We start from the raw sequence: 110,799 nt of genomic DNA, 5'->3' as shown, positions 1-110,799 counted from the left end.
ACGGGGGAAGGTTCTCGCGCACGCTGGTTCGGCTACATGGGGGCCTGTTATGGAGCAGGCATGATTGCCGGGCCAGCACTTGGTGGCATGCTCGGTGGTATTTCTGCCCATGCTCCGTTTATCGCTGCTGCCCTTCTCAACGGCTTCGCGTTCCTGCTTGCCTACATTTTTCTCAAGGAGACTCATCACAGCCATGGCGGGACCGGAAAGCCGGTTCGCATCAAACCATTCGTTCTGTTCCGGCTGGATGATACATTGCGCGGGCTAGCTGCGCTTTTCGCAGTTTTCTTCATTATTCAACTGATCGGCCAAGTGCCTGCGGCCCTATGGGTCATCTATGGCGAGGACCGTTTTCAGTGGGACACCACGACTGTTGGTTTGTCGCTTGCGGCATTTGGAGCAACACACGCGATCTTCCAAGCGTTTGTTACCGGTCCGCTTTCAAGCCGGCTTGGAGAGCGGCGCACGCTACTCTTTGGCATGGCTGCGGATGCGACTGGCTTCATTCTTCTGGCTTTTGCCACGCAGGGATGGATGGTGTTCCCGATTTTGTTGCTGCTTGCCGCCGGAGGTGTTGGCATGCCGGCCTTGCAGGCAATGCTTTCAAATAATGTCAGCGGTAACAAGCAAGGAGCTTTACAGGGAACGCTTACAAGCCTCACCAATTTAAGTTCTATCGCGGGACCGCTTGGCTTCACGGCACTCTATTCTGCCACCGCCGGAGCATGGAACGGTTGGGTTTGGATTGTCGGCGCGATCCTCTATTTAATATGTCTGCCAATACTACGCAGACCTTTCGCAACTTCATTGTGATTGAGTCATGGCGAATTGGTATGCGTAGACTTACGGGGAATGACGGATTAAATCCGTTGAGCCATCATCTCCTCTCGGGGCGAGTGCCGATGATGACCTTAGTTCACACTCTCGCCGTCGCCGAATATCTGAACTTCCGCCACGCCGCCAATGCGCTCGGCGTGGCGCAATCCAGCGTCAGCGCGCGCGTGAAGGCACTGGAGGAAGACCTCGGCATCCTCCTGTTCGAGCGCCATGCACGAGGTGTCCGACTAACCGAGGCCGGTCGCCACTTCGTCGAGCGGATCGCGGCCGGTGTCGATCTATTGGACCATGCGATTAAGACCGCCGGCATGGCGGCAGCCGGAGAAAGCGGCCGGCTTCGCATCGGAATCCATGCCCTAATCCCCCGCAGCTTCCTAGCAAAGCTGATCGGCCGATACCGCAAGGATCACCCCGGCGTTGAAGTCGAAATCACCGAAGGCCCAGCCCGTGAAGCGGTGGTGCAGCTTCGCGCCGGCAGGTTGGACGTGGCGTTCGTCGCGGGCACGCCCCAACTACCCGACTGCCATTCCCGTCGCACATGGACCGAACCGCTCTTGGCGGTGCTACCGGAACGACATCCGCTCGCCAAGCGGTCAGCCGTCACATGGCCCGATCTGGCAGGCGAGACGTTCCTTGTCCGGCGTGGCGGCACTGGGCCGCAGGTCCATAGCCATATCGTGCTACGCCATGCCGAGCACTGGCCTGCGCCGTCGATCCTGCGCTTCGACGTGGGGCGTGGCACCCTTTTATCCTTGGTCGGACAGGGCTTCGGCATCACCATCGTCAGTGCGGCCACGGCGCTGTTGCCGTCAACCGGCATTGTCTTCTTGCCCTTCGCCGACGAGCCGGAGCCGGTCGCCTTCTCGGCTGTCTGGTCGCCGTCCAACCGCAGCGCGGCGCTTCGCAACCTGCTCAGTCTCGCCAACGACATGGACCGGCAGGTCTGCACGAATTCGATACTGCCACGGATAGCGAGGGCGTGAGCTGCCGGTCCATCGGCATCGTACAATTATCCAGCAGCAAGTTCGCTGTGGTCGAAAAGAGCCATAAACGCACCCTTGTCCCGTCGCGGCCGGTCATCAACCGCCAGTTCGGCAGCGAGGTCATGGCATCGTGCAGGGTGGATCGGTATCGTGGCAGTTGCGCGAGCAGATAGGACTGGCGCTATAGGATCAACGCTATATTCGGCCTTCCTCTCAACATCATAGCGAACCGAAGTAGTCGCATAAGCCGCCACCGTCAGGAACTGTTACTGCCATCGCCGGAAAGCGACACTTGCATTAACGCCGCCAAAGCCGAACCCGTTGGAAATGGCATGTTCCATGAGAATAGGACGTGAAGACTGATAAACGAGGTCGATACCTGCGACCGCAGGATCGGGGTTTGCTAAATTTCTCGTTGGGGGAGCGATTTGATCCCGTAGGGCGAGTATCGTGAAAATCGCCTCAATGCCGCCTGCGGCACCAAGTAAGTGTCCGGTCGCCGATTTCGTGGCGCTTACCGCCACATCATGATTGCCAAAAACGGATTTTATCGCCGCTATTTCTCCACGATCCCCTACGGGGGTGGAGGTCGAATGAGCGTTCAAATGCTGAATATCGACTGGCTTCAACCCGGCACTCTGGAGCGCGATTTTCATCGCACGGGCCGCGCCTCGACCGTCCTCTGGACCGGCAGTCATATGGTGTGCATCAGCGGTAGTACCGTATCCTACCAATTCGGCTATGGGCTTGGCACCCCGAGCGAGGGCATGTCCCAATTCCTCTATGACGATCAAACCCGCCCCTTCGGACATTACGAAACCATCGCGCCCGGTGTCGAATGGCCTCGACGCCAGTTCAGGGGTAGTATTGTAGCCGGTGGATAGTGCTCGCGCGGCGGCAAATGCCCCGAGACTAACCTTGTCAATACACGCTTCGGCTCCGCCGCACAGAGCGATATCGGCCTCGTTGGAGCGTATCAGCCGCGCGGCGTCTCCGATGGCCTGAACGCTGGCAGCGCAGGCGGTTACAGGCGTGCCAATTGGGCCTGTAAATCCATACCTGATGGTAACCTGTCCTGCCGCGAGGTTGGCGAGGAACGATGGCACGGTAAAGGGTGAGAGCCTCCGCGCTCCCCGTGTATCCGTTATGCGAACGGCCGAAGCGATAGCAGGAAACCCGCCTATACCAGAGGCGATAATTGTCGCCGTGCGCTCACGTTCGTAGTCGCTCCTGGGATGCCATCCCGCCGTTTCAAGAGCCTCCTTCGCGGCCGCAAGTGCAAACACAATGAAGCGATCCATTTTTCGTTGATCCTTTGTGTCAACGATCAAGTCGGGATCAAAACCGGCTTCGGAATCTTCAATCAGGCTAGGAACGAGTCCGCCGATTTTCACCGGTAGATCGTTGGAAATTTCATCGGGCAAACTCCTGATTCCCGATTTCCCGTCGAGAAGTCTTTTCCAGCTTGTTTCGATGCCAGAACCAAGAGGGCCAACTAAACCCATGCCGGTTACAACAATTCGGCGCATTGGATTATTCCGTTTCTTTTTCTGAGCTTATTTGCTTCACGCGATTTATGACGCGCATCGTTTCCTCTGTTGCGGCGGGGCCTGCCAGAAGAACGGTGTTTTCAGGAGTGATTGCTTCTCCTGTATTCGCGTCGATGATAACGGCGGTCCTCTCCCGTCCGGTTTTCTTGTCTCCAAGGCGCATGGCTATTTCATTGGGCGCAAGGTTCCGGTTCCCCCATGCGAACAGGGCGATTGCTACCGGATAAAAATCTCGCCCCTTGTCGGTAAGGACGTATTCAAATCGAGGCGGATGATCATTGTATCGTCGCCTTTCAAACAGTCCTTCCGCCGTGAGATGCTTCAATCGCCTCGCCAAAATGTTCGCGGAAATTCCGAGGTTTTTCTCGAATTCATCGAATTTGCTCAACCCTTGGAAGGCGTCTCGCAGGATCAAGATGCTCCACCAGTCACCGACGCTTTCCAGCGCTCGGGCTGCGGGACATTCGGATGACAGAAAGCTTGTTCGTTGCATGGCACATCCATAATGATGTAACTTCTATTATGCAAGTTACATCTATGACAGCGGCGACATGACGCGAGGGCCATCCGATGCGTCCGTTGCGGCGATTCGCCCGGCCAGTTGGGCAGCGGCGATCATCCCGCCGGATGGCGGTGAAGGCACCCCGTCCTATTTGCCGCCGATAGTATCCGGCAGCCCTCCCGCACCCCCTTTCCTGTTGCCCATCCCGATTCTGACTACTCTTTGATCGGCTCCGTCTCTTTTGCCGACTGGAGCCTGCATTGCGCGGAGGACGAATCCGTTGGGGCCAAATCGCTGTCGTCTTCGCCATCGTTCTGGTGATGGTGTGGGCAGCGACGCAATGGACTGCGTTTCGCCTCGGCTTCCAGCCGCAGCTTGGAACGCCATGGTTCGAGTTGGCCGGCCTGCCGGTCTATTATCCGCCGGCCTTCTTCTGGTGGTGGTTTTCGTTCGATGCCTATGCGCCCGCGATCTTCGTTGAGGGCGGCATCATCGCGGTATCGGGCGGCTTCCTCGCCATCGCCGCCGCCATCCTCATGTCGATCATCCGGGCGCGGGAAGCACGCAACGTCGCCACATACGGATCGGCGCGATGGGCCGAGGATAGGGAAATCCGCGCGGCGGGGTTGCTCGGCCCCGATGGCGTGGTCCTCGGCCGTCATACCCAAGACTATCTGCGCCATGACGGTCCCGAGCATGTCCTATGCTTCGCCCCGACCCGGAGCGGCAAAGGCGTCGGATTGGTGGTGCCGACGCTGCTGACATGGCCCGCATCCGCCATCGTCCATGACATAAAAGGGGAAAACTGGACGCTGACAGCCGGCTTCCGGGCGAAGCACGGCCGCGTCCTGCTGTTCGATCCGACCAACGCCAGATCGTCCGCCTACAATCCGTTGCTGGAGGTGAGACGGGGCGAGTGGGAGGTTCGGGACGTTCAGAATATTGCGGATATTCTGGTCGATCCTGAAGGCAGCCTCGACAAGCGCAACCATTGGGAAAAGACTTCCCATTCGCTTCTAGTCGGCGCGATCCTGCATGTTCTCTATGCGGAGAAGGACAAGACGCTGGCGGGCGTCGCCAACTTCCTGTCCGATCCGCGCCGCCCGGTCGAGGCGACCTTGCGCGCCATGATGGACACGCCGCATCTCGGCGAGGCTGGCGTTCATCCCGTCATCGCGTCGTCGGCCCGCGAACTGCTGAACAAGAGCGAGAACGAGCGCAGCGGCGTCCTTTCCACAGCCATGTCATTTCTCGGCCTCTACCGCGATCCGGTGGTGGCGCGGGTGACGGCGCGCTGCGACTGGCGGATTGCCGATCTGGTCGGCAGCCGCCAGCCGGTCACGCTCTATCTGGTCGTGCCGCCGTCCGACATAAACCGCACCAAGCCCCTCATCCGCCTGATCCTCAACCAGATCGGCAGGCGGTTGACGGAGGAATTGACCACCTCCGGCAAGCGCCATCGGCTGCTGTTGATGCTGGACGAGTTTCCGGCGCTCGGCCGGCTCGATTTCTTTGAATCGGCGCTCGCCTTCATGGCGGGCTACGGCATCAAAGGCTTCCTGATCGCGCAGAGCCTCAACCAGATCGAGCGCGCCTATGGGCCGAACAACGCGATCCTCGACAACTGCCATGTGCGCGTCAGCTTCGCCACCAACGACGAACGCACCGCCAAGCGGGTGAGTGACGCGCTCGGCACCGCGACCGAGCTGCGCGATTCCACCAACTATGCCGGGCACAGATTGGCCCCGTGGCTCGGGCATTTGATGGTGTCGCGGCAGGAGACGGCCCGGCCGCTGCTCACGCCCGGCGAAATCATGCAGCTTCCGCCCACGGACGAAATCGTGATGGTGGCGGGCACGCCGCCGATCCGCGCGACCAAGGCCCGCTATTTCGAGGATGCGCGGTTTCAGGAACGCATCCTGACCCCGCCCGATCTGGTCGCCGCTCCGCTGGCGCCCAGCACATCCGCCGATGATTGGTCGGGACGCGTGGTCGCGGCGGAAAGCCATTCCGCGACCGACTCGGCAGACGGGACCGAGGGCGATCCGGCCAATGCCGGCATCCGCCGCGAGCCGGAATTGCCCGAGCATGAGGAAATAATCGCCCCGCCGCCGTCGCCCGAACAGGAGTTCGAGTTTCTGGACGACGAGCCGGACGTTGACGCCGCCAAGGCCCGCGCCATGCGCCAGCGTATGAGGATGGTGGCGCGGCAGGTGGCGATGAACCCCGATGATGGAATCGACCTTTGAGGACACGCCCATGACCACACGCACCCGCCTGAATATCTATTTCGACCCCGCGCTCATTCCCCAGATCGAGGCGATGGCGCTGCGCCGCTCGGTGGCGCTGCGCCGCAATGTCTCGAAATCCGCCATCGTGGAGGCGGCGGTCATGTCCTACCTGTCCGGCGATGCCGACGACCAGCTTGAAGCCGCCATGTCCCGCCGCTTGGACAAGCTCGGCCGCCAGATCGACACGCTCGACCTAGATCTCGCCGTCCTCGGCGAGACGGTCGCGCAGTTCATCCATTTCTGGATGACCATCACACCGCCGCTTACGGGAGCCGCACAATCCGCAGCCCGTGTTAAAGGCGCGGAACGGTTCGAGGGCTTCATGCAAACCCTTGGCAGGCGGCTAGCGACAGGCGACAGGTTCCTCAAGGAGATTTCGCGCGACATTGAGCCGTTTCCTGACACAGAGGAACACGGGGAATAAGGTGCGCAGGGCGTTAAGTCGCCCTGCGCGAATTGATCGGGGTGGAGATAACCATCGCTGCTGCTACGCTAACTCCCGTCGCCCATATAGTTTCGAAGATATGGGTTACGATCATTGCTAGTTTCGACATTTGACGCTTTGCTGTGCGGGACTTTGACTTCGATTTCTTGGTCTTTTTCATCATGGCAATCCTCCTAAGTTGACTATTTCCGAAGTGGAAAAGGCTTAAAAGGGCGACCAGAACTAGCGCAGCCGCAGCATTCGAACCTGCCCCGACCACCGAAGATCGAGTTGCTAGAAATATAGTGACTCCTCTGTCCGGGCGCAAGATCGTCGAAGGAAGCCCATCCTATTTACCGCCGATAGCCGCCGATCCCCGCACAGAGCTAGATACTTGTTGAACCGGCCGGATTTCGGCCTCTCTTAATCGACCCCGATCCGGGGATCGCCTGTTGCGCCCCGCCAGAAGCCGGGGCCGACATGACCACCAACCACCACAGACAGGAAGCGATCCAGCGCGGCGCGCGCATGTTGCGCACCGCGCTCGGCCCCGCCATTGCCCGGCTGCTCGAAGACCCGGCCGTGGTCGAGGTGATGTTGAACCCGGACGGCCGCCTTTGGGTGGACCGGCTGTCCGAAGGGCTTTCCGACACGGGCGAACAGCTGTCTGCCGCCGATGGCGAACGTATCGTGCGGCTGGTCGCCCATCATGTCGGCGCGGAGGTTCATGCCCGCAGCCCGCGCGTCTCGGCCGAACTGCCGGAGAGTGGCGAGAGGTTCGAGGGGCTTCTGCCGCCCGTGGTCGCCGCGCCGGCCTTCGCCATCCGCAAACCCGCCGTCGCGGTGTTCACGCTCGACGACTACGTGGCCGCCGGCATCATGTCCGCCGATCAGGCGGAAACGCTGCGCGAAGCCGTCGCAGCCCGCGCCAATATCTTGGTGGCGGGCGGCACCAGCACCGGCAAAACGACGCTGACCAACGCGCTGCTCGCCGAGGTCGCCAAGGGCGCGGATCGCGTCGTCATCATCGAAGACACCCGCGAGCTGCAATGCGCCGCGCCCAATTTGGTCGCCATGCGGACGAAAGACGGCGTGGCGACGCTTTCCGATCTGGTCCGTTCCTCGCTGCGCCTGCGCCCCGACCGCATCCCCATCGGCGAGGTGCGCGGCCCCGAAGCCCTCGACCTTCTGAAAGCGTGGGGCACGGGGCACCCCGGCGGCTTCGGCACCATCCATGCCGGCACCGGCATCGGCGCGCTCCGTCGCCTTGAACAGCTCATTCAAGAGGCTGTTGTCACCGTCCCCCGCGCTCTCATCGCGGAAACCATCGACCTTGTTGCCGTCCTTTCCGGGCGCGGTTCCGCGCGCCGGCTGGCCGAACTCGCCCGCGTCGAGGGGCTGGGGCGGGACGGCGACTACCGCATCACCCCCGCAATCCAAACCAGCACAGGAGAATCTCCATGATCCGCACGCTCACGCGCGGCTATCGCTTCGCCGCGACCGCCGCATCCACCCTTGCCATCAGCCTCATGCTTGCCCCGGCCGCCCATGCGTCCGGTTCGTCGATGCCATGGGAGCAGCCCTTGCAGCAAATCCTTCAGTCCATCGAGGGGCCGGTCGCCAAGATCGTCGCTGTCATCATCATTATCGCCACTGGCTTGACGCTGGCCTTCGGCGATACCAGCGGCGGCTTCCGCAAGCTGATCCAGATCGTGTTCGGCCTGTCCATCGCGTTCGCCGCATCGAGCTTCTTCCTGTCGTTCTTCTCATTCGGCGGCGGGGCGCTCGTTTGATGGCGGGCGGCCTTGAACAGCTCGACGCGGTGCCGGGCTTCACCGTGCCGGTCCATCGGGCGCTAACCGAACACATCCTGCTCGGCGGCGCACCGAGAAGCATCGCGATTCTGAACGGGACGCTTGCCGGGGCCGTGGGCCTCGGCTTGCGCCTCTGGCTGGTCGGCATCGCCATTTGGGCCATCGGCCATTTCGCAGCCGTATGGGCGGCGAAGCGCGATCCCCAATTCGTCGAGGTCGGGCGTAGGCATCTGCGCATCCCCGGCCATCTGGCGGCGTGAGGGCGCGGCCATGATGAACCTTGCCGAATATCGCCGCACCGCCGCCCGGCTCGCCGACTATCTGCCATGGGCCGCATTGCTCGGCTCCGGCGTCGTCTTGAACAAGGACGGTAGTTTTCAGAGGACGGCGAAGTTTCGCGGTCCCGATCTGGATTCCGCCGTCGCGGCCGAGCTGGTCGCCGTCGCCGGCCGCATCAACAATGCCGTGCGCCGCCTCGGCTCCGGCTGGAGCATCTTTGTCGAAGCGCAGCGCAGCGAGGCCGCGACCTATCCCCACAGCACTTTTCCCGATCCCGCGTCGGCGCTGGTCGATGCCGAGCGCAAGGCCGGTTTCGAGGAAGCGGGCACGCATTTCGTTTCTGGCTATTTCCTGACCTTCCTCTGGCTGCCCCCGGCCGAGGAAGCCGCCCGCGCCGAAACATGGCTCTACGAGGGCCGCGAGAAAACCGGCGTGGACCCGTGGGAGCTGCTGCGCGCCTTCATCGACCGCACCGACCGCGTGCTGGCTTTGCTCGACGGCTTCATGCCCGAGTGCCGTTGGATGGATGACGGCGCGACCCTGACCTATCTCCATTCCACCATCTCGACCAACCGGCATCGCGTGCGCGTGCCGGAGGTGCCGATGCACCTCGACGCGCTGCTCGCCGACCAGCCCTTAACCGGCGGGCTGGAGCCGCGCCTTGGCGACGCGCATCTGCGCGTCCTGACCATCGTGGGATTCCCGACCGCGACGACGCCGGGACTGCTCGACGAAATGAACCGGCTGCCGTTCCCCTACAGGTGGAACACCCGCGCCATCCTGCTCGACAAGACCGACGCCACGCGGCTGCTGACCCGCATCCGCCGCCAATGGTTCGCCAAGCGCAAGTCCATCGCCGCGATTCTGAAAGAGGTGATGACCAACGAGGCGTCCGCCCTCGTGGACACCGACGCGGCGAACAAGGCGCTCGACGCGGACATGGCCTTGCAGGAGCTTGGGGCGGACGTGGCGGGCATGGCCTATGTCACGGCCACCGTCACCGTTTGGGATGCCGACCCGCGCATAGCCGACGAGAAGCTGCGCCTGGTCGAGAAGATCGTTCAGGGCCGCGACTTCACCGCCATGCCCGAGAGCGTCAACGCGGTTGACGCATGGCTCGGCAGCCTGCCCGGACATGCCTACGCCAATGTCCGGCAGCCGCCCATCAGCACTTTGAATCTCGCCCACATGATCCCGCTGTCGGCGGTGTGGGCGGGGCCGGAACGGGACGAGCATTTCGGTGCGCCCCCTTTGCTCTTTGGAAAGACCGAAGGCTCAACGCCGTTCCGGCTAAGTCTCCATGTCGGCGACGTAGGCCACACCCTTGTCGTCGGTCCCACGGGCGCGGGCAAAAGCGTGCTGCTCGCCCTCATGGCCTTGCAGTTCCGGCGCTACGCTGGATCGCAGGTCTTCGCCTTCGACTTCGGCGGCAGCATCCGCGCCGCCTCGCTCGCCATGGGCGGCGACTGGCACGACCTTGGCGGCGGATTGACCGATGGGGCCGAGGCGTCCGTCTCGCTCCAGCCGCTCGCCCGCATCCACGACACCTATGAACGGGCATGGGCGGCGGACTGGATCGCCGCCATCCTCATGCGGGAAGGCATCGCCATCACGCCCGAGGTCAAAGAGTATCTTTGGACGGCGCTGACTTCGCTCGCCTCCGCGCCGGTCGAGGAACGCACCATCACCGGCCTTGCGGTGCTGCTGCAATCCAACGATCTGAAACAGGCGCTCCGGCCGTTCTGCGTCGGCGGGGCCTATGGCCGGCTGCTGGACGCCGAAGCCGAACACCTTGGCTCGGCGGACGTGCAGGCGTTCGAGATCGAGGGACTTGTCGGGACCGGCGCGGCCCCGGCCGCGCTCGCCTATCTGTTCCATCGTATCGGCGACCGGCTCGACGGGCGACCAACGCTGCTCATCATAGATGAAGGCTGGCTTGCGCTCGACGATGAAGGTTTCGCCGGCCAGCTCCGCGAATGGCTGAAAACGCTGCGCAAGAAAAACGCCAGCGTCATCTTCGCCACGCAAAGCCTGTCCGACATTGACGGCAGCAACATCGCGCCCGCGATTATCGAGAGCTGCCCGACGCGGCTCTTGCTGCCGAACGAGCGGGCCATCGAACCGCAGATCACGGCCATTTATCGCCGCTTCGGCCTCAATGACCGCCAGATCGAAATCCTCGCAAGGGCCACGCCCAAACGGGATTACTACTGCCAAAGCCGCAGGGGCAATCGCCTGTTCGAGCTTGGCCTGTCCGAAGTCGGCCTCGCGCTCTGCGCCGCATCCGCCAAATCCGACCAGACGCTCATTGCGCAGATCGTCGCCGAACACGGCCGCGACGGCTTCCTTGCTGCTTGGCTGCGCGAGCGCGGCGTCGATTGGGCGGCCGAGTTGATCCCCAACCTCACCAATCTTGCCGACCGACCGGAATCCGCCGCGCCGGCTCGGCTCGATACCCACCCCACACAGGAGATTCTTCCATGACCTATCCCAAGATCGTCGGGGCGTCGGCCTTCGCGCTGGCGCTCGCCGTGCCCGTCGCGCTTTCGCCCATGCTGGCAAGCCCGGCCCATGCGCAATTCGGCTTCGGCCGCATCGTCTATGACCCGAGCAACTATGCGCAGAACGTGCTCACGGCAGCGCGCACGCTGGAGCAGATCAACAACCAGATCACCAGCCTCCAGAACGAGGCGCAAATGCTCATCAATCAGGCCCGCAATCTGGCGAGCCTGCCGTATTCGTCGCTCCAGCAGCTCCAGCAGAACGTCCAGCGCACGCAGCAGCTTCTCGGCCAAGCGCAGAACATCGCGTTCGAGGTCGGGCAGATCGACCAAGCGTTCCAGCAGCAATATGGCAATGTCTCGCTATCGGCGACTGACGCCCAGCTTGTCGCCGATGCGCGCGGGCGCTGGGAGAACACGGTCGGCGGCTTGCAGGACGCCATGCGCATTCAGGCGGGTGCGGTCGGCAACATCGACAGCAACCGCGCCGAGATGGCCGCGCTTGTCGGCCAGAGTCAGGGTGCGACCGGCGCGCTGCAAGCCACGCAGGCCGGCAACCAGCTCCTTGCCCTCCAGTCGCAGCAGCTTTCCGACCTGATCGCCGTCATCTCGGCGAACGGCCGGGCCGACGCTCTGACCGAAGCGGAACGCGCCGCCGCTGCCGAACAGGGCCGCGAGCAGCGCCGCCGCTTCCTGACGCCGGGCAGCGGCTATCAGCCGGGCAACGCGCAGATGTTCAACAACGGCAACAACTGACCGGGAGGCTCGCCATGGACGGCAAGATGCTGGCCCGGCTCGGGGCCGTGGTGTTCGTCGCCATCGCCGTCACGGCGACCGCAATCGACATGGCGCGGAAGGACGAGCCTTCCGCGCCAAGGCCCGCATCGGCGCTCCAGCCCCCGGCCGATCCGCTGCGCGAAACCCTGCGCCGTTGCCAGCGGCTCGGCGAGGCGGCGGCGAATGACACCGACTGCCTCGCCGCTTGGGCTGAATCCCGTGACCGCTTCCTCGGCCGCGCGCCAGCGCCCGCCGCGCCGCAATCCAGCGAAGGGCGCTGACCATGGGCAACACAGGCGTCATCGACTCGTTTCTAGGCGTATTCACGTCCTACATCGACTCAGGGTTCGGCCTGCTCGGCGGCGAGGTGGCCTTCATCGCCACGACGCTCATTGTCATCGACGTAACGCTCGCCGCGCTGTTTTGGGCATGGGGCGCGGATGACGACATCATCGCCCGGCTGGTGAAGAAGACGCTGTTCGTCGGCGTCTTCGCCTACATCATTTCAAGCTGGAACAACCTCGCGCGCATCGTCTTCGAGAGCTTCGCCGGCCTCGGCCTGATGGCGTCGGGCACCGGCTTTTCCGTGACCGATCTGATGCGGCCGGGCCGCGTGGCGCAGACCGGCCTCGACGCCGGCCGCACGCTGCTCGACTCCATTTCCGACCTGATGGGCTGGATCGCGTTCTTCGAGAACTTCATACAGATCGCATGTTTGCTGTTTGCGTGGGCGCTGGTTGTGCTCGCGTTTTTCATTTTGGCGATCCAGCTTTTTGTGACGCTGATCGAGTTCAAATTGGTGACGCTCGCCGGCTTCGTCCTCATCCCCTTCGGGCTGTTCGGCAAGACCGCGTTCATGGCCGAGAAGGTCTTGGGCAACGTGGTGTCGTCCGGCATCAAGGTCTTGGTCCTCGCCGTTATCATCGGCATCGGCAGCACCTTGTTTTCGCAATTCACGGCCGGTTTCGGCGGGGCGACCCCGACCATCGACGACGCCATGGCGATTGTGCTCGCCGCGCTGTCGCTGCTCGGCCTCGGCATCTTCGGCCCCGGCATCGCCAATGGCATCGTTTCCGGCGGGCCGCAGCTTGGCGCGGGTGCTGCCGTTGGAACCGGGCTTGCGGTCGCAGGTGCAGCCGTCGCCGCTGGCGGCGGGGCCATGCTCGCCGCCAAGGGCGGTGCCGCTGCACTGTCCGGCGGGGCCGCGGCCGTCCGCGGCGGTGCGGCCACCGCAGGCGCGGCGACCGCCGCCTATAGCGTCGGCTCGCTTGGCCAATCCGGTGCGGCCGGCGTCGCCTCCGGCCTCGGCGGTGTGGCGCGGGCCGCAGGGTCGGCGGCTATCTCGCCCCTCAAACGCGCCGCCGCTCGCGCCAGCGAATCCGTCAAATCCAGCTTCTCCGCTGGTGCGAAAGCCGGATTCGGCGCGTCGGGCGGCAGCTCCACCATGGGCACGGTCGGCGGCGCGAGCGTCGATCCCGCCGCAGCAGCATCCGGCCCGGCCGGCAGCCCGCCCGCATGGGCGCAGCAGATGCGCCGCTCGCAGGCAATGAACCACGGCACGACCATGGCCGCCCATGCGGTGCGGTCTGGCGACAGCCACGGTTCCGGTTCCTCCGTCAACGTTTCCGAAAGTGACCGCTCATGAGCATCTTCAAACGACCAGCAACCCATTACGGCAAGACGCCGGAACCCGAGACGCCCTATCAGCGCGCCGCGCAAGTCTGGGACGAGCGTATCGGCGGAGCTCGCGTGCAGGCGCGGAACTGGCGGCTCATGGCCTTCGGCTCGCTGATCCTGTCTGCCGGCTTCGCCTCCGCGCTGGTCTGGCAGTCCGCACGCGGGACCGTGGTGCCGTGGGTGGTGCAGGTCGATAATCTTGGTCAGGCGCAGACCGTCGCGCCCGCCAATGCCGACTATCGCCCGACCGATCCGCAGATTGCTTTCCATCTCGGCCGCTTCATCGAGCAGGTCCGCGCGATCCCGGCCGACGCGATCATTGTCCGTCAGAACTGGCTTCGGGCTTATGAGTGGACCACGGATCGCGGCGCGGCGGCGCTCAACGATTACGCCCGTGCCAATGATCCCTTCGCCAAGGTCGGCCGACAGCAGGTCGCCGTCGAAGTGTCGAGCGTCATCCGGGCCTCGCCCAACAGCTTCCGCGTCGCGTGGACGGAAAGGCATTTCGAGAACGGCCAGCTTTCCACCACGGAACGATGGACAGCCATTCTCACCATCGTCATCCAGCCGCCGCGCGACGCCGAGCGCCTGCGCGCCAATCCGCTGGGAATCTACGTCAATGCAATTTCTTGGTCGCGGGAGATGAGCCAATGAAAGCGTCAGCTTGCATCAATCACCTCGCTGATCTTCCCCTCGGAAATCACGAAGAAAGATGTACCCGTCATCTCGATCTCTTGCCCGGCCTTCCAGCCGTTGGGCAGGTCGGCCTTGACCTTGGCGCGATACCCGATGCGCACGGCTGCCCGGTCCTCAATTGCGATGCAGCCGAGAATCGTCTGTGCTCTTTCCGCAAACAATTGAACGCCCTGTTCCGCCAACGCGCGAAACGCTTCAATCCCGTGCGTCTCGTTCGTCACTTCTCCGTTCGATCTGTTGATAAACCGAACGTCGCCCGACAGGCAGTCGAGCATCGCCTGAACGTTCATTCTGTTGTAGGCGTCGATATACCGGGCAACAATCGTCGGCACAGAATCCATTCTGTCGGTTCCTCCTTACTAATCCTGAAGTCGCTAACCTATGCGATTTTTGCGACGGCGGTGGCAATTACTTTGGCAGGCTGCGCGACCAACCGGACGCCGCAATTCAGCTACGATGCCAGCGTGCCGCCGCTGCCGACTGTACAGGCGGCGACAACCGACAACACGCCCCAGCCGCTGCATGTGCCCCCCGCATGGACCGTGGCGCGCGGCGGCACCGCCGCAGGCACCCCGACCGGCCGCGTCGAGAACGCCAACGCAGCCGCGCGCGTCGAGCCGCGCCGGGAAGGCTACTACAACGCCATCCAGATTTATCCGTGGTCGGAAGGCGCGCTCTATCAGGTCTATGCCGCAGTCGGGCAGATCACGACGATCGCGCTGGAGCCGGGCGAGAGCCTGACAGGCGCGGGGCCGATCGCGGCCGGCGACACCGCCCGCTGGATCATCGGCGATACGGAATCCGGTTCGGGCGCAAACCGCCGCGTCCATATCCTCGTGAAGCCGACGCGGCCGGACATTTCGACCAACCTTGTCGTCACCACCGACCGGCGCACTTACATGCTCGAGCTGCGCGCGCGGGAATCGCTCTACATGCCCGCCGTGGCATGGGCCTATCCGGCACCGCCTGCCGGCCAGCGTCAGGCGGTCCCGGCCGCGCCGATCATTCCGGCCGAGGCAGCGCGGAACTATCGCTACGCCTTGCAGGTGCAGGGCGACAGCCCGCCATGGCGGCCGGTTTCCATCTTCGATGACGGCAGGCGCGTCTATGTCGTCTTCTCGGCCGGGATCGTGCAGGGCGAGATGCCGCCGATCTTCGTGCTTGGATCGAACGGCGAGCCGCAGATCGTCAATTCCCGCATCCACCAGAACGTCCTGATCGTGGACCGCCTGTTCGGCGCGGCGGAGCTGCGCCTTGGCAGCGGCAACCGCCAGCAGGTTGTCAGGATCGTCCGCACCAACCCGACGCAGGCCGCAGCAGAGCCAGCCCGCACGACCACGGGAGGATCGTCCTCATGAGCGATACCGATACCGCCACCCCCATGCGCCTGCGCGCTGAATCGCCCCGCGTCACCCGCCTGTCCCGTAAGATGCTGGCAGGCGTCGGGGCCGTCGCGCTTCTCGGCATCGGTGGGGCGCTGATTTACGCGCTCCAGACCCGCGATGCAGGACCGGGAGGTGACGAACTCTATTCGACCGAGAACCGGCCCACGGCGGACGGCCTGTCCGGCCTGCCGAGCGACTATAGCGGGCCGGCGCTCGGCCCGGCGCTACCCGGCGACCTCGGCCGCCCGATCCTCGACGCGCAGACAAGGGGCCAGCCCGTTGCGCCGCCCGTCATGACGACGCCCGCCGTCGATCCTGAGGAAGAACGCCGCCGCGCCGAGGAAGAAGCCGCGCGCTTGAGCAACGTCTTTTTCCAGTCCGGCCCGCGCACGGCAGCGCCGGCAGGAACGGCCATGCCCAGCCTTGCCGGGCTGGGCCTCGGCGGGCAGCCCGCGACACAGGATCGCCACGCGGCGTTTCTCAATGGGCCGGTGGACCGGCAGACCGTCGCCCCGGATCGCGTTGCGCCGCCGGCATCGCCCTACATCCTTCAGGCCGGGGCCGTGATCCCCGCCGCGCTCATCACCGGCATCCGTTCCGATCTGCCCGGCCAGATCACCGCACAGGTCACGGAGAACGTCTATGACAGCCCGACCGGCTCGCTGCTTCTGATCCCGCAGGGCACCCGCATCATCGGCCAATACGATCATGGCGTGACCTTCGGCCAGCGAAGGGTGCTCTTGGTGTGGAACCGCCTGATCTTGCCGGGTGGCCGCTCCATCGTTCTGGAGCGCCTGCCGGGCGCGGACGCCAGCGGCTATGCCGGGCTTGAGGATGGCGTCGATTATCATTGGTGGGATCTGATGAAGGCGGCAGGGCTGTCCACGCTGCTCGCAGTCGGTTCGGAGCTGGCGATGAGCGACGAGGACCGACTGATCCGCGCCATCCGCGACGGCGCGCAGGATACCGTCAATCAGGCCGGCCAGCAGATCGTCCAGCGCCAGTTGCAGGTCGCGCCGACGCTGACCATCCGGCCGGGCTTCCCGGTCAGGATCATCGTCACCCGCGATTTAGTATTCGAGCCGGCAGGAGGTTGACCATGACGAAACTGAAACTCGGCCCGCTGCCCGACGACAAGCCCGTGAAGATCACCGTGGAACTGCCCGCGCCGCTCCACCGCGATCTGGTCGCCTATGCAGAGGTGCTGGCCCGCGAAACCGGCCAGCCCGTCGCCGATCCAGTCAGGCTGATCGTGCCCATGTTGGAGCGGTTCATTGCCACGGACAGGGGTTTCGCCAAGGCTCGGCGAGATCGGTAGCTCTATTGAATTCCCGTTTCTTCTAATAGCACCCGCGCGAGTGCAGACGCGCCAGAGGAACCGGGCACAAATCGCTGCGGATTGAAGTCTCCATCCTTTAAGGACGATTTATCTAGCAGCCTTTTAAAATCTTCAGTTTCTACCATTTTTCCCGGACTTGTAAGGTATCGGTACGCGTGTCTAAAATATCGCATCAATCCATCGAACCCGTTTGTGCGATTCAACATATAGCCGGTTGCGTTTGCATCCCATGCTTCGGGCCATCTCAATTTGACTGCATCAAAATAGTTCCAGATAAGATTAGTAAGATCAACGTCCCTGCTCTCTATAAAGAATGGCCGCAAAACTAACCTCTCTGCATCGTCTGCATTGGCAGGTGGGAATGTTCCGCCACGCCTCCCAATTTGTCGATCTTGAATAATTTGTATTTTATCTTTGCATATATATTGCAATATTCCGGCAACGACCGTTGCTTGAGACAGCGTCTCCGTGTATCTGCCAGGTGTTGTTTTTCCAAGCCTTTTTATTTTTCTGTAAAACGGACTGTCAGGAGTCGACTCTAGTGCGACGACAACACTATGGCATGTCTTTTCAGGGCTTCGGCTCTTACTTAATTCAAATAGATCGTAGACAAGGCTTTTGTTAACTTTTGTTTGAGCAAGATTTACCGTTGCAAATATGCTCGCCTGATCCGCTATGTCTGCATCAATGAATATCGATACATTTACGTCAAAATCAGTTCCGTCATAGCCCTCCAGCCCTCGAATACGATGCTGTCCGTCAATGACGCGGGCGATATGACGGTAGAAGACCGCATTTTCAGGGTCCGCGTCATCAGGATAGTTCGATAGGGTCATGCGGACGAAGCGATCATCGGCATCACACGGAGATTCGATAGCTACGCACTTCTCAGGTATCGCCAAGACAACTGCGGTAGGAAATGTCGCATCAGAGCCTCTTACGTATTGCTGGATCTCACGAACCCGCCTCGTATCGAGTTCCCTCTGAATACCGAGATATGAGTCGATACCCCTCTCCGTGACCAATTGCCGAATGTCAAAATCGGTAATCTCGACTAGCGTCTTTGCAGGGATACTCCCGACATATATGTCGCCGATGGGTTGCTGAATACGAATGGCCGAAATCACGACCTTGCGCGCGTCCTCAGTCGCCATCAAGAAATCCCCCTCGACCGCCGAACCTCGTTCTGTAGATCAGCATCCGTTTTGGCTAGGGCCTCCCCCACATTTACATGGACTTGGGAAATGACAGCCATCAAAACATAGGCGACAAGAGTCACTAGAAATATTCCGACCGATGCGACCGAAAGTATGCTTGGCTTTATGCGCGATAACGTTGGATCATAGCCAATTAGGAGCGTGCAGAACACAATTCCCGCAAGGCAGTATAAATTAAAGATTGTCCGCCACGGGAAGAATGACTGAAAATCCTTATTTGAGTTCCAAGTTATGGTTGCAATAAGTCCAACAGAATAAAATACAAGCTGACCGCTCAGAAATGATCTTTGGAAGGCGTCGCTGATAAGAATATTTGACCCCAATGGCAAAAGCTCTCGTATTGCAGCCATAAGCAATGGTATTAGAGATATTGTTGCTACCACTAGAATTTCTAGCAGTGCGGTTCCCCATGCCTGCGGTCCAGCAGAGAATATTGCTCTCCAGTATCCGACTCTAGGCATGATGCACCACCAAGAACTCAGATGTCAGACCGCGCGCCTTGGATTGGCCAGCGATTACGCTTGCCCGTGGTATCGTATGTGTAATGTGGAAATCAGAATATAATTCATGGATACTTTCATGGTTTGCATTGGATACCAATATATGGCAACCGCGCGTCCTTGCCCGAACAAGCGCATCATGAAGGCGAACTTGGTCGTCCCATGAAAATATCGACTGATTATATTTTAGAAATCCATTAAAATTATGCTTTACTGTATATGGCGGGTCTACATAGATTAGATCGTTTGATGAAGCAGAATCTATCGCCTCCTCGAAATCAATAGCCGATATAGTAGCTTTCTTTAAAACATTCGAAACAGCAAAAAAATCATCATCATCAAACAAAACAGAAGATTTTGTTCCAATAGGAACATTAAACTCATTCTTGCGATTGACGCGATAAAGCCCATTCCAGCAAGTTCGATTCAGATACAAGAAACGAATGGCAGCTTGGATATCACTATCTGGATGGGTATTTCGGATAAGGTAATATAAATCATGACTATGACGATCATGTAAGTCGCGGAGGCCTAAGAGTATTTCACCCGGATGATCACGGATGGCGAGATACGTGTTAACAAGTTCAGCGTTAATATCGGATAGAAATGCCTCTTGAGGCGACAAGGCGAAAAAAATCGCTCCACTTCCGAGAAACGGCTCAACATATCTTCCGTAGTCCTCGGGGATAAGGGGGAAAAGCGTTTTAGTAAGCCAGCGTTTCCCGCCTGCCCACTTGAGAAATGGCTTTATGTTGATTTCCAAAGCTCCCCCCGACTTCTTACCCTCTGGCGTCGTTTTGCCCGCACCGCTGCATCAGATCTTGTAACCTGAGCCCCCCCGAACATTCAACGCTGTTCCTTCTTGCCGACACCCTCTCCGGGATGCAAGTTTCGCATGTCGGCCGCGCGCTCCCGCCGTAAGGGGGTGCCGCCGGCGCATAGACGCAAATGCGGCACGCTACAGGCCAGCGACCTCCCTCCATGGTTCGCATAGTTTCGGGGACCTCCAGTTGCCCCGAATCCCATTGAACATGGATACCGAGGTTATGAAAGATGAGTGATCCGACATTCGCGCTGGGTAAACGGACGATTCGCAGGCATCAGCTTCGGGAACTAGTTCCCCTTGCCGACACTACAATCTATGACATGGAACAACGGGGTGAATTTCCCCAGCGGTTCTATTTGACGGCCCGGTGTGTGGTTTGGGACCTCGCCGAAGTGGAGGCTTGGCTTGAAGAACGTCGCCAAGCCTCCAGAGAGAAGGCTATCAGACGCGCGCCGTCGCCCGATGTGAAGCTCAGGAAATTCCGGCCCGTCAAACGCTAGGTTCAGGCACCAACAGGTCCATTGACGGCGGATACAGCGTCGGCACATATTTCTGGCCCGCCACCCACGCGTCCACGAGGTTCGCCCATTCTTGCATCATATGGCGGCGCTGGTGCTCGTATTCCGCCTTGTTGTAGATGCCACGGGACGAGCGGCCATCCTCATGTGCCAAACACTTCTCGATCCAGTCACTATTGAAGCCCAGCTCGTTCAGGAGCGTAGAGCCTGTCCGGCGCAGATCGTGAACCGTGAAAGGTTCGAGCGGCAAGCCCTCCTTCTTCGCCCGAGCCACGACAGCGGTGGTTATGCGATTGAAGGTCGCCCGCGACATGGGAGCATCCGCATCGTAGCGCGATGGCAGCAGATATTTGGAATTGCCGGCGCAGGTCTTGAGCGCAATGAGAATGTCGATTGCTTGCTGCGCAAGATAGACGTTGTGCGCCTTGGATCGCTTCATCCGCTCCTTCGGGATCGACCAGACTGCGTTCTCGAAATCGACCTCATCCCAAGTCGCATCCTGTAGCTCACTCTTTCGGACCATGGTGAGCAGGAACAGCTTCATTCCGAGCCGGATTGTCGGCAGCGTTGGCACATGCTCAAGCTGGCCCAGCATGACCCGGATTTCAGCAGGCGATAGTGAGCGGTCTTTGGGAACAAAGGTTGCGATAGATGCAGGCCCGACCTCATCGGCCGGATTTGCCACCTTTTCCCCGTGCAGGATAGCGAAGGCATAAACGAGCTTCACAATGTCGCGGACGTGAACGGCGGTGGCCGGGGCTCCCCGTGCCTTAACCTTGGCGCACATGGCGCGGAGATCATCGGGGCTGATTTCGGTCAGCAGCCGGTTCCGAAAAGTCGGAAGAATGTCCCGCTCATAGATCGAGCGCCGCATCGCGCGGGTGCTGTCGGCCATCTTCGCCTCCTGCAACCAGCGTTCGCCAAACTCGCCGAAGCTCTTTGCCTCTTTGATACGGCGCTTCTCGCGTTGCTTCTCTCGGGCGGGCGACCGCCCTTCAAGTATGGCGCGCTTGGCGTCGATTAGCTTCTCGCGCGCCCGCGCCAGAGACAGGTCGGACGCGCCGTAGCGGCCGAGCGTCAAAGTCTCCCGACGCCCGTTGAGGCGGTAGTCATATCGGAACACGACCGCTCCCGAGGGATTGACCACGACATACATACCGTCACGGTCAACGACCTTATACAATTTATCCTTTGGTTTCAGGGCTTTGATGCCCGCGTCAGTCAGCATTTTGACCCTCCGAGATCGTTCAAAAACGCCAGAGAGCCGCCCAATATACCGTCAGGCCAAAAATGGCCTCCCTGAACGGAAAATTCCTATTATTCTCAAGGGAATAAGGTCGAAAAAAATACCGTCAGAGGCTCTCTTGCTCCTGACGGTATATTTGTTTTGGCAATGGGACAAGAGTCGCCATACCGTCAGCTATACCGCCTATCGCGAGGCTTGCCCCGCGATAGACGGCGATAGATGATGGCAGATTTATTTAATGATTTCAGTTAGTTATGTGCGGCAATCGGCGGTTATCGGCGGCGTTCGGATAGGCCCGAATTATTCCCACTCGATCGTGCCCGGGGGTTTTGAAGTGATGTCATAGGTCACCCGGTTGATCCCCTTGACTTCGTTGATGATCCGCGTCGCGGTCTCGCCCAGGAACGCGTGGGTGAAGGGGTAGTAATCCGCCGTCATCCCGTCGACCGAGGTCACCGCCCGCAGCGCGCAGGCATAATCATAGGTGCGCGAATCGCCCATCACGCCCACCGTCCGCACCGGCAGGATCGCGACGAAGGCCTGCCAGATTTCATCGTAAAGCCCGTGGCGGCAGATCTGGTCGATATAGACCGCATCGGCGCGGCGCAGGATTTCCAGCTTTTCGCGGGTGATCTCGCCGGGGCAGCGGATGGCGAGGCCCGGGCCGGGGAAGGGGTGGCGGCCGATGAAGCGCTCGGGCAGGCCCAGCTCGCGCCCCAGCGCCCGCACCTCGTCCTTGAAGAGCTCGCGCAGCGGTTCGACCAGCTTCAGCCCCATCTTCTCCGGCAGGCCGCCGACATTGTGGTGGCTCTTGATGGTGACCGAGGGCCCGCCGGAAAAGCTGACCGATTCGATCACGTCGGGGTAGAGCGTGCCCTGGGCCAGGAACTCGGCCCCGCCCACTTCGGCGGCGTGTTTCTGGAACACGTCGATGAACAGGCGGCCGATGGTCTTGCGCTTGGTCTCGGGGTCGCTGACCCCTTCCAGCGCGCCCAGGAACAGCTCGGATTCGTCGGCGTGGACCAGCGGGATATTGTAGTTGTCGCGGAACATGGTGACGACCTCTTCGGCCTCGCCCTGCCGCAACAGCCCATGGTCGACGAAGACGCAGGTCAGCTGGTCGCCGATCGCCTCGTGGATCAGCACCGCGGCGACGGAGCTGTCGACGCCCCCCGACAGCCCGCAGATCACCTTGCCGTCGCCCACCTGCTCGCGGATCAGGCGGATCGCCTCGTCGCGATAGCCGGCCATGGTCCAGTCGCCGGTGAACCCGGCCAGCCGCACGAAATTTTCCAGCAGGATTCGGCCGTTGGCGGTGTGATGCACCTCGGGGTGGAACTGCACCGCATAGAAGCGCCGCGCCTCGTCCGCGATCATCGCAAACGGGGCGTTGGCCGAGGTGCCGATCACCTGGAACCCGGGCGCCAGCGCGGTCACGCGGTCGCCGTGGCTCATCCAGACTTCCTCGCGCCCGTCCTGGAACAGCCCGGCAAAGATGCCGTCCAGCGCATGACCGGGGGCGGGCGAGACAAAGGCGCGGCCGTATTCGGCGTGATGCCCGGCCTCGACCCGGCCGCCCAGCTGCTCCATCATCACCTGCTGGCCGTAGCAGATGCCCAGCACCGGCACCCCCAGCTGGAACAGCGCCTGCGGCGCACGCGGGCTGCCGTCGCGGGTCACGCTGTCGGGGCCGCCCGACAGGATCACCGCCTGCGGTGGGGTCTCGCGCAGCTTGGCGTCGGTGACCGACTGATAGGGGCGGATTTCGCAGAAGACCCCAAGCTCACGCAGGCGGCGCGCGATAAGCTGCGTGACCTGGGAACCGAAGTCGATGATAAGCAGGCGTTGATGCTGAGTCATGCCCGCGCTTTAGGCCCGCGCGCGCCGCCGGGCAAGGCCCCGCGCGCAACCCGTCGCACTGCGGTTGCTTCGGGCGGTTCCAAATATCCCGGGGGTGAATGGCGCGGCACGCGCCAGAGGGGGCAGCGCCCCCTGACCGCCGCGCAACGGCTATCGCGGCGACCTCACGCGGGCCACAGCGCCGCCAGCGCCGCCGCCGGGTCCGGGGCCGACCAGATCTCGGGCCCGATGGCGATGAAATCGGCCGCGCCCCACAGCTGCCGGACCAGCGCCGCGTCCAGCGCGCCTTCGGCCACCACCGGCACCTCGATCATCTCGGACCACCACTGGAACAGCTCGAGCTCGACCGGCTCGCCGCGCCCCAGCGCCGTGGGGCCGCAGGGGCCGAAGCTGACGTAATCCGCCCCGGCCTCGCCCGCGCCCATCCCCTCGTGGCGCGAGCCGTTGCAGAAGGCGCCGACGATGGCATCGGCCCCCAGCTCCTTGCGGGCGTAGCGCACGCCGCGGGCGCCGGTGGTCAGATGCACCCCATCCAGCCCGTGGCGCTGGACCAGCGGCAGGTGGTCCTCGATCACCACCGCCACGTCGCGGGCGTGGGCCAGGTCGCGCGCCATGTCGGCCAGCCGCCCCAGTTCCAGCTCGTCGCCGATGCCGCCGGGCAGGCGCAGGCAGGCGACCGGATGGGCGTCCAGCACGTCGCCCAGCATCGGGCCCAGCTCGGCGGCCGGGATCAGCGCGGGCGCGATCAGGTAAAGCTGCGGCGCATCGCCTTGCGTATCCTCGGTCATGGCGGTCCCCTCTTGCTGGCCCCGACCCCGATAGCGCAGGCGGGGCCAGCGGGGAAGGGGCAGGGCAGAGACGCCCGTCTTGCGCCGCCCGCGCCGGCGCGGCATAAGATCAGCGGCCCGGGCAACGCCCGGCGCTGCGCTGCGGCCTTGCCACGGGCAGGCTGCACCCCGGGGCGGTAGCTCAGCGGTAGAGCGGCGGCTTTACACGCCGTTGGCCGGGGGTTCGATTCCCTCCCGCCCCACCATCCCTCTCTTCTCTTCGGGCCAAGAACGGGCCGTCGCGCCGAACATCCGGTTGGTCCCGTCATGTTGTGAGATTGGCGGATGTTGCTTGTGACCTAACGTAAGACGCGGGTGCGACGTTTTTTACAATGTAATCAATAAAGTCGAATCGAATTGGCGGGACGCGCACAAAGCATTGGAGCGCGAAATGAACAACAAGGCCCTTATTGCCGCCCTGATTTTTGGTGGTGCCACCACCGCCATGGCCGGTGGCTATACCGCCCCTGTGGTCGAGGCCGAGCCCGTCGTTGCCATCGCCCCCGCAGTGGACACCAGCGACTGGACCGGCTTCTACGGCGGCGTCCAGATTGGCGGGGTCGATCTTTCGCTCGGGCTGCCTGACTTCGAAGAGGAGCGCATTGACGGCCTCCATATCGGCGCCGATGGCCACCACTATGGTCTGCACGTGGGCTATCTTCGCGATTACGGCCAGTTCGTCGCCGGGGCCGAGCTGTCCTATGACAAGGCGGATGATTTCGACCTCCCCGTCAACCTCGAGGGCGAGTTGATCCGCGCCAAGCTGCTGGCGGGCTATGATTCCGGCAAGTTCCTGCCCTATGCCGCGATCAGCTTTGCCCGGCTGGATGGCGAACTTGGCGGGGAAAGCTGGGACGGCACCGGATTTGGTTACGGCGCCGGTGCCAAGTTCATGGCGACGCCGCGCGTCATGCTGGGGATCGAGTGGATGACCAACGAGTTCGATCTGGATGTGATCGAGGAGCAGGATCTCGATCTCGATTTCGGCACCATCAGCCTCAGCGCTTCCTACCGCTTCTGAGACCGGACCCTCTGCCTCCACGGAAGGCGCCGCCCGCGGCGCCTTTTTTCATGCGCCCGCTTCGCCTCGCAAAACCGCTTTCCCGCGCGGGCGCAGCGGTTACAGTTCCTGTTGACCGCCGCCGCCCGTTTGCGGCATAAATGCGGTAACTGAACACTCGTTCAATAACCGGGAGAGGGGTTTCGATGTTCACGCGAGGGATGGAGTTCGACCTGGGCGACGACGTGAACGCGCTGCGCGATACCGTGCACCGCTGGGCGCAGGACCGCGTGGCGCCGATCGCGGCGCAGGTCGACCGCGACAACGTGTTCCCGGCCGAGCTGTGGCGCGAGATGGGCGATCTGGGCCTGCTGGGAATCACCGTCCCCGAGGAATACGGCGGCACCGGCATGGGCTATCTGGCCCACACCATCGCGGTCGAGGAAATCGCCCGCGCCTCGGCCAGCATCAGCCTGTCCTATGGCGCGCATTCGAATCTCTGCGTCAACCAGCTGAAGCTGAACGGGACCGACGAGCAGAAGCGCAAATACCTGCCCGGGCTCTGTTCCGGCGAACATGTCGGCGCGCTGGCGATGTCGGAAGAGGGCGCCGGGTCGGACGTGGTGGGGATGAAGCTGCGGGCCGAAAAGCGCAACGGCTATTATGTGCTGAACGGCTCGAAATACTGGATCACCAACGGGCCGGATGCCGATGTGCTGGTGGTCTATGCCAAGACCGACCCCGAGGCCGGCAGCAAGGGCATGACCGCCTTCATCGTGGAAAAGGGCATCAAGGGTTTCACCCAGGGGCCGCATTTCGACAAGTTGGGGATGCGGGGGTCCAACACTGGCGAGCTGATCTTCGACAATGCCGAGGTGCCGTTCGAGAACGTGCTGGGCGCCGAGGGCAAGGGCGTGCGGGTGCTGATGTCGGGCCTCGACTACGAACGGCTGGTGCTGTCGGGGATCGGCACCGGCATCATGGCCGCCTGTCTGGACCAGGTGATGCCCTATGTCCGCGACCGCAGGCAGTTCGGCCAGCCGATCGGGAACTTCCAGCTGATGCAGGGCAAGATTGCCGACATGTATGTCGCGCTGAACACCGCCCGTGCCTATGTGTATGAGGTCGCCAAGGCCTGCGACGCCGGCAAGGTCACGCGGCAGGATGCGGCGGGCGCGGTGCTCTATGCCTCGGAGCAGGCGATGGTGCAGGCGCATCAGGCGGTGCAGGCGCTCGGCGGGGCAGGGTTCCTGAACGACAGCGTGGTCAGCCGCCTGTTCCGCGACGCCAAGCTGATGGAGATCGGCGCCGGCACCAGCGAGATCCGCCGGATGCTGATCGGCCGCGAGCTGATGGCGCTGGACTGATGCGCGCGCTCGCCCTTGCTATGAGTCTTGCGCTGGCCGCGGCGCCTCTGGCCGCGCAGCCCTATGACGACCGCATCGTCGAGGCGTGTCTCGCCGCGCATTGGGGCGGGCAGAACGACCGCGAATCCTGCATCGGCATCGCCGCCCGCGTCTGCATGCCGGTGGGCGAGGGCGGCGCCGAGGCCGCCATCGCCTGCCACGAGGCCGAGGCGGCGCAATGGGCCGCGATGCTGGACGAGACGCTGGCGGCGCTGCGCGCGCAGCTTGCCGAGGCAGAGGGCGCGGCCGAGGACGGCGGCGACCCCGCGCCGGTGCAGGCGCTCGACCGTGCGCAGACCGCTTGGCAGGGGTTCCGCGACGCCACCTGCGAGCTTGACGCGCTGCGCTGGCCCGACCCCGATATCGGCCGCGCCGCCCGCGCCGAATGCCTGATGCGCCTGACCGCGCGGCAGGTGTTCGAGCTGCAGTCGCGGCTGGACGGGGCGATGTGAGCGCCGGGCAGAGGGGGAAGGGGGCGCCATGACAGCGATATCGGCACGCCATGACCATGCCGCGCGGCAAGACTTCCGCGGGGATTTCCCCGCGCGGCCGGATATGCCCGGCCGCGCGGGCAGGCGGCGCGCCGCGGGGGCGCGCCGCGCCAACTCAGAACCGCATCACATAGGCCGCCTGCACCACCAGCGGGTCGACCTCGGCGGTGCCGATCTTGGCGCCGTTCAGATAGACGTCGCTGTCGATGTCGATCCAGCGGACCGTGCCGCGCAGCGCCGCGCGCTCGTTCAGCCACCAGTCGGCCCCGACCTGCGCCGCCAGCCCCCAGCTGTTCTTCAGGCTCAGCTCGCTGTCCGCCAGCGCGCCGGTGGTCTTTTCATCCCAGAATCCGGTGAAGTTCACCCCGACCCCCGCATAGGGCTGGAACGCCGAGCCGGTGTCCCAGTGATAGTTCAGGCTGACCACCGGCGGCAGGTGCTTGACCGTGCCGATCTTGCCCAATGCCCCGACGCTGACGTCGTGCTTGAAGGGCGTGGCGGCCAGCAGCTCGACCCCGATATTGTCGCGAATGAAATATTCCACCGTGATCGAGGGGCGCAGGTCGTTGCCGACATCCACCGCCCCGGCGGTCAGCGTGCCGTTGCCGTCCTTGGGCATGACGCTGGCCAGACCCAGGCCGATGGTCCAGTCGCCCGCCGACTGGGCGGACACGGGCAGGGCAAGCGCGGAAAGGGCAAGAGCCGCAAATGGGACGATGGTTTTCATGAACTGTCTCCGTACTGTCATGAAACCGCCCTGAACCTCCTTGCCGCAATGCGGCATGATCCACATCAATCTGCGCCCCGCGCTGCCGCCGCTGCGACACCGCGCCGCAGCCCCTTGCCGTCCTGTCAGGAGCCCGCCGCATGAAACTCCGCACCACCGCCCTGCCGTCCTCAGACGGGTTCCGCGCCAACCGGCAGGCGCATCTCGACATGCTGGCGACGGTCCGCGCCGCGGTGGACCATGCCGCCGCCGGGGGCGGGCCAGATGCCACCGCCCGCCATGTCAGCCGCGGCAAGATGCCGCCGCGGGAACGGGTGGCCAACCTGCTGGACCCGGGCTCGCCGTTTCTGGAAATCGGCGCCACCGCCGCGCATGACATGTATGACGGCGCCGCGCCGGGGGCCGGGGTGATCGCGGGCGTCGGCCGCGTGCATGGGCAGGACGTGATGGTCGTGGCCAACGACGCCACGGTCAAGGGCGGCACCTATTACCCGATGACGGTCAAGAAACACCTGCGCGCGCAGGAGATCGCCGAGCAATGCCACCTGCCGTGCATCTATCTGGTCGATTCCGGCGGCGCCAACCTGCCGCAGCAGGACGAGGTGTTCCCCGACCGCGACCATTTCGGCCGCATCTTCTACAATCAGGCGCAGATGTCCGCCAAGGGCATCCCGCAGATCGCGGTGGTGATGGGCAGCTGCACCGCCGGCGGCGCCTATGTGCCGGCGATGTCCGACGTGACCATCATCGTGCGCAACCAGGGCACGATCTTCCTGGCCGGCCCCCCTCTGGTCAAGGCCGCGACCGGAGAGGTGGTCAGCGCCGAGGATCTGGGCGGCGGCGACGTGCACACCCGGCTGTCAGGCGTCGCCGATTATCTGGCCGAGGATGACGCCCATGCGCTGGCGCTGGCCCGCCGCGCGGTCAGCCACCTGAACCGCCGCCTGCCGCAGACCGTGGTCTGGCAGTCGCCCGAACCCCCGGCCTACGACCCGGATGAAATCCTCGGCGTGGTCCCCGCCGACCTGCGCACCCCCTATGACATCCGCGAGGTGATCGCCCGCATTGTCGACGGCTCGCGCTTCGACGAGTTCAAGCCGCGCTTCGGGGAAACCGTGGTCACCGGCTTTGCCCATGTCGAGGGCTGCCCGGTCGGCATCGTCGCCAACAACGGCGTGCTGTTTTCCGAAGCCGCGATCAAGAGCGCGCATTTCATCGAACTGTGCAGCCAGCGCTCGATCCCGCTGGTGTTCCTGCAGAACATCACTGGCTTCATGGTCGGGCGCAAATACGAAAACGAAGGCATCGCCCGCCACGGCGCCAAGATGGTGACCGCGGTCGCCACCACCGCGGTGCCCAAGATCACCATGCTGGTCGGCGGCAGCTTCGGCGCCGGCAACTACGGCATGGCCGGCCGTGCCTATTCGCCCCGCTTCCTCTGGACCTGGCCGAACTCGCGCATCTCCGTCATGGGCGGCGAACAGGCGGCGGGCGTGCTGGCCACCGTCCGCCGCGAGGGGATCGAGCGCAAGGGCGGCAGCTGGTCGCCCGAGGAAGAGGCCGAGTTCAAGCGCCCCACCATCGAGATGTTCGAGCGCCAGTCCCACCCGCTCTACGCCTCGGCCCGGCTCTGGGATGACGGGGTGGTGGACCCGCGCAAGACCCGCGAGGTGCTGGCGCTGTCGCTGCGCGCCAGCCTCAACGCCCCCATTCCGCCGACAAGCTTCGGCGTGTTCAGGATGTGACCATGCGATCTTCTGTCCAGAAATATCCTCCGGGGGTCCGGGGGCGGAAAGCCCCCGGTCCGGCCGCGCAACCGAAAGGCACCCCATGTTCAGCAAGATCCTGATCGCCAACCGGGGCGAGATCGCCTGCCGGATCATCGACAGCTGCCGCCGCATGGGGGTGGACACGGTGGCGGTCTGGTCGGACGCCGACCGCGGCGCCCGCCATGTCGCGATGGCCGACGAGGCCGTCCATATCGGCGGCTCGGCGCCGAAGGACAGCTACCTGCGCGGCGATGCGATCATCCGCGCCGCGCTTGATACCGGCGCGCAGGCGATCCACCCGGGCTATGGGTTCCTGTCGGAAAACCCCGATTTCGTCGATGCTGTCGCCGCGGCGGGGCTGGTGTTCATCGGCCCCTCGGCGGCGGCGATCCGGGCCATGGGGCTCAAGGATGCGGCCAAGGCGCTGATGGAACGGGCGGGCGTGCCGGTGGTGCCGGGCTATCACGGCGACAACCAGGACGCCGCGTTTCTGGCGCAGCAGGCGCACCGCATCGGTTATCCGGTGCTGATCAAGGCCGTGGCCGGCGGCGGCGGCAAGGGGATGCGTCGCGTGGACGACCCCGCCGATTTCGGGGCGGCGCTGGCCTCGGCGCAGGGCGAGGCGCAGACCGCATTCGGCAACCCCGCCGTGCTGATCGAGAAATACGTCACCGCGCCGCGCCATATCGAGGTGCAGGTGTTCGGCGACGGCACCCACGCCGTGCATCTGTTCGAACGCGACTGCTCGCTGCAACGCCGCCACCAGAAGGTGATCGAGGAGGCGCCGGCCCCCGGCATGACCCCCGAGATGCGCGCCGCCATGGGCGAGGCCGCGGTCCGCGCGGCCGAGGCGATCGGCTATGCCGGGGCCGGCACCATCGAATTCATCGTGGACGGAAGCCGCGGCCTGCGCCCCGACGGGTTCTGGTTCATGGAGATGAACACGCGGCTGCAGGTCGAGCACCCGGTGACCGAGGCGATCACCGGCGTCGATCTGGTCGAATGGCAGCTGCGCGTCGCCTCTGGCGAACCGTTGCCCCTGCGGCAGGACCAGCTGAGCATCACCGGCCACGCGTTCGAGGCCCGGCTCTACGCCGAGGATGTCCCCGCGGGATTCCTGCCCGCGACGGGGCGGCTGGCGCATCTGCAATTCGCCGGCAATGCGAGGATTGAGACCGGGGTGCGGCAGGGCGACTCCATCAGTCCCTGGTACGACCCGATGATCGCCAAGGTCATCACCCATGGCCCGACCCGCGCCATCGCGCTCAGCGCGCTGGAAACCGCGCTGATCGACAGCGAAGTCGCGGGCACGGTCACCAACATCGACTTTCTGGTGGCGCTGACCCGGCACAAGGGGTTCCGCGCCGGCGATGTCGACACCGGGCTGATCGACCGCGATCTGGACCAGTTGATCGACCAGTCCGAACCCCCGGCCGAGACCCGCGCGCTGGCGGTGCTGGGCGTGGCCGGGCTGCATGATCCGGCGGTGCGCGGCGGCGTCACCCTGTGGGCGCCGCTGAAACGCACCGTGACGTGGGAGGGCGGCGACGGCATCGTCGAGGTGCTCGGCCCCGGGTGTGCCAGCGTGACGCTGGACGGCCACGCTCATGACATCGAATGGCGGGGCGGGCGCTGGTGGGTGGACGGCAGCCCGCGCCGCTCGCGCATCGTGGCGCATGACGCGGGCGTCAGCGTCTTTGGCGGCCGCCGGGTCACGCTGGTGCCGCAGGACCCGCTGGACCGCGAGTCCGAGGCTGCGGGGGGCGGCTTGACGCTGTCGCCGATGCCGGGGCTGGTCAAGGCGGTGTTCGTGGCGCAAGGCCAGCAGGTCGCGGCCGGCGATCCGCTGGCGATCCTTGAGGCGATGAAGATGGAACATACGCTGACCGCCGCCCGCGACGGCACCGTCGCCGAGGTGCTGGCCGCCGCCGGCGATCAGGTCGAGGCCGGCGCCCCCCTGATCCGGCTGGAAGAGGACGAGACATGAGCACGACGCTTCACCTGCACCACATCCCCGGCGCCCGCAGCTTTCGCGTGGCATGGCTGCTGGAAGAACTGGGCCTGCCCTATGAACTGACGGAATATCAATTGGGCGACCTGCGCCGGCCGGATTTCCTGGCCCGCTCGCCCGCCGGCAAGATCCCGGCGCTGGACATCGACGGCACCACGGTGTTCGAATCCGGCGCCATCGTCGAGCTGCTGACCGAGCGCGAGGGGCGGCTGGCCCCGAAACCGGGCGAGGTCGAGCGCGCGCCCTTCCTCGAATGGCTGCATTTCGCGGAAACCCAGGCCGCGTTCATCCAGAACCTCAACATCCAGCATGTGGTGATCCGCCCGGACACCGCGCGCTCGGTGGTGACGATGAAGCTGGAAACCAAGCGGCTGGCCTTTACCGCCCGCGCGCTGGAATCGCGGCTGACCGGACGCGAGCATATCCTCGACAGCGGGTTTTCCGCCGCCGACTGCATGTTCGGCTTCAACGTGCGGGCGATGACCCATTTCCTGCCCGCCGCCGACTATCCGGCGATCATGGCGTGGTGGGACCGGATGCGCGCCCGCCCCGCCTGCGCCCGGGCGCTGGAACGCGAGGGCGGCGATCTGTTCGACAAGGATTTCTACGAGATTCCAGATGCCTGATATCGTCATTGTCGAAGTCGGCCCCCGCGACGGGTTGCAGAACAACAAGCGCCTGATCCCGGCCGCCGAAAAGATCGCGCTGATCGACCTGCTGTCGGGCGCCGGTTTCCAGCGGATCGAGGCGACCAGTTTCGTCAGCCCGAAATGGGTGCCGCAGATGGCGGATGCGGCCGAGGTGATGGCCGGGATCACCCGCGCCCCCGGCGTGCGCTACGAGGTGCTGACCCCGAACCTCAAGGGATATGAGGCCGCCCGCGCCGCCCGCGCCGACAAGGCCAGCATCTTCGCCTCGGCCTCGGAAGGATTCTCCAGGGCCAATCTGAACTGCACCATCGCCGAAAGCCTCGAGCGTTACATCCCGGTGATGGAGGCCGCCCGCGCCGACGGTATCCCGGTGCGCGGCACGGTCAGCGTGGTGACGGATTGCCCCTTTGATGGTCCGACCCCGCCCGAAAACGTCGCGCGTGTGGCGGCGGCGCTGCGCGATCTGGGCTGTTTCGAGATCAGCCTGGGCGACACCATCGGGCAGGGGCGGCCGGAAACCATCGACGCCATGCTGGCCGCGGTGCTGGAGGAACTGCCGCCGGAACAGCTGGCCGGCCACTATCACGACACCGCCGGTCGCGCCCTGCAGAACATCGACGCCAGCATCGCCCGCGGGCTGCGGGTGTTCGACGCCGCCGTGGGGGGGCTGGGCGGCTGCCCCTATGCCCCGGGGGCCGAGGGCAACGTCGCCACCGAAAAGGTCGCGGCGCATCTGGCGGCGCAGGGGTTTGAGACCGGGCTGGACATGGCGCTGCTGCAACAGGCGGCGGCGATGGCGCAGAGGATGCGCGGCTGAGGCCGCCGGAAAGGACGCAGCGATGGAAACCCTTCGGATCGAGACCGACGCCCGCGGCATCGCCACCCTGTGGCTGGCCCGCCCCGACAAGCACAACGCGCTGTCGGCGCAGATGATCGAGGAACTGACCGCCGCCGCCGCGCAGCTTGGCGCCGACCCGGCGGTGCGCGCCGTGGTGCTGGCGGCGATGGGCAAAAGCTTTTGCGCCGGCGGCGATCTGGGCTGGATGCAGCAGCAGATGGCGGCGGATGCCGATACGCGGCGCGCGGGCGCAAGGGCGCTTGCGGCGATGCTGAATGCGCTGAACGAACTGTCCAAGCCGCTGATCGGCCGCGTCCACGGCAACGCCTTTGGCGGCGGCATCGGGATGATGTCGGTCTGCGACGTGGCGGTGGGGGCGCGCGGCGCCAGGTTCGGGCTGACCGAAACCCGGCTGGGGCTGATCCCCGCCACCATCGGCCCCTATGTGATCGCCCGCATGGGCGAGGACCGCGCCCGCCGGGTGTTCATGTCGGCCCGCATCTTCGATGCTGCCGAGGCCGAGGCGCTGAACCTGCTGGCCTATACCGTCGATCCCGAGGATCTGGACGCCGCCATTCAGGACGAGATCGCCCCCTATCTGGCCACCGCCCCCGGCGCCGTCGCCGCCGCCAAGCGCCTGATCCGCGCACTGGGGCCGCGCATCGACCCGGCCGCGATCGAGCTGTCGGTCGAGGCGCTGGTCTCGGTGTGGGAGGGCGACGAGGCCCCCGAGGGGATCGGCGCGTTTTTCGATAAGCGCAAGCCGCGCTGGCAGCTTTAGCGGGCAGGGGGCCGGGGCGGGGCCGAGGCCGGGGGTCAGCCCCGGTGCCCCAGATCCTCGAGAATCGCCTGCCGCGAATGCGAGGCGAACTCGCGCCGCAGGGTCAGCGCGGTGACCGCCGCCGTGCCCGCGATCAGCCCCCACGGCCCCAGCAGCCAGCACAGCGCCGCCAGCGCGAAATACACCGCCCGCAGCCCGATGTTGAAATTGCGCGCCGCCTGGATGTTGACCTGCGCGGCGGCCAGGGCGCGGGCCTCGGTCCCCGGCAGGGCCGGGTCGATGGGAACCGCCGCCATCATCACCGCGCAATAGCCGAACAGCCGGTGCGCCCAGACGAACTTCAGGAACCCGTTGGCCAGGAACAGCAGCCCCAGCAGCAGCTTCAGCTTCCACAGCAGCGTCGGGATCTCGGCCGCGTCCAGCTCGCGCGCAAGACCGGCCAGCGGGTCGGTGTTGCCCAGCAGCGCCAGCCCGCCGCCGATGGCGATCATGCAGGCCGAGGCGAAGAACGCGGTGCCCTCGCGCAGGGTGGTCAGGATGTTGCCGTCGAAGATGCGCGGATCGCGGTGGACGAATTGCCGCATCCAGTCGCGGCGATAGGTCTTCATCAGCACCGAGACCGAGGGCAGCCGCGCCGGCGGATGTTCGACGATCCGGGCGGTGCCGAACCACGCCAGAGCCAGCAGGGCCAGCGCAACAAGGTCAAGCGGCGTCAGCGGCAGGGTCAGGATCGCGGGCAGGTGGCTGGGCAAGATCGTGGGTCCGGGCGGTGGTGGCGGGGGTGCCCGCGACGATAGACCTCGGCCGCCCCGGTTGCCAGCGTCCCGGCCCGGCGCTATCGCGGGCGCAAAGCCACCGGAACGAGGACATCATGGCCGCACCCCACGCAATCCACGAGGAATTCCCCAATGATTCCGACCGCATCCACCAGCTGAAGATATCCGACAGCCGCTTTGCCCGGCTGCTCGAGGAATATGACGAGATCAACGACCAGGTGGCGGCGGCGGAATCGCTGCACACGCCCATGTCCGACGCAGCCGAGACGCAGCTGCGCAAGCAGCGCATGGTGCTGAAGGACGAGATCGCCCGGATGATCGCCACCGCCTGAGGCGGTCTTGCCCCCGCGCGGTGACCCGTGCGGGATCGCAAGCCCGGGCAGGGGCGTTGGGTCAGGATAGACCCTGCGCCCCGAGGCCCCCATGACCACCCCGCCACCCCTGCTCGGCACGCTGGAAACCGCGCTTTACGCCGCGGATCTGGATGAGGCCTGCGAGTTCTGGACCCGGGTGATCGGGCTGGAACTGATCGCCCGCGTTCCCGGTCGCCACGTGTTCTTCCGCACCGCCACTACGCCGCGCCCGCAGGTGCTGCTGGTCTTCGACCCCGGCGCCACCGCGGTCCCGCCCGCGCCGGATGCACGGCTGCCGGTGCCGCCGCACGGGGCCAGCGGCCCGGGCCACGCCTGCCTGGCCGTCGCCCCCGAATCGCTGGACCGCTGGCGCGCGCATCTGCAAGCCAGCGGCATCGCCATCGAGGCCGATTTCCACTGGCCGCAGGGCGGGCGCTCGCTCTATTTCCGCGACCCGGCGGGGAACTCGATCGAGCTGGCCGACCCGGCGATCTGGGCCGGGATGCCGCCGCGGACCGCGGGCCCTGACTGCGCAGGCCGCTGAAAACCCGCGCCGCTCCCCCCTTGAAGCCGCGAGATTCCGCCCCAGATTCACCCTGCCGGAGGGCCCTTGGGCGCCGGCGCAAGACCGCCCGCCCGGTTTTCGGGGGGCATGACGACTCACATCGCTGCAAAGGATGCGACACATGCGCAACATGGACCTGACCCCGCTTTACCGGGCCTCGATCGGCTTTGACCGCATTGCCGATCTGATGGACCGGGCGCTGTCCTCGGACATCTCTGCGACCACCTATCCGCCCTACAACATCGAAAAGACCGGCGAGAATGCCTATCGCATCTCGATCGCCGTGGCCGGGTTCTCGGCCGACGACCTGTCGGTCGAGATGAAGGACGGGGCGGTGATCGTCGCGGCCCGCAAGGCCGAAGAGGATGAGGGCAAGACCTATCTGCACCGCGGCATCGCCACCCGCGCCTTTGAACGCAAGTTCGCGCTGGCCGATCACGTCCGCGTCACCGGCGCCAGCCATGTCGACGGGATGCTGCATATCGAGCTGGTGCGCGAGATCCCCGAGGCGCTGAAGCCGCGCCGGATCGAGATCACGAAAACCGCGCCGCAGACGGTCGAGGCCGAGGAACAGCGCAAGCTGGACGCCTGATCCGGGCACGCGCGACTGACGAGGGGCGGCGGGGAAACCCGCGCGCCCCTTTTTTCACGGGTGCAGCGAAAGGCGCCGCGCGCTAGCCTGCGCGGGTCACTGTCCCGCGGGCTCGGCTACTCTCCGCGGCGCAGCCCCACCCGGCGCCCGACCTGTTTCGGCAGCTCCAGCGCCGCATGGGCGGCGACCGCCGCCGCCAGCCGCTCGCGCAGCGCCGGCGCAAAGGGCGCGGCGCGGCGGGTCGCCAGATCGACGTGCACCACCAGGTTCTCGGTGACCGCGGCCGCCACCCCGTCAGAGGGGCGCCGCAGGGTCTGCACGTAATGCAGCCGCTTGTCGTCATGGGCGATCAGCTGCGTGTCCACCACCACCAGATCGCCCGCGTGCAATTCGCGCAGGTAATGGACCTGCGCCTGCACGGTGAAATAGGACGACCCGGTTTCGGCCGCGACCTGCGCGCCCATGCCCAGCGGCTGCAGCGCCTGTTCGATCGCGCGGTCGAACAGCACATGATACCACGCCATGTTGAGATGGCCGTTGTAGTCGGTCCATTCGGCAAGCACCTCCATCGCGGGCGAGGTGAAGGGGGCGGTCATGGCGTCTCCTTTAGCCTAAAGCTGCCGCCGGGCGCGCAGCGCGGCGCTGATGGTGCCGTCGTCGAGATAGTCGAGCTCGCCCCCGATGGGGACGCCCTGCGCCAGCCGCGTGACGCTTATGCCGGTGTTTTCAAGGGCTTCGGCCAGGTAATGCGCGGTGGTCTGGCCCTCGACCGTGGCATTCAGCGCCAGGATCACCTCGGTGATGCCTTCCTCGCCCAGCCGCGACAGCAGCCGGGGGATGCCCAGCTCATCGGGGCCGATCTCGTCCAGCGCCGACAGCGTGCCGCCCAAGACGTGGTAGCGCCCGCGATAGGCGCGGCCGCGTTCCAGCGCCCACAGGTCGGCCACATCCTCGACCACGCACAGCTCGCCATTGGCGCGGGCGGGGTCGGCGCAGATCGCGCAAAGCTCGGATTCGCCGATATTGCCGCAGCGGACGCATTCGCGGGAATGCTCGGCGACGCTGGCCATCGTTGCTGCCAGCTGCGCCATCTGCCCGGTGCGCCGCCGGATCAGCGCCAGCACCACGCGGCGGGCCGAGCGCGGCCCCAGCCCCGGCAGCCGCGCGAATTGCGCGATCAGCGCCTGGATGTCGTCGCTGCCCTCGGCCACTAGAAGGGCAGCTTCATGCCCGGCGGCAGGCCCATGTCGCCCGCCAGCCGCTGGCCCTCGGACTGCGCCCGGGCCATGGCCTTGTCCTGCGCATCCTTGATCGCGGCCAGGATCAGATCCTCGACCACCTGCTTTTCCGAAGGCACGAAGATCGAGGCGTCGATGTCGATCGCCTGCAGCTCGCCCTTGGCGTTGGCGGTGACCCGCACCAGCCCGGCGCCGGATTCGCCGGTGACGGTCAGGGTTTCGAGGGTCTTCTGGAACTCGTCCACCTTGCCCTGCATCTCGCGGGCGGCGGTCATCATCTTGCCCAGATCGCCGATCCCGGCGAAGGGGTTCTTCATCGTGCTACTCCTCGTCCTCGAAGGGATCCCATTCCTCGACCGCGGCCAGCCCGCCGCCGGCCGTGCCGTGCAGATCCTCGGCCGCGTCCTCGGGCGGGGGCGCGGGGGTCTCGTCCCGGATCGCCTTGATGCGGGCGCCGGGGGCGGCGGCAAGGATGGCGGCGACCACCGGGTGCTGCCGCGCCTCGGCTTCGGCGGCGGCGCGTTCGGCGGCGCGGGTCTCGCTGATGGTCGGCCCGCCGCCCTGATCGACGACCGAGACCGCCCAGCGGGCGCCGCCGGTCCAGCCGCGCAGGCGCTCGCCCAGCCGCTGCGCCAGGTCGCGGGGGGCATCGGGGGTGGGCTGGAACTCGATGCGGCCCGGGGCATAGCGCACCAGCCGCACATGATCCTCGACCTGGGTCAGCAGCACCATGTCGCGCATGCGCCGGATCAGCTCGACCACCGAGGTGAAGTCGGGCCAGTTGGCCAGCGCGTCGGCGGCCAGCTGCGGCTCGGGCGCCAGCGCGATGGCGGCGGCGGTGCCGCCCCCCATCCGCGCAGACTGCGCCATCGGCGGCGGCGCGGCCATGCGCTGGCCGGGGGCCTCATGGGTGGGGGCGGGGGTGCTCGCATGAGTGGGCGCGGGACGCGCGAACTCGCCCGCCGCCTGTCCGGCCTGCACGCGGCGGATCAGCGCCTCGGGGTCGGGCAGGTCGGCGACATGGGTCAGGCGGATGATCGCCATCTCCGCCGCCATCATGGCGTTCGGCGCCGCCGCCACCTCTTCCAGCGCCTTGAGCAGCATCTGCCACAACCGCGTCAGCGCCCGCATCGGCACCCGCCCTGCCATGTCGCGGCCGCGCGCGCGTTCGTCGGGGCCGACGGTGGGGTCGTCGGCGGCCGCGGGGGTGATCTTCACCAGGCTGACCCAATGGGTGATCTCGGTCAGGTCGCGCAGCACCGCCAGCGGGTCGGCGCCCTCGGCATATTGCGCCTGCAGCTCGGCCAGCGCCTCGGCCGCGGCACCGCGCAGGATCATGTCGAACAGGTCGAGCACCCGCCCGCGATCCGCCAGCCCCAGCATGGCGCGCACCTGCGGGGCGGTGGTTTCCCCGGCGCCGTGGCTGATCGCCTGGTCGAGCAGGCTGGTCGCGTCGCGGGCCGAGCCCTCGGCCGCGCGGGTGATCAGCGCCAGCGCGTCGTCGCTGATCTGCGCGCCCTCGGCATCGGCGATCCTGCGCAGCAGCGCGATCATCACCTCGGGCTCGATCCGGCGCAGGTCGAAGCGCTGGCAGCGGCTCAGCACCGTCACCGGAACCTTGCGGATTTCGGTGGTGGCAAAGATGAACTTCACATGCGGCGGCGGCTCTTCCAGCGTCTTGAGCAGCGCGTTGAAGGCGCTGGTCGACAGCATGTGCACTTCGTCGATGATATAGATCTTGTAGCGGGCCGATGCCGCGCGATAGTGAACTGATTCAATGATTTCGCGGATGTCGTTCACGCCGGTTCTGGACGCTGCGTCCATTTCCAGCACGTCGACGTGGCGGCCCTCGGCGATGGCCACGCAATGCTCGCAGACCCCGCAGGGGCTGGTGGTCGGCCCGCCGCTGCCGTCCGGGCCGATGCAGTTCATCCCCTTGGCGATGATCCGCGCGGTGGTGGTCTTTCCGGTGCCGCGGATGCCCGTCATGATGAAGGCCTGCGCGATGCGGTCGGCCGCAAAGGCGTTCTGCAGCGTGCGCACCATCGCGTCCTGCCCGACGAGATCGGCAAAGGTCTCGGGCCGGTATTTCCGGGCGAGCACCTGATAGGCTGGGGTGTCGGTCATATGGGCCTCGTCTGGACCCGGCGAATGTAGGGGCAGGGGCGGGCAAGGGCAACGGGCGCTGCGCGCCCGGCCTCCGGCGGGGATATTTCAGGACAGAAGATATTGGCTTTGCCTCGGGCGGCGGGCAACGTGGCGCCGAATAACAGGGGGGCAGGGCATGGAGCTGGCATTCACGGGCAGCGGGCTGGACCGGGCGGCGGCACGGCGCGGCGACACCGGCTGGCAGGATGGCGCGGTGGTGCTGCCGGTCTGGCGCGGCAAGATCTGCCTTGACGGCGGGCAGCTGGTGCGGCTGGCGCCCGGCCATCCGGCGCTGGCGGGGGCAGGGGCGCCGATGCTGCTGGGTTTCGACGGCGCGCAGGCGGTGGCGGCGCAGGATATTTCCGGGTGGGAGCCCGCGTCGCTGGCCGAAACCACGCTGTTCTTCGACCCGACCGAACAGGTCCACCCGCTGATTCCCGGCGGCCGCTTCGTCGAGCTGCGTGGCGCGATGGCCGGGCTGTCGCCCCTGGACGGCGAGCTTGCGGCCACCGCCCGCGCCCTGCTTCTCTGGCACGCCAGCCACCGCTTCTGCGCCGCCTGCGGCCAGCCGTCAGAGCCCCGCCAGTCCGGCTGGCAGCGCGTCTGCCCCGCCTGCAACACCCCGCATTTCCCGCGCACCGACCCGGTCGTCATCATGCTGGTCGCGTGCGGCGACCGGGTGCTGCTGGGGCGGTCGCACGGCTGGCCCGAGGGGATGCATTCCTGCCTCGCCGGCTTCATCGAGCCGGGCGAGACCATCGAGGCCGCGGTCCGCCGCGAGGTGTTCGAGGAAACCGGGGTCCGGGTCGGCGGGGTGCGCTATGCGGCCTCGCAGCCCTGGCCGTTCCCGGCCTCGCTGATGCTGGGGATGGTGGGCGAGGCGGAAAGCGAGGCGATCACCCTGGACCCGGTCGAGCTTGAGGCCGCGATGTGGCTGGGCCGCGACGAACTGGCGGCGATGATGGCGGGGGTGCATCCGGTGCTGAAGGCCCCGCGCAAGGGCGCGATCGCGCATTGGCTGCTGACGGGCTGGCTGGAAGGGCGGCTGTAGCGGCGGCTTTCCGCGGCATTCGAGCGATTTTCCCGGGCGCGGAAACCGGATGTTAAGATCTGGCCGCTACCCCTGAGCGAAAGCCATGGGGAGACGGATGATGATCGGTTCGGGGATGTGCGAAGCGCTGGCAGTCTGCGGCGGTGCGGCGAATCGGCGGCGACGCCGGCACGCAAAGAGATGGCGCGGGATGGGGTGAGAGACTGGACAGCGACCCAGACGGGGCTCGTTACGGCTGCTTCCTTCCGGACCTGACCGGTTTGGCGAGGCGCCTGCCCGCGCCAGCCTCTCGGGGCCCCAGATAGGGCCGGCGAGCCGGCGATGCAAGCGGCAAGCTGGAACCGGACGCGGGCCCAAGCTGCGTCCTTTCGGCGGCAGCGGAAAACTTGCGTCCTTTCGGGCGCAAGGCTAAGACGCCGGCGCTTTCTGGTTTCGGATGTTAACGATGAAATTTTCCCTTCGCCACGACAGCGACCTCCCTGCCGAGGTGTTGTTCCGCGCGGTCAGCGACTTCGACCGGATCGAACGGATGCTGGCGCGGCGCGGGATCGAGGTGCGCCGCAACCAGCTTGTGGCCCCGGCCGCCGGTGCCGGGTGGAACGTCGGCTTCGATTTGCGCGGCAAGCGACGCGAGCTGCAGCTGGACCTGGCGCAGTTCGACCAGCCCGAGCGAATCGCCATGACCGGCCTGGGCGAGGGGCTGGACATCGCCATCGCCATGACGGTGATCGCGCTGACCCGGGCCAAGTCGCGCGCCATCTTCGAGGTCGAGATCCGGCCGCGCCACATGCGGGCGCGGCTGATGCTGCAGACCGCCAAGCTGGGGAAAAGCCAGCTCGACCGCAAGTTCGCCGACCGCGCCGGCCGCTTTCTGGGCGACCTGACCAGCCAGACCGCTTGACAGCCCGCCCGCCGGCGGCTGCCTCCGGTCAGCGGTCAGCGGTCAGCGGTCAGCGGTCAGCGGTCAGCCGCCGGGGCCTGCAGCGCCCGCAGCGGGTCCGCCGGGTAGACCCCGAGGATCGTCAGGCTCGAGGTGAAATAGCGCAGTTCCTCCAGCGCGCGGGCGACCGGCGGGTCCTCGGGGTGGCCCTCGATGTCGGCGTAGAACTGCGTCGCGGTGAACACCCCGTCCACCATGTAGCTTTCCAGCTTGGTCATGTTGACGCCGTTGGTCGCGAACCCGCCCATCGCCTTGTAAAGCGCGGCCGGGATGTTGCGCACCCGGAACACGAAGCTGGTCAGCATCCGGTCGCGCCCCTCGCGGTCGGGGCGGCGCGAATGGTCGGGGCGGCGCGACATGATCAGAAAGCGGGTGGTGTTGTTCTGCCGGTCCTCGATCTCGTCGGCCAGTCGGTCCAGCCCGTAGATCTCGCCGGCCAGCGGGCTGGCCAGCGCAGCGCGGTGCTTTTCGCCCGCCTGGGCGACCATCAGCGCGCTGCCCGCGGTGTCGGCGCCGGTGACGGTGCGGATGTCGTGGCGGCGCAGGAAGTTGCGGCACTGGCCCAGCAGAACCGTGTGGCTCATCGCCTCGGTGATGTCCTCCAGCCGCGCGCCGGGCACCGCCAGCAGGCTGATGTGGACGCGCACGAAGGTCTCGTCGATGATGTGCAGGCCGGATTCGGGCAGCAGGTGGTGGATGTCCGCCACCCGCCCATAGGTCGAGTTCTCGACCGGCAGCATCGCCAGATCGGCCGCGCCGGATCGGCAGGCCTCGACCGTGTCCTCGAAGGTGGCGCAGGGCAGCGCCTCCATGTCGGGGCGGGCGTGGCGGCAGGCCTCGTGACCATAGGCGCCGGGCTCGCCCTGAAAGGCGATCCTGCCGGTGGCCGGGAAATCTGCGGAAATGGCGGGATCTTGCATGGGGGACCTGTGTGGCATCCGGGGGAAAACGGCGGGACCCACGGGGGGCCGGGCGCGGGCGGGCGGGGCCGGAACGACCGGGCTGCAACAGGGGCCGCCAATCGTCGGACGCCGCCGAACTATACCTTGAACCGCCGAAGTGAAAGCGGATAGATAGCCCCCAGACAAATGCCCGGACCACGAGGAAATGCCCATGTTCAACACGATGACCGTGACCAAGACGGCCGGTGCGCTGATCGGTTCACTGCTGTTTCTGCTTCTGGCATCGTGGTTCGCCTCTTCGCTCTACCACGTCGGTCCCGGCCATGTCGCCGAGGGTGAAGAGGTCCCGCAGGCCTATCGCATCGCCGTCGCCGGCGCCGAGGATGACGCGGACGCCGAAGAGGCCGCCGACGAAGGCCCCGATCTGGCCACGCTGCTGGCCTCGGCCGATACCGCGGCCGGCGAAAAGGCGTTCGGCAAGTGCCGCGCCTGCCACAAGGTCGATGGCAGCAACGGCGTCGGCCCGCATCTGGACGGGGTGGTGAACCGCGACAAGGCCTCGGTCGAGGGCTTCAACTATTCGAACGCCGCGCTGGAACAGGAAGGGGTCTGGGCGCCCGAGAACATCGACGCCTTCATCACCAACCCCAAGGCCTACATGCCGGGCACCAAGATGACCTTTGCCGGGATCAAGAACCCGGTCGAGCGGGCGAACCTGATCGCTTATCTGGAAACCCTGCAGTAACCGCAAGTCCCGCGGCGCCGGCCGGACCGGGCAGGCGGCGGGCGGGGCGGAACGGCAAGTCATCAGGCGCGGGCAGGTCCCGCGCCTTTTTCGTGTCGCCTCGCAGGTCACGACTGCGCCATTCCGGGCCGCGGCCGCGCGCATCCGGCTTGCGAGCGGGCGCCTGCCTGCCTAGCGTCGGGGCGATTGCCCGGCGCCGCGCCGCCGGGGCGCAGGTCGACAGGGGGCAGCTGCATGGTCGCGACACGGGGATTTCTTTCGGCGTTCCGCTGGGGGGTGCTGGCGCTGCTGGGCGGCGCCACCGCGGCGCTGGCGCAGGGCGACACCATCACCGCCCACGGCGTCGGCACCTTTGACGAGCTGCGCCTGCCCGCCGATTTCCCGCATCTGCCCTATGTGAACCCCGACGCGCCCAAGGGCGGCGAGATCAGCGAATGGACCGCCGGCGGCTTCGACAGCTACAACCCCTTCACCATCAAGGGGCGGGCGGCGGCGCTGGCCTCGATCCCGCTGGAAAGCCTGCTGGAAGGCACCGCCGACGAGATCGGCGCCGCCTATTGCCTGCTGTGCGAGACGGTCGAGTACCCGGAAAGCCGCGACTGGGCCATCTTCACGCTGCGCGAGGGGATAAGGTTTTCCGACGGCACGCCCCTGACCTCGGACGACGTGTTGTTTTCCTATGAAACCTTGCGCGACAAGGGGTTGTCGTCGTTTCGTGCGGTGATTTCTCAGATCGTTGCCAGTGCCGAGGTGCTGGACGAGCGCCGCATCCGCTTTACCTTCACCCCGGATTATCCACGCCGCGACGTGATCCAGGCGGCGGGGGGACTGCCGGTGTTCTCGCGCGCGGATTTCGAGAAGAACCAGCGGGATATCGCCGAAAGTTCCAAACAACCTTACATCGGCTCGGGGCCTTATATGTTCGGGGCGGCCGACATGGGCCGCTCGGTCACCTGGGTGCGCAATCCCGATTACTGGGGCGCCGAATTGCCGATCAACCGCGGCCGGCATAATTTCGACCGCATCCGCATCGAATACTTCGGCGACTACGATTCGGCCTTCGAGGCGTTCAAGGCCGGCGAATACACCTTTCGGAACGAGGCCTCCTCGATCCACTGGGCGACGCGCTATGATTTCCCCGCCTTCCGCAACGGCTGGGTAAGGAAAGAGGAACTGCACGACGGCAATATCGCCAACGGCCAGGCCTGGGCGATCAACCTGCGCCGGCCGCAGTTCCAGGACGCACGGGTGCGCGAGGCGATCGGGCTGGCCTTCAACTTCGAATGGTCGAACGCGACGCTGTTCTATGGGCTCTACGAACGGGTGAAAAGCTTCTGGGACAACAGCGAACTGGCCGCCACCGGCCTGCCCGGCGCGGCCGAGTTGGCGCTGCTGGAGCCCTTGCGCACCGAGCTGCCAGAGGCGGTGTTCACCGAACCCGCCGCGCTGCCCCCGGTCAGCGGCGAGCGGCAGCGCGACCGCGGCAACCTGCGCCGCGCCGCCGCGCTGCTGGACGAGGCCGGCTGGACCATCCCCGAGGGCAGCCGCGACGGGCTGCGTCGCAATGAACAGGGACATCCGCTGCGGGTGCAGATCCTCAACGATTCCCAGACCTTCGACCGGGTGATCAACCCCTGGGTGGAAAACCTGCGCGCCATCGGGGTGGATGCCGTCAACGAACGCGTGGACGATGCCCAGCTTGAGGATCGCCGCCGCAACCATGATTTCGACGTGCTGACCGCGCATCTGGGGCAGGACCCGATCCCCGGCTCGGGGTTGCAGCAGTATTTCGGCTCGGGCTCGACCGGGGATGTGTTCAACGCCATGGGGCTGGCCAATCCGGCGGTGGACGCGCTGATCGCGCGGGTGGAATCGGCCACCACGCAGGACGAGCTGACCACCAGCGTCCACGCGCTGGACCGGGTGCTGCGGGCGCTGCATTTCTGGGTGCCGCAGTGGTTCAAGGGCAAGCACACCGTCGCCTATTGGGACCTGTTCGGCCATCCCGACGAACTGCCCCCCTATGCCCTGGGCGAGCTTGATTTCTGGTGGTTCGACGCGGATAAGGCGGAAACGCTGAAGAAAGCCGGGGCGATCCGCTAACCGGCCAGGCACGGGGCGCAGGAACGACCGAATGGGCGCATATCTTCTGCGGCGGCTGCTGCTGATCGTCCCGACGCTGATCGGGATCATGCTGGTCAACTTCACCCTGACGCAATTCGTCCCCGGCGGCCCGATCGAGCAGATCGTGGCCCGTGTGCAGGGTGAAGGCGACGTGTTCCGCAACATCGCCGGCGGCGGCGACGCCGGGCAGGGCGCGGGCGGGACCGAGCGCTATGCCGGCGCGCAAGGCCTGCCGCCCGAGTTCATCGCCGAGCTGGAACGCGAGTTCGGCTTTGACAAGCCGCCGGTGCAGCGCTTCCTGACCATGCTGGGCAACTACCTGCGCTTCGACTTCGGGCAAAGCTGGTTCCGCTCGATCTCGGTGGTGGATCTGGTGATCGAGAAGATGCCGGTCTCGATCACCCTGGGGTTGTGGTCGACGCTGCTGGCCTATCTGATCTCGATCCCGCTGGGCATCCGCAAGGCGGTGCGCGACGGCACCAGCTTCGACACCTGGACCTCGACCGCGATCATCATCGGCTATGCGATCCCGGGGTTCCTGTTCGCGGTGCTGCTGATGGTGCTGTTCGCGGGCGGCAGCTACTGGCAGATCTTCCCGCTGCGCGGCCTGACCAGCGACAATTTCGCCGACCTGAGCCTGTGGGGCAAGGTCAAGGACTATCTGTGGCACATCGCCCTGCCGGTGGCTGCCTCGACCATCTCCAGCTTTGCCACGCTGACCCTGCTGACCAAGAACAGCTTCCTGGACGAGATCAACAAGCAATATGTGATCACCGCCCGCGCCAAGGGTCTGACGGAAGGCCGGGTGCTTTACGGGCATGTGTTCCGCAACGCCATGCTGATCGTGATCGCCGGGTTCCCGTCGCTGTTCCTGGGGGTGTTCTTCGGGAGTTCGATCCTGATCGAGACGATCTTTTCGCTCGACGGCCTCGGCCGGCTGGGGTTCGAGGCCGCGGTGCAGCGCGACTATCCGGTGATCTTCGGCACGCTCTACGTGTTCGGGCTGCTCGGCCTGCTGGTCGGGATCCTGTCGGACCTGACCTATGTGCTGGTCGACCCGCGCATCGACTTTGAAAGCCGCGCCGGATGAAGCTGTCCCCCCTCAACCGCCGCCGCTGGCGCAGCTTCCGCCGCAACCGCCGCGCCTTCTGGTCGCTGCTGCTGTTCTCGGCGCTGTTCGTAATGTCGCTGTTTGCGGAAATCATCGCCAACGACAAGCCCATCGTCGCCAGCTATCGGGGGGAACTGTATTTCCCCGCCTATCGCTTCTACCCCGAAACCACCTTCGGCGGCGATTTCAGGACCGAGGCGAATTATACCGACCCCTCGGTCGAGTGCCTGATCGTCTCGGGCGGGCGCGAGGAGTGCTGGGACGAGCCCGAGGCGACCATCGCCCAGGCCCGAACCGGCTTCGTCGACGGCGAGGAAATCCACCGCGGCTGGACGATCTGGCCGCCGATTCCCTATCACTATCGCACCATCAACAACGTCGGCACCGCGCCCTCGGCCCCCGATGCGGCGCATTGGCTGGGCACCGACGACACCGCCCGCGACGTGGCGGCGCGGGTGATCTACGGCTTCCGCCTGTCGATCCTGTTCACGCTGATCGTGACCCTGGTCGCCTCGGCGCTCGGCATCGCGGCAGGCGCCGTGCAGGGATACTTCGGCGGCCGCACCGATCTGGTGTTCCAGCGGCTGCTGGAAATCTGGGGCTCCACCCCCTCGCTCTACGTCATCATCATCCTGTTCGCGATCCTGGGGCGCAGTTTCTGGCTGCTGGTGTTCGTGTCGATCCTGTTCGGCTGGCCGGCGCTGGTGGGGGTGGTGCGGGCCGAGTTCCTGCGCGCCCGCAACTTCGAATATGTCCGCGCTGCCCGCGCGCTGGGGGTGCGCGACCGCACCATCATGTTCCGCCACATCCTGCCCAACGCGATGGTGGCCACGCTGACCATGCTGCCGTTCGTGGTCACCGGCACCATCTCCAGCCTCGCCGCGCTCGACTATCTGGGCTACGGGCTGCCGGCCTCGGCCCCCTCGCTCGGCGAACTGGCGCTGCAGGCGAAACAGAACCTGCAGGCACCGTGGCTGGGCTTTGCCGCCTTCTTCACCTTTGCCATCATGCTGTCGCTGCTGGTGTTCATCTTCGAAGGCATCCGCGACGCCTTCGACCCCCGAAAGACCTTCAGATGAGCGATAACCGCAGCGCCCCTGGTTTCGGGCGGTCCGAAAATATCCTCGGGGGTCCGGGGGCAGACAGCCCCCGGTCCGAGGCTGCCGCAAGCCCGGTGCTCGACGTCCGCGACCTGCGCGTGGGTTTCCGCAGCGAGGGCCGGCTGATCCCCGCCGTCAACGGCGTCAGCTTCACCGTCGGGCGCGGCGAAACCGTGGCGCTGGTCGGCGAATCCGGCTCGGGCAAGTCGGTCACCGCGCTCTCGACCGTGCAGCTTCTGGGCCCCGCAGCGCAGATTCAGGGCAGCGTGCTCTATCGCGGCGCGCAGATGGTCGGCGCCCCGGAATCGAAACTGCGGGCGGTGCGCGGCAACGACATCAGCTTCATCTTTCAGGAACCGATGACCTCGCTCAACCCGCTGCATACGCTGGAAAAGCAGCTCGCGGAGAGCCTGGCGCTGCATCAGGGGCTGCGCGGCGCCGCCGCCCGCGCGCGCATCGTGGAACTGCTGACCCGCGTCGGCATCCGCGACCCCGAAACCCGGCTGGCGGATTATCCGCACCAGCTGTCGGGCGGGCAGCGGCAGCGGGTGATGATCGCCATGGCGCTGGCCAACGGCCCCGAGCTGCTGGTCGCGGACGAGCCCACCACCGCGCTGGACGTGACCATCCAGGCGCAGATCCTCGACCTGCTGGCGACGCTGAAACGCGACGAAGGGCTGTCGATGCTGTTCATCAGCCACGACCTCGGCATCGTGCGCCGCATCGCGGACCGGGTCTGCGTGATGCAGGGCGGCGAGATCGTGGAACAGGGCCCGGCCGAGCGCATCTTTGCCGCGCCCGAGCACCCCTATACCCGCAAGCTGCTGGCCGCCGAGCCCAAGGGCATCGCCGAGCCCATCGACCCCTCCGCCCCGGAAATCGTCGCAACCGAGGACCTCAAGGTCTGGTTCCCGATCCGCCGCGGCTTCCTGCGCCGCACCATCGGCCACGTCAAGGCGGTGAACGGGGCCAGCCTGTCGGTGCGCGCCGGCGAAACCCTTGGCATCGTGGGGGAATCCGGTTCCGGCAAGACCACGCTGGCGCTGGCCGTCATGCGGCTGATCGAAAGCCGCGGCCGCATAATTTACCTCGGCCGCGACATCGCGGGGGTCGAGGGGCGCGCGCTGCGCCGCCTGCGCCGCGACATGCAGATCGTGTTCCAGGACCCCTACGGCAGCCTGTCGCCGCGCATGACCGTGGGCCAGATCATCGCCGAGGGGCTGGGCGTCCACGGCACCGAGCCCGGCCGCGACCGCCGCCAGATGGTGGCCGAGATCATGGAGGAGGTCGGGCTCGACCCCGCCAGCATGAACCGTTATCCGCACGAGTTTTCCGGCGGCCAGCGCCAGCGCATCGCCATCGCCCGCGCCATGATCCTGCGCCCGAAAATGGTGGTGCTGGACGAACCGACCAGTGCGCTGGACATGACCGTGCAGGTGCAGATCGTCGAACTGCTGCGCGGGTTGCAGCGCCGCCACGGGCTCGCCTTCCTGTTCATCAGCCATGATTTGCGGGTGGTGCGCGCGATGAGCCACCAGATTCTGGTGATGCGCGCGGGCGAGGTGGTGGAACAGGGCACCACCGCGCAGGTCTTCGACGCGCCGCGCGAGGATTATACCCGAGAGCTGATCGCCGCCGCCTTCCGCGACCACCGCGGCGGTGCCGGTGCAACCGCAGCCCCCGCGGGCGGATGAAGATCCTCTTCGTCCACCAGAACTTCCCCGGCCAGTTCCCGCATCTGGCCCCGGCGCTGGCGGCGCGGGGGCATCAGGTGCTGGCCCTGACCGATGCCAGAAACGAGCGCCCGTCGCCGGTCCGGGTGGTGAAATACGCCAGCCCCGCGCCGGTCCCGGGCGGGCATCCGCTGGGCCGCGCCTATTCCGACATGGCGCAGCGGGGCTGGCAGGCGGCGCGTGCCGCGCGCGCCCTGCGCGACCGCCACGGCTACAGCCCCGATGTGATCCTCGGCCATTCCGGCTGGGGCGAGACGCTGTTCCTGCGCGAGATCTGGCCCGACGCAAAGCTGCTGGTCTATGCCGAGCTGATGTATCGCACCCGCGGCCAGGACGTGGGTTTCGACCCCGAGATTGCCCCCGACAGCGACCAGGCGCGGGTGCGCACCGTCGCGCGCTCGGCGCATCTGATCCAGGGGCTGGTGCAGGCCGACGCCGGGCTGACGCCGACCCGCTATCAGGCCGACAGTTTTCCGCCCGAGCTGCGCGCCAAGCTGACCGTGATCCACGACGGCATCGACACCGCCCGGGTCCGCCCCGACCCCGCCGCCACCCTGACCCTTCCGGACGGGCAGCTGCTGCGGGCGGGGGACGAGGTGCTGTCCTATGTCTCGCGCTCGCTGGAGCCTTACCGCGGGTTTCACATGCTGATGCGGGCGCTGCCCCGGGTGCTGGCCGAGCGCCCGCGCGCGCAGGCGGTGCTGATCGGGGCCGAGGGCACCAGCTACGGCGGCAAGCCCCGCGATGCCGCCAGCTGGAAACAGAAGCTGCTGGCCGAGCTGGGCGACCGCCTGCCGCCCGGCCGCGTGCATTTCCTGGGCCGGGTGGCTTACGCGGATTACCTGTCGCTGCTGCAGCTGGCGCGGGTGCATTGCTACCTGACCTTTCCCTTCGTGCTCAGCTGGTCGCTGACCGAGGCGATGGCGGCGGGGGCCCAGATCGTCGCCTCGGACACCGAGCCGGTGCGCGAGCTGATCCGCGACGGCGAACAGGGGCGGCTGGTGCCCTTCCACGACCGCGAGGCGCTGGAGGCGGCGCTGATCCGCGCGCTGAGCGGCGACCCCGAGGCCGCCCGGCTGGGGACGGCGGCGCGGCGGGCGATCCTCGACGGCTACGACCTGCACCGCCACAGCCTGCCGCGGCAGATCGCGTGGGTGGAGGGCTTCGGCTAGCTTCGGGGCAGGGCTCGGCCCCTCGCGCCTGCGGCGCTCACCCCGGGATATTTGGATGATGAAGAACGAGGCCGCAGCGGCCCGGTCCCGCAGCCGGTGCGGGCGGAGCGGCGCCTATGGTCCCCGTGGGTGGGGAGCCTGCCCGCCTGGCGGAGAGGGTTCGGAAGGGCGCGGCGGCGCTGACCGCCGCCCCCCGGTCCTATTCCTCGGCGTCGCCCTCAGTATCGCCGTTGTCGCCGTTTTCCTGGTCGGCGACGCGGGCGACGGTGACCACCTCTTCGCCCTCGGCGGCGTTCAGCACCCGCACGCCACCGGCCGAGCGCGAGCGGAAGCTGATCCCCTCGACCGGCACCCGGATCGACTGCCCGGTCGAGGTCGCCAGCATGATCTGGTCGTCCAGCGTCACCGGGAAGCTGGCCACCAGCGGGCCGCCGCGCATGGCGCGGTCCATCGCCATCACCCCCTGGCCGCCGCGGCCGCGCACCGGATAGTCGTGGGCCGAGGACAGCTTGCCGTAGCCGCGCGCGGTCACGGTCAGGATCAAATCCTCGGCGGCCGACATCTCGGCGTAGCGTTCCTGGCTCAGCGCGGCCTCGGCCACCGCTTCGTCCTCGTCGGGTTCGGCGCCGTCGTCCAGCGCGCCCTCGACCGCGCGGCGCATCTTGATATAGGCGGCGCGTTCCTCGGGGGTGGCCTCGAAATGCCGGATCACCGACATCGAGACCACGCTGTCGCCCGGCGCCAGCCGGATCCCGCGCACCCCGGTCGAATCGCGGCCCTTGAAGATGCGCACGTCGGTGGCGGGGAAGCGGATCGCCCGGCCCATGGCGGTGACCAGCATCACGTCGTCGTTTTCATCGGCGATGCGGGCGTCGACCAGGCTGACCCCTTCGGGCAGCTTCATCGCGATCTTGCCGTTGCGCATGATGTTGGTGAAATCCGACAGCGCGTTGCGGCGCACGTCGCCGGCCGAGGTGGCGAACACCACCTGCAGCGAATCCCATTCGTCCTCGGGCACGTCCACCGGCATCAGCGCGGCGATCGAGGTGCCGCCGTCGATCGGCAGGATATTGACCAGCGCCTTGCCGCGCGCGGTGCGCCCGCCCAGCGGCAGCCGCCAGGTCTTGAGCCGATAGACCATGCCTTCGGTGGTGAAGAACAGCAGCTCGGTGTGGGTGTTGGCGACGAACAGCGTGGTGACCACGTCATCGTCCTTGGTCGCCATCGAGGACAGCCCCTTGCCGCCGCGGCGCTGGCTGCGGAATTCCGACAGCGCCGTGCGCTTGACATAGCCGCCCGAGGTGATGGTGACGACCATGTCCTCGCGCTCGATCAGGTCCTCGTCGTCGAGATCGCCGGCCCAGTCCACGATCTCGGTCCGGCGCGGCACGGCGAACAGCTCGCGCACCTCGCGCAGCTCGTCCGCGATGATGTCCAGCACCCGCTGCCGGCTGGCCAGGATCGCCAGATAGTCGCGGATCGCGTCGGCCAGCGTCTGCAGCTCGTCGGTGACCTCCTGCACGCCCAGCTGGGTCAGGCGCTGCAGGCGCAGTTCCAGAATGGCGCGGGCCTGGGTCTCGGACAGGTTATAGGTGCCGTCGTCGTTGACCGGGTGCAGCGGGTCGTCGATCAGCCGCAGATATTCAAGGATCTCATGCGCCGGCCAGCGCCGCTGCATCAGCCGCTCGCGCGCCTCGGCCGCGTCCTTGGACGCGCGGATCGTCGCCACCACCTCGTCCACGTTCGACACCGCGACCGCCAGCCCGCACAGCACATGGCTGCGTTCGCGGGCGCGGCGCAGCTCATAGGCGGTGCGGCGGGCGACAACTTCTTCGCGGAAGGTGATGAAATGGCTCAGGAAGTCGCGCAGGGTCAACAGTTCCGGACGGCCGCCGTTCAGCGCCAGCATGTTGCAGCCAAAGCTGGACTGCATCGGGGTAAAGCGGAACAGCTGGTTCAGCACCACCTCGGCGGTGGCGTCGCGCTTGAGCTCGATGACCACGCGCACGCCCTGGCGGTCGGATTCGTCCTGCACATGGGCGATGCCCTCGACACGCTTTTCCTTGGCCAGCTCGGCGATGCGCTCGATCAGCGTGGCCTTGTTCACCTGATAGGGCACGTCGTCGAGGATGATCGCCTCGCGCCCCGCGCGCACGGTCTCGATCCTTGTGCGCGCCCGCAGCACCACCGAGCCGCGCCCCTCGAGATACGCCTTGCGGATGCCCGAGCGGCCCAGGATCACGCCGCCGGTGGGGAAATCCGGGCCGGGCACGATCTCGATCAGCCGCTCGGTCGGCAGGTCGGGGTTCTCGATCAGCGCCAGGGTGGCGTCGATCACCTCGCCCAGATTGTGGGGCGGGATGTTGGTGGCCATGCCGACGGCGATGCCGCCGGCGCCGTTGACCAGCATGTTGGGGAAACGCGCCGGCAGCACCGTGGGCTCGCGGTCCTTGCCGTCGTAGTTGTCCTGGAAATCGACGGTATCCTTGTCGATGTCGGCCAGAAGGAAGGCGGCGGCCTTCTGCATCCGCACCTCGGTATAGCGCATGGCCGCGGCACCGTCGCCGTCCATCGAGCCGAAGTTGCCCTGACCGTCCAGCAGCATCAGCGACATCGAGAACGGCTGCGCCATCCGCACCAGCGCGTCATAGATCGCGGCGTCGCCGTGGGGGTGGTATTTCCCCATCACGTCGCCGACCGGGCGGGCGGATTTGCGATAGGGTTTGTCGTGGGTGTTGTTCGTCTCGTTCATGGCGAACAGGATGCGGCGGTGCACCGGCTTCAGCCCGTCGCGCAGGTCGGGGATGGCGCGGCTGACGATGACCGACATCGCGTAGTCGAGATAGGCGTGGCGCATCTCATGCGCGATATCGACCACCGGCCCGTCATGGGGCATCACCGCCCGCTCGGGCGCGTCGGACTCGGGCGGGGTGGCGCCGTTGCCGCGGTCATCGGTGGGGATCTCGTCTTCGGGGGTGTCGGCCAAGGGGTCTGCCTCAATATCTCGTTGCGCAAACCTCTATCACCCACCGCTAGTGGGTTCAACGGCGACAGGAGCCGGCGACAAGTCTCAGCGCGCCGACCGCCGCAGCGACAGTGCCCAAAGCCCCGCCAGCCCGGCCGAGAGGATCGCGTTCCACGCCGCCATCGACAGCCCCAGGAACACCCAGGCGGGCTGGTCGCAGCGCACCACCTGCGCGCCGCGGATGCGCGACAGCAGCTCTTCGGTCGAGACCGCGCCCAGGTCGCCCAGGCCGCCCGAACAGGCGGCGGGACCGGGCCACCAGGCCTGCTCGACCCCGGTGTGATAGGCGGCGAAGGCGACCGCCAGCAGCGCCGCGATCAGCCCCAGCACCGCCAGCACCCGCCGGAACCCCAGCGCGGCGATCGCCACCGCCAGCGCCGCCGCCGCGGCATGGGGCCAGCGCTGCAGGATGCACAGCTCGCAGGGCGCGAACCCCAGCGCCTGAAAGAACAGCGCCCCCGCCAGCAGCGCGGCCGAGCCGCCCCCCGCTGCAACGGCCAGCATCCGGGGCGAGGGGTTGGTCAGCAGGTCTCGGGTCAGGGGCATGGGGGTCTCGGCCGGCAATGGATCAGTGGGGCCGCCAGGTGGCGACACGGTAGATGTAGACCAGAACCACCGCCGCCACGACCGCCTTTGACAGCGGGTCGATCACTTCCTCGACAAGATGGAAATTGGCCTCGAGCACCAGCCCCGACAGCGTCAGCACCAGCGTCCACAGCAGGCTGCCCAGCACGGTGAAGACATAGAACCGCCACAGGCTCATCCGCGCGATCCCGGCGGGGACCGAGATCAGCGTGCGCACCGCCGGGATCATCCGCCCCAGGAACACCGCCGCGCCCCCCTGCCGGTCGAACCACGCCTGCGCCCGGTCGATGTCCGAGGGCGACAGCGTCATCAGCCGCCCGTGGCGCGCGGCCCAGCGTTTCAGCCGCTCGGCCCCGATCCACCAGCCGACCACGAACCACATGCTGGTGCCGACGACCGAACCCAGCGTGCCCGCGATCACCGTGGGCAGCAGCGACAGCGTGCCGCTGGCTGCCAGATAGCCAGCCAGCGGCATGATCACCTCGGACGGGATCGGCGGGAACAGATGCTCGGCCACCATCAGCAGGAAGATGCCGGGATAGCCCCAGCCCTCGATCACCGAAAGCACCCAGTCGAACATCGCGCCCATCCCCTGCCGTGAATGCGCCCCCATGCCACAGACAAGGCCGCATTCCAAGCAACCCGCCGTCGCCTGTCCCATCTTCTGTCTGGAAATATCCCGCGGGGGTCCGGGGGCGCGAAGCCCCCGGTCGCGCCCCCCGGCGCGGCCGCGCCACGGAACCCCGCCGCGCCGAATGCGGTTGCCCAAGCAAGGCCGCCGCGACATCCTCGGGCAGCGCCGGCCACGCACCGCGAACAGAAGGGACCGACCGATGGAATGGAGAGGGCGCCGCGGCAGCCGCAATATCGAGGATCGCCGCGGCATGGGCACCGCCGGCGCCGGCGGCATCGGCGTGGTGGGGATGCTGGTGGTGCTGGCGGTCGGGTATTTCTTCGGCGTCGACATCTCGCCGCTGGTCGGCGGTCTGTCCGAGCCGCAGCAGACCGCCCCGCGCGAGCTCAGCGCCGAAGAGCGCGAGATCGGGCAGTTCGTCTCGGTCGTGCTCGCCGACACCGAGGAGATCTGGGCCGAGGTGCTGGCGACCCAGGCCGGCATGGACTACAGCGAGCCCAGCCTGGTGCTGTTTTCCGGCGCGGTGCAGTCGGCCTGCGGCGGCGCCTCGGCCGCGATGGGGCCGTTCTACTGCCCGGGCGACCGCAAGGTCTATCTGGACACCGATTTCTTCCGGGTGATGCAGCGGCAGATGGGGGCAGGGGGCGACTTCGCCTATGCCTATGTGATCGCGCATGAGATTGGCCACCATGTGCAGAACCTGCTGGGGGTGCTGCCGCAGGTGAACCGGGCGCGGGCGCAGGCGGGGCCGGCGGACTCGAATCGCCTGTCGGTGCTGACCGAACTGCAGGCCGACTGCTTCGCCGGGATCTGGGCGCGCCACGCCGCCGACCGTTTCGGCAGCATCGAACCCGGGGACGTGGACGAGGCCGTCAACGCCGCCCGCGCCGTCGGCGACGACATCCTGATGGAGAAATCCGGTCGCGCGCCGATGCCCGACAGCTTTACCCACGGCTCGGCCGCCGACCGCAGCGCCTGGCTGTCGCGGGGAATGCGCTCAGGCCGGATCGCCGATTGCGACACCTTCGCCGAGGCCGGGCGCTGAGCTTGCGCGCCTGCGCGCTGCACGGATCAGCGGGGGGGTCCTTGCCCGCCGCCATGGCCGCAGCAAGGACGGGCAGGGCGGGGCCCCATTGCCTCAGCAGGAGTTGCCCCGGCCCGCGTGCCCGAGCGGCGCATCTGCCGGATTATCGGGGCTCCTCGCCCACCGCCCGGTGGTAGCAAGGCAAGGAGAACGTGGCCCATGTCGCAGCAGCTGGCTTCCCCCCCCCGCGGCTGACCGCCGGCCGCGATGGGCACTCAGGGCATCTGCACCCGCGGCAGCCGCGGCGGGCGGTCCTGGGTGGCCCAGTCGGGGACCCAGCCCATCCACTCGATGGCGCCCAGCACCACCACCAGCGCCACGACGATCGCCACCAGCCACACCCGCCCGGCCGAGGGCGGGTTGCGCACCCAGCGCGACATGCGCAGCAGCCAGATCATGTTGTTCATCGCGCGCGACCTCTGCTAGACCGGGGCGGCCGGAAGCAAAGGACCAGCTCTTGCCCAACCACGCCGAAACCCGTGTGCTGCCCCATACCGCGCAGCAGATGTATGACCTTGTGGCGGATGTGGAAAGCTACCCGAAATTCCTGCCGTGGAACGCGGCGGCGCGGATCCGCTCGCGCCAGCCCCGCCCCGACGGCTCCGAGGTGATCGAGGCCGATCTGGTCATCAGCTTCAAGGTGTTCCGCGAACGCTTCGGCAGCCGCGTCACGCTGTTTCCCGCCGAAAAGCGCATCGACACCCAGTATCTGGACGGGCCGTTCAGCCATCTGCACAGCGGCTGGCAGTTCACCGACCGCCCGCAGGGCGGCTGCGAGGTGCGGTTCTTCGTCGATTTCGAGTTCCGCAACGCCATCCTGCGCAAGGTGATCGGGGTGGTGTTCACCGAGGCCATGCACCGCATCGTCCGCGCCTTCGAGGACCGGGCCCGCGCGCTTTACGGCAGCGGCGGCGGGCGCAGCGACGGATCACCCGCCGATTCCCACAGCGCGTAATCCTCGGCCAGCGCCTCGCGCAGCCGCGCGCGGGTCTCGGGCGACAGGCTCAGGTCGGCGTCGGGCGAGACATTGACCCGCCGCAGCGACAGCTCGCAATTCAGCGCGGTCTCGAAATAGCGCAGCAGCTCGTCCATCCGCTCATACTGGAACAGCATGTCGGGGCCGCGCTTGCCCGGCGCGGGCGCGACGAACCCCGACTGCCGCCCCAGCGCCGCATAGGGCGGGCGCTCGTCGGACAGGTAATCCTGCACGAAGCCCTCGAAACTGATGCCGATGGTGCTGTTGGGCTGGCCCAGAGTCTGGGGGCGCTGGCGATAGCGATACCAGCTGCCCAGCCATGAAATCGGCTCGCGCAGCACCGCCGCCACCCGGAAGCGGGGCCCGGGGATATTGGCCAGCAGCGGCTGGATGCGCAGGTTGTACTGGCTCATGGTCAGGTGCTTGATCTCGGGACGGGCGCGCAGCACGATCTCGGCCCGCGGCGCCAGCGCGCCCTCCAGCGCGGTGGTCCCGGTCTTGGGCACCGACAGCAGCACCAGCCTTGGCGCGACGAAACCCAGCATGGGGGACCTTTCCCGGTTGGCTGGCCGCGGTATCCCCCGCGGGCGTGCAGCTTGGCAAGCCCCGGCCACTTGCGGCGCTGGACCTTGGCGGGATGGCGTGGCAGTCCGGTGCCAGCCAGACGCCAGCAGGGAATTGCCGCCATGACGCCTCGGGACCGGGTCTTCGCCGCCATCGACGCCGCCAACGCCGCCGATCCGCGGCTGGAGGGCGACCAGCCGGTCGAGCTGCTCTACGGCCGCCGCATGACCGAGGAACAGCAGCGCCTGTTTCCCGACGCCACCGACGCGCTGGCCATCGCCTGCCGCGGCCAGCATATCGAGCGCTGGCTGCTGCCGCGCAGCGATTATCCCGAGGGCCGCGAGGGGTACCTGACCTGGCGTCGGGACCAGGCCCGCCGCCATGCCGACCGGGTAATGGCGCTGATGCGCGCGGAGGGCTTCCCCGAGGATCAGGTCGAGCACGCCGGCCGGATGCTGCGCAAGGAGGGCATCAAGCGCGACCCTCAGGTGCAGGCGCTGGAAGACGTGGCCTGCTTTACCTTCATCCGCCACTACCTGGGCGATTTCGCCACCACCCAGACCCCGGAATCGCTTCTGGGCATCGTCGCCAAGACCGCCCGCAAGATGTCGCCCGAGGCCCGCGCCCGCGCGCTGGCCGAGTTCCCGATGCCGCCCGAACTGGCGGCGGCCTTCGAGCTGGGGGACGCGCGGTGAGCGTCCCGCTCCCCGCCCCCTGCGAGGGTTGCCGCTGCACCGCCGCACGCTTGCTGGCCAAGGCCGTCCCCGGCAATGGCCCGGTGGCGGCCATCCTCGCCCACGGCCAGCCCGGCGATCCCGGCGCGCTGCAGCCGGAACTCGAGTCGCTAGCCGCGCAGGTGCAGGCGCTGCTGCCGGGCTGGCGCATCCACGGCGCCACGCTGGCCTGCAGGCGCAGCCTGGCGGCGCTGCACGGGGTCGGGTTGGTCTATCCGCATTTCATGGCCGACGGCTGGTTCGTGCGCAGCGAAACCCCGCGCCGGCTGGCGCTGGCGGGGGTCGAGGGGGTGCGGCTGACCGCGCCGCTCGGCCTCGACCCCGGCCTGCCCGCGCTGGGGGCGGCGGTGGCGCGCGAGACCGCGGCGGCGGCCGGGATCGACCCGGCTACCGCCACGCTGGTCGTGGTCGGCCACGGCTCGGGCAAATCCCGCGCCCCGGCCCGCGCCGCCCGCGCCTTCGCCGAGGCGCTGGCCCCCGCCGCCGGCTTCGCCGCGGTGACCGTCGGCTTCATCGAGGAACCGCCGTTCCTGGCCGACGTGGTCCCCGAGGGCCCGGCGGTCTGCCTGCCGTTCTTCGCTACCGGCGGCGAGCATGTCACCGAGGACATCCCGCAGGGCTGGCGCGGGCAGGGCCCGATCGCGCCCCCGATCGGCACCACCGCGGGGGTGGCGGCCCTGATCGCGGCCACGTTGCGGGCCGCGATGGCGGACGAGGCTCGGCAGGGCTGAGAGCGGTCGCCGCGCGCGAGGTCGCAGGGGGGCTGTCTGCCCCCCGTTGCCTGCGGCCTGTTCGGGCTCTGCCCCTGTCTCGCTGAAAACGGTCCACCGGACCGTTTTTCGGGCGTTCGCCAGCCCCGAGGATATTTCCGACCGCCCGAAGCCCTAGAAGCCGCGGGCGCGCAGCAGGCGGGTCAGGCTGCGGTCGATGGCGGTGTAAAGCGTCAGCGACAGCGCCACCACCACGAACAGTGCCGCGAACATCAGGTCGGTCTTCATGCGGCCGTTGGCGTGGATCATCACCGCGCCCAGGCCCCGCGCGCCGCCGACCCATTCCCCGATCACTGCGCCGACCGGCGCATAGATCGCCCCCAGCCGCAGCCCCGAGGCCAGCCGCGGCAGCGCCGCCGGAAAGCGCAGGTGGCGCAGCTCGGCCCAGCTTCCGGCGCCCATGGTCCGCACCACGTCCAGCTGGGCCGGGGGCGGCGCCATCAGCCCGTCGTAAAGTGCCTGGGCCACCGGCACGAACACGATCAGCACCACCATCGCCACCTTGGGCGCCATGCCGAACCCCAGCCATAGGGTCAGGATCGGGGCCAGCGCAAACACCGGGATGGTCTGGCTGACGATCAGCACCGGCCCCAGCGTCCGCCCCAGCCGCGGCGACAGCGCCATCGCCACCGCCGCCGCAACCCCCAGCGCGGCGCCAAGCGCAAGGCCCAGCAGCGTCTCCCACCCGGTCAGCAGCGCCGCCGGCGCCAGTTCCGCGCGGTGGGTCCACAGCGCCGCCGCGACCGACAGCGGCGAGGGCAGCAGATAGGGCGGCAGCCCGGTCAGCCGCACCAGCGCCTCCCACGACAGCAGCGCAAAGGTCAGGGTCAGCAGCGCCCTCATGCCAGCAGCTGCCGGGTCAGGGCGGCCTGCGCGGCCAGCACCTCGGGCGCGTCGTGGCGGCGCGGCACCGGGCCCGGCGGGGCCGGGTGCCCGGCCAGCCCTGCGGGGGTCAGCACCAGGATGCGGTCGCCCAGCCGCGCAGCCTCGGCTGGGTCATGGGTCACCATCAGCACCGTGCGCCCCGACAGCAGTCGCGCCGCCATCTCGCCGATCTGCAACCGTAGCGCCACGTCCAGCGCCGAGAACGGCTCGTCCAGCAGCACCAGCGGCCGGTCCTCGGCCAGGGTGCGGGCCAGCGCCACCCGCTGCCGCTGCCCGCCCGAAAGCTGCGCGGGCAGGCGGTCTTCCAGCCCCGCCAGCCCGACCGCCGCGACCAGCGCGCTGATGCGCGCCGCATCCGCGGCCTCGCCGCGCAGCCGCGCGCCCAGGCCCACGTTCTGCGCCACGCTCAGCCACGGAAACAGCCCCGCATCCTGCCCCATCAGCGCCGAGGGCGCGGTCTCGACCCGACCGCGGAACTCGACCCCGGTCGGCAGCCCGGCCAGAAGCCGCAGCAGCGTGGATTTTCCCACCCCCGAGGCCCCCAGCAGGCAGGTCAGTCGCCCCGGTTCCAGCACCAGCTCCAACGGGCCGAACAGCCCCGGCACCTGACCCAAGACCATGGGGCGCATCTTCTGTCCCCAAATATCCCCGCCGGAGGCTCCCGCCGCGCCGCTCACGCCAACCCCAGCCCCCAGAACGCGACCTCGAGGCGGGTGGCGGTGGCAAAGCGCCGCTCCAGCGCCTGCCAGCGCGGCAGCGCTTCGGGCGCGTCGCCCAGCCGCGCGGCGACGGCGCGGTCGATCAGGGCGCCGGCCTCGCGACAGGCGCGCTGGAAATCCTCGCCGGCATAGGTGTCGATCCATTCGCGATAGGGGGTGTCGGGCGCGGCCTCCTGCGCCAGCCGGGCGCCGATCTCGCCGTATCCCAGCACGCAGGGCGCCAGCGCCGCCAGCAGGTCCAGAAAATCGCCGCTATAGCCCGATTCCAGCACATAGCGGGTATAGGCGAGGTTCTGGGGCGCCTCTTCCGCGGCCTCCAGCGCCGCGGGGGTGATGCCTTCGGCGCCGCAGATGCGGACATGCAGCGGCATTTCCAGGTTGATCAGCGCGTCCACCGTGGCGGCACAGGCGCGCATTTCCTCCAGCGTGTCGGCCTTGACGATCCCCAGTCCCCAGGCGCGGCTGAAATGGATCAGGAAGCGGTAGTCCTGCACCAGATAGTTCAGGAACCCCTGCCGGGGCAGGGTGCCGTCGGCCATTCCCTGCACGAAGCGGTGCCGCACATAGTCGTCCCAATGCGAACCGGCGGCGGCGCGCCAGGCGGTGAAGCAGCGGCCGTAGCTCATTCCTCTGCCCCCGGGTCGATGGCGAACCTTGCGACTGGCCAGATTTCCGGCACCAGTGCGTTTTCGTGCAGGAATGCCTCGAACCGGGCATAGCGGCCGTGGTCCAGCGCCGCGGGCGAAATGGCGAAGCGGCCGAAGGTATCCGCCCAGGCGCTGGTGTTCAGCTCGTCCGACAGGTCGGGGGCGTGGGCGGCAAAGATCTCGCGCGCCTCTTCGGGGTGGTTCAGCATGAACTGCGTCGCGCGCTCAACGGCGCCCAGGAAGCGGTTGATGCGATCGCGGTCGACAGAGTCGGCATTGGCCACATAGATCAGCTCGTCATAGGCGGGCAGCCCCTCTTCCTCGAGGAAGAAACAGCGCCCCTCACCACCCGCCAGCCGCATCTGGGTCAGCTCGAAATTGCGATAGCCGCCGATGGTGGCGTCGACCTGGCCCGACATCAGCGCCGGCGTCAGCGCCCAGTTGACGTTGACCATCTCGACATCATCCAGCGTCATCCCGGCCTGTGCCAGCAGGGCGGACACCAGCGCCTGTTCGACTCCTGCCACGGAATAGCCGATGCGCTTGCCCCTGAGATCGGCCAGCGTCGCCACCGGCCCGTCCGCGCGTACCATCAGGCAGTTCAGCGGCGTGCCGACCAGCGTGCCGACCCGGACCAGAGGCAGCCCCTCGTGCACCTGCAGATGCAGCTGCGGCTGATAGGTGATCGCCAGATCGGCACTGCCGGCGGCGACCAGCTTTGGGGGATCGGCGGGATCGGCGGGGGCGATGATCTCCACCTCCAGCCCGGCGTCGGTGAAATACCCCTGTTCGGCGGCCAGCACGATCGGCGCATGGTCCGGGTTCACGAACCAGTCGAGGATCAGCGTCATCTTGTCCGCGGCCTGCGCGGGAAGGGCGGGGGCCAGCGCAAGCAGCGCGGCAGCAAGCAGATGTCTCATCAATCTCCTCCGGTGGCGATCAGGACGATATCGGGGTGGGCGGGGGCGAGGATCCGCGCCGCCCGCCAGGCCCGCAGCCCCGAGCGGCAGGCGATCACGGCGCGCGCGCCCGCGGGCGGGCGGGGCGGCGCCTCGGCCTGCGCGCGGATGGCGGCGGGATGGACGGGGACCGGGGCCTCGGCCGCGTCGCGCAGGTCGAGGATAAAATCGTCTGCGGCAATTTCGTTTGTGTCGATGAAGCGGAACCCGGATTGCGGCTCGGGGGCGCCGTCAAAGCGGAACCCGCCCCAGCGCAGCCCCGGCGCCAGTGTCAGCAGCCGCCCCAGCGGCGAGGGCTCCAGCCCCAGCAGCAGCTCCAGCGCCATCTGCGCCTGCAGCGTGCCCAGCATGGCCACCACCGGCCCCAGCACCCCGGCGGTGGCGCAGGTGGCGGCGCGGTCGGGCAGGTCGGGAAACAGCGCCCGCAGGCTGGGCGCGCCGCCGCAGAACCCGCCGACATACCCCCCAAGCCCCAGCGCCGAGGCCGAGATCAGCGGCACCCCCGCCGCCATGCAGGCATCCGACAGGATCAGGCCCACCGCGAAACTGTCGGCGCAATCCAGCACCACGTTGCAGCCCTGCACCAGTGCGGCAGCATTGGCGGGCGTCAGCCGCTCGGCCAGCGCCCGCACCTGCACGCCGGGGTCCAGCGTGGCGGCAAAAGCGGCGGCCGAGTCCGCCTTGCCCATGCCCACCCGCCCGGCGTGGATCGGCTGGCGGTGCAGGTTGGGCAGCTCGACCACATCCGCATCGACCACGGTCAGCGCGCCGATGCCGGCGCCGACCAGATACATGATCGCGGGCGAGCCCAGTCCGCCCGCCCCGACCACCAGCACCCGCGCCGCGCGCAGCCGCGCCTGCCCCTCGGCCCCGACCTCGGGCAGCACCATCTGGCGGATGTGGCGTTCTTCATCACCTGCAAATATCCCACGGGGGTCCGGGGGTGTGAAACCCCCGGTCGCGGCGGTGAAGCCCTCGGGCCTGCTCATCCGACCACCTCCAGCCATTCCCGCATCCGCGCCTCGGGGTCCGGGTGCAGGGTGATGTCGGTGACCGCCGCGACCACATCGGCGCCCGCGTCCAGCGCTGCGCGGCCGCGATCAGGGGTCAGCCCGCCGATGGCGACCAGCGGCAGCGCGCCCACGCGGCGCTTCCAGTCGGCCACGCGGTCGAGCCCCTGCGGCGCCCAGGGCATCTTTTTCAGGATCGTCGGCCAGACCGGTCCCAGCGCCACGTAATCGGGGCCGACCGCCAGCGCCCGGTCCAGTTCCGCCCCGTCATGGGTCGAGACGCCGAGTTTCAGCCCCGCCGCTCGGATCGCGTCCAGGTTGGCCCCGTCCAGATCCTCCTGCCCCAGATGCAGCCAGTCGCAGCCCAGCTCGATCGCCAGCTGCCAGTGGTCGTTGACGACCAGAAGGGCGCCCGAGGCGCGACACAGATCGCGAGCGCGGGCGATCTCGGCGCGCAGGGCGGGTTCGGGCATGTCCTTGATGCGCAGCTGCACCATGCGCACCCCGACCGCCAGCGCCCGTTCCACCCAGTCGGCGGACTCGAAGATTGGGTAGAAGCGGGGCAGGGTCATGGTCCGGTTCCTTCCGCGGCGTTGCAGCGGGGGGGTTTCCACCCCCTCCTCGCTGAAAACGGTCCACCGGACCGTTTTCCGGGCGCTCGAAAGCCCCGAGGATATTTTCGGCAAGATGAAAGCGTGCCGGGGGTCGGGGGTGTTGGCTGCGCGGCTCATTGCAGGAACGCCTTGCCGATGACGGGGGTCGAGGGGACGGCCATCTCGCGCGGCTCGATCGGGTCGGCGAGATAGGCGGCGCGGCCGGCCTTAGCCGCCTGCGCCATGGCGCGCGCCATCGCCACCGGGTCGCCGGCCTTGGCGACGGCGGTGTTCAGCAGCACCGCGTCGAAGCCCAGCTCCATCGCGGAGGCGGCATGGCTGGGGCGGCCGATGCCGGCGTCGACCACCAGCGGCACCTCGGGGAAGGCGGCGCGCAGCGCCCGCAGCCCGTGCGGGTTGTTCAGACCAAGGCCCGAGCCGATGGGCGCGCCCCAGGGCATCAGCACCTCGCAGCCCGCGCGCAGCAGGCGCTCGGCGACCGAAAGATCCTCGGTGCAATAGGGGAACACCTTGAAGCCCTGGGCTGATAGCTCCGCCGCCGCCTCGACCAGTGCAAACACATCGGGCGACAGCAGGTCGGAATGGCCGATCACCTCCAGCTTGATCCAGTCGGTGCCCAGCAGTTCGCGGGCCATCTGCGCGGTGGTCACCGCCTCCTTGACGCTGTGGCAGCCGGCGGTATTGGGCAGGATCGCGGCGCCCAGGCCTTCGACCAGCCGCAGGAAATCCTGCCCGCCACCGGCCTCGCGCCGCAAGGATACGGTGGCGATGCCGGCGCCGGAGGCGCGGAACGCCTCGGCCAGGATCGCCGGACTGGGGTATTGCGCCGTGCCCAGCATCAGGGGCGAGGCGATTTCCGTGCCGTAGAAGACCGGCATCTCAGCCCCCCTGCATCGGCGCGACGATTTCCAGCGCGTCGCCGGGCGACAGCGCCGTGTCCGCGCGCGCGGCGGCAGGGACGAAATCGCCGTTCAGCGCCGTCGCCACGCGGGCGTCCCCCATGTCCAGCGCCGCCAGCGCCTCGGCCACCGTCGCGGCGTCCAGCTCGCGCCGCTCACCGTTGATCGTCAGTTTCATGCCAGAACTCCGGTTTGTCGCCCGTATCCACGTGGTCGGCCAGCTGCATGGCCACCGCGGGGGCCAGCAGATAGCCGTGGCGGTAAAGCCCGTTGGCATAGAGCCTTCCGTCCGCCGCACGCCCGATCCGGGGCAGGTTGTCGGGAAATGCCGGGCGCGCGTCGGCGCCCAGCTCGAGGATCTCGGCCTCGCCGAAGCCGGGGTGCAGCGCATAGGCGGCGCTGAGCAGCTCGAGCACCGAGCGCGCTGTCACCACCCCGCGCCGGTCGCTTTCGATCATCGTCGCGCCCAGCATGAAGATGCCGTCGCCGCGGGGCACCAGATAGATCGGCACCCGCGGATGCAGCAGCCGCACGGTGCGCTCCAGCACCACGTCGGGACAGCGCAGTACCAGCATCTCGCCCCGCACGCCGCGCAGGTCCGGCAGGATGTCGCGGGCGGCGAGACCGCGGCAATCGACGATCTGGCCGGGGTCCTCGGGCGGTTCGGTGGCGATGGCGATGCCGCGTTCGGACAGGCGCGATTGCAGGCCCGCCATCGCGGCGCGGGGGTCCAGATGCGCCTCGGCGGCAAAGAACAGCCCGCGGTCGAAGCGGCCGGCAAGGTCGGGTTCCAGCCCGGCCAGGCGGTTGCCGCCGATTTCCTCGTAACCATGGGTGCGGCGGGCAAAGCGGTCCAGTTCCGCCCGGTCGCGCCCCAGCGCCAGCACCAGAGTGCCCTTGCGGGTGACGCCGCCGGCGTTGCGGTCCCACCAGCCGATGGCGGACTGGCCGTGGCGCAGCACCGGCTCCTCGGCGTTCTCGAACTCGCACCATGGCGCGAGCATCCCGCCTGCCCACCAGGAACAGCCCTGGGTGCCGGGGCCCATCGCGGGATCGACCAGCGTCACCGCATGGCCGCGCCCGGCCAGCTCGGTGGCGACGCAGAGGCCCAGCACCCCGGCGCCGAGGATGGTAAAGCCGCTCATTCCTGCCACCATTGATGGAAGTGATGCACCGGCCCGTGCCCCGAGCCGACCGCCAGCCGGTCGGCGGCGCGGATCGCGCCCTGCAGCCAGGCATGAGCGCGGGCAACGGCCGCGGGCACCGCCAGCCCCTGCGCCAGCCCGGCGGCGATGGCCGAGGACAGCGAGCAGCCGGTGCCGTGGGTATTCTTCGTCGTAATGCGGGGGGCGGTGAAATCATGGCGCTCGGGTCCCACCAGCAGGTCGGTGCAGTCGCCGCCCGCGGCATGGCCGCCCTTCATCAGCACCCAGCCGGCGCCGAAGGCGGCAAGGGCGCGGCCCTGCGCCTCGGCCTCGGTGGGGTCCGACGCAACCATGCGGCCCAGCAGGCGGGCGGCCTCGGGCAGGTTCGGGGTCAGCACCGTGCAGCGTGGCAGCAACAGCTCGCGCAGCGCGGCGATGGCGTCGTCCCGGATCAGCCGGTCGCCGGACTTGGCGATCATCACCGGGTCCAGCACGATGGGCAGGCCGCGGCCCGCCAGCGCCTCGGCCACGGCCGCGGTCGCCTCGGCGGTGCCCAGCATCCCGATCTTGACCGCGCCGACGGCGAGATCGTCCAGCACCGCGTCGATCTGGGCGCGGATCATCGCGGGCGACACCGGCTCGACCCCGGTCACCGCACGCGTGTTCTGCGCGGTGATCGCGGTCAGCACGCTGGCGCCATAGACGCCCAGCGCCGAAAAACTCTTGAGATCGGCCTGGATGCCGGCGCCGCCGCCGCTGTCGGACCCGGCGATGGTCAGCGCAATGGCCGTCTGCTTGCCCAAATCGTCTTCCCCCATGCTGGGGCCAGCGCACGAGCGGACGGAAGGGGTATGGCGCCTGGGTGGATGCGCGCTGCCCGTTCCCTTCGCCGGCATGACCCGGATCAGGTTCGATGGGTGCTGTGCCTGGCACATCTCAGCCCCGCGCGGGGCGCCCCAACGAGCGTTGCGTGTAAATATAGCGTCAGCGGCGGCGGACGCAAGCCGGCGTCCTGCGGGCGTCGGCGCCGCAGCGGGGGTTTTCCACCCCCGCACCCCCGGAGGATATTTGGAACCGCCCGAACTCCTGGGTGATTCGGGCGGTCAGAAATATCCTCGGGGGGAGTCGCCGCAGGCGACGGGGGGCAGACAGCCCCCCTGCGGCGGTGACGCGGGCGCCGGGGTTACAGCCCCAGCGCGTCGTAGCTGGCGGCGATGCGGCGGATCGCCACCATATAGGCGGCGGTGCGCAGGTCGGGGATGCGGCTGTCGTTTGCGCGCACCGTCACCATCTGCTGGAACGCCGCCCGCATGGTGTCGTCGAGCCCCGAGCGGACCAGTTCGAGTTCCCCGGCCCCGCGCAGGTATTTCTGCTTGAAGCCCTCGGACAGGGTCCAGCCCAGGTCGCGGTCGGCGGACAGGCGCTCGAGTTCCTCGACCAGCATCTGGTGGCGGTGTTCCTCCAGCCGCCGTTCCAGCCGGCCGAAGCTGATCTGCTGCAGGTTCTTGACCCATTCGAAATAGCTGACCGTCACGCCCCCGGCATTGGCATAAAGGTCGGGGACGATCACCACCCCGCGTTCGCGCAGGATGCGGTCGGCCTCGGCGGTGGTGGGGCCGTTGGCGGCCTCCATCACCAGCCTGGCCTTGATCTGCCCGGCATTGCCGGCGTGGATCGCGCCCTCCATCGCGGCGGGGATCAGGATGTCGCAGTCCAGCGCCAGCGCCGCGGCGGAATCGGCGATGTATTCGCCGCCGTCGAAGCCGCGCACCCCGCCGGTCTCGCGCAGATGTTCGCGCAGCAGCGCGATGTTCAGCCCCTCGGGGTTGATCACCGCCCCGTCGCGTTCCGCGACCGCGATGATGCGGGCGCCGTCCTCGGTCGACAGGAACTGCGCGGCGTGGAAGCCGACGTTGCCCAGCCCCTGCACGACGATGCGCTGCCCGTCGAGCCCGCCGGACAGCCCGGCGGCGGCCAGCACCTCGGGGGTGCGGAACAGCTCGCGCAGGGCGTATTGCACGCCGCGGCCGGTGGCCTCGACCCGGCCGGCGATGCCGCCCAGCCCCAGCGGCTTGCCGGTCACGCAGGCGCGGGCGTCGATGTCCTCGGGGTGCAGCCGCTTGTAGGCGTCGGCCATCCACGCCATTTCCCGCTCGCCCGTGCCCATGTCGGGGGCCGGCACGTTCTGGCTGGGCGAGATCAGGCGCCGCCGCGACAGCTCATAGGTGAAGCGGCGGGTGATCTTTTCCAGCTCGTCCTCGGACCAGTCGCGGGGGTCGAGCGACAGCCCGCCCTTGGCGCCGCCGAAGGGCAGGTCGACCAGCGAGCATTTATAGGTCATCAGCGCCGCCAGCGCCTCGACCTCGTCCTGGTCGACGTTGGACGCATAGCGGATGCCGCCCTTGACCGGCTCGTGATGCTCGGAATGGACCGAGCGATAGCCGGTGAAGGTATGGATACGCCCGCGCAGCCGCACGCCGAAACGCACGACATAGGTCGAGTTGCAGACCCGGATCTTTTCTTCCAGCCCGGGGCCGAGGTCCAGCAGCCGCGCGGCGCGGGTGAACATCTGGTCGACGGAATCGCGGAAGGACGGGTGTTGGAGGGGGGCTGAGTCGTTCATGGTTGCGTCCCTGTTGCGGCGGCGGGGCGCCGCGTCACGGGCGGCGGCCGGTCCCCCTGTTGTGGCAGCGCAGCCCCGCTGCGTCCAGCGATCCGGCTTACCCGCCCGCGGCTGCGGTGGATTTCAACGCCCGCCCGGCGACATAGGTTTCCACCACCGCGCGGTCGTCGCCCATCACCTGCAGGATGAACAGCTCCTGCATCAGGCTGTCCACCTTGTCGTGGCGCAGCCGCATGGCTTGGGTCGCGCGCGGGTCCAGCACCACCAGATCGGCAAAGCGTCCCGGCTGGACGCTGCCGATGCGGTCCTCCATCCCCAGCGCGATGGCATTGCCGCGGGTGGCCCAGTGAAACGCCGCCAGGGGATGCATCCGCCGCCCGCGCAGCTGCGCGATCTTGTAGGCCTCGGCCAGCGTCGCCAGCATCGACCAGTCGGTGCCGCCGCCGATATCGGTGGCAACGCCCGTCACCACACCAGCGGCCCGCATGGCCTGGTCGTCGAACAGCCCCGAGCCCAGGAACAGATTCGAGGTCGGGCAGTGGATCGCCCGCGTGCCGGTTTCGGCCATGCGGGCGGTCTCGCGCCCGCTCAGGTGGATTGCATGGCCCATCAGGCTGCGCGGCCCCAGCAGGCCGAAGCGGTCATAGATGTCCAGGTAATCCCTTGCCTGCGGGTAAAGCTGCAGGGTCAGTTCGATCTCGGCGTGGTTTTCGCTCAGATGGGTCTGGATCGCCATGCCGGGGTTTTCCGCGGCCAGCGTGCCCGCCGCGCGCAGCTGTTCGGGGGTCGAGGTGATCGCGAACCGCGGCGTGATCGCGTATTCCAGCCGCCCGCGCCCGTGCCAGCGTTCGATCAGCGCGCGGCTGTCGTCGTACGAGGACTGCGCGTCGTCCAGCACCGCATCAGGCGCGTTGCGGTCCATCATCACCTTGCCGGCCAGCAGCGCCATCCCGCGGGATTCGGCCGCCGCGAACAGTGCCTCGGCGCTGGCCTTATGGACCGAGCCGAAGGCGCAGGCGGTGGTGGTGCCGTTCAGGATCAGCTGGTCCAGGAACGCCCCGGCCATGCGGGCGGCATGGGCGGGGTCGCGATACTGCGCCTCGATCGGAAAGGTGTGGTCATTCAGCCAGTCCAGCAGCTCGGCCGCCCAGGCCGCGACCACCTGCACCTGCGGGAAATGGATATGCGGGTCGATGAAGCCGGCCATGACGATATGCGGGCGGTGGTCGATTTCCTGCGCCTGCGGGTCCGCGATGTCGCCGTAGTCGCCCACGGCGAGGATGCGGCCGTCCTGCACCAGGATGGCGCCGTTGTCCCAGAAACGATGGTTGTCGTCGGTCTCGGCCGGGTCGGCGTGAAAGCTCAGCACGCGGCCGCGGATCAGGGTCTTCATCAAGCGGGGTTCCTTCAGACGGGCGCGTGGGCGCGGGCCGGGGCCAGCAGCCGGGCCATGATCTCGGTGGCGGCAAAGGCGGCGATCACCTCGGGGCGCTTGTCACGGATGCCCGCACCGATCGGGCAGGTCAAGCCCGAGGGGTCGAGGCCGCGGGCGCGGGCGAAACGGGCGAAACCGGCGCGCTTGGTGGCGCTGCCGATCATGCCGACATAGGCGGCATCGCCCCGGGCCAGCGCCTCGGCCGCGATCAGGAAATCCAACGCGTGGTCGTGGGTGACGATGACATGGGCGGCGCCGGCGGGCGCGCGGCGGACCTCGGCCTCGGGCAGGGGGGTCAGCAGCTGCGGCACCCCGGGGGCCAGCGCCAGCTCGGCCGCGCGGGGGTCGATCAGCCGCACCGACACCGGCAGCGGCAGCATGGCGCGGGCCAGCGCCCGGCCGACATGACCGGCCCCGAAGATCAGCACCAGGGGGCGCGGGGGCGGCGGGCTGGCCGGTTCGCGGTCCAGCGTCAGCTCCACCCGGCCGCCGCAGCACTGGCCGATCTCGGGGCCCAGCGGGATATCCATCACCGCCAGCGCTTCGTCTCGCCGCAGCATCTGCCGGGCGCGGTCGATGGCCAGATATTCCAGCTGCCCGCCGCCGATGCTGCCGGTGGTCGCCTCGGGGCCGACCAGCATCTCGGCCCCCAGTTCGCGCGGGGTCGAGCCCCGGGCGCTTGTGATGCGGACGCGGATCATGGGTCCCGCAGCCCCAGCGCCCCGCCGCGCAGCCGCTCCGCCGCCATCAGCACCCGCTCGGGCGTCGCGGGCGCGTCCAGCCGCGGGCATTCGCGATACCCGGCCAACGAGGCCACCGCATGGCCGATCGCCTCGAACACCGAGATCCCCAGCATGAACGGCGGCTCGCCCACCGCCTTCGACCGCCTGATTGTCGGCTCGCGGTTCACCGACCAGTCGGCAAGCGCCACGTTGAACACCTTGGGCCGGTCCGAGGCCAGCGGGATCTTGTAGGTCGAAGGCGCGTGGGTGCGCAGCCGCCCGGCATCGTCCCACCACAGTTCCTCGCTGGTCAGCCAGCCGGTGCCCTGCACGAACCCGCCCTCGATCTGGCCGATGTCGATGGCCGGGTTCAGGGACCGGCCGACGTCATGCAGGATATCCGCGCGCTCGATCACATATTCCCCGGTCAGCGTGTCGACCGAGACCTCGGAACAGGCGGCGCCATAGGCGAAGTAATAGAACGGCCGCCCCGAGCCCTGCGCGCGGTTCCAGTGGATCTTCGGCGTCGCATAGAACCCCGCCGCCGACAGCTGCACCCGGGCCAGATAGGCCATCTGCACCGCTTCGGAAAACGGAATGGTCTCGTCCCGGACCACGATGTGATCGGGGATGAAACGGATTTCCTCGGGCGTGGCGTCCCTGGCCTTGCACAGGAAATCCACCAGCCGCGCCTTGATCTGGTTGGCCGCATCCAGCGCCGCCATGCCGTTGAGATCGGTCCCGGACGAGGCCGCCGTGGCCGAGGTATTCGGCACCTTTTCGGTGGTGGTCTTGGTGACGCGGATGCGGTCGAGTCCGACCTGGAACGCCTCGGCCACCACCTGCGCGATCTTGGTGTGCAGCCCTTGTCCCATCTCGCAGCCGCCGTGGTTCAGCTGGATCGAGCCGTCGGTATAGACATGGACCAGCGCGCCCGCCTGGTTGAAATGCGTGGCGGTGAAGCTGATGCCGAACTTGACCGGGGTCAGGGCGATGCCGCGGCGGATCGGGCTGCCGGCGGCGTCCATGCGGGCGTTGAAATCCAGCACCGCCTGCCGGCGGGCGGCATAGTCGCAAGACGCCTCCAGCTCGTCGAAGAGGCGCGGCAGGATCATGTCCTCGACCGGCTGGTGATAGGGGGTGGGCTGGCCGTCGCGGTAGAGGTTCGCTTTCCGCACCGCCAGAGTGTCCTGCCCGGTGGCATAGGCGATTTCCTCGATGATCCGCTCGGCGACGATCACCCCCTGCGGCCCGCCAAAGCCGCGAAAGGCGGTGTTCGACACGGTGTTGGTGCGCAGCGGATGCGAGCGCAGTTCCACATCGGGATAGAAATAGGCGTTGTCGGCGTGAAACAGCGCCCGATCCGTGACCGCCATGCTGAGGTCCGCCGAAAACCCGCAGCGCGCATACCAGTCGCCACTCACCGCAAGGATGCGGCCCGAGTCATTGAAACCGACGCTGTAATCCACCACGAAATCATGGCGCTTGCCGGTGGCGATCATGTCGTCGTCGCGGTCGGGGCGCAGCTTGACGGCGCGGTTCCACTTGCGCGCGGCGATGGCGGCGACGCAGCAGAACAGGTTCATCTGGGTTTCCTTGCCGCCGAAGCCGCCGCCCATCCGGCGCACGTTCACCACCACCGCATTGGCCGGCACGTCCAGCGCATGGGCGACCATGTGCTGCACCTCGGTCGGGTGCTGGGTCGAGGTAAAGACGGTCATCTCGTCCTCGCCCGGGATCGCCAGCGCGACCTGGCCTTCAAGATAGAAATGATCCTGCCCGCCGATGGCAAAGCGCCCGTCCAGCCGCCGCGGCGCCGCGGCCAGACCGGCGGCAGCATCGCCCCGGCGCAGGGTCATCCCGGGCACCACCAACTCACCCCCCGAAGCCAGCGCCGCCAGCGGGTCGAGCGCGTGGGGCAGGGGCTCATAATCGATCCGCGCCAAGGTCGCCGCGCGCCGTGCCTGTTCGCGGGTCTCGGCGATCACCGCGAACACCGGCTGGCCGTGGAAGCGCACCTCGCCGCGCGCCAGGATGGGATCGTCGCCGGCACTGATCGGGCTGACATCGTTGCGGCCCGGGATGCCCTCGGCGGTCAGCACGTCGATCACGCCCGGGGCCGCGCGCACGGCGTCGAGGTCCATCGACCGGATGCGCCCGTGCGCGACGGTGGAGAGCCCAAGATAGGCGTGCAGCGTCCCCTGCGGCAGCACCAGATCGTCGGTGTAATCCGCCCGGCCGGTGACGTGGCGCTCGGCCGATTCATGGGGCGTATCCAGTTGCGGCGTGCTGAGGGTCTCGTGTTTCATGGTCAGCCCCCCACCGCCCGGTCCAGCCGGACGGGAATGTCACCCCCGCCATGTTCCAGCCAGAAACGGCGGAACAGATTGCCCGCCACCGCCCGGCGGTAATCGGCGGAGGCGCGGAAATCCGACAGCGGGGCAAAGTCGCCCCTGACGGCAAGGGCCGCGGCCTCGAAACCGGCGGCGGCAAAGGGCTGGCCGGTCAGCGCCGATTCTGCCGCCCGTGCGCGCGAGGGCGTGCCGGCCATGCCTCCGAACGCCACGCGGGCATCGGCGATCACCCCGCCCTCGACCCGGATGCAGAACCCCGCCGCCACCGCCGAAATATCCGAGGCCTGCCGTTTCGAGACCTTATAGGCGGCGACCAGCGCCCTGCCGGGTTTCGGGATCACCACGGTTTCCAGAAACTCGCCCTCGGCCCGGTCCTGCCGCCCGTATTCGATAAAGAAATCCTCAAGCGGCAGTTCGCGCCGCACATCGCCCCGGCGCAGCACGATCCGCGCCCCCAGCGCGATCAGCAGCGGCGGCGTTTCCCCGATGGGCGAGCCGTTGGCGATATTGCCGCCGATGGTGCCGGCGTTGCGCACCTGCCAGCCGCCGATGCGCTGGATGTAATCCTCGGCCTGCGGCAGGTGTTCACGGATTACGGGCAGGAATTCGGAATACGTGACGCCAGCCTGGATGCGGATCTCATCGGCGGTGATCTCGATGCCTTTCAGCAGATGGCCGATGAAGATGGCGGGGGAAATCGCGCGCATCTGTTTCGTCACCCACAGCCCGACATCGGTTGCCCCCGCAACGATACTGGCCTTGGGATGATCCAGCAGCGCAAGGGCCAGCGCATCGCTGTCGGCGGGCAGGATGGCGCGTTCGTCGCCGCGGCTGACCTCGGCCCCCGCCGGGATGGCCGAGAGTTTTGCGCGCACCGAGTCACGCTCGACGGTCAGGAAATCCTGCAACTGCCCGCCCGCCTGCGCCGCAGCCAGTGCCGCCCGAATGATCGGCGCATAGCCGGTGCAGCGGCACAGATTGCCCTGCAACGCAGTTTCGACCTGCACCGCATCCGGGTCGGGGTTCGCCATCCACAGCCCGTACAGCGCCATGACGAAACCCGGCGTGCAGAACCCGCACTGGCTGCCGTGATGATCGACCATGGCGCGCTGGATCGGGTGCAAGCCGCCGTCCTGACCGCGCAGATGCTCGATGGTGACGACATGGCAGCGGTGGCAGGAGGCGAGGAAGCGGATGCAGGCGTTCACCGGCTCATAGACCAGCGCGTCCCCGTGCAGCCGCCCGACCAGCACCGTGCAGGCGCCGCAGTCGCCCTCGGCGCAGCCCTCCTTGGTGCCGGTCAGCCCGCGCCCCAGCCGCAGGAAATCCAGCAGCGTGTCGCCCGGCCCGGCCTCGGTCAGGCGGATCTCGGTGTCGTTGAGCAGGAAACGGATCATTGGAAACAGCCGCCTTTCGTCACTGCGCCCCAGCATGGCGCATTTTCCCGCTTGCACAAAACGCCCCTGCGCGTGAACAGTTTACGCCATTTCAAGAAAAAGCGGGCGGAAATGTCCTATCTGGAAAGCCTCAAGGTGTTCGTGCGGGTGGTCGAGCTGGGCTCGATCACCGCGGGCGGGCGCGACATGCGGCTGTCGCCCGCCGCCGCCTCGACCCGCATCCGCGATCTGGAAAACCGCTTTGGCGCGCGGCTGCTGAACCGTACCACCCGCACCCTGACCCCGACCGAGATCGGGCAGGTGCTTTACGACAACGCCCGCCGCGTGCTGGCGGCGGTGGACGAAGCCGAGGCGGCGGTCGCCAGCCATTCCGGGACGCCGCTGGGGGCGATGCGGGTGTCGGCGCCGCTGGGGGCGGGGCGGCGGCTGGTGGCGCCGCTGGTGCCGCGCTTCGTGGCCGAGAACCCCGAGGTGCAGGTGCGGCTGCGCCTGTCCGACCGGGTGGTGAACATCGTCGAGGATGCCATCGACCTGGCGTTCTATCTGGGCCAGCCCGAGGATTCGACGCTGATCCGCCGCAAGATCGCCGATTGCCCGCGGGTGCTGGTCGCCTCGCCCGCCTATCTGGCGCAGCACGGAACGCCCGAGGCGCCCGAGGAGCTGAAGCGCCACAACTGCCTGTTGCTGCGGTTTCCGCGCTCGCCCGAATATTACTGGGTGCTGCAGACGCCGGAAGGGCCGCGGAAACTGGCGGTGGCGGGCGGCTTCGATTCCGACGACGGCGAGGTGCTGACCGACTGGGCACTGGCCGGCGCCGGCATCGCCAATCGTCCCCGCTACGAGGTCGCGGCGGCGCTGCGCGAGGGGCAGCTGGTCGAGGTCCTGCCCGAGACGCCCCCCATGGCCGTCGAGTTCGGCGTATTGACCCCGCACCGCGACCTGCAGGACCCCAAGCTGCGCCTGTTCATCGACTTTGCCGTGCGGGAACTGAAAGGGGCGATGGGGTAAGGGGGGCGTTGCCCCCCGCGCTGCGCGCTCCCCCCAGGATATTTCTGCACCAAAGACAAGGCTGCAAAGAGCAGAACAGGGGCCGCGGCTTCTTCATCACGAAAATATCCCGCGGGATCGTCGTATACGACGATGGGGGCGCGAAGCCCCCGGTCGCGGCGGCGCCGGGTCAGCCGCGGCCGGCGCTGTCGAACCAGGCGCGCAGCAGCGCGCGTTCCTGCGGCTCGATGAAGCTGACGTTGGCCGGGGGCATGGCGTCGGTCAGCCCGGCCTGCAGGAAGATCTCGCGCGCGTGGCGGGCGATCTGGGCGTCGGTTTCCAGCACCACCCGCTTTGGTGCGGTGGCGATGCCGGGCCAGCCGGGCTCCGCCGCGTGGCACATCGAGCAGCGGCCCAGCACGATGTCGCGCACCTCGTCGAAATGCGCGTCGCCGACCAGCCGCGCCTCGGCCGTGGTCAGGGCAGTGCCTTCGTCCTCCAGCCGCTGGGTGCCCTGCGCCGACAACCATGCCGCCGCCAGGAACAGCGCCACCGTTGCGCCCCAGGTCCACCACGGCGCGGGCTTGCGCGCGTGCATGGTGTTGAAGAAATGCCGGATCGTCACCCCCATCAGGAACACCAGCGCCGCGATCAGCCAGTTCCAGCGGCTGGCGAACACCAGCGGATAGTGGTTCGACAGCATCAGGAACACCACCGGCAGCGTCAGGTAGTTGTTGTGCGTTGACCTCAGCTTGGCGATCTTGCCATAGCGCGGGTCGGGCGTGCGCCCGGCCTTGAGGTCGGCGACCACGATCCGCTGGTTGGGGATGATGATCATCGCCACGTTGGCGGTCATGATCGTGGCGGTGAAGGCGCCCAGATGCAGCAGCGCCGCGCGGCCGGTGAACACCTGGTCATAGCCCCAGGCCATCGCCACCAGCAACACGAACAGCAGCAGCATCAGCGTGGTGGGGTTCTCGCCCAGCCGGCTTTTGCACAGCCGGTCGTAGATCACCCAGCCCACCCCCAGCGACAGCGCCGAGATCAGCATCGCCCCCCAGGGCGCCAGCGCCAGCTTGGCGGGGTCGATCAGGTAAAGCTCGGACTGCGCCCAGTAGAGCACCATCAGCATCGCCACCCCCGACAGCCAGGTGGAATAGCTTTCCCACTTGAACCAGGTCAGATGCTCGGGCAGGCGCTCGGGCGCGACCAGGTATTTGGTGATGTGGTAGAAGCCGCCGCCGTGGACCTGCCATTCCTCGCCATGCGCCTTGTCGGGCAGGCCGGGGGCTTTTTGCAGGCCAAGGTCGAGGGCGATGAAATAGAAGCTCGACCCGATCCAGGCGATGGCGGTGATCACGTGGACCCAGCGGATCGCCAGCGCCGCCCAGTCGTGCAGGATGATCCCCTCCATCTCAGCTGCCCCTGTAGGTGGAATAGCCGTAGGGCGAGATCAGCAGCGGCACGTGGTAATGATCGTCCTCGGCCATGCCGAAGCGGATCGGCACCTGATCCAGGAACCGCGGCGCGGGGGCGTCGTGCTGGCCCTCCAGCCATTCGCCGACGTGGAACAGCAGCTCGTAGCGGCCGGGGCGGAACTCGGCTGCGGGCAGGATCGGGCCGTCGGTGCGGCCGTCGGCGTTGGTGACAAGCTCGCGCAAGCAGCGGCGCTCGCCCTCCAGCGCGTAAAGCGTGATGCGCAGCCCCGCGGCGGGGCGGCCCCGCGCGGTGTCCAGCACATGGGTGGTCAGATAGCCGGCCATGGTCCCCCCGTTGGTTGCTTGTCCCCGTGATACGGCAGGACGCCGGGCGCTGGACAGCGCCCGCGGCAACATTCAGCTTATCGTTTCGCGAAAGAATGATAAGCGAGGAATCATGCACGACGACCGCATCATCCGGGCCGCGCCCCTGACCGCGCAGGCGTTTGCCCCTTGGGGGCAGGTGATCGAGGCCGCGGGCGCCCCCGACCGGCTGATCAACGAAGGCCGCTGCGGGCGCTGGCACGACCGCGCGGCGCTTGATGTCGAGGGGCGGGCGGGGATCTCGGTATTCCGCTCGGAATCGGTGCGGCTGCCCTATCGGTTCCGGCTGGTCGAGCGGCATCCGCTGGGCAGCCAGGCGTTCCTGCAGATGACCGAAAACCCGTTCCTGGTGATCGTGGCGCCGGACGAGGGCGGGCGGCCGGGGCGGCCGCTGGCCTTTGTCACCGCGCCGGGTCAGGGGATCAACCTGGCGCGGGGCGCGTGGCACGGGGTGCTGACACCGCTGGGCGATCCGGGGCTGTTCGCGGTGGTGGACCGCTGTGCGGATGGCCCGAACCTGCAGGAATACCGCTGGGATCAGGACTGGACGGTGCTGGGCTGAGTGGCAAGGAAAGCCGCGAACTCGGTCTGCGTGGCGTAGGATGACTGCGCCCCCGGCCGCGTGACCGACAGCGCCGCATAGGCCGAGGCGCGGCGCAGGGCGCGCTCGGGCGCATCTCCTGCCGCGAGGTGATGCGCAAAGGCGCCGACGAAGGCATCGCCCGCGCCGGTGGTGTCGACCGGGGCGACCGTCAGCGCGGGGATCAGGGTCGTGCCGGCGGCGGTGACCAGAGCCGCGCCGCGCGCGCCCAGCGTCACCACCACATTGCCGAGGTCCTGCGCGAACAGCGCCCGCGCCGCGGCCTCGATCTGCGCCGGGGTCCCGACCGGCAGCCCGGTCAGCTGCGCCAGCTCGGTTTCATTGGGGCAGATCCAGCCGAGCCCGCGCAGGCGGGACAGGTCCAGCCCCGGTGCGGCGGGGGCGGGGTTCAGGATCACCGGCACTCCCAGCCGCCCCGCCACGGCGACAGCGTGATAGACCGTCTCCAGCGGCACCTCGAGCTGCAGCAGGATCAGGTCGCAGCGCGCCAGATCCTTGGCGGCGCGGTCGATGTCGGCGGGCGACAGCGCGCCATTGGCCCCGGCCACGATGACGATGGCGTTTTCGCCCGAAGACTCCACGAAGATCGAGGCGACCCCGTTCGGCAGCCCCGGCGCCGGGGTCACATGGGTCAGCTCGATGCCGGCGGCCTGAAGATTGCGGCGCATGTCGTGCCCGAAACCGTCGTCGCCGGTGCGGGTGACCATCGTCACCGCCGATCCCAGCCGCGCCGCCGCCACCGCCTGGTTGGCGCCCTTGCCGCCGAAGCCGGTGGAAAACCCGGTCCCGGCCAGCGTCTCGCCGCGCGCGGGCAGCCGGGCGACGGTGGTCACCAGATCGACGTTGTTCGACCCGATCACCGCGATCCGCCCGGCCATGCGCCGCCCCCCTTGCCGCCCCGGCCGCGCGCCTTAGCGCACCACCAGCACCGGCACCGTGGTCTTGACCAGCACTTCCGAGGTCTGGCTGCCCAGCAGCAGCTTCTGCAACCCGCGCCGCCCGTGCGAGGACATCACGATCAGGTCGCAGCCCTGCAGGTTCGCGGTGCGCAGGATCGCCTCGGCCGGGGAATCGTCCACCTCGTGGATTGGCTCGACGGTCACGCCCTGTTCGGTGGCCTCGGCCTGGATGGAGGCCAGGCGTTCCTTCATCATCTCATCGATCTGCTGGTCGTAGCGGCCGACGGGATCCTCGATCCCGGCCCGCTGCGCCGCCGCCAGCACCTGCGGGCGCAGCGGCTCGATCACGGTCAGCACCGTGACCTTGGCCCCGGAAATCCGGGCCAGCCCCAGCCCCTGCCGCAACCCCTTGAGCGCCAGTTCCGAGCCGTCGGTGGCGATCAGAATATGCTTGTACATCCACAACCTCTTCTGCTTGTGCGGTCAGGGTGCATGATCGCGGCGCAAACGCAAGGCGGCAGGTTGCGCCGGGGCGCCCACCTGCGCTGTTTCACGATGCCGCAGGCCGGGCCGCGGGGGGGCGGGGCGCGACCCGCGCCGAGGTCAGGGGCGCCAGCCGGCGTCGAACACCGGGGCGTAGATCGCGGCCAGCCGCTCGACCGCCTGCGCGGGCGGCAGTTCGAGCGATTCGCCGCTGCGGCGGCTGGTCAGCTCGACCACGTTCGAGGCCAGGCCGCGCGGGCCGACGGTGATCCGCCAGGGCAGGCCGATCAGGTCCATGGTGGCGAACTTGGCGCCCGCGCGCTCGTCGCGGTCGTCGTAGAGCACCTCGAGCCCGCGGGCGCGCAGCTCGCGCTCCAGCGCCTCGCAGGCGCTGTCGGTCGAGGGATCGCCCTGTTTCAGGTTCACCAACCCGACGTGGAACGGGGTGACGCCCTCGGGCCAGATGATGCCGCGTTCGTCGTGGCTGGCCTCGATGATGGCGCCCAGCAGGCGCGAGACGCCGATGCCGTGGCTGCCCATGTGGACCGGCACGCGGGCGCCGTCGGGGCCGACCACTGTGGCGCCCATCGGTTCCGAATACTTGGTGCCGAAATAGAAGATCTGCCCGACCTCGATGCCGCGGGCAGAGCGGCGGCGCTCCTCGGGGATCTGGTTGAACAGCGCCTCGTCGTGGGTCTCGTCCGTGCGGGCGTAGCGGCTGGTGAACTCGTCCAGCACCGCGCGGCAGGCGGCGGGGTCGTCATAGTCGATGGCGCGGTCGCCGAAGCGCAGATCGGTGATGGCGCTGTCGTAGAACACCTCGGATTCGCCGGTCTCGGCGAGGACCAGGAACTCATGCGTGTCCTCGCCGCCGATCGGGCCGCTGTCGGCGCGCATCGGGATCGCCTGCAGCCCCATGCGTTCGTAGGTGCGCAGATAGCTGACCAGATGGCGGTTATAGGCGTGCAGCGCGTCCTCGCGCGTGAGGTCGAAGTTGTAGCCGTCCTTCATCAGGAACTCGCGCCCGCGCATGACGCCGAAGCGGGGGCGGATCTCGTCGCGGAACTTCCACTGGATCTGATACAGCGTCAGCGGCAGGTCCTTGTAGCTGTTCACATGCGCGCGGAAGATGTCGGTGATCATCTCCTCGTTCGTGGGACCATAGAGCATGTCGCGCTTGTGGCGGTCGGTGATGCGCAGCATCTCTTCGCCGTAATCATCGTAGCGGCCGGATTCGCGCCACAGATCGGCCGGCTGCAGCGTCGGCATCAAGAGCGGGATGTGGCCGGCGCGGCCCTGTTCCTCGTGCACGATCTGCTCGATGCGCTTGAGCACCTTCAGCCCCAGCGGCAGCCAGGAATAGATGCCGGCGGCCTGCTGCTTGATCATGCCGGCGCGCAGCATCAGCCGGTGGCTGACGATCTGCGCCTCGGCGGGGTTTTCTTTCAGGACGGGCAGGAAATAGCGCGACAGACGCATGGGACGGGACCTTTGGGCGAGTTCACGGCCGGGTTAGCGGATCGCGGCGCGGGGGGCAACGGTTGCGGCGGGCGGCGCTTGCCGGCCAAGGCCGGGCCTGCGGCCCGCCCTGCCTGCGGCGCGGGTATTTGGGCCAGAAAGAAGCGGCCGGCGCAACAAGGGCGGGGACGCATTTGCGTGAGAGCCGCGCAGCCTGCGCTTGCGCCGCCGCGCGCGACGCGACAAACAGGTCCCGAACCGGGGCTGGCCCGGGGGGATGCGGGCCATGGCGCCCGGGAACGGAGCGTTCGCGATGCGGTTTGCCGGCAGCAAGCAGGCCATCTGGTGGGGCGCCGCGGCGCTGGTGCTGGTGCTGGTCCTGTGGTTCCTGGGCAATGCGATCATGCCGTTCCTGCTGGGCATGGCCATCGCCTATTTCCTTGACCCCGTGGCCGACCGGCTGGAACGCGCCGGGCTGTCGCGCACGCTGGCGGTGGTGCTGATCACCGCCATCGTGGTGCTGGCGTTTGCGGCGACGCTGGTCTGGCTGGTGCCGCTGCTGTTGCGGCAGGGCACGCAGCTGGTCGAGACCGCCCCCCACATGATCCAGCGCCTGCAAGAGGTGGTGCAGGCGCGGTTTCCCGACCTGCTGCCGTCGGGCGGGTTCCTGGACATGGCGCTGGACAAGGGGCGCGAGACGGTGGCCGGCAGCATGGGCACCATCGTCGGCAGCGTCATGGGCTCGATCAACGGGGTGATCGGCTTTGTCATGGTGGTGGTGATCGCGCCCGTGGTGGCCTTCTACATGCTGCTGGACTGGGACCGCATGGTCGACCGGATCGACGCGCTGCTGCCGCGCCCACACCTGGACACGCTGCGCACGCTGTTTGCGCAGATCAACGACAGCATCTCGGGCTTCGTGCGCGGGCAGGCGGTGGTGATCCTGATCCTGGCGCTGCTGTATTCGACCGGGCTGGCGCTGGCCGGGCTGCCCTTCGGCATCGTGATCGGGGTGTCGGCGGCATCGCTGTCCTTCATCCCCTATCTGGGCACGCTGCTGGGCGGTGTGCTGTCGATCGGGGTGGCGCTGTTTTCGTTCTGGGACGAGCCGGCGCGGATCCTGATCGTGGCCGGGATCTTCGCCGCCGGGCAGATGCTGGAAAGCAACTACCTGCAGCCCAAGATCATCGGCGGCCATGTCGGGCTGCACCCGGTCTGGCTGATGCTGGCGCTGGCGGTGTTCGGGACGCTGTTCGGGTTCGTCGGGCTGCTGGTGGCGGTGCCGCTGGGCGCGGCCGTGGGGGTGATCGTGCGCCACACGGTCGCGCGCTACAAGGAAAGCGCGCTTTACACCGGCGCGCAGCAGCCCTCGCCGCCGCCGCAGCCGACGCTGGTCGAGATCGTTCCCCATGGCACCGTCGCCCGCCGCATCGCGCAGGAGCAGCGCACCCATGACGAGGCGGTGCGCGAGGCGCGGGTCGGCGCGCCGCCGCCCGAGGCGCAGGGGCCCGAGCCGCAGGGACCCGTGCTTCCCGACAGCAGGGCCGGACTCCCCGCGCCGGGCGGCAGGCTCGGGAGGGGGTAGCGATGCCCCGCCAGCTGACGCTGGACCTGCGCACGCCCCCGGCGCTGTCGCGGCAGGATTTCCTGCCCGCCCCGGCCAATGCCGAGGCGCTGGCCATGCTGGACCGGCCGCAGGACTGGCCGCAGGGGCGGCTGCTGCTGGTCGGCCCCGAGGGCGCGGGCAAGTCGCATCTGGCGGCGTTCTGGGCGGCCGAGCACGGGGCGCAGCGGGTCCGCGCCTCGGGGCTGCGGCCCGAGACCGCGGATGCGCTGGTCGCGCCGGGCGGCGCGCTGGTGGTCGAGGACGCCCATCGCGCCGGTGGTGCAGCCGGGGCCGAGGCGGCGCTGTTCCATCTGTGGAACCTCTGCGCGGCGCAGGGGGCGCTGCTGCTGATCACCGCGCGGACGCCGCCGCGCGACTGGGGGCTGGCGCTGCCCGACCTCGCCTCGCGCATGGCGGCGACGGCGCTGGTGCGGCTCGAGCCCCCCGACGAGGCGCTGCTGGCCGCGGTGCTGGTCAAGCTGTTCGCCGACCGCCAGCTGGTGCCCGGGCCGGGCGTGGTCGAATCGCTTTCGCGGCACATGGACCGCGACCTGGGGCTGGCCCGGCGCGTGGTGGCCGAGATCGACCGCACCGCGCTGGCCGAGGGGCGGGGGGTGACAAGGCCGCTGGCACTGGCGGCGCTGGCGCGGATCGCAGGCGAGGCCGGCTGAGCGGCGGGGGCGGGGGGCTGTCTGCCCCGGGCCACTGCCACGGCGTTGAGAACAGTCCACTGGACTATCCGGCGGGAAAGCAGCCTTGCGGGCTGTTGTCTGATCCGCCTTCTTTTCCGGGCACTGCCCGAGCGGGGGGGGCAGTCCCCGGCGACTGCCTTGGCCTTGGACCAGCCCCGGCCACTGCTTTGGCCTTCTTGCTGAAAACAGTCCACCGGAGCATTCGGCAGGAAAGCTTGAGGGCTGTTTCTGATCCGCCTCCTATTGCGGGCGCTGCCGTGGCTTTCCTCGCTGAAAACAGCCCACGGAGCATCCGGCGGAAAAGCTTGGGGGCTGTTTTCTGATCCGCCGCCTGTTCCGGGCGCTCGGAAGCCAGCGGGATATTTCCGGCAAGATGAAGGCATGGGGTGCCGGTAGGCGGCGGCCGGGACGGCATGGCCTGCGCGCTTTATGTCGGTTGTGTGAAGATTGTCCGGCGCGGTTTGACAGTCTTTCGCGGGCGTTCCAGAAACCCCTCAACTGCCCCGCTTTTTCCTGCATGATGTTTCCATGACCCAGGCCGATTTCCTCAAGACCCCGATTCCCCCCGCCCGCGTCCTTTCCGAGGGGCCGCCCGAGGGGCCGGCGCGGTTCTTCAACCGCGAGCTCAGCTGGCTGAGCTTCAACTGGCGGGTGCTGGACGAGGCCCGCAACCCGCGGGTGCCGCTGCTGGAACGGCTGCGCTTCCTGTCGATCTCGGCCACCAACCTTGACGAGTTCTACACCGTCCGCGTCGCCGGACTGCGCGAGCTGGTGCGCGAGGGCAACGTCACCCCCTCGGACGACGGGCTGACCCCGGCCGAGCAGCTGGCGCTGATCAACGCCGACGCCCGCCGGCTGATGGGCGCGCAGCAGACCGTCTGGAACAAGCTGCGCCGCGAGATGGAGGCTGAGGGCATCGTCATCCTGTCGCGCTCGCGCGTGACCCGGGCCGAGGCGGCGTTCCTGCGCACGCATTTCCTGGAACAGGTGTTCCCGGTGCTGACGCCGCTGACCATCGACCCGGCGCATCCCTTCCCCTTCATCCCCAACGCCGGCTTCTGCCTGGCGCTGGAGCTGGCGCGGGAATCCGACGGTAGCCAGATGCAGGCGCTGCTGCCGATTCCGGGGCAGCTCAAGCGATTTATCCCTTTGCCGGGGGGGCAGCGGTTCCTGCGGCTGGAAGACCTGCTGCTGATGTATCTGCCGCGGCTGTTCCCCGGCTATCGCGATGTCGGCCACTGCGCCTTCCGGGTGCTGCGCGACAGCGACCTCGAGCTCGAGGACGAGGCCGAGGATCTGGTGCGCGAGTTCGAGACCGCGCTGAAGCGCCGGCGCCGCGGCGACGTGATCCGGCTCAAGATCACCGCCGGCGCCCCCGACCGGCTGCGCAAGCTGATCATGCAGCGGCTGCAGGTCGGGCTGGACGAGGTGATCCAGGTCGAGGGGCTGCTGGGCATGGCCGACATGCGCGAACTGGTGCTGGACAGCCGCCCGGACCTGCAATGGCCGTCCTTCGTGCCGCGGGTGCCCGAGCGGGTCCAGGACCACGACGGCGACATGTTCGCCGCCATCCGGCAAAAGGACATGCTGCTGCACCACCCGTACGAGACCTTCGACATGGTGGTGCGCTTCCTGCAGCAGGCGGCGCGCGACCCCGACGTGGTGGCGATCAAGCAGACGCTGTACCGCACCAGCCGCGACAGCCCCATCGTCAGCGCCCTGTGCGAGGCGGCGGAATCGGGCAAGTCGGTGGTGGCGCTGGTCGAGCTGAAGGCCCGCTTCGACGAGGCCGCCAACATCCGGCAGTCGCGGCGGCTGGAACGGGCGGGGGCGCATGTGGTCTACGGGTTCTTCAACTACAAGACCCACGCCAAGATCTCGACCGTAGTGCGGCGCGAAGGCGATGCGCTGGTCACCTATACCCATTTCGGCACCGGCAACTATCACCCGATCACCGCGCGCATCTATACCGACCTGTCACTGCTGACCTGCGACCCGGCGCTGGGGCGCGATGCGACCAAGGTGTTCAACTACCTGTCCAGCTATGTCGAGCCGGTGGGGCTGGAAAACCTGGCGATCAGCCCGATCAACCTGAAATCCACCCTGCTGGACCTGATCGCGCGCGAGGCCGAGTTCGCCCGCCAGGGCCGCCCGGCCGAGATCTGGGCCAAGCTGAACAGCCTGATCGAGAAGGACGTGATCGAGGCGCTTTACGCCGCCTCGAACGCGGGGGTGCGCATCAACCTGGTGGTGCGCGGCATCTGCGGGCTGCGCCCCGGCATCGCCGGGCTTTCGGACAACATCCGGGTCAAGTCCATCGTCGGGCGCTTCCTGGAACACAGCCGCGTGGTCTGTTTCGGCAACGGCCACGGGCTGCCCTCGCGCAAGGCGCGGGTGTTCATCAGCTCGGCCGACTGGATGGACCGCAACCTCAACCGCCGGGTCGAGTCGCTGGTCGAATGCATCAACGAGACGGTGAAGGCGCAGATCACCAGCCAGATCATGGCCGCCAACCTGGCCGACGAGGCACAAAGCTGGATCCTGCAACCCGACGGCCGCTATCTGCGCCACCTGCCCGAGGACCGCGAGGATCTGTTCAACTGCCACCAGTATTTCCTTGACAACCCCTCGCTTTCTGGGCGGGGAACGGCCGGGGCAAAGGATGTCGCGGCCCTGACCCATACCCGGGATTGACCTGAACCCGCGTCGGGCGCTTTCCTGCGCCCGTCCGCACAACGGAAGAAAAGGCCCGCCATGAACGTCAAGACCGCCAGCGGCCAGAAAATCGCCCCCTTCGGCAAGCACGGGCTGCCGGTCCGGTCGATGCGGGAACTGGCGCGGGTGGGGGTGGTGGACGTCGGCTCGAACTCGATCCGGCTGGTCGTGTTCGACGGCGCCGCCCGCAGCCCGGCGTATTTCTACAACGAAAAGGTCATGGCCGGGCTGGGGCAGGGGCTGGCCTCGACCGGGCGGCTGAACCCCGAGGGGGTGCGGCGGGGCATGGCGGCGCTGAAGCGTTTTTCCACCCTGGCGCGCGACATGGGGATCGAGGCGCTGACCTGCGTCGCCACCGCCGCCGTGCGCGAGGCCGAGGACGGCCCCGCCTTCAACCGCGCCGTCACCCGCAGGACCGGCTTGAAGCTCTTGATCATCGACGGCGAGGAAGAGGCGCGGCTGTCGGCGCAAGGGGTGCTGCTGGGCTGGCCCGACGCGCGCGGGCTGGTCTGCGACATGGGCGGCAGCTCGATGGAGCTGGCCGAGGTCGGCGAGGGAAAGATCGGACGCCGCGCCACCTCGCCGCTGGGGCCGTTCCGCCTGCAGCTGGTCGAGCGCAAGGCCCTGCGCCGCCATATCCAGAAGGTGGTCGAGGGGCTGGCCGCCGCGGTCGGCGACGACCACGAGCGCATCTATCTGGTCGGCGGCTCGTGGCGGGCGATCGCGCGGCTGGACATGGAGCGGCGCGGCTATCCGATGACGGTGCTGCACGAATACCGCATGACCCCCGAGGACGTGCTGGCCACGGTCAAGTGGATCGGCGACACCCCGCAGGCCGAGATGAAGTCGCGCAGCGGCATCTCCTCCTCGCGGCTCGAACTGGTGCCGCTGGCGGTGCAGGTGCTGCGCCAGCTGGTGCTGACCTTTGCCCCGCGCGAGATCGCCGTCAGCTCCTACGGTATCCGCGAGGGGCTGCTTTACGAACAGATGTCCGCCGGCATCCGCAAGCGCGACCCGCTGATCGAGGCCGCCAAGTTCACCGAGCGCAAGCTGGCGCGGCTGCCCGGGGCCGGCAAGCGGCTGTTCCAGTTCCTGGCGCCGGTGTTCGCGGGCGCCCCGCCCGAGCGCGAGCGGCTGATCCGCGCCGCCTGCCTTTTGCACGACACCAGCTGGCGCGCGCACCCCGATTACCGGGCCGAGGCCAGTTTCGACAACGTCACCCATTCCAACATGACCGCGCTGTCGCACCCGGAACGGGTGTTCCTGGGGCTGTCGCTGCTGCACCGCTATACCAACAGCCGCACCGGCTGCCTGGTCGAGCCGCTGCTGCCGCTGCTGGCCCAGGACGAGATCCGCGAGGCCGAGATCGTCGGCCGCGCCATGCGCTTCGGGGCGATGTTTTCCATCGGCGACCCGACCGAGGCCGGCGCGCTGCAGCTGGACCGCGAGGCCGGCACGCTGACCCTGACCCTGACCGACAGCGGGCGCGAGCTGATGGGCGAGGTGGTCGAAGCCCGCTTCCGCGCGCTTGCCTCGGCGCTTAAGGTGACGGCGGTGGTGGCCTGAGCCGCCGCAGGGGGTCCACGCCCCGGGGGCGCGCGGCCCCTTCTTTCGCTTCGGAGGGGGCATGTCGTTTGAAACCTGGCTTCTGTTCCTGCTGACCTCGGCGGGGATCGCGCTGACCCCGGGGCCGAACGTGCTGCTGGCGCTGACCCATGGCGCGCTGCACGGCAATCGCCGCGCGCTGTGGACCATCATGGGCGGGGTCACCGGGCTGGTCGCGGTCATGGGGCTGTGCATGTTCGGGATCGGGGCGCTGGTGCGGACCTCGGCGCTGTGGCTGACCGGGCTCAAGCTGGTCGGGGGCGCCTATCTGGTCTGGCTGGGAATCCGGCTGTGGGCCTCGCCGCTGATCGTGGTGGCGGCCGGGGGCGCGGCGGCGGCGGTGCGCGGCGCGGCGTTGTTCCGGTCGGGGTTCCTGACCGCCGCCACCAACCCCAAGGGGCTTTTGTTCTTCAGCGCGCTGCTGCCGCAGTTCCTGTCGGCCGAGCGCAGCCTGGCCGGGCAGTTCCTGGTGATGGGCGCTACCTATGCGGTGATCGAATTCGCGGTGGAATATCTTTACGCCGCCGCCGCGCATCGGGTGCGGCCGTGGCTGGCCCGGGTCGGGCGCCGCTTCAACCGGGCCTGCGGCGGCATCTTCGTCGCCATCGGCGCGGCGCTGCCACTGCGCTGAGCGGGGGCGGTGGGGGGCGCCGTGCCCCCCTCAGATCACCCCGTGCTGGCGCAGCAGCGCCTCTTCGTCGCCGGACATCCAGCCGAACACACGCGCCTCGCCCTCGGCCAGCCGGACCAGGTAATGCACGTCGAAATCGATGGCGGTCTCGGGCAGATCGTCGCGGGCATAGGTCGCGGTCCAGGCGACATGGGCGACGCAATGCAGCGCGTCGATCGGTGACAGGCGCAGGTCGCGGATGCGCATCGCGGTGGTGCCGATGGCGCGGTAATGCGCATAGCCCTCGGCCATGCGCTCGCGCAGCAGCGCATCGTTGCGGCCGGTGATCACCCCGGCGGGGGTGCTGGCAATGAACTCGGGCGCGTAAAGCGTCGCCACCTCGTCCATCGTGGCGCGTCCGGCCAGCGCCTGCGCGAACATCTGCTCATAGCGCCGGAACAGCGCCCTGACTGCGGCGTCCATCGCTGTTGCCCCCTTGTTCGACCGATCCGCGCCAGCATGGCACGGCCTGCCGCCGCTGCCCATGGGGCGGGTCACGAAAAAGCGCCACGAAAAAGGGCGCCCGCAAGGGGCGCCCTTCCTGTCCGTGCCTGATCGGCGCGGGCGGGGTGATTACATCATCCCGCCCATGCCGCCCATGTCGGGCATCCCGCCGCCGGCCGGAGCCTTCGGCTCGGGCTTCTCGGCGATCATCGCCTCGGTGGTGATCAGCAGGCCCGCGACCGAGGCCGCGTCTTCCAGCGCGGTGCGCACGACCTTGGCCGGGTCGATCACGCCGAACTTGAACATGTCGCCATATTCTTCGGTCTGCGCGTTGAAGCCAAAGGTCTTGTCGTTCGATTCCCGCACCTTGCCGGCCACCACGGCGCCATCGACGCCGGCGTTTTCGGCGATCTGGCGCATCGGCGCCTCGAGCGCGCGGCGGATGATGGCGATGCCGGCGTTCTGGTCCGAGTTGGCGCCTTCCAGCCCTTCCAGGGCCTTGCCGCCCTGAACCAGGGCCACGCCGCCACCGACCACGACACCTTCCTGCACCGCGGCGCGGGTGGCGTTCAGCGCGTCGTCCACGCGGTCCTTGCGCTCTTTCACCTCGACCTCGGTCAGGCCGCCGACGCGGATGACGGCGACGCCACCGGCCAGCTTGGCCACACGCTCCTGCAGCTTCTCGCGGTCGTAGTCGCTGGTGGTTTCCTCGATCTGCTGGCGGATCTGGCTGACGCGGGCCTCGATCTCGGCCTTTTCACCGGCGCCATCGACGATGGTGGTGTTGTCCTTGTTGATCGAGATCTTCTTGGCGCGGCCCAGCATGTCCAGCCCGACGTTCTCGAGCTTCATGCCCAGGTCGTCCGAGATCACCTGGCCGCCGGTCAGGATCGCGATGTCCTGCAGCATGGCCTTGCGGCGATCGCCGAAGCCCGGCGCCTTGACGGCCGCGACCTTCAGCCCGCCGCGCAGGCGGTTGACGACCAGCGTGGCCAGCGCCTCGCCTTCCACGTCCTCGGCCACGATCAGCAGCGGCTTCTGGGTCTGGATGACGGCTTCCAGCAGGGGAACCATCGGCTGCAGCGACGACAGTTTCTTTTCGTGCAGCAGGATATAGGCGTCTTCCAGCTCGGCGATCATCTTTTCCGGGTTGGTGACGAAATAGGGCGACAGGTAGCCGCGGTCGAACTGCATCCCCTCGACGACTTCGACCTCGGTCTCCATCCCCTTGTTCTCTTCGACGGTGATCACGCCTTCGTTGCCGACGCGCTGCATCGCCTCGGCGATCTGCTCGCCGATGAAGGTCTCGCCGTTGGCCGAGATGGTGCCGACCTGCGCGACTTCGGCGCTGTCGTTGACCGGGCGGGCGGCGGCCTTGATCGATTCCACGACGCGGGCGGTGGCCAGGTCGATGCCGCGCTTCAGGTCCATCGGGTTCATGCCCGCGGCGACGGCCTTCAGCCCTTCGCGCACGATGGCCTGTGCCAGCACGGTGGCGGTGGTGGTGCCGTCCCCGGCCTCGTCATTGGTGCGCGAGGCGACTTCGCGGACCATCTGCGCGCCCATGTTCTCGAACTTGTCGGACAGTTCGATTTCCTTGGCGACCGAAACGCCGTCCTTGGTGATGCGCGGGGCGCCGAAGGACTTGTCGATGACCACGTTGCGGCCCTTGGGGCCCAGCGTCACCTTGACCGCATCGGCCAGGATGTTGACGCCCTTGAGCATCCGGTCGCGGGCGTCGGTGTTGAACTTGACTTCCTTGCCAGCCATTTATCTCTTCCTTGTCAATGAGTTGAAAACGATCCGTCAGGGATTACGAGATGATCCCGAGGATGTCGCTTTCCTTCATGATCAGCAGCTCTTCGCCGTCCAGCGTGATTTCGGTGCCCGACCATTTGCCGAACAGGATGCGGTCGCCGGCCTTGACGTCCAGCGCGATCCGATCGCCGTCGTCGTCGCGGGTGCCGGCGCCCACGGCCACGACCTCGCCCTCGGCGGGCTTTTCCTTGGCGGTGTCGGGGATGATCAGGCCGCCCTTGGTCTTTTCGTCGGATTCGACGCGACGGACCAGGACGCGGTCGTGCAGAGGGGTGAAAGCCATCGTGAACACTCCGATTCAGGTTGCAGTGTTGCGTTGTTGGCACTCGACCTTGGTGAGTGCCAATGCCCGCCAGATAGGCCGCGGTCACGAGCCTGTCAACCCGCAGCCGGGCCGGGCGCGCCGGGTTGGGTTCGCCCGCCCCGCGTGCGATGCTGGCGCGGCCCGGCGCTGGGGTGCGGGCGGAAAAACGGGGGCGAATCAGGATGATGAGGGTCGCGACAACCCGGATGGCGGCATGGCTGCTGGCGCTGGTGCTGCTGCTGCTGGCCACCCCCCAGGCGGCGGTGGCGGGGCAGGGCGATGCCGCCCCCGTCTGCACCGGCCGCGACCTGATGGCGGCGCTGTCCGATGCCGACCGCGCCCAGATCGCCCGCGCGGTGGCCGCCACCCCCTATGCCACCGGCACCCGCTTTCGCGCCACCCGCGATGATGCGGTGATCGAGATCGTCGGCACCTATCACTTTCCCGACCCGCGCCACGCCCCCATGGTCGCGGCGCTGCGCCCGCTGATCGCCGGGGCCGGGGCGCTGCTGGTCGAGGTCGGCCCCGAGGGCGAGGCACGGCTGGCCCGGGCGCTGGCCGAGGATCCCTCGCTGATGGTGGACGCCAGCGGCCCGACCCTGCCCGAGCGCCTGCCGCCGGAACAATGGCAGGCGCTCGGGCAGGCGATGGAGGCCCGCGGCATCCCCGCGATCATGGTCAGCCGGATGCAGCCCTGGTATGTCGCTACCGTGCTGGGGCTGTCGCCCTGCATGATCGACGCGGCGCGCGCCCGCGGCAGCGACCCGGCCAGCGGCGGGCTCGACCACCAGCTGATCGCCGCGGCGGAGGACGCGGGCACAGAGGTGCTGGCGCTGGAGCCCTGGGACACGGTGTTCGCGATCTTTGCCGGGCTGACCCCCGAGGAAGAGCTGGACATGATCCGCGCCGCGCTGCCGGCCGCGCAGCTGGCCGACGATTATGCCGCCACCACGCTCGAGGCGTATTTCCGCGGCGACATCTGGGCGATCTGGGAGTTCGGGCGGCTGGACGCGCTGGCCTCGTCGGGGCTCGCCCCCGCGGCGGTCGAGCGGCAGCTGCAGCTGGCCGAGGAGCGGCTGATGACCGCACGGAACAGAAACTGGATCGCGCCGTTGACCGAAGCGGCCGCTGGCGCCGCGCAGGCGGGTCGCCACGTGGTCGCCGCCTTCGGGGCGCTGCACCTGCCGGGCGAGACCGGGGTGCTGCGGCTGCTGGAACGGGACGGCTGGACGATCGAACGTGTAGGAGACGCAGGATGAGCAGGACCGAGGACCGCTGGGCCGACGAGGAATCGCTGTGGACGCTGGGCGCGGCCGAGGCGGCGCTGCGCATCGCCCCCGTCTGCATCATGGTTTTCCCCGAAGGGGTGATGCAGGGGCCGCAGATCGTCGAAGGGATGAAGCAGGGCAGTCGCTGGCAGAACCTGCGCATCAGCGACCGCCACACCTCGGAACTGGGCGACACCATGGTGCTGGCCTATCGCGCCCGCGCCACCCGCGGCAGCACCGAACGCGACGTGCTGTGCAGCTCGACCTGGGTGCGCCAGGCCGGCGACTGGAAACTGATCCAGCACCAGCAGACCCTGCCGGCAGCGGGCTGACGCCCGACGCTCCGATCCTGCCTATCAGAGGGCTTGCGGAGGCGCGAAAGCAAAGGTGTCCGGTCGCCCCCAAGGCCGCACCCTTCTCCGCTCTTTAATCTTGTCCCACCATCTCCGGGCTGCAGAACCCCGAAAGCAAAGGCAGCCGGCCTCCCCCCCCGGCGGCGGCCCGCCGGCTGACCGAACCCACCGCGCCCGGCGGTAAACCCCGCGCAACCTGCGGCTCTTTCATTTCGCCCCAAATATCCCCGGGCTGCAGAGGCCCGAAAGCAAAGGCGTTCTGACTCCCTCAAGACCACCGCCCGCCGGGCTGACCGAACACACCGCGCCCGGCCGCAACTCCGCACCGCCTGCGGCTCTTTCATCTTGCCCTAACTATCCCGGGGCTTCCGAGCGCCCGGAATAGGAGGCGGATCAGAAAACAGCCCCCAAGGCTGTTTTCCCGCCGGATGGTCCGGTGGACCGTTTCAGCGAGGAACGCTGCGGCAGCTCCGGTCCTGCGCCGCGCTTCACAACCCCCCGCCGCCGCCCTATAAGCCGCAGCGACTCCGCCACGAAGGAACGCGTTCCCATGATCCAGGTTTTCGGCCACAAGGCCCCCGACACCGATTCCACCGGCTCGCCGCTGATCTGGGCCTGGTATCTGTCGGATATCCGCAAGACCCCGGCGAAAGCGGTGCTGCAGGGGACGCCCAACACCGAAGCGCTGTGGATGCTGGGGAAATGGGGCGTCGAGATGCCCGAGATCATCCAGGACGTGGCCGCGGGCGACCAATGCGTGATCGTGGACACCAACAACCCCGCGGAATTGCCCGCCTCGCTGGCGCAGGCCGAGGTGCTGGAGATCATCGACCACCATCTGCTGGCGGGCGGCATCACCACCCGCACCCCGATCAACGTCACCATCCGGCCGCTGGCCTGCACCGCCACGATCATGCACGACCTGATCGGCGAGGACCTCGACCGCGCGCCCCGCTGGGTCAAGGGGATGATGCTGACCTGCATCCTGTCCGACACGCTGGAGTTCCGCAGCCCCACCACCACCCCGCATGACCGCTGGGTGGCGGAAAAGCTGGCAAAAGATCTCGACATCGCGATCCCGGCTTACGCGGCCGAGATGTTCGCGGCGAAATCCGACGTCTCGGCGTTTTCCGATGCGGCGCTGCTGCGGATGGACAGCAAGGAATACGAACTCGGCGGCAAGCAACTGCGGGTCTCGGTGCTGGAAACCACCGCGCCGCAGGTGCTGATCGACCGCAAGGCGGCGCTGATCGCCGCCATGCCTGGCGTCGCGGCTGAGGACGGCGCCGACGAGGTGCTGCTGTTCATCGTCGACATCCTGAACGAGCGCTCGACCCTGCTGGTGCCGAACGACTTCGTGGCCAAGGTGGCCGCGGCGTCGTTCGGCGTCCGCGTGGACAGCGACAGCGTGGTGCTGCCCGGCGTCGTCAGCCGCAAGAAGCAGATCATCCCCGCGCTCAAGCTCTGAGGCGCGCGACCGCCGCAATTCTCGGGGGGCCGGGCGGATCGCGCCCCGGCCCCCTCTCCATGTCCATCCCCAGAAAGGCCCCCACATGACCCGGATCATCCACGAACTTGCCGAGATCGGCGGCGATTACGGCGTGCTGTTCTGCGATCTCTGGGGCTGCGTCCACAACGGCAAGGCCGCCTATCCGGCGGCGATCGCGGCGTTGCAGCGCTGGCGGCAGGGCGGGGGCAAGGTGGCGCTGGTCACCAATGCGCCCCGGCCGCGGGCGATGGTAGAACAGCAGATCGACCGGCTGGGGGTGCCGCGCGACGCCTGGGACGACATCGTGACCTCGGGCGATGCGGCGCAGGATGCGATGCTGGCGGGGCGGGTAGGCAGCCGGGTCTGGCATGTCGGCCCCAGCCGCGACCTGAGCTTCTTCACCGACACCGACGACCCCCGCGCCGCCGCGCTCGAGCTTGTGGCGCTGGAGGAGGCCGAGGGCATCGTGGTCACCGGGCCCTACGACGACCTGACCGAGACCCCCGAGGACTACCGCGAGCGTCTGGCCGCCGCCCGGGCCCGCAACCTGCCGCTGCTGTGCGCGAACCCCGATCTGGTGGTGGATTACGGCGAACAGCGGCTTTACTGCGCGGGCGCGCTGGCACAGCTTTACGAGGAGATGGGCGGCGAAGCGCTGTATTTCGGCAAGCCGCACGCGCCGATCTACGACCTTGCCCGCCGCCGGCTGGGGGTGGGCCCCGAGGTGCCGGCGCTGGCCATCGGCGACGGTATCGGCACCGACATCGCCGGCGCCGTCGCGCAGGGAATCGATTCGATCTTCGTCACCGGCGGGTTGGCGGCCGAGTTCATGGGCGGCGACGTGGAGAGCCCCGATCCGGCGCTGCTGGAACGCTGGCTGGAGGGGCAGGGGATCCACCCGACCTTCGCCATCGGCCGCCTGCGTTGACCGCCGCGCAACAATCCGTCCCCTCGCGCCCCTGACGGATAATATTGTTGCGGGAGTGTTTTCCCGCTGCTATGCTGCACCGCGGCTAGGGAGGCCGGAATGATGCTCGACAATCAGCCCCGGGGCACCATCGTCATCGAGGATCTCGAGGTGGGGATGCTGCGCAGCCTGCAAAAACAGGTGACGGATGCGGACATCGAGATGTTCGCGCAGGTCTCGACCGACCGCAACCCGGTGCATCTGGACGACGATTACGCCCGCGACACCATCTTTCAGGGCCGCATCGCGCACGGGATGCTGACCGCGGGGCTGATCTCGGCGGTGATCGGGGAACAGCTGCCGGGCCACGGCACGGTCTATCTGGGCCAGACCCTGAAGTTCATGGCCCCGGTGCGCCCCGGCGACATGGTGCGCGCCGAGGTCGAGGTCGAGGCGATCGACCATTCGCGCCGCCGCGTGACCCTTGCCACCCGCTGCCTCGTGGGCGATACGGTCGTGCTCAAGGGCGAGGCGGTGGTTCTGGCGCCGTCGCGCAAGTTCGACTGACCACGACGACCGGGGCATCGCATGGCCCGGAGACGGGAGCCCATGCAACATCCGCCGATGCATATCCATCGCGACTGGCGCGGGCTTCCCGCGTCCGCTCGCGGCGCAACCGTGGCCATGGGCAATTTCGACGGCGTGCATCGCGGCCACCGCGCGGTGATCGAGGCAGCCCGCGCCGCCCGTCCCGACGCGCCCCTGGGCATCATCACCTTTGAGCCGCATCCGCGCGAATATTTTGCCGCGCTGGCCGGGCGGGTCGAGCCGCCATTCCGGCTGATGAACGCCGAATCGCGGGCGACGCGGCTGGCGCGCCACGGGGTCAGCCAGCTTTACGAGCTGCCCTTCGGCCCGCATCTGGCCGGTCTCTCGCCCGAGGATTTCGCCCGGCAGGTGCTGGCCGAGGGGCTGGGCATCGCCCATGTCGCGGTGGGCGAGGATTTCCGCTATGGCCGCGGCCGGGCGGGCGACGCCACCACGCTGGCCGAGGCCGGCGCCCGGCTGGGTTTCGGCGTGACCGTGGTGCCGCTGGTCTGCAGCGGGGCCGAGGGCCGCGCCAGCTCCACCGCCATCCGCGCCGCGCTGGCCGAGGGCCGCCCCCGCGACGCCGAGCGGATGCTGGGCCACTGGCACCGGATCGAGGGCGAGGTGCTGCACGGCGAGAAACGCGGCCGCGAGCTGGGTTTCCCCACCGCCAACATGGCGGTCGAGGGGCTGCACCTGCCGAAACTGGGCGTCTATGCGGTCGAGGTCGATGTGCTGGACGGTCCCGACCGCGGCAGCTATCGCGGTGTCGCCTCGCTGGGGGTGCGGCCGATGTTCGGGCAGAACGCGCCGAACCTGGAAACCCATCTGTTCGATTTCGACGGCGATCTCTACGGCCGCCGCCTGTCGGTGGCGCTGGTCGACTATCTGCGCCCCGAAGAAAAGTTCGACGGGCTCGACGCGCTGGTCGCCCAGATGCACAGCGACGCTGCGCAGGCGCGGCGCATCCTGTCGGCGCCGTGATGCGCGAGCGTTTCTGGGAACTGCCGCTCGAATCGCTCAGCGCCGAGGAATGGGAGGCGCTTTGCGACGGTTGCGGCAAATGCTGCCTCAACAAGATCGAATACGAGGACGACGGCTCGCTGGCCTATACCCGCATCGCCTGCCGGCTGCTGGACGGGCACAGCTGCCGCTGTTCGTCCTATGAAAACCGCCACGACTACGTGCCCGACTGCGTGGTGCTGTCCCCGGAAAAACTGGGCTCGATCGCCTGGTGGCTGCCCGCGACCTGCGCCTATCGCCTGCGGGCCGAGGGCAAGCCGCTGTACGACTGGCACTATCTGCTCTCGGGCGACCGGGAATCGGTGCACCGCGCCGGGGCCTCGGTCCGCGGCTGGACGGTCAGCGAGCTCGAGGTCTCCGAGGACGACTGGGAAGACCATGTGATCGAGGATCTGTCATGAATTTCGGCTCGGACAACAGCTCGGGCGTGCACCCGGCGGTGATGGCGGCGCTGGCGGCGGCCAATGACGGCACGGTGGCGTCCTATGGGCGCGACCCGCTGACCGCGCGGGCGGCCGAGGCGGTGCGCGAGATGCTGGGGGCGCCCGATGCGGCGGTGTTCCTGCTGGGCACCGGCACCGCCGCCAACGCGCTGGCGCTGGCGCAGCTGTGCCCGCCCTGGGGCCGGATCTTCTGCCACCGCACCGCCCATATCGAGACCTCGGAATCCGGCGCCCCCGCCTGGATGGCCGGGGGCGCACAGCTGGCGCTGGTCGAGGGCGAGTTCGGGCGGATGACCCCCGATACGCTGTCGGCCCGCATCGCCGATTACCCGCAAGAGGACGAACACGACGGCCGGAACGCGGTGGTCTCGATCACCAACGCCACCGAATGGGGGACAGTGCACGCGCCGCAAGCCGTGGCGGCGCTGGCCGCGGTCGCGCACGGGGCCGGGATGACGGTTCACATGGACGGCGCCCGTTTCGGCAATGCCGTCGCCGCCACCGGCGCCACCCCCGCGGCCCTGACCCATCAGGCCGGCGTCGACGCGCTGTCGCTGGGCGGCACCAAAAGCGGCTGCCTCGCGCTGGAGGCGGTGGTGTTCTTCGACCCCGACCGCGCCCGCGACTTCGCCTTTCGCCGGATGCGCGCCGGGCAGCTGTGGTCCAAGCACCGTTTCCTGGCCGCGCAGATGCTGGCCTGGCTGGATGGCGGGCTGTGGCTGCAACTGGCGCGCCACGCCAATGCGGCCGCGACGGAGCTGGCCGCGAGCCTGCAGGCCGCGGGGCTGCAGCCCATGGCCCCGGTGCAGTCGAACGAGATCTTCCTGCGCCTGCCCCGCGCCACCATCGCACGGCTGCGCACCGCCGGCCTGCGTGCCGCCGACTGGCCGACGCCGGGGGACGATGCGCAACAGGCGACGATCCGGCTGGTGACCAGCTGGGCCACGCGCGAGGAAGAAATCGCGGCGCTACTCGGCGCGCTCTGACCCCAGCGCCGCCAGCAGCATCGCCAGCGCATGGACGACCGTGGCCCGGCGGACGTTGCTGCGGCCGATGGCGCCGAACTCCACGGTTTCGGTGCTTGTGCCGGTAGCGTCCGAGAGGCCGAAGCAGACCCGACCCTCGGGCTTTCTGCCGCTGCTGCCGGGTCCTGCGACGCCGGTGACGGATACCGCCAGCGCGGCGGCGGAATTGCGGCGCGCGCCTGCGGCCATTTCGGCGGCGACCTCCTCGCTGACCGCGCCATGTCCGCGCAGGGTGGCGGGCAGGACCCCCAGCATCTGGGTCTTGGCGGCGTTGGAATAGGTGATGAAGCCGCGGTCGAACACGTCCGAGGCCCCGGCGATTTCCGTCAGCACCGCCCCGATCAGCCCGCCGGTGCAGCTTTCGGCGGTGGCGAGCATGACGCCGCGGGCGCGGGCGGCGTCGATGACGCGCGCCGCCCTGGCCGCAAGATCCCCGGTCGCGCCTTCGGTCACAGCATCGGCTCCAGCACCGCGTGATACAGCCCGGCCAGCATGACCGAGCCCAGCCCGGCGAACAACCCGGCAAGGATATCGTCCAGCATCAGCCCGGTGGCGTCGCCGCGCCGGTCCGCGCGGCCAACCAGCCAGGGTTTCCAGATGTCGAACAGCCGAAACAGCAGGAACGGCACCACATAGCCCGGCCAGGCGTCGAGAATCGACACCCCGTGCCGTGCCAGCGGCACCACCGTGAAACACAGCGCCAGCGACTGCCCGGCGACCTCGTCGATCACCACCCAGGAGGGGTCGCGGTCGGGGCCGGTGGCCAGCAGCCGCGGCACCGTCCAGAACCCCAGCAGCGTGGCGGCCACGAACCCCGCCGGCACCAGCCACGGGCTGAGGCATTCATAAGCCAGCACCGCCAGCAGAACCGTCACGGCCGAGGCCCATGTGCCCGGCGCCGGCCGCAGGTAGCCGATGCCGAACACGGTCGCGACCATCCGGTCCATCAGCGCCCCCCGATCAGCGTGGCGGTGGCGATGGCGGCGATGCCTTCCTCGCGCCCGACGAAGCCCAGCCGCTCTGATGTGGTAGCCTTGACGCTGACGCGCCCGGGCTCGATCCCCATGATCGCGGCCAGCCGCGCCTGCATCGCGCCTGCGTGGGGGCCGATCTTGGGCCGCTCGGCGATCAGGGTCACGTCGGCGTTGCCGATGGCGTAGCCCATGTCGCGCGCGAGATCGGCGGCATGGCGCAGGAAGATCTCGCTCGCCGCGCCCTTCCACTGCGGGTCCGAGGGCGGGAAATGCCGGCCGATGTCGCCCTGCGCCAGCGCGCCATAGATGGCGTCGGTCAGCGCGTGCATCCCAACATCGGCGTCGGAATGGCCGACCAGCCCGCGGTCGTGCGGCAGTTCCACCCCGCACAGAAACACCCGATCCCCGGGCCCGAAGGCGTGCACATCATATCCGTTGCCCAGCCGCACATCCATGCCGCCCCTCCGTTCTGCCAGGATCCGTTCGGCCCGCGCCATGTCGCCGGGCCAGGTGAGTTTCAGGTTGTCCTCGTCGCCGGGGGTGATGCGCACCGGAATGCCGCGGCGCTGCATCAACTCGACATCGTCGGCGGCGTCCGCGCCGCCCTCGCGATGCGCGGCCAGGATCGCCGCCAGCTGGAATCCCTGCGGGGTCTGCGCCCGGAACAGCCCCTCGCGTGCGGCGATTCCCGTGACCACGCCGCCCGCGCCGCGCCACAGCGCGTCCGTCACCGCCAGCCCCGGCGCCGCCGCCACCGCGCCCGCGTCCAGCGCCGCGACCACCGCCTCGATCACCGCGGCGGATACCAGCGGCCTTGCGCCGTCATGGATCAGCACATGGGTGATGCCGGAGCCTTCCAGAACCTCGAGCCCCGCCCGCACGCTTTCGGCACGGCTGGCGCCGCCCGCGACCAGCGTCACCCGCCCGCCCAGCAGCTCAATGGCGCGGTCCATGTCTGCCGGCGCCACCGTCACCACCACCCGGCCGAAGCCGTCGAATGCGGCGATGCTGCGCGCCAGCACCGGCTGGCCCGCCAGCGCCTGCCACTGCTTGGGCAGATCGCCGCCCATCCGCTCGCCCCGGCCGGCGGCGGTGATCAGGACGGCGACATCGGCGCGGGACGGGGCAGGGGCGGTTTCCATCCGCACCCGATACGCCATGGCGCCGGGTCTCGCAATCACGGCCACCTCTTTCATCTTGCCGCAAATATCCCGGGCTTCCGAGCGCCCGGAATAGGAGGCGGATCAGAGAACAGTCCCCGAGGCTGTTTTCCCGCCGGATGGTCCAGTGGGCTGTTTTCAGCGAGGACGGCCACGGCAGTGGCCGGGGGCTGGCCCCCGCTGCGGCCGCGCTCCCGCCGCGCACCCCTCGCATCCCCCGGCCATCCCCGTTATATCCCGCAACGGAAACCGAAACCGCAGGAGCCCGCGATGCCAGACCTGTCACCGGCCGAGGCCGCCAAGGATGCCGCCGCCCGCGCCGCCATCGCCCTGGTTCAGGATGGGATGCGGCTGGGGCTGGGCACCGGCTCGACCGCCGTCTTCATGGTCCACCGCCTGGCCGAGCGGGTGCGGGCCGAGGGGCTGCGGCTGCGCTGCGCCGCGACCAGCCGCGCCACCTGCGATCTGGCCGAAAGCCTCGGGCTTCGCATCGAAGAACTGGACGAGATCGGCTGGCTGGACCTGACCATCGACGGCGCCGACGAGATCGACCCCGACCTCAACCTGATCAAGGGCGGCGGCGGCGCGCATCTGCGCGAAAAGATCACCGCCGCGGCCTCGGACCGGATGGTGGTGGTGGCCGACCCGACCAAGGTGGTCGAGCAACTGGGCGCCTTTCACCTGCCGGTCGAGGTGATCCCCTTCGGGATGCAGACCACCCGCACCCATATCCAGCGCCTGCTCGATTCGCTCGAGCTCAGCCGCCGCCCGATGCTGCTGCGCCAGCGCGACGGCCAGCCGTTCCGCACCGACGAGGGCAATGTGATCCTCGACCTCTCGCTCGAGGCGATCCCGGAATGCGAGGCGCTGGCGGCGGGGCTGGCGGCGATTCCCGGCGTGGTGGAACACGGGCTGTTCCTGGGGATGTGCGACCTGGCGCTGATCGGCAGCCCCGACGGACGCGTGATCGAGATGACGGCGGCGCAGGTGGCGGAATGAGCTTCGACTATGACCTGTTCGTGATCGGCGGCGGCTCGGGCGGCGTGCGCGCGGCGCGGATCGCGGCCAGCCAGCACGGCGCGCGCGTGGCGCTGGCCGAGGAAAGCCGCATGGGCGGTACCTGCGTGATCCGCGGCTGCGTGCCGAAGAAGCTGATGATCTTTGCCTCGCAGGCCCCGGCCGCGGCGGCCGAGGCGCGGGGCTACGGCTGGCCCGATGCCGATGCCGGCAGCTTCGACTGGCCGGCGTTCCGCGCCAAGCTGCATGACGAGCTGTCGCGGCTGGAAGCGATCTATACCGACGGGCTGCGCTCGGCCGAGGTCGACATCCACCACGCCCGCGCGCATCTGGTCGACCACCACACGGTGGCGCTGGCCGACGGGCGGCAGTTCACCGCGAAACACATCCTGATCGCGGTCGGCGGCCGCCCCAGCCTGCCCGGCATCCCCGGCGAGGAGCTGGGGATGATCTCGGACGATCTGTTCACCATGGAACATGTGCCGGGCCGGGTGCTGGTGGTCGGCGGCGGCTTCATCGCCTGCGAATACGCCACCATCCTGCAGGGACTGGGCGCCGCCACCACGCTGGCCTATCGCGGCGACAAGGTGCTGCGCGGCTTTGACGAGGAATGCCGCCAGCTGGTCACCCATCAGCTGGAGCATGTCGGCATCAGCCTGCGGCTGAACGCCAACCCCGCGCGGCTGGACCGCGAGGGCGAAGGGATCCGCGTCACCTATGAGGACGGCGCGGTGGAAAGCTATGACGCGGTGATGTTCGCCACCGGCCGCAATCCCTATACCGCCGGGCTGGGGCTGGAAAACACCGGCGTGCAGCTGGGCAAGCGCGGCGAGATCGTGGTGGACGCGTGGTCGCAGACGGCGGTGCCCTCGATCTATGCGGTGGGCGACGTGACCGACCGGGTGAACCTGACGCCGGTGGCGATCCGCGAGGGGCATTCCTTTGCCGACACCGTGTTCGGCGGCCAGCCCCGCCGCGTCTGCCACGATCTGGTGGCCAGCGCCGTCTATGTCCGCCCGCACGAGCTGGCCACCATCGGCCTGACCGAGGACGAGGCCGCCGCCCGCGGCCCGATCGAGGTCTATCAGGCGCGGTTCCGGCCCATGCGCTCGCTGTTCGCGGGCTCGGACATCCGGGCGATGATGAAGCTGGTGGTGGATTGCGACACCCGCCGGGTGCTGGGCTGCCATATCTTCGCCCCCGAGGCGGGGGAAATGATCCAGCTGGCCGCGGTGGCGATCGGCATGGGCGCCACCAAGGAACAGTTCGACGCCGCAATCGCCGTGCACCCGACGCTGGCCGAAGAGCTGGTGACCATGCGCCAGCCGGTGCGCCGCGCCGGCGGCGCGACGCTCTGAACGACGGACAACCCGGACCGGCGGCACACCGGGCCGCAGGAAGCGCACCCGCAAACCCTTGTCCTGCCCGGCTTTGGCCTTAGTTAGGACACAGACTCAGACGAAAGGCAGATGGATGGCACAAAAGGGACCCTGGGGCGGCGGCAGCGGCGGAGACGACGACGGCCGCCCCCCCCGCCCGCATACCCCCGGCCCCGACCGGGGAGAGACGCCGCGTCCCTGGGGCCAGGGCGGCCCCGGCCAGCAGGGGCAGCAGCCCCCGGGCGGCGGACGGCGCCCCGACCAGGTGCCCGAGATCGAAGAGATGATGCGCCGTGGCCAGGAACGGCTGCGGGTGCTGATGGGCGGCCGCGACGGCGGCGCCCGCCGCCCCGGCGGCCCGCGCCCGGAACTGCCGCGGATGAACCGCGGGCAGTGGGGGATCTTTGCGCTTGGCGCCGTGGCGCTGTGGGCCTTTGCCAGCGTCTATCAGGTGGACACCTCGGAAAAATCGGTCGAGCTGCTGTTCGGCCGCCCCTATGCGGTGCGCGATGACGGTCTGAACTTTGCGCCCTGGCCCTTCGTCACCAAGCAGATCGTCGGCGTGACCCGCGAACGCACCATCGACATCGGCACCGGCCGCGACCCGATGGACAGCGGGCTGATGCTGACCCGCGACCAGAACATCGTCGACATCACCTATCAGGTGGTGTGGAACGTCTCGAACCCCGAACAATATCTGTTCAACCTTGCCGACCCCGAGGGCACGATCCGCGCCGTCGCCGAAAGCGCGATGCGCGACATCGTGGCCCGCAGCGAACTGGCGCCGATCCTCAACCGCGACCGCGGCGTGATCCAGGTCGATCTGGAACAGGCGATCCAGGCCACGCTGGACAGCTATCAGGCCGGCATCAACGTGCTGCGCGTCAACCTTGGCCGCGCCGACCCGCCGGGTGAGGTGATCGACAGCTTCCGCGAGGTGCAGGCCGCCCAGCAGGAACGCGACCGGCTGGAAAAAGAGGCCGACGCCTATGCCAACCGCGTGCTGGCCGCCGCAAGGGGTGAGGCCGCGGCGCTGGTCGAGCAGGCCGAGGCCTATCGCGCCCAAGCCGTCAACGGCGCCCAGGGTGAGGCCGCGCGCTTCAATTCCGTCTATGACGAATACGTCAAGGCGCCGGATGTGACCCGCCGCCGCATGTATCTGGAAACCATGGAGAAAGTGCTGGGCGGCGTCGACAAGGTGCTGATCGACAACGAGGCCGGGCAGGGCGTCGTGCCCTATCTGCCGCTCGACCAGCTGCGCAATACGCCACCGCTGCAGCCCCGAACCGCCGCGCCCGCCAACAGCAACACCACTCAGCCGGGGGGCAACTGATGCGCCGTATGCTTTCCATCATGGCCCTGCCGCTGCTGGTCGTCGTCGCGATCACGGTGATGGCCTCGGTCTATATCGTCGATGTCCGCGAAAAGGCGCTAGTGCTGCGCTTTGGCGAGGTGGTGAACGTGCGCGAGGAACCGGGGCTCGGCTTCAAGCTGCCGGTGATCGACCGCGTGGTGCGCTATGACGCGCGCATCCTCGGGTTGCAGACCGACCCGATGGAGGTCACGCCGCTGGACGACCGCCGGCTGGTGGTGGACGCCTTCGCCCGCTGGCAGATCGCCGATGCGGTGACCTTCCGCCGCGCGGTGGGCGAGGGCGGCATCGATTTCGCCCAGCAGCGGCTGGGCGGGATCATGACCAACGCCATCCGCGGGGTGCTGGGCTCGGTTCCCTCGACCACGGTGCTGTCGGATGATCGCACCGCGCTGATGAACCGCATCCGCGACAACGCGCGGGCCGAGGCCGATTCGCTGGGCATCCAGATCATCGACGTGCGGCTGACCCGCACCGACCTGCCGGAACAGAACCTGGCCGCCACCTATGCGCGGATGCGGGCGGAGCGTGAACGCGAGGCCGCCGACGAGATCGCCCGCGGCGGCGAGGCCGCGCAGCGGGTCCGCGCCACCGCCGACCGGACCGTGGTCGAGCTGACCTCGGACGCGCGCCGCCAGGCCGAGATCATCCGGGGCGAGGCCGACGCGCAGCGCAACGCCATCTACGCCGACGCCTTCGGCCGCGACCCCGAGTTCTTTGCCTTCACCCGCTCGATGACCGCCTATGAGCGGGCGCTGCAGGCCGGCAACAGCTCGGTGGTGCTGAGCCCGGACGGCGAGTTCTTCAGCTATCTGGGCACCGGCGGGCAGAGCGGCACCAGCCCGGTCGCGGTCCCGCCCGAGGTCGCGGCCGCGGTTCCGCCCGACGCGCCTTCGTCGCACGAGGTCGCGCAGGAAGCCGCCGCGCAGGCCGCTGCCGCTGCCGCAGCCGCCGCGGCCGAGGCCGAGGCGGCGACCGCCGCCACCGCGCCCGCGCCGGTCCCGGAACCGGGGGCGACGCCGGAGGCCGCCGCGCCCGAGGCTGCACCCGAAGCCGCGGCCCCGGCCGAGGACGCCGCACCCGCGGCGCCCGAGCTGCCCGCCACCACCATGCCGGAAACCGCGCCGGGGGCCGCGCCGGATGCGGCCGCCGATACCGCGCCGGCCACCACCACCCCGGCGGCCGGGGACTGACCGGCCGGCCGGTCCGGCGGGCGGTTTCCCCCGGGAAACCCGCCCGCCGCTGCCCGCCGCGCGGCGGGTGCTGTCAAGCCGCGTCTTGCATCACGATGAAATGACGCCGGAACAAGTTGCCAATCCGCAACGCTTGTTTCCATATCGGGGACGCATCCCGCAACCGGCCGGGGACAGCTGTGCCGGTCAGTCATGGAGATCACGCATGAGGTTTCTTCCGCTTCCGACCAGACACGGGTCGGCCCGGCTGGGCCTGACCGCCTCGGCCGCGGCGCTGCTGCTGGCGCTGGCCCCGGCGATGGGGCAGGTGGCGCCGCCGCCGGCGCAGCCCGACGCCCCGCAAGGCAGCGAGTCGCAGGTCCAGGCCCAGGTGCTGCCCCCCGCCGGCTCGGAAGCCGCTCCCGGCACCCCCGAGACCACCACCACCCCCGACGCCGCCAACACCGGCGAGGTGCCGCAGGCCCCTGACGCCACCACGGCCGCGGGCGATCACGTGACCGCGGTCGGCACCATCATGCCGCAGAGCTTTTCGGGCATCGTGGCCGAGGTCAGCCCGGCGGTGGTCAACATCACCACCACCTCGGTGGTATCGCGGCCGGTGACGCAGCAGCGCGGCGGGCCGATGTTCCCGCCGGGCAGCCCGTTTTCCGACCTGTTCCGCGACTTCGGCATCCCCGGCTTTCCCGGGCCCGAATCGCCCTTCGGCGACCCCGGTTTCGGCGCGCCGCAGATGCAGCAGCGCTCGAACGCGCTGGGGTCGGGCTTCGTCGTCTCGGCCGAGGGGCTGATCGTCACCAACAACCACGTGATCGAGGGCGCCGACGAGATCGAGATCGAGTTCCAGTCCGGCGCCCGCCTGCCCGCCAAGCTGGTCGGCACCGACCCCTCGACCGACCTTGCGGTGCTGAAGGTCGAGGTGGACAAGCCGCTGCCCTTTGTACGCTTCGGCGACAGCGACACCGCGCAGGTCGGCGACTGGGTGCTGGCGCTCGGCAACCCGCTGGGGCAGGGGTTCTCGGCCTCGGCCGGGATCATCTCGGCGAAAAGCCGTGCGTTGACCGGGACTTACGACGACTTCATCCAGACCGACGCCGCCATCAACCGCGGCAACTCTGGCGGGCCGCTGTTCAACCTGCAGGGCGAGGTGATCGGGGTGAACACCGCGATCCTGTCGCCGAACGGCGGCTCGATCGGGATCGGGTTTTCCATGGCCTCGAACGTGGTCAAGGGGGTGGTCGACCAGCTGGAGAAATACGGCGAGACCCGCCGCGGCTGGCTGGGCGTCAAGATCCAGGACCTCAGCCCCGAGATCGCGGAATCGCTGGGGATGCAGGCCGAATCGGGCGCCATGGTCACCGATGTGCCGGCGGGCCCGGCGCTCGATGCCGGGATCCAGGCGGGCGACGTGATCACCTCGTTCGCGGGCAATCCGGTGACCGACACCCGCGATCTGGTGCGCCGCGTGGCCGACGCCCCGGTGGGCGAGGCGGTGGAGGTGACCGTGCTGCGCGGCGGCGAATCGGTGACGCTGCAAGTGACGCTGGGCCGGCGCGAGCTGGCGGATGCCGACGGCAGCGGCGCGCCGCAGGGCGAGCAGCCCCCCGAGGGCGCGTCCTCGGAGCTGCTGGGCATGTCGCTGGTGCCGATGACGCCCGAACTCGCGGCGCGGCTGCAGCTGCCGGAAACCGCGCGCGGGCTGGTGGTGCAGGACATCGACGCGACCAGCGACGCCTCGGCCAAGGGGCTGCGGGTCGGCGATGTGATCGTCGAGGCCGGGCAGCAGCCGGTGGCGACGCTGGCCGACCTGCGCGCCCGCATCGACGAGGCGCGCGAGGCCGGGCGGCAGTCGGTGCTGGTGCTGGTGCGCCGCGAGGGCGAGCCGCGCTTCGTGGCGCTGTCCATCGCCGAGGAGTGATCCGGCGCGCGGCCCGTCACGGCGGGCCGCCGTTCCCGGAACCCTTCCGTTGAAATGCAAAGAGGCGCCCGGGGGCGCCTCTTTTCGTGTCCGGCAGCCGGGCTCACTCGGCCGGGGCGGCGTCCTCTTGCGGGCCGTCGCCCTGCGGCTGGCTCTTGAGCGCGTCGAACCCGGCGGTGAAGCCCTTCAGCGACACCGGCAGGTGCACCGCGTTCTTTTCCGGATCGCCGCCGAAGGGCAGCAGCGTCACCGTCGCCTGGTTGCCGCGCTTGAGCGCGCCCAGCTCCGCCTCCGACATGCCGATGCGCGCGACGCAGCCGATCGGCGCGCAGACCAGGAACGGGTAGCGGCGGTTTTCGCCGGTGTCGATCTTGAGCCCGAGACCCATTTCCAGGTCGGTTTCCAGTGGCGCCACAAAGTTCATGATCGCCGCGGCCTGACCCTCGAACGGGATCACCGAGATCTCGGCCACCGGCCCCTGGTTGTCGTCGCGCAGCAGCTGATACAGCTCGCACGGGTCGTTGCCGTCGGGGGTTCGCAGGCAGCGCAGCTGCCAGTCGCCGTGGGTTTCGCGGTTGTAGTAGCTGGCGACGATCTGGTCGCCCGCGGGCTGCTGCGCCTGCTCGCCGGCGGGTGCTGCCGGGGCGGCGGCCTCGGCGGGCGCACCCTCGGCCGGGGCGGCGTCCCCGGTTTCGGTCGCTGCCGCCGGCGCGGTCTCTGCGGCCTCGGGCGCAGCCTCGGGGGTGGTCTCGGCTTGGGTCTCGGGTGCGGCCGCGGGCGGGGTTTCGGGCTGGGTCTCGGATTGCGCAAAGGCGCCCGCGACGGGGGCCATGGCGATCAGGGCCGCCAGAACGGCAGAGGTTGTGCGAGCCATGTCTTTTCCTTTTCGGCTGAACGCGCCCGCGCTGTAGCATGGCGGCGACATCTTGTCAGCGCCCGCGCCCGGCGGCGGAATGACCTTTGCGTGCAAGGGGGTTGCGCCGTTCCCGCCGGCGGTTTTCCGCCGCTGCGTCTGGTCCGTATTGCGCCAATGGAAGACGGGGAATGAAGCCCGCGTGGCCGCATTCCCCGTCCGTCCCTGTCGGACCGGCGGTTTATTGCCTGCGACGTTAGGCTGGGGCGCAGGTCGCGTCAATTGCCTGAAAAGACAGGTCGTTCAATATGCGCCGCCCGGCGGTTTCGGCTTGTGCAGCGCCCGTGCGAAATCTCTGGCGGCGCGAGGGGGGCGCGTTATGCTGGCTTCGCGCGCCCGTTCCGCGTGACCGCCCCGAGGATGCCAGTGACCGACCAGCCGCCACCCCTGAGCCCGCCCGAACCCGCCGCCGTCCCTGCCGGCGATCCCCCTGCCGCGTCTGCGCGGCCGCTGGTGGATTTCGCCGCCGGCACCATCCTGGTCGGCGGCGGCGGCGAGGGGCACGCCATCCCCCAGACCCTGCTGCTGAAATATGCCAACCGCCACGGGCTGATCGCGGGCGCCACCGGCACCGGCAAGACCGTCACCCTGCAGACGCTGGCGGAATCGCTGTCGCTGGCCGGGGTGCCGGTGGTGCTGGCCGACGTCAAGGGCGACCTTGCCGGCATGGCGCTGCCGGGGGGCGGCAATCCCAAGCTGCTGCAACCCTTTGCCGAGCGTGCCGCGCAGATCGGGGCGCCGCTGGACTACCGCGGCTTTCCGGTCACCTTCTGGGACGTCTGGGGCGAGCAGGGCCACCCGATCCGCACCACCCCGGCCGAGATGGGTCCGCTGCTGCTGTCGCGGCTGATGGACCTGACCGCGGCGCAGGAAGGGGTGCTGAACATCGCCTTCCGCGTCGCCGACGAACAGGGGCTGCCCATCGCCGACATGAAGGACCTGCAGGCGATGCTGCTGTGGGTCGGGCAGAACGCGCGCGAGCTGGGCTTGCGCTACGGCAATATCGCCGCCGCCTCGGTCGGCGCGATCCAGCGGACGCTGTTGGTGCTGGAACAGCAGGGCGGGGACCGGCTGTTCGGGGAACCGGCGCTGCAGCTGGCGGACATGATGCGCACGGATGCCTCGGGGCTGGGGGTGGTCAATATCCTGGCCGCGGACCGGCTGATGCAGTCGCCGCGGCTGTATTCGACGCTGCTGCTGTGGCTGCTGTCCGAGCTGTTCGAGCAGCTGCCCGAGGTCGGCGACCCGGAAAAGCCCCGGCTCGCGTTCTTTTTCGACGAGGCGCATCTGCTGTTCGACCGCGCTCCCCGCGCGCTGGTCGAAAAGATCGAACAGGTGGCGCGGCTGGTGCGGTCGAAAGGGGTCAGCGTCTGGTTCATTACCCAGAACCCCACCGACCTGCCCGATTCGGTGCTGGGGCAGTTGGGCAACCGCGTCCAGCACGCGCTGCGCGCCTTTACCGCCAAGGACCAGCGGGCGCTGCGGATGGCGGCGGAAAATTACCGTGCGAACCCGGGGTTCGACACCGCCGACGCCATCCAGCATGTCGGCACCGGCGAGGCGGTGACCTCGTTCCTGGGGGCCAAGGGCGCGCCGGGGGTGGCCGAGCGCACGCTGATCCGGCCGCCGCTGTCGCAGCTTGGGCCGATCCCGGATGCCGAGCGGGCGCGGGTGATGCAGCTGTCGCCGCTGGGGCTGAAATACGACGCCACCGTCGACCGCGATTCCGCCCATGAGATGCTGGCGCGGCGGACCGAGGCCGTCGCCCGCGCCGCGGCTGAGGCCGAGGCGGAGGCTGGTGACGCCGATGCCCCCGGCGGGGACGAGGGGTCGCGGGGGCGGCGTTACCAGCCGGGGAACGGGGCGGCGCGCAAGCCCGCGGCCCGGCGCGGCGATTCCATGCTGGAGGCATTTGGGAAAAGCATGGCGCGGCAGCTGGGCACCCGCACCGGGCAGATGCTGGTGCGGGGGATCCTCGGCTCGCTGAGCGGCAGGCGCTAGCTTTACCCCAGCGCCCGCACCCGCGGCGCCGCGGTGCGCGCTGGCGCCAGCCGCGATTCGGCCAGGATCGCGATCAGCAGCCGCACATGCTGCTGCATGTCGTAATCGGCCGCATCCTCCAGCCGGGCCAGGTTCAGCCGGTCCTCTTCCTCGCGCAGCCGCGCCAGCGCCTGCCCCGGCGCGGGCAGCGATTCGCAGTGCAGCACCCGGCGCAGGTCGCGTTCGCGCCGCCACAGCGCCTGCCCGGCGACCGCGGCCCGCACCAGCACCGCCGGCCGGCGCAACGCGCTGCCCACCGGGCGGGCGGGAAAGGCAAGGATGTTGGACATCACGCTCATCTTCGAGTCTCCGGGATTCGGGCGGTTTTCCTTGGGTCCGATCCTGCACTCAATGTGCGGTTGTTGCGTAACTCGGCGATGCAGCGTCCGGTAAGGTTAATGATCTTTAGGAAATCTTAGCCATTCGTCACCGAAGTGGTCCCGGACCTGTCCTTTTCGACAGGTGCAGGCCCAGGGCCGGCGTGGCCCAAGGATGACAGAGGACTAGACGACATGACCATATTGACGGGTGGTTTCTCGGGCGGGGCCGCCGTTCCGCTGTCCTGCGGAGTGGTGCCGCCCGGCAGCACGGCCGCACCGGAACCCGCGGCGGCTGCGGCCGCAACCCTTCCCGAGGATGCGCGGCTGTATCTGCGCCATGTGCAGGGCGGCGAATCGATCCGGGCGCTGGCGCGGGAAACCGGGTGCCACGCCTCGACCATCCTGCGGCGCATCCGCAGGTTCGAGAGCCGCCGCGACGATCCGCTGGTCGATCGCGCGGTGGAAACGGCCGGGGCGGGGCAGGGCGCGCCCTCGCCCGAGGATCTGGCGCAGCTGCGCCGCGCCCTGCGGCGGCTGGCGGAACCCGGCGCGGTGCTGGCGGTGGCCGAGGGGATGGACAAGGCGATCGTGACCCGCGCCGACATCCGCACCGCCATCCTCGACCGCCGGCTGGCCGAGCTGCTGGCGCTGCGGGGCTGGGTGACGCTGGTGGCGCAGGGGCGCATCACCCGCCACCGGATCAGCGCCGCCGGGCGCGCGGCGCTGAAATCCATGGCCGCCGGGCGCGGGGCCGGGCTGCCCGCGCCCGGCGATTTCGGGGGCGCGCTGCCGGTCGGGCCGGGGCTGGCCGAGGCGCAGGCCCCCTATGCCGCCCCCGGCCATGGCCCCGCCGACCTTGGCCCGCCTCAGGCGCAGGCGCATCGGGTGATGGAAGAGCGGACGATGGACGACCCCGAGGGCGGCAGCCGCCGGATGCGGTTCAACGTCGCGGAAAGCCCGTTGCAGATGATGGCGCGGCGCCGCGACGCCAACGGGCAGCCGTTTTTGGACCCCGGCATGGTGGCGGCGGGCGAGCGGCTGCGCGAGGATTTCGAGCTGGCCCAGATGGGCACCCGCGTCACCCAGAACTGGGACGGGTTCATGACCGCCGGCATCGACGCGGGCTTTGCCCCCGGCGCCGGCGGCGGCTCTGATGCCGCGCGCAGCCGGGTGGCCGAGGCGCTGCGCGAGCTGGGCCCCGGCATGGGCGATCTGGTGCTGCGGGTCTGCTGCTTCCTGGAAGGGATCGAGATGACCGAGCGCCGGCTGGGCTGGTCGGCGCG

At 68.4% G+C, this 110,799-nt stretch carries 109 protein-coding genes, 1 tRNA gene, 1 other RNA gene, 1 pseudogene and 1 riboswitch (2 of these 113 only partly in view); of the genes and pseudogenes, 63 read left to right on the top strand and 49 right to left on the bottom strand.

Annotation, left to right across the window (positions count from 1 at the left end; genetic code table 11):
- The 3 genes and pseudogenes from tet(G) to RSP45_RS02765 form a co-directional block, all read left to right on the top strand.
- On the top strand, positions 1-813 hold the 3' portion of the coding sequence (tet(G), locus tag RSP45_RS02775; RefSeq protein ID WP_077098107.1) for a tetracycline efflux MFS transporter Tet(G). It extends 363 nt beyond the left edge of the window; the window shows 813 of its 1,176 coding nt (coding positions 364-1,176); the start codon falls outside the window, past its left edge; it ends in the stop codon at positions 811-813.
- A gap of 56 nt (positions 814-869) precedes the next feature.
- The gene (locus RSP45_RS02770; RefSeq protein ID WP_415393134.1) at positions 870-1,820 is read left to right on the top strand and encodes a LysR family transcriptional regulator; all 951 of its coding nucleotides are present in this window, start codon (positions 870-872) and stop codon (positions 1,818-1,820) included.
- Positions 1,790-2,007, top strand: a pseudogene (locus RSP45_RS02765) (DUF3363 domain-containing protein); the annotation flags it as partial. The gene RSP45_RS02770 and the pseudogene RSP45_RS02765, both read left to right, overlap by 31 nt.
- A 79-nt stretch (positions 2,008-2,086) precedes the next feature.
- Here RSP45_RS02765 and fabF read toward each other — a convergent pair.
- Together fabF and RSP45_RS02755 are read right to left on the bottom strand one after the other, a co-directional pair.
- Positions 2,087-3,349, bottom strand: a complete 1,263-nt coding sequence (gene fabF, locus RSP45_RS02760; RefSeq protein WP_171379757.1) for a beta-ketoacyl-ACP synthase II — start codon at positions 3,347-3,349, stop codon at positions 2,087-2,089.
- Between the two features lie 4 nt (positions 3,350-3,353).
- On the bottom strand, positions 3,354-3,863 hold the full coding sequence (locus RSP45_RS02755; RefSeq protein ID WP_171379758.1) for a winged helix-turn-helix transcriptional regulator: 510 nt from the start codon (positions 3,861-3,863) through the stop codon (positions 3,354-3,356).
- A 329-nt stretch (positions 3,864-4,192) separates the two neighbouring features.
- Here RSP45_RS02755 and RSP45_RS02750 point away from each other — a divergent pair, with 329 nt between their 5' ends.
- The 10 genes from RSP45_RS02750 to trbF all read left to right on the top strand — a co-directional run bounded on the left by RSP45_RS02750 (position 4,193) and on the right by trbF (position 14,289).
- Complete coding sequence (locus RSP45_RS02750) at positions 4,193-6,121, top strand: conjugal transfer protein TraG (RefSeq protein WP_415393983.1); 1,929 nt, start codon at positions 4,193-4,195, stop codon at positions 6,119-6,121.
- Positions 6,122-6,131: 10 nt separating this feature from the next.
- The gene (locus RSP45_RS02745) at positions 6,132-6,587 is read left to right on the top strand and encodes a CopG family transcriptional regulator (protein WP_171379760.1); all 456 of its coding nucleotides are present in this window, start codon (positions 6,132-6,134) and stop codon (positions 6,585-6,587) included.
- 480 nt (positions 6,588-7,067) lie between these two features.
- The gene (trbB, locus tag RSP45_RS02740) at positions 7,068-8,051 is read left to right on the top strand and encodes a P-type conjugative transfer ATPase TrbB (protein ID WP_253122444.1); all 984 of its coding nucleotides are present in this window, start codon (positions 7,068-7,070) and stop codon (positions 8,049-8,051) included.
- On the top strand, positions 8,048-8,380 hold the full coding sequence (locus RSP45_RS02735) for a TrbC/VirB2 family protein (protein WP_171379763.1): 333 nt from the start codon (positions 8,048-8,050) through the stop codon (positions 8,378-8,380). The genes trbB and RSP45_RS02735 overlap by 4 nt, the downstream gene beginning before the upstream one ends.
- Positions 8,380-8,661, top strand: coding sequence for a VirB3 family type IV secretion system protein (locus RSP45_RS02730; RefSeq protein WP_171379764.1), 282 nt, complete (start codon positions 8,380-8,382; stop codon positions 8,659-8,661). The genes RSP45_RS02735 and RSP45_RS02730 overlap by 1 nt, the downstream gene beginning before the upstream one ends.
- Before the next feature lie 10 nt (positions 8,662-8,671).
- Positions 8,672-11,164 carry a conjugal transfer protein TrbE gene (gene trbE, locus RSP45_RS02725; RefSeq protein WP_415393133.1) on the top strand — a complete coding sequence of 831 codons (2,493 nt, stop codon included), beginning with the start codon at positions 8,672-8,674 and terminating at the stop codon, positions 11,162-11,164.
- Entirely contained in the window at positions 11,161-11,937 is a 777-nt protein-coding gene (gene trbJ, locus RSP45_RS02720) for a P-type conjugative transfer protein TrbJ (RefSeq protein ID WP_171379766.1), read from the top strand. The genes trbE and trbJ overlap by 4 nt, the downstream gene beginning before the upstream one ends.
- A gap of 14 nt (positions 11,938-11,951) precedes the next feature.
- On the top strand, positions 11,952-12,239 hold the full coding sequence (trbK-alt, locus tag RSP45_RS02715; protein WP_171379767.1) for a putative entry exclusion protein TrbK-alt: 288 nt from the start codon (positions 11,952-11,954) through the stop codon (positions 12,237-12,239).
- A 2-nt stretch (positions 12,240-12,241) separates the two neighbouring features.
- On the top strand, positions 12,242-13,603 hold the full coding sequence (trbL, locus tag RSP45_RS02710) for a P-type conjugative transfer protein TrbL (protein ID WP_171379768.1): 1,362 nt from the start codon (positions 12,242-12,244) through the stop codon (positions 13,601-13,603).
- The gene (gene trbF / locus RSP45_RS02705) at positions 13,600-14,289 is read left to right on the top strand and encodes a conjugal transfer protein TrbF (RefSeq protein ID WP_171379769.1); all 690 of its coding nucleotides are present in this window, start codon (positions 13,600-13,602) and stop codon (positions 14,287-14,289) included. Before trbL ends, trbF begins: the two co-directional genes overlap by 4 nt.
- A gap of 5 nt (positions 14,290-14,294) precedes the next feature.
- Here trbF and RSP45_RS02700 read toward each other — a convergent pair whose 3' ends face one another.
- Positions 14,295-14,672 (bottom strand): nuclear transport factor 2 family protein, encoded by a 378-nt coding sequence (locus RSP45_RS02700; RefSeq protein ID WP_171379770.1) that lies wholly within the window; start codon positions 14,670-14,672, stop codon positions 14,295-14,297.
- Between the two features lie 21 nt (positions 14,673-14,693).
- Here RSP45_RS02700 and trbG point away from each other — a divergent pair, with 21 nt between their 5' ends.
- From trbG to RSP45_RS02685, 3 genes are read left to right on the top strand one after another with little or no spacing between them, the layout of a single operon-like run.
- Positions 14,694-15,689, top strand: coding sequence for a P-type conjugative transfer protein TrbG (trbG, locus tag RSP45_RS02695; protein ID WP_415393982.1), 996 nt, complete (start codon positions 14,694-14,696; stop codon positions 15,687-15,689).
- Complete coding sequence (locus RSP45_RS02690; protein ID WP_415393132.1) at positions 15,686-16,813, top strand: TrbI/VirB10 family protein; 1,128 nt, start codon at positions 15,686-15,688, stop codon at positions 16,811-16,813. The genes trbG and RSP45_RS02690 overlap by 4 nt, the downstream gene beginning before the upstream one ends.
- Before the next feature lie 2 nt (positions 16,814-16,815).
- The gene (locus RSP45_RS02685; protein ID WP_171379772.1) at positions 16,816-17,034 is read left to right on the top strand and encodes a DUF2274 domain-containing protein; all 219 of its coding nucleotides are present in this window, start codon (positions 16,816-16,818) and stop codon (positions 17,032-17,034) included.
- Positions 17,035-17,036: 2 nt separating this feature from the next.
- On the opposite strand, the gene RSP45_RS02680 is transcribed toward RSP45_RS02685, so the two are convergent.
- Positions 17,037-18,209 carry a DGQHR domain-containing protein gene (locus RSP45_RS02680; protein WP_171379773.1) on the bottom strand — a complete coding sequence of 391 codons (1,173 nt, stop codon included), beginning with the start codon at positions 18,207-18,209 and terminating at the stop codon, positions 17,037-17,039.
- A gap of 516 nt (positions 18,210-18,725) precedes the next feature.
- Positions 18,726-19,535, bottom strand: coding sequence for a DNA adenine methylase (locus RSP45_RS02675; RefSeq protein ID WP_203064908.1), 810 nt, complete (start codon positions 19,533-19,535; stop codon positions 18,726-18,728).
- A 290-nt stretch (positions 19,536-19,825) separates the two neighbouring features.
- Between RSP45_RS02675 and RSP45_RS02670 the strand changes: the two genes are divergently transcribed.
- Complete coding sequence (locus RSP45_RS02670) at positions 19,826-20,098, top strand: helix-turn-helix transcriptional regulator (RefSeq protein ID WP_171379775.1); 273 nt, start codon at positions 19,826-19,828, stop codon at positions 20,096-20,098.
- Here the strand turns inward: RSP45_RS02670 and RSP45_RS02665 are convergent.
- The 3 genes from RSP45_RS02665 to RSP45_RS02655 all read right to left on the bottom strand — a co-directional run bounded on the left by RSP45_RS02665 (position 20,088) and on the right by RSP45_RS02655 (position 24,010).
- Complete coding sequence (locus RSP45_RS02665; protein ID WP_171379776.1) at positions 20,088-21,344, bottom strand: tyrosine-type recombinase/integrase; 1,257 nt, start codon at positions 21,342-21,344, stop codon at positions 20,088-20,090. The two genes, RSP45_RS02670 and RSP45_RS02665, sit on opposite strands and share 11 nt — an antisense overlap.
- Before the next feature lie 318 nt (positions 21,345-21,662).
- A complete protein-coding gene (gene guaA / locus RSP45_RS02660; RefSeq protein WP_415393131.1) occupies positions 21,663-23,222 on the bottom strand; it encodes a glutamine-hydrolyzing GMP synthase in 1,560 nt (519 codons plus the stop codon).
- A 164-nt stretch (positions 23,223-23,386) separates the two neighbouring features.
- Complete coding sequence (locus RSP45_RS02655) at positions 23,387-24,010, bottom strand: thiamine phosphate synthase (protein WP_415393130.1); 624 nt, start codon at positions 24,008-24,010, stop codon at positions 23,387-23,389.
- A gap of 170 nt (positions 24,011-24,180) precedes the next feature.
- On the opposite strand from RSP45_RS02655, the gene RSP45_RS02650 reads away from it, so the two are divergent.
- The 4 genes from RSP45_RS02650 to RSP45_RS02635 all read left to right on the top strand — a co-directional run bounded on the left by RSP45_RS02650 (position 24,181) and on the right by RSP45_RS02635 (position 26,907).
- A tRNA-Val gene (locus tag RSP45_RS02650) sits at positions 24,181-24,255 on the top strand.
- A gap of 185 nt (positions 24,256-24,440) precedes the next feature.
- Positions 24,441-25,070 (top strand): outer membrane protein, encoded by a 630-nt coding sequence (locus RSP45_RS02645; RefSeq protein WP_415393129.1) that lies wholly within the window; start codon positions 24,441-24,443, stop codon positions 25,068-25,070.
- A 185-nt stretch (positions 25,071-25,255) separates the two neighbouring features.
- On the top strand, positions 25,256-26,416 hold the full coding sequence (locus RSP45_RS02640) for an isovaleryl-CoA dehydrogenase (protein ID WP_415393128.1): 1,161 nt from the start codon (positions 25,256-25,258) through the stop codon (positions 26,414-26,416).
- Positions 26,416-26,907, top strand: a complete 492-nt coding sequence (locus RSP45_RS02635; protein WP_415393127.1) for a lysozyme inhibitor LprI family protein — start codon at positions 26,416-26,418, stop codon at positions 26,905-26,907. The genes RSP45_RS02640 and RSP45_RS02635 overlap by 1 nt, the downstream gene beginning before the upstream one ends.
- A gap of 154 nt (positions 26,908-27,061) precedes the next feature.
- On the opposite strand, the gene RSP45_RS02630 is transcribed toward RSP45_RS02635, so the two are convergent.
- On the bottom strand, positions 27,062-27,673 hold the full coding sequence (locus RSP45_RS02630) for an OmpW/AlkL family protein (protein WP_415393126.1): 612 nt from the start codon (positions 27,671-27,673) through the stop codon (positions 27,062-27,064).
- A gap of 140 nt (positions 27,674-27,813) precedes the next feature.
- Between RSP45_RS02630 and RSP45_RS02625 the strand changes: the two genes are divergently transcribed.
- The 5 genes from RSP45_RS02625 to RSP45_RS02605 all read left to right on the top strand — a co-directional run bounded on the left by RSP45_RS02625 (position 27,814) and on the right by RSP45_RS02605 (position 33,722).
- Complete coding sequence (locus tag RSP45_RS02625) at positions 27,814-29,418, top strand: carboxyl transferase domain-containing protein (protein WP_415393125.1); 1,605 nt, start codon at positions 27,814-27,816, stop codon at positions 29,416-29,418.
- Between the two features lie 85 nt (positions 29,419-29,503).
- On the top strand, positions 29,504-31,429 hold the full coding sequence (locus tag RSP45_RS02620) for a biotin carboxylase N-terminal domain-containing protein (protein WP_415393124.1): 1,926 nt from the start codon (positions 29,504-29,506) through the stop codon (positions 31,427-31,429).
- Complete coding sequence (locus RSP45_RS02615; RefSeq protein ID WP_415393123.1) at positions 31,426-32,079, top strand: glutathione S-transferase family protein; 654 nt, start codon at positions 31,426-31,428, stop codon at positions 32,077-32,079. Before RSP45_RS02620 ends, RSP45_RS02615 begins: the two co-directional genes overlap by 4 nt.
- Positions 32,072-32,920 carry a hydroxymethylglutaryl-CoA lyase gene (locus RSP45_RS02610; protein ID WP_415393122.1) on the top strand — a complete coding sequence of 283 codons (849 nt, stop codon included), beginning with the start codon at positions 32,072-32,074 and terminating at the stop codon, positions 32,918-32,920. Before RSP45_RS02615 ends, RSP45_RS02610 begins: the two co-directional genes overlap by 8 nt.
- A 22-nt stretch (positions 32,921-32,942) precedes the next feature.
- Positions 32,943-33,722, top strand: a complete 780-nt coding sequence (locus RSP45_RS02605) for a crotonase/enoyl-CoA hydratase family protein (protein WP_415393121.1) — start codon at positions 32,943-32,945, stop codon at positions 33,720-33,722.
- Between the two features lie 35 nt (positions 33,723-33,757).
- Here RSP45_RS02605 and RSP45_RS02600 read toward each other — a convergent pair whose 3' ends face one another.
- Positions 33,758-34,474: a DUF599 domain-containing protein gene (locus RSP45_RS02600; RefSeq protein WP_303730647.1), complete on the bottom strand. Its 717-nt coding sequence runs from the start codon at positions 34,472-34,474 to the stop codon at positions 33,758-33,760.
- A 119-nt stretch (positions 34,475-34,593) separates the two neighbouring features.
- Between RSP45_RS02600 and RSP45_RS02595 the strand changes: the two genes are divergently transcribed.
- The 3 genes from RSP45_RS02595 to RSP45_RS02585 all read left to right on the top strand — a co-directional run bounded on the left by RSP45_RS02595 (position 34,594) and on the right by RSP45_RS02585 (position 36,008).
- Complete coding sequence (locus RSP45_RS02595) at positions 34,594-34,830, top strand: YdcH family protein (protein ID WP_303730646.1); 237 nt, start codon at positions 34,594-34,596, stop codon at positions 34,828-34,830.
- Between the two features lie 91 nt (positions 34,831-34,921).
- On the top strand, positions 34,922-35,395 hold the full coding sequence (locus RSP45_RS02590) for a VOC family protein (protein WP_415393120.1): 474 nt from the start codon (positions 34,922-34,924) through the stop codon (positions 35,393-35,395).
- Positions 35,396-35,537: 142 nt separating this feature from the next.
- On the top strand, positions 35,538-36,008 hold the full coding sequence (locus RSP45_RS02585; RefSeq protein WP_415393119.1) for an Hsp20 family protein: 471 nt from the start codon (positions 35,538-35,540) through the stop codon (positions 36,006-36,008).
- A gap of 116 nt (positions 36,009-36,124) precedes the next feature.
- Here RSP45_RS02585 and RSP45_RS02580 read toward each other — a convergent pair whose 3' ends face one another.
- From RSP45_RS02580 to RSP45_RS02565, 4 genes are read right to left on the bottom strand one after another with little or no spacing between them, the layout of a single operon-like run.
- A complete protein-coding gene (locus RSP45_RS02580) occupies positions 36,125-36,604 on the bottom strand; it encodes an acyl-CoA thioesterase (RefSeq protein ID WP_415393118.1) in 480 nt (159 codons plus the stop codon).
- A 15-nt stretch (positions 36,605-36,619) separates the two neighbouring features.
- Positions 36,620-37,219, bottom strand: a complete 600-nt coding sequence (recR, locus tag RSP45_RS02575; protein WP_415393117.1) for a recombination mediator RecR — start codon at positions 37,217-37,219, stop codon at positions 36,620-36,622.
- A complete protein-coding gene (locus RSP45_RS02570; protein WP_073066114.1) occupies positions 37,219-37,563 on the bottom strand; it encodes a YbaB/EbfC family nucleoid-associated protein in 345 nt (114 codons plus the stop codon). The genes recR and RSP45_RS02570 overlap by 1 nt, the downstream gene beginning before the upstream one ends.
- 4 nt (positions 37,564-37,567) lie before the next feature.
- Complete coding sequence (locus RSP45_RS02565) at positions 37,568-39,373, bottom strand: DNA polymerase III subunit gamma/tau (RefSeq protein WP_415393116.1); 1,806 nt, start codon at positions 39,371-39,373, stop codon at positions 37,568-37,570.
- Positions 39,374-39,530: 157 nt separating this feature from the next.
- Here RSP45_RS02565 and nudC point away from each other — a divergent pair, with 157 nt between their 5' ends.
- The gene (gene nudC, locus RSP45_RS02560; protein ID WP_415393115.1) at positions 39,531-40,445 is read left to right on the top strand and encodes an NAD(+) diphosphatase; all 915 of its coding nucleotides are present in this window, start codon (positions 39,531-39,533) and stop codon (positions 40,443-40,445) included.
- A 193-nt stretch (positions 40,446-40,638) separates the two neighbouring features.
- Here the strand turns inward: nudC and ffs are convergent.
- Positions 40,639-40,737, bottom strand: an RNA gene (gene ffs / locus RSP45_RS02555) — signal recognition particle sRNA small type.
- Positions 40,738-40,890: 153 nt separating this feature from the next.
- Here ffs and RSP45_RS02550 point away from each other — a divergent pair.
- Entirely contained in the window at positions 40,891-41,346 is a 456-nt protein-coding gene (locus RSP45_RS02550; protein WP_415393114.1) for a hypothetical protein, read from the top strand.
- Positions 41,347-41,402: 56 nt separating this feature from the next.
- Here RSP45_RS02550 and RSP45_RS02545 read toward each other — a convergent pair whose 3' ends face one another.
- The gene (locus RSP45_RS02545; protein WP_415393113.1) at positions 41,403-42,305 is read right to left on the bottom strand and encodes a prephenate dehydratase; all 903 of its coding nucleotides are present in this window, start codon (positions 42,303-42,305) and stop codon (positions 41,403-41,405) included.
- 193 nt (positions 42,306-42,498) lie between these two features.
- Here RSP45_RS02545 and RSP45_RS02540 point away from each other — a divergent pair, with 193 nt between their 5' ends.
- The 6 genes from RSP45_RS02540 to RSP45_RS02515 all read left to right on the top strand — a co-directional run bounded on the left by RSP45_RS02540 (position 42,499) and on the right by RSP45_RS02515 (position 50,272).
- Entirely contained in the window at positions 42,499-43,032 is a 534-nt protein-coding gene (locus RSP45_RS02540) for a c-type cytochrome (RefSeq protein ID WP_415393112.1), read from the top strand.
- Positions 43,033-43,266: 234 nt separating this feature from the next.
- Complete coding sequence (locus RSP45_RS02535) at positions 43,267-45,135, top strand: extracellular solute-binding protein (RefSeq protein WP_415393111.1); 1,869 nt, start codon at positions 43,267-43,269, stop codon at positions 45,133-45,135.
- 31 nt (positions 45,136-45,166) lie between these two features.
- Positions 45,167-46,246 (top strand): microcin C ABC transporter permease YejB, encoded by a 1,080-nt coding sequence (locus RSP45_RS02530; RefSeq protein ID WP_415393110.1) that lies wholly within the window; start codon positions 45,167-45,169, stop codon positions 46,244-46,246.
- On the top strand, positions 46,243-47,346 hold the full coding sequence (locus RSP45_RS02525) for an ABC transporter permease (RefSeq protein WP_415393109.1): 1,104 nt from the start codon (positions 46,243-46,245) through the stop codon (positions 47,344-47,346). The genes RSP45_RS02530 and RSP45_RS02525 overlap by 4 nt, the downstream gene beginning before the upstream one ends.
- The gene (locus tag RSP45_RS02520; RefSeq protein WP_415393108.1) at positions 47,343-49,061 is read left to right on the top strand and encodes an ABC transporter ATP-binding protein; all 1,719 of its coding nucleotides are present in this window, start codon (positions 47,343-47,345) and stop codon (positions 49,059-49,061) included. The genes RSP45_RS02525 and RSP45_RS02520 overlap by 4 nt, the downstream gene beginning before the upstream one ends.
- Entirely contained in the window at positions 49,058-50,272 is a 1,215-nt protein-coding gene (locus tag RSP45_RS02515; protein ID WP_415393107.1) for a glycosyltransferase, read from the top strand. Before RSP45_RS02520 ends, RSP45_RS02515 begins: the two co-directional genes overlap by 4 nt.
- Before the next feature lie 199 nt (positions 50,273-50,471).
- On the opposite strand, the gene gyrA is transcribed toward RSP45_RS02515, so the two are convergent.
- The 3 genes from gyrA to RSP45_RS02500 form a co-directional block, all read right to left on the bottom strand.
- On the bottom strand, positions 50,472-53,168 hold the full coding sequence (gyrA, locus tag RSP45_RS02510; protein WP_415393981.1) for a DNA gyrase subunit A: 2,697 nt from the start codon (positions 53,166-53,168) through the stop codon (positions 50,472-50,474).
- Between the two features lie 174 nt (positions 53,169-53,342).
- Complete coding sequence (locus RSP45_RS02505) at positions 53,343-53,843, bottom strand: disulfide bond formation protein B (protein WP_415393106.1); 501 nt, start codon at positions 53,841-53,843, stop codon at positions 53,343-53,345.
- Between the two features lie 22 nt (positions 53,844-53,865).
- On the bottom strand, positions 53,866-54,495 hold the full coding sequence (locus RSP45_RS02500; RefSeq protein ID WP_415393105.1) for a DedA family protein: 630 nt from the start codon (positions 54,493-54,495) through the stop codon (positions 53,866-53,868).
- Positions 54,496-54,715: 220 nt separating this feature from the next.
- Here RSP45_RS02500 and RSP45_RS02495 point away from each other — a divergent pair, with 220 nt between their 5' ends.
- On the top strand, positions 54,716-55,561 hold the full coding sequence (locus RSP45_RS02495) for a neutral zinc metallopeptidase (protein ID WP_415393104.1): 846 nt from the start codon (positions 54,716-54,718) through the stop codon (positions 55,559-55,561).
- 254 nt (positions 55,562-55,815) lie between these two features.
- Here RSP45_RS02495 and RSP45_RS02490 read toward each other — a convergent pair whose 3' ends face one another.
- Entirely contained in the window at positions 55,816-56,007 is a 192-nt protein-coding gene (locus RSP45_RS02490; protein ID WP_415393103.1) for a hypothetical protein, read from the bottom strand.
- A gap of 50 nt (positions 56,008-56,057) precedes the next feature.
- Between RSP45_RS02490 and RSP45_RS02485 the strand changes: the two genes are divergently transcribed.
- On the top strand, positions 56,058-56,555 hold the full coding sequence (locus tag RSP45_RS02485; protein WP_415393102.1) for a type II toxin-antitoxin system RatA family toxin: 498 nt from the start codon (positions 56,058-56,060) through the stop codon (positions 56,553-56,555).
- Here RSP45_RS02485 and RSP45_RS02480 read toward each other — a convergent pair.
- Positions 56,498-57,121, bottom strand: coding sequence for a gamma-glutamyl kinase (locus RSP45_RS02480; RefSeq protein ID WP_415393101.1), 624 nt, complete (start codon positions 57,119-57,121; stop codon positions 56,498-56,500). The two genes, RSP45_RS02485 and RSP45_RS02480, sit on opposite strands and share 58 nt — an antisense overlap.
- Positions 57,122-57,262: 141 nt before the next feature.
- On the opposite strand from RSP45_RS02480, the gene RSP45_RS02475 reads away from it, so the two are divergent.
- Both RSP45_RS02475 and RSP45_RS02470 read left to right on the top strand, forming a co-directional pair.
- Positions 57,263-57,835 carry a DUF4202 domain-containing protein gene (locus RSP45_RS02475; RefSeq protein ID WP_073066064.1) on the top strand — a complete coding sequence of 191 codons (573 nt, stop codon included), beginning with the start codon at positions 57,263-57,265 and terminating at the stop codon, positions 57,833-57,835.
- A complete protein-coding gene (locus tag RSP45_RS02470; protein WP_415393100.1) occupies positions 57,832-58,605 on the top strand; it encodes a sirohydrochlorin chelatase in 774 nt (257 codons plus the stop codon). The genes RSP45_RS02475 and RSP45_RS02470 overlap by 4 nt, the downstream gene beginning before the upstream one ends.
- A 153-nt stretch (positions 58,606-58,758) precedes the next feature.
- Here the strand turns inward: RSP45_RS02470 and RSP45_RS02465 are convergent, their stop codons facing one another.
- The 15 genes from RSP45_RS02465 to xdhA form a co-directional block, all read right to left on the bottom strand.
- Positions 58,759-59,487, bottom strand: coding sequence for an ABC transporter permease (locus tag RSP45_RS02465; protein ID WP_415393099.1), 729 nt, complete (start codon positions 59,485-59,487; stop codon positions 58,759-58,761).
- The gene (locus RSP45_RS02460) at positions 59,484-60,158 is read right to left on the bottom strand and encodes an ABC transporter ATP-binding protein (protein WP_415393098.1); all 675 of its coding nucleotides are present in this window, start codon (positions 60,156-60,158) and stop codon (positions 59,484-59,486) included. The genes RSP45_RS02465 and RSP45_RS02460 overlap by 4 nt, the downstream gene beginning before the upstream one ends.
- 44 nt (positions 60,159-60,202) lie before the next feature.
- Positions 60,203-60,874: a thiaminase II gene (gene tenA / locus RSP45_RS02455; RefSeq protein ID WP_415393097.1), complete on the bottom strand. Its 672-nt coding sequence runs from the start codon at positions 60,872-60,874 to the stop codon at positions 60,203-60,205.
- Positions 60,871-61,815, bottom strand: coding sequence for an ABC transporter substrate-binding protein (locus RSP45_RS02450; protein WP_415393096.1), 945 nt, complete (start codon positions 61,813-61,815; stop codon positions 60,871-60,873). Before RSP45_RS02450 ends, tenA begins: the two co-directional genes overlap by 4 nt.
- The gene (locus tag RSP45_RS02445) at positions 61,815-62,843 is read right to left on the bottom strand and encodes a HesA/MoeB/ThiF family protein (protein ID WP_415393095.1); all 1,029 of its coding nucleotides are present in this window, start codon (positions 62,841-62,843) and stop codon (positions 61,815-61,817) included. Before RSP45_RS02445 ends, RSP45_RS02450 begins: the two co-directional genes overlap by 1 nt.
- Positions 62,840-63,436, bottom strand: a complete 597-nt coding sequence (locus RSP45_RS02440; protein ID WP_415393094.1) for a thiamine phosphate synthase — start codon at positions 63,434-63,436, stop codon at positions 62,840-62,842. Before RSP45_RS02440 ends, RSP45_RS02445 begins: the two co-directional genes overlap by 4 nt.
- Positions 63,437-63,591: 155 nt before the next feature.
- On the bottom strand, positions 63,592-64,356 hold the full coding sequence (locus RSP45_RS02435; protein ID WP_415393093.1) for a thiazole synthase: 765 nt from the start codon (positions 64,354-64,356) through the stop codon (positions 63,592-63,594).
- Between the two features lies 1 nt (position 64,357).
- Positions 64,358-64,555: a sulfur carrier protein ThiS gene (gene thiS, locus RSP45_RS02430; protein WP_415393092.1), complete on the bottom strand. Its 198-nt coding sequence runs from the start codon at positions 64,553-64,555 to the stop codon at positions 64,358-64,360.
- The gene (locus tag RSP45_RS02425; protein WP_415393091.1) at positions 64,533-65,522 is read right to left on the bottom strand and encodes an FAD-dependent oxidoreductase; all 990 of its coding nucleotides are present in this window, start codon (positions 65,520-65,522) and stop codon (positions 64,533-64,535) included. The genes thiS and RSP45_RS02425 overlap by 23 nt, the downstream gene beginning before the upstream one ends.
- Positions 65,519-66,340: a bifunctional hydroxymethylpyrimidine kinase/phosphomethylpyrimidine kinase gene (gene thiD, locus RSP45_RS02420; protein WP_415393090.1), complete on the bottom strand. Its 822-nt coding sequence runs from the start codon at positions 66,338-66,340 to the stop codon at positions 65,519-65,521. Before thiD ends, RSP45_RS02425 begins: the two co-directional genes overlap by 4 nt.
- A gap of 46 nt (positions 66,341-66,386) precedes the next feature.
- Positions 66,387-66,491, bottom strand: a riboswitch (TPP riboswitch).
- 214 nt (positions 66,492-66,705) lie between these two features.
- The gene (locus RSP45_RS02415; RefSeq protein ID WP_415393089.1) at positions 66,706-68,145 is read right to left on the bottom strand and encodes a Glu/Leu/Phe/Val family dehydrogenase; all 1,440 of its coding nucleotides are present in this window, start codon (positions 68,143-68,145) and stop codon (positions 66,706-66,708) included.
- Between the two features lie 97 nt (positions 68,146-68,242).
- Positions 68,243-69,538 (bottom strand): guanine deaminase, encoded by a 1,296-nt coding sequence (gene guaD / locus RSP45_RS02410; protein WP_415393088.1) that lies wholly within the window; start codon positions 69,536-69,538, stop codon positions 68,243-68,245.
- A gap of 14 nt (positions 69,539-69,552) precedes the next feature.
- On the bottom strand, positions 69,553-70,281 hold the full coding sequence (gene xdhC / locus RSP45_RS02405; RefSeq protein WP_415393087.1) for a xanthine dehydrogenase accessory protein XdhC: 729 nt from the start codon (positions 70,279-70,281) through the stop codon (positions 69,553-69,555).
- Positions 70,278-72,611, bottom strand: a complete 2,334-nt coding sequence (gene xdhB, locus RSP45_RS02400; RefSeq protein WP_415393086.1) for a xanthine dehydrogenase molybdopterin binding subunit — start codon at positions 72,609-72,611, stop codon at positions 70,278-70,280. The genes xdhC and xdhB overlap by 4 nt, the downstream gene beginning before the upstream one ends.
- Before the next feature lie 2 nt (positions 72,612-72,613).
- Entirely contained in the window at positions 72,614-74,053 is a 1,440-nt protein-coding gene (gene xdhA, locus RSP45_RS02395) for a xanthine dehydrogenase small subunit (protein ID WP_415393085.1), read from the bottom strand.
- 111 nt (positions 74,054-74,164) lie between these two features.
- Between xdhA and RSP45_RS02390 the strand changes: the two genes are divergently transcribed.
- On the top strand, positions 74,165-75,061 hold the full coding sequence (locus RSP45_RS02390; RefSeq protein ID WP_415393980.1) for a LysR family transcriptional regulator: 897 nt from the start codon (positions 74,165-74,167) through the stop codon (positions 75,059-75,061).
- A gap of 169 nt (positions 75,062-75,230) precedes the next feature.
- Here RSP45_RS02390 and RSP45_RS02385 read toward each other — a convergent pair whose 3' ends face one another.
- Together RSP45_RS02385 and uraH are read right to left on the bottom strand one after the other, a co-directional pair.
- On the bottom strand, positions 75,231-76,454 hold the full coding sequence (locus RSP45_RS02385; protein ID WP_415393084.1) for a urate hydroxylase PuuD: 1,224 nt from the start codon (positions 76,452-76,454) through the stop codon (positions 75,231-75,233).
- Between the two features lies 1 nt (position 76,455).
- Positions 76,456-76,803, bottom strand: coding sequence for a hydroxyisourate hydrolase (gene uraH, locus RSP45_RS02380; RefSeq protein WP_415393083.1), 348 nt, complete (start codon positions 76,801-76,803; stop codon positions 76,456-76,458).
- Positions 76,804-76,915: 112 nt separating this feature from the next.
- Here uraH and RSP45_RS02375 point away from each other — a divergent pair, with 112 nt between their 5' ends.
- Positions 76,916-77,404, top strand: a complete 489-nt coding sequence (locus RSP45_RS02375; protein ID WP_415393082.1) for an ureidoglycolate lyase — start codon at positions 76,916-76,918, stop codon at positions 77,402-77,404.
- Here the strand turns inward: RSP45_RS02375 and rbsK are convergent.
- The 3 genes from rbsK to proS all read right to left on the bottom strand — a co-directional run bounded on the left by rbsK (position 77,380) and on the right by proS (position 80,304).
- Positions 77,380-78,321: a ribokinase gene (gene rbsK, locus RSP45_RS02370; RefSeq protein WP_415393081.1), complete on the bottom strand. Its 942-nt coding sequence runs from the start codon at positions 78,319-78,321 to the stop codon at positions 77,380-77,382. The two genes, RSP45_RS02375 and rbsK, sit on opposite strands and share 25 nt — an antisense overlap.
- Positions 78,322-78,354: 33 nt before the next feature.
- Entirely contained in the window at positions 78,355-78,801 is a 447-nt protein-coding gene (locus tag RSP45_RS02365) for a universal stress protein (protein WP_073065989.1), read from the bottom strand.
- A gap of 144 nt (positions 78,802-78,945) precedes the next feature.
- Positions 78,946-80,304 carry a proline--tRNA ligase gene (proS, locus tag RSP45_RS02360; protein WP_073065984.1) on the bottom strand — a complete coding sequence of 453 codons (1,359 nt, stop codon included), beginning with the start codon at positions 80,302-80,304 and terminating at the stop codon, positions 78,946-78,948.
- A 265-nt stretch (positions 80,305-80,569) separates the two neighbouring features.
- Between proS and RSP45_RS02355 the strand changes: the two genes are divergently transcribed.
- From RSP45_RS02355 to RSP45_RS02335, 5 genes are all read left to right on the top strand, one after another.
- Positions 80,570-81,868: an AI-2E family transporter gene (locus RSP45_RS02355; RefSeq protein ID WP_415393080.1), complete on the top strand. Its 1,299-nt coding sequence runs from the start codon at positions 80,570-80,572 to the stop codon at positions 81,866-81,868.
- Between the two features lie 2 nt (positions 81,869-81,870).
- Entirely contained in the window at positions 81,871-82,560 is a 690-nt protein-coding gene (locus RSP45_RS02350) for a chromosomal replication initiator DnaA (protein WP_415393079.1), read from the top strand.
- Between the two features lie 549 nt (positions 82,561-83,109).
- A complete protein-coding gene (locus RSP45_RS02345) occupies positions 83,110-85,275 on the top strand; it encodes an RNA degradosome polyphosphate kinase (RefSeq protein ID WP_415393078.1) in 2,166 nt (721 codons plus the stop codon).
- 60 nt (positions 85,276-85,335) lie between these two features.
- A complete protein-coding gene (locus RSP45_RS02340) occupies positions 85,336-86,862 on the top strand; it encodes a Ppx/GppA family phosphatase (protein ID WP_415393077.1) in 1,527 nt (508 codons plus the stop codon).
- 61 nt (positions 86,863-86,923) lie between these two features.
- The gene (locus RSP45_RS02335; protein ID WP_415393076.1) at positions 86,924-87,532 is read left to right on the top strand and encodes a LysE family translocator; all 609 of its coding nucleotides are present in this window, start codon (positions 86,924-86,926) and stop codon (positions 87,530-87,532) included.
- A gap of 30 nt (positions 87,533-87,562) precedes the next feature.
- On the opposite strand, the gene RSP45_RS02330 is transcribed toward RSP45_RS02335, so the two are convergent.
- The 3 genes from RSP45_RS02330 to groES all read right to left on the bottom strand — a co-directional run bounded on the left by RSP45_RS02330 (position 87,563) and on the right by groES (position 90,116).
- Entirely contained in the window at positions 87,563-87,994 is a 432-nt protein-coding gene (locus tag RSP45_RS02330; protein ID WP_415393075.1) for a nuclear transport factor 2 family protein, read from the bottom strand.
- A gap of 150 nt (positions 87,995-88,144) precedes the next feature.
- Positions 88,145-89,785: a chaperonin GroEL gene (gene groL, locus RSP45_RS02325; RefSeq protein ID WP_415393074.1), complete on the bottom strand. Its 1,641-nt coding sequence runs from the start codon at positions 89,783-89,785 to the stop codon at positions 88,145-88,147.
- A 43-nt stretch (positions 89,786-89,828) separates the two neighbouring features.
- Complete coding sequence (gene groES / locus RSP45_RS02320) at positions 89,829-90,116, bottom strand: co-chaperone GroES (protein ID WP_303730774.1); 288 nt, start codon at positions 90,114-90,116, stop codon at positions 89,829-89,831.
- Positions 90,117-90,319: 203 nt separating this feature from the next.
- On the opposite strand from groES, the gene RSP45_RS02315 reads away from it, so the two are divergent.
- From RSP45_RS02315 to RSP45_RS02280, 8 genes are all read left to right on the top strand, one after another.
- Positions 90,320-91,396 (top strand): TraB/GumN family protein, encoded by a 1,077-nt coding sequence (locus RSP45_RS02315; protein WP_415393073.1) that lies wholly within the window; start codon positions 90,320-90,322, stop codon positions 91,394-91,396.
- Positions 91,393-91,737, top strand: coding sequence for a DUF4440 domain-containing protein (locus RSP45_RS02310; RefSeq protein ID WP_415393072.1), 345 nt, complete (start codon positions 91,393-91,395; stop codon positions 91,735-91,737). Before RSP45_RS02315 ends, RSP45_RS02310 begins: the two co-directional genes overlap by 4 nt.
- A 571-nt stretch (positions 91,738-92,308) precedes the next feature.
- Positions 92,309-93,226: a manganese-dependent inorganic pyrophosphatase gene (locus RSP45_RS02305; protein ID WP_415393071.1), complete on the top strand. Its 918-nt coding sequence runs from the start codon at positions 92,309-92,311 to the stop codon at positions 93,224-93,226.
- An 85-nt stretch (positions 93,227-93,311) separates the two neighbouring features.
- A complete protein-coding gene (locus RSP45_RS02300; RefSeq protein ID WP_415393070.1) occupies positions 93,312-94,175 on the top strand; it encodes a TIGR01459 family HAD-type hydrolase in 864 nt (287 codons plus the stop codon).
- A gap of 102 nt (positions 94,176-94,277) precedes the next feature.
- On the top strand, positions 94,278-94,721 hold the full coding sequence (locus RSP45_RS02295; protein ID WP_073066215.1) for a MaoC family dehydratase: 444 nt from the start codon (positions 94,278-94,280) through the stop codon (positions 94,719-94,721).
- A gap of 57 nt (positions 94,722-94,778) precedes the next feature.
- Positions 94,779-95,726 (top strand): bifunctional riboflavin kinase/FAD synthetase, encoded by a 948-nt coding sequence (locus tag RSP45_RS02290; protein WP_073066210.1) that lies wholly within the window; start codon positions 94,779-94,781, stop codon positions 95,724-95,726.
- Entirely contained in the window at positions 95,726-96,166 is a 441-nt protein-coding gene (locus RSP45_RS02285) for a YcgN family cysteine cluster protein (RefSeq protein ID WP_303729194.1), read from the top strand. Before RSP45_RS02290 ends, RSP45_RS02285 begins: the two co-directional genes overlap by 1 nt.
- A complete protein-coding gene (locus tag RSP45_RS02280; protein WP_415393069.1) occupies positions 96,163-97,194 on the top strand; it encodes a threonine aldolase family protein in 1,032 nt (343 codons plus the stop codon). Before RSP45_RS02285 ends, RSP45_RS02280 begins: the two co-directional genes overlap by 4 nt.
- Here RSP45_RS02280 and RSP45_RS02275 read toward each other — a convergent pair.
- The 3 genes from RSP45_RS02275 to RSP45_RS02265 all read right to left on the bottom strand — a co-directional run bounded on the left by RSP45_RS02275 (position 97,177) and on the right by RSP45_RS02265 (position 99,367).
- Positions 97,177-97,611 carry a CinA family protein gene (locus RSP45_RS02275; RefSeq protein WP_415393979.1) on the bottom strand — a complete coding sequence of 145 codons (435 nt, stop codon included), beginning with the start codon at positions 97,609-97,611 and terminating at the stop codon, positions 97,177-97,179. The two genes, RSP45_RS02280 and RSP45_RS02275, sit on opposite strands and share 18 nt — an antisense overlap.
- A gap of 71 nt (positions 97,612-97,682) precedes the next feature.
- Positions 97,683-98,180, bottom strand: coding sequence for a phosphatidylglycerophosphatase A (locus tag RSP45_RS02270; RefSeq protein WP_415393068.1), 498 nt, complete (start codon positions 98,178-98,180; stop codon positions 97,683-97,685).
- The gene (locus RSP45_RS02265) at positions 98,180-99,367 is read right to left on the bottom strand and encodes a bifunctional 2-C-methyl-D-erythritol 4-phosphate cytidylyltransferase/2-C-methyl-D-erythritol 2,4-cyclodiphosphate synthase (protein ID WP_415393067.1); all 1,188 of its coding nucleotides are present in this window, start codon (positions 99,365-99,367) and stop codon (positions 98,180-98,182) included. The genes RSP45_RS02270 and RSP45_RS02265 overlap by 1 nt, the downstream gene beginning before the upstream one ends.
- A 270-nt stretch (positions 99,368-99,637) precedes the next feature.
- Between RSP45_RS02265 and rpiA the strand changes: the two genes are divergently transcribed.
- The 5 genes from rpiA (at position 99,638) to RSP45_RS02240 (ending at position 106,243) form a co-directional block, all read left to right on the top strand.
- Entirely contained in the window at positions 99,638-100,366 is a 729-nt protein-coding gene (rpiA, locus tag RSP45_RS02260) for a ribose-5-phosphate isomerase RpiA (protein ID WP_415393066.1), read from the top strand.
- Positions 100,363-101,742 (top strand): glutathione-disulfide reductase, encoded by a 1,380-nt coding sequence (gene gorA, locus RSP45_RS02255; protein ID WP_415393065.1) that lies wholly within the window; start codon positions 100,363-100,365, stop codon positions 101,740-101,742. The genes rpiA and gorA overlap by 4 nt, the downstream gene beginning before the upstream one ends.
- 115 nt (positions 101,743-101,857) lie before the next feature.
- Positions 101,858-103,096, top strand: coding sequence for an FtsH protease activity modulator HflK (hflK, locus tag RSP45_RS02250; protein ID WP_415393064.1), 1,239 nt, complete (start codon positions 101,858-101,860; stop codon positions 103,094-103,096).
- On the top strand, positions 103,096-104,328 hold the full coding sequence (hflC, locus tag RSP45_RS02245) for a protease modulator HflC (RefSeq protein WP_415393063.1): 1,233 nt from the start codon (positions 103,096-103,098) through the stop codon (positions 104,326-104,328). The genes hflK and hflC overlap by 1 nt, the downstream gene beginning before the upstream one ends.
- A 514-nt stretch (positions 104,329-104,842) precedes the next feature.
- Positions 104,843-106,243 carry a Do family serine endopeptidase gene (locus RSP45_RS02240; RefSeq protein WP_415393978.1) on the top strand — a complete coding sequence of 467 codons (1,401 nt, stop codon included), beginning with the start codon at positions 104,843-104,845 and terminating at the stop codon, positions 106,241-106,243.
- Between the two features lie 103 nt (positions 106,244-106,346).
- Here RSP45_RS02240 and RSP45_RS02235 read toward each other — a convergent pair whose 3' ends face one another.
- Positions 106,347-107,117 (bottom strand): invasion associated locus B family protein, encoded by a 771-nt coding sequence (locus tag RSP45_RS02235; RefSeq protein ID WP_415393062.1) that lies wholly within the window; start codon positions 107,115-107,117, stop codon positions 106,347-106,349.
- A gap of 492 nt (positions 107,118-107,609) precedes the next feature.
- On the opposite strand from RSP45_RS02235, the gene RSP45_RS02230 reads away from it, so the two are divergent.
- On the top strand, positions 107,610-109,157 hold the full coding sequence (locus RSP45_RS02230; protein WP_415393977.1) for a helicase HerA-like domain-containing protein: 1,548 nt from the start codon (positions 107,610-107,612) through the stop codon (positions 109,155-109,157).
- Between the two features lie 2 nt (positions 109,158-109,159).
- On the opposite strand, the gene RSP45_RS02225 is transcribed toward RSP45_RS02230, so the two are convergent.
- Positions 109,160-109,495 (bottom strand): DUF6477 family protein, encoded by a 336-nt coding sequence (locus RSP45_RS02225; protein WP_415393061.1) that lies wholly within the window; start codon positions 109,493-109,495, stop codon positions 109,160-109,162.
- 213 nt (positions 109,496-109,708) lie between these two features.
- Between RSP45_RS02225 and RSP45_RS02220 the strand changes: the two genes are divergently transcribed.
- On the top strand, positions 109,709-110,799 hold the 5' portion of the coding sequence (locus RSP45_RS02220) for a DUF6456 domain-containing protein (RefSeq protein ID WP_415393060.1). Its footprint extends 91 nt past the window's final position; 1,091 of the gene's 1,182 nt are visible here — the first part of the coding sequence; it begins with the start codon at positions 109,709-109,711; its stop codon lies off the right edge, out of view.

This window comes from Paracoccus sp. SJTW-4 (assembly GCF_047716885.1).
In the GTDB taxonomy this organism is placed as follows: Bacteria; Pseudomonadota; Alphaproteobacteria; order Rhodobacterales; family Rhodobacteraceae; genus Paracoccus; species Paracoccus solventivorans.
Note: the sequence above shows the minus strand (reverse complement) of the source record. Positions and strands in the feature narration are given on the sequence as shown.

Bases quoted from the DNA above. Each gene is read 5' to 3' on its own strand.
- RSP45_RS02610 (WP_415393122.1), top strand. From the start codon at position 32,072: ATGCCTGATATCGTCATTGTCGAAGTCGGCCCCCGCGACGGGTTGCAG.
- RSP45_RS02525 (WP_415393109.1), top strand. From the start codon at position 46,243: ATGAAGCTGTCCCCCCTCAACCGCCGCCGCTGGCGCAGCTTCCGCCGC.
- rbsK (WP_415393081.1), bottom strand. From the start codon at position 78,321: ATGGCCGGGCGGATCGCGGTGATCGGGTCGAACAACGTCGATCTGGTG.
- uraH (WP_415393083.1), bottom strand. From the start codon at position 76,803: ATGGCCGGCTATCTGACCACCCATGTGCTGGACACCGCGCGGGGCCGC.
- guaD (WP_415393088.1), bottom strand. From the start codon at position 69,538: ATGAAGACCCTGATCCGCGGCCGCGTGCTGAGCTTTCACGCCGACCCG.
- RSP45_RS02500 (WP_415393105.1), bottom strand. From the start codon at position 54,495: ATGGGGGCGCATTCACGGCAGGGGATGGGCGCGATGTTCGACTGGGTG.
- RSP45_RS02385 (WP_415393084.1), bottom strand. From the start codon at position 76,454: ATGGAGGGGATCATCCTGCACGACTGGGCGGCGCTGGCGATCCGCTGG.
- RSP45_RS02450 (WP_415393096.1), bottom strand. From the start codon at position 61,815: ATGAGACATCTGCTTGCTGCCGCGCTGCTTGCGCTGGCCCCCGCCCTT.
- RSP45_RS02495 (WP_415393104.1), top strand. From the start codon at position 54,716: ATGGAATGGAGAGGGCGCCGCGGCAGCCGCAATATCGAGGATCGCCGC.
- RSP45_RS02235 (WP_415393062.1), bottom strand. From the start codon at position 107,117: ATGGCTCGCACAACCTCTGCCGTTCTGGCGGCCCTGATCGCCATGGCC.
- xdhB (WP_415393086.1), bottom strand. From the start codon at position 72,611: ATGAAACACGAGACCCTCAGCACGCCGCAACTGGATACGCCCCATGAA.
- RSP45_RS02415 (WP_415393089.1), bottom strand. From the start codon at position 68,145: ATGAACGACTCAGCCCCCCTCCAACACCCGTCCTTCCGCGATTCCGTC.
- RSP45_RS02475 (WP_073066064.1), top strand. From the start codon at position 57,263: ATGACGCCTCGGGACCGGGTCTTCGCCGCCATCGACGCCGCCAACGCC.
- thiS (WP_415393092.1), bottom strand. From the start codon at position 64,555: ATGAAACTGACGATCAACGGTGAGCGGCGCGAGCTGGACGCCGCGACG.
- RSP45_RS02605 (WP_415393121.1), top strand. From the start codon at position 32,943: ATGGAAACCCTTCGGATCGAGACCGACGCCCGCGGCATCGCCACCCTG.
- RSP45_RS02700 (WP_171379770.1), bottom strand. From the start codon at position 14,672: ATGGATTCTGTGCCGACGATTGTTGCCCGGTATATCGACGCCTACAAC.
- RSP45_RS02750 (WP_415393983.1), top strand. From the start codon at position 4,193: ATGGTGTGGGCAGCGACGCAATGGACTGCGTTTCGCCTCGGCTTCCAG.
- RSP45_RS02440 (WP_415393094.1), bottom strand. From the start codon at position 63,436: ATGACCCTGCCCCGCTTCTACCCAATCTTCGAGTCCGCCGACTGGGTG.
- RSP45_RS02390 (WP_415393980.1), top strand. From the start codon at position 74,165: ATGTCCTATCTGGAAAGCCTCAAGGTGTTCGTGCGGGTGGTCGAGCTG.
- RSP45_RS02685 (WP_171379772.1), top strand. From the start codon at position 16,816: ATGACGAAACTGAAACTCGGCCCGCTGCCCGACGACAAGCCCGTGAAG.
- gyrA (WP_415393981.1), bottom strand. From the start codon at position 53,168: ATGCCCCATGACGGGCCGGTGGTCGATATCGCGCATGAGATGCGCCAC.
- RSP45_RS02365 (WP_073065989.1), bottom strand. From the start codon at position 78,801: ATGTACAAGCATATTCTGATCGCCACCGACGGCTCGGAACTGGCGCTC.
- RSP45_RS02630 (WP_415393126.1), bottom strand. From the start codon at position 27,673: ATGAAAACCATCGTCCCATTTGCGGCTCTTGCCCTTTCCGCGCTTGCC.
- RSP45_RS02445 (WP_415393095.1), bottom strand. From the start codon at position 62,843: ATGAGCAGGCCCGAGGGCTTCACCGCCGCGACCGGGGGTTTCACACCC.
- RSP45_RS02615 (WP_415393123.1), top strand. From the start codon at position 31,426: ATGAGCACGACGCTTCACCTGCACCACATCCCCGGCGCCCGCAGCTTT.
- RSP45_RS02625 (WP_415393125.1), top strand. From the start codon at position 27,814: ATGAAACTCCGCACCACCGCCCTGCCGTCCTCAGACGGGTTCCGCGCC.
- nudC (WP_415393115.1), top strand. From the start codon at position 39,531: ATGGAGCTGGCATTCACGGGCAGCGGGCTGGACCGGGCGGCGGCACGG.
- trbF (WP_171379769.1), top strand. From the start codon at position 13,600: ATGAGCATCTTCAAACGACCAGCAACCCATTACGGCAAGACGCCGGAA.
- RSP45_RS02580 (WP_415393118.1), bottom strand. From the start codon at position 36,604: ATGACCGCCCCCTTCACCTCGCCCGCGATGGAGGTGCTTGCCGAATGG.
- rpiA (WP_415393066.1), top strand. From the start codon at position 99,638: ATGCCAGACCTGTCACCGGCCGAGGCCGCCAAGGATGCCGCCGCCCGC.
- RSP45_RS02735 (WP_171379763.1), top strand. From the start codon at position 8,048: ATGATCCGCACGCTCACGCGCGGCTATCGCTTCGCCGCGACCGCCGCA.
- RSP45_RS02670 (WP_171379775.1), top strand. From the start codon at position 19,826: ATGAGTGATCCGACATTCGCGCTGGGTAAACGGACGATTCGCAGGCAT.
- RSP45_RS02280 (WP_415393069.1), top strand. From the start codon at position 96,163: ATGAATTTCGGCTCGGACAACAGCTCGGGCGTGCACCCGGCGGTGATG.
- tenA (WP_415393097.1), bottom strand. From the start codon at position 60,874: ATGAGCTACGGCCGCTGCTTCACCGCCTGGCGCGCCGCCGCCGGTTCG.
- RSP45_RS02275 (WP_415393979.1), bottom strand. From the start codon at position 97,611: ATGCTCGCCACCGCCGAAAGCTGCACCGGCGGGCTGATCGGGGCGGTG.
- xdhC (WP_415393087.1), bottom strand. From the start codon at position 70,281: ATGATCCGCGTCCGCATCACAAGCGCCCGGGGCTCGACCCCGCGCGAA.
- hflC (WP_415393063.1), top strand. From the start codon at position 103,096: ATGCGCCGTATGCTTTCCATCATGGCCCTGCCGCTGCTGGTCGTCGTC.
- RSP45_RS02745 (WP_171379760.1), top strand. From the start codon at position 6,132: ATGACCACACGCACCCGCCTGAATATCTATTTCGACCCCGCGCTCATT.
- trbE (WP_415393133.1), top strand. From the start codon at position 8,672: ATGATGAACCTTGCCGAATATCGCCGCACCGCCGCCCGGCTCGCCGAC.
- RSP45_RS02295 (WP_073066215.1), top strand. From the start codon at position 94,278: ATGCTCGACAATCAGCCCCGGGGCACCATCGTCATCGAGGATCTCGAG.
- groL (WP_415393074.1), bottom strand. From the start codon at position 89,785: ATGGCTGGCAAGGAAGTCAAGTTCAACACCGACGCCCGCGACCGGATG.
- guaA (WP_415393131.1), bottom strand. From the start codon at position 23,222: ATGACTCAGCATCAACGCCTGCTTATCATCGACTTCGGTTCCCAGGTC.
- RSP45_RS02340 (WP_415393077.1), top strand. From the start codon at position 85,336: ATGAACGTCAAGACCGCCAGCGGCCAGAAAATCGCCCCCTTCGGCAAG.
- RSP45_RS02545 (WP_415393113.1), bottom strand. From the start codon at position 42,305: ATGCAAGATCCCGCCATTTCCGCAGATTTCCCGGCCACCGGCAGGATC.
- RSP45_RS02755 (WP_171379758.1), bottom strand. From the start codon at position 3,863: ATGCAACGAACAAGCTTTCTGTCATCCGAATGTCCCGCAGCCCGAGCG.
- RSP45_RS02285 (WP_303729194.1), top strand. From the start codon at position 95,726: ATGCGCGAGCGTTTCTGGGAACTGCCGCTCGAATCGCTCAGCGCCGAG.
- RSP45_RS02680 (WP_171379773.1), bottom strand. From the start codon at position 18,209: ATGGCGACTGAGGACGCGCGCAAGGTCGTGATTTCGGCCATTCGTATT.
- RSP45_RS02305 (WP_415393071.1), top strand. From the start codon at position 92,309: ATGATCCAGGTTTTCGGCCACAAGGCCCCCGACACCGATTCCACCGGC.
- RSP45_RS02535 (WP_415393111.1), top strand. From the start codon at position 43,267: ATGGTCGCGACACGGGGATTTCTTTCGGCGTTCCGCTGGGGGGTGCTG.
- proS (WP_073065984.1), bottom strand. From the start codon at position 80,304: ATGCGTCTGTCGCGCTATTTCCTGCCCGTCCTGAAAGAAAACCCCGCC.
- trbB (WP_253122444.1), top strand. From the start codon at position 7,068: ATGACCACCAACCACCACAGACAGGAAGCGATCCAGCGCGGCGCGCGC.
- RSP45_RS02635 (WP_415393127.1), top strand. From the start codon at position 26,416: ATGCGCGCGCTCGCCCTTGCTATGAGTCTTGCGCTGGCCGCGGCGCCT.
- RSP45_RS02645 (WP_415393129.1), top strand. From the start codon at position 24,441: ATGAACAACAAGGCCCTTATTGCCGCCCTGATTTTTGGTGGTGCCACC.
- RSP45_RS02505 (WP_415393106.1), bottom strand. From the start codon at position 53,843: ATGCCCCTGACCCGAGACCTGCTGACCAACCCCTCGCCCCGGATGCTG.
- RSP45_RS02585 (WP_415393119.1), top strand. From the start codon at position 35,538: ATGCGCAACATGGACCTGACCCCGCTTTACCGGGCCTCGATCGGCTTT.
- RSP45_RS02465 (WP_415393099.1), bottom strand. From the start codon at position 59,487: ATGAGGGCGCTGCTGACCCTGACCTTTGCGCTGCTGTCGTGGGAGGCG.
- RSP45_RS02345 (WP_415393078.1), top strand. From the start codon at position 83,110: ATGACCCAGGCCGATTTCCTCAAGACCCCGATTCCCCCCGCCCGCGTC.
- RSP45_RS02240 (WP_415393978.1), top strand. From the start codon at position 104,843: ATGCCGCAGAGCTTTTCGGGCATCGTGGCCGAGGTCAGCCCGGCGGTG.
- RSP45_RS02520 (WP_415393108.1), top strand. From the start codon at position 47,343: ATGAGCGATAACCGCAGCGCCCCTGGTTTCGGGCGGTCCGAAAATATC.
- RSP45_RS02350 (WP_415393079.1), top strand. From the start codon at position 81,871: ATGCCCCGCCAGCTGACGCTGGACCTGCGCACGCCCCCGGCGCTGTCG.
- xdhA (WP_415393085.1), bottom strand. From the start codon at position 74,053: ATGATCCGTTTCCTGCTCAACGACACCGAGATCCGCCTGACCGAGGCC.
- RSP45_RS02310 (WP_415393072.1), top strand. From the start codon at position 91,393: ATGAGCAGGACCGAGGACCGCTGGGCCGACGAGGAATCGCTGTGGACG.
- RSP45_RS02490 (WP_415393103.1), bottom strand. From the start codon at position 56,007: ATGAACAACATGATCTGGCTGCTGCGCATGTCGCGCTGGGTGCGCAAC.
- RSP45_RS02425 (WP_415393091.1), bottom strand. From the start codon at position 65,522: ATGAGCGGCTTTACCATCCTCGGCGCCGGGGTGCTGGGCCTCTGCGTC.
- hflK (WP_415393064.1), top strand. From the start codon at position 101,858: ATGGCACAAAAGGGACCCTGGGGCGGCGGCAGCGGCGGAGACGACGAC.
- gorA (WP_415393065.1), top strand. From the start codon at position 100,363: ATGAGCTTCGACTATGACCTGTTCGTGATCGGCGGCGGCTCGGGCGGC.
- RSP45_RS02590 (WP_415393120.1), top strand. From the start codon at position 34,922: ATGACCACCCCGCCACCCCTGCTCGGCACGCTGGAAACCGCGCTTTAC.
- RSP45_RS02640 (WP_415393128.1), top strand. From the start codon at position 25,256: ATGTTCACGCGAGGGATGGAGTTCGACCTGGGCGACGACGTGAACGCG.
- RSP45_RS02540 (WP_415393112.1), top strand. From the start codon at position 42,499: ATGTTCAACACGATGACCGTGACCAAGACGGCCGGTGCGCTGATCGGT.
- trbJ (WP_171379766.1), top strand. From the start codon at position 11,161: ATGACCTATCCCAAGATCGTCGGGGCGTCGGCCTTCGCGCTGGCGCTC.
- RSP45_RS02690 (WP_415393132.1), top strand. From the start codon at position 15,686: ATGAGCGATACCGATACCGCCACCCCCATGCGCCTGCGCGCTGAATCG.
- RSP45_RS02290 (WP_073066210.1), top strand. From the start codon at position 94,779: ATGCATATCCATCGCGACTGGCGCGGGCTTCCCGCGTCCGCTCGCGGC.
- RSP45_RS02460 (WP_415393098.1), bottom strand. From the start codon at position 60,158: ATGCGCCCCATGGTCTTGGGTCAGGTGCCGGGGCTGTTCGGCCCGTTG.
- RSP45_RS02480 (WP_415393101.1), bottom strand. From the start codon at position 57,121: ATGCTGGGTTTCGTCGCGCCAAGGCTGGTGCTGCTGTCGGTGCCCAAG.
- RSP45_RS02550 (WP_415393114.1), top strand. From the start codon at position 40,891: ATGAAATTTTCCCTTCGCCACGACAGCGACCTCCCTGCCGAGGTGTTG.
- trbL (WP_171379768.1), top strand. From the start codon at position 12,242: ATGGGCAACACAGGCGTCATCGACTCGTTTCTAGGCGTATTCACGTCC.
- RSP45_RS02300 (WP_415393070.1), top strand. From the start codon at position 93,312: ATGACCCGGATCATCCACGAACTTGCCGAGATCGGCGGCGATTACGGC.
- RSP45_RS02375 (WP_415393082.1), top strand. From the start codon at position 76,916: ATGCACGACGACCGCATCATCCGGGCCGCGCCCCTGACCGCGCAGGCG.
- RSP45_RS02225 (WP_415393061.1), bottom strand. From the start codon at position 109,495: ATGAGCGTGATGTCCAACATCCTTGCCTTTCCCGCCCGCCCGGTGGGC.
- RSP45_RS02270 (WP_415393068.1), bottom strand. From the start codon at position 98,180: ATGGACCGGATGGTCGCGACCGTGTTCGGCATCGGCTACCTGCGGCCG.
- RSP45_RS02565 (WP_415393116.1), bottom strand. From the start codon at position 39,373: ATGACCGACACCCCAGCCTATCAGGTGCTCGCCCGGAAATACCGGCCC.
- RSP45_RS02665 (WP_171379776.1), bottom strand. From the start codon at position 21,344: ATGCTGACTGACGCGGGCATCAAAGCCCTGAAACCAAAGGATAAATTG.
- RSP45_RS02435 (WP_415393093.1), bottom strand. From the start codon at position 64,356: ATGCCGGTCTTCTACGGCACGGAAATCGCCTCGCCCCTGATGCTGGGC.
- RSP45_RS02620 (WP_415393124.1), top strand. From the start codon at position 29,504: ATGTTCAGCAAGATCCTGATCGCCAACCGGGGCGAGATCGCCTGCCGG.
- RSP45_RS02595 (WP_303730646.1), top strand. From the start codon at position 34,594: ATGGCCGCACCCCACGCAATCCACGAGGAATTCCCCAATGATTCCGAC.
- RSP45_RS02515 (WP_415393107.1), top strand. From the start codon at position 49,058: ATGAAGATCCTCTTCGTCCACCAGAACTTCCCCGGCCAGTTCCCGCAT.
- RSP45_RS02355 (WP_415393080.1), top strand. From the start codon at position 80,570: ATGGCGCCCGGGAACGGAGCGTTCGCGATGCGGTTTGCCGGCAGCAAG.
- RSP45_RS02265 (WP_415393067.1), bottom strand. From the start codon at position 99,367: ATGGCGTATCGGGTGCGGATGGAAACCGCCCCTGCCCCGTCCCGCGCC.
- RSP45_RS02330 (WP_415393075.1), bottom strand. From the start codon at position 87,994: ATGGACGCCGCAGTCAGGGCGCTGTTCCGGCGCTATGAGCAGATGTTC.
- RSP45_RS02730 (WP_171379764.1), top strand. From the start codon at position 8,380: ATGGCGGGCGGCCTTGAACAGCTCGACGCGGTGCCGGGCTTCACCGTG.
- RSP45_RS02570 (WP_073066114.1), bottom strand. From the start codon at position 37,563: ATGAAGAACCCCTTCGCCGGGATCGGCGATCTGGGCAAGATGATGACC.
- RSP45_RS02655 (WP_415393130.1), bottom strand. From the start codon at position 24,010: ATGACCGAGGATACGCAAGGCGATGCGCCGCAGCTTTACCTGATCGCG.
- RSP45_RS02530 (WP_415393110.1), top strand. From the start codon at position 45,167: ATGGGCGCATATCTTCTGCGGCGGCTGCTGCTGATCGTCCCGACGCTG.
- thiD (WP_415393090.1), bottom strand. From the start codon at position 66,340: ATGGGGGAAGACGATTTGGGCAAGCAGACGGCCATTGCGCTGACCATC.
- trbK-alt (WP_171379767.1), top strand. From the start codon at position 11,952: ATGGACGGCAAGATGCTGGCCCGGCTCGGGGCCGTGGTGTTCGTCGCC.
- groES (WP_303730774.1), bottom strand. From the start codon at position 90,116: ATGGCTTTCACCCCTCTGCACGACCGCGTCCTGGTCCGTCGCGTCGAA.
- fabF (WP_171379757.1), bottom strand. From the start codon at position 3,349: ATGCGCCGAATTGTTGTAACCGGCATGGGTTTAGTTGGCCCTCTTGGT.
- RSP45_RS02335 (WP_415393076.1), top strand. From the start codon at position 86,924: ATGTCGTTTGAAACCTGGCTTCTGTTCCTGCTGACCTCGGCGGGGATC.
- RSP45_RS02315 (WP_415393073.1), top strand. From the start codon at position 90,320: ATGATGAGGGTCGCGACAACCCGGATGGCGGCATGGCTGCTGGCGCTG.